The following is a 114681-nucleotide window of genomic DNA, read 5'->3' as shown; positions in this document are numbered from 1 at the left end:
GTGGCCCGTTACAATGCCTGACCAACCCGCTTCCTCAGGTGCAGGTCATGTCATTCTTTCGCGCGCTGCTGCCGGGCCGGGTCTCACGTGTGTGGCGCCTGTTCGCCGCCGTCGTCGCTGTCACGCTGACACTCGCTGGCTGCGCGGGCCTGTTCGGCGCCGACCCGTTGCGCGTCAACGTGGCGGGCATCGAGCCGATCGCGGGCCAAGGCATGGAGATGCGCTTCAACGTCAAGCTGCGCGTGCAGAATCCCAACGACTCCGCGGTCAGCTTCAACGGCGTGTCGCTCGATCTGGAACTGAACGGCGAGCCGTTCGCCAGCGGCGTCAGCGACCAGAGCGGCACCGTGCCGCGCTTCGGGGAAACCGTCGTCACCGTGCCGCTGACCGTGCCGGCTTTCGCCGCGGTTCGGCAGGCGCTCGGGCTTGCGGGCATCGCGCAGTCCGGGCAGGTCCCGTACCGGCTGCATGGCAAACTCGCGGGCGGCCTGACCGGCACGACGCGCTTCGACGATCAGGGTATGTTGACGCTGCCGGGCATTGCGTCGCAGTAGGCACACACACGGCACCGCTATATCAGACTCAGGCGCGTGCGCACCTGACTCACGCGATCTCGAACAAACCTGCCGCGCCCTGCCCGCCGCCGATGCACATCGTCACGACGACGAACTTCACGCCGCGCCGCTTGCCTTCGATCAGCGCATGGCCGACCAGCCGCGCACCCGACACGCCATACGGATGACCCACCGCGATCGCGCCTCCGTCCACGTTCAGGCGGTCGTGCGCAATACCGAGCTTGTCCGCGCAATAGAGCACCTGCACCGCGAACGCTTCGTTCAGTTCCCACAGGCCGATGTCCTCGACCTTGAGGCCGGCCTTCTTCAACAGCTTCGGCACTGCGAATACCGGGCCGATGCCCATCTCATCGGGTTCGCAGCCGGCCACCGCAAAGCCGCGGAAAATGCCGAGCGGCTGCAGCCCTTCGCGTTCGGCCAGCGTCGCGTTCATCACGACGCAAGCGGATGCGCCGTCCGAAAACTGGCTCGCATTGCCCGCGGTAATCACGCCGCCCGGCAGGGCGGTGCGAATCTTCGACACGCCTTCGAGCGTCGTGTCGGCGCGAATGCCTTCGTCGCCGCTGACGGTCACTTCCTTCGTATAGAGACGGCCGGTCGCCTTGTCGGCGACGCCGGCGAGCACCGTCAGCGGCACGATTTCATCGTTGAACCTGCCGGCTTCGAGCGCGGCGTGCGCGCGCTGCTGCGAGCGCACGCCGTACTCGTCCTGACGCTCCTTCGAGATCGAGTAGCGCTTCGCGACGTTCTCGGCGGTCTGCAGCATCGACCAGTAGATTTCCGGCTTGTGCTCGGTGAGCCAGCCGTCGGTCATCATGTGGTGGTTCATCTCGTTCTGCACGCACGAGATCGACTCGACGCCGCCCGCGACGTACACGTCGCCTTCACCGGCGATCACGCGTTGCGACGCTAGCGCGATCGTCTGCAATCCCGACGAGCAGAAGCGGTTCACGGTCATGCCCGGCACGCTGACCGGCAAGCCCGCGCGCAAAGCGATCTGCCGCGCGATATTGCCGCCCGTCGCGCCTTCAGGATTCGCGCAACCCATGATCACGTCCTCGATGCGCGCCGGGTCGAGCTTCGCGCGCTCGACCGCGGCCTGCGTCACGTGGCCGCCGAGCGTCGCGCCGTGCGTCATGTTGAAACCGCCGCGCCACGATTTGGCGAGGCCAGTGCGGGCGGTGGATACGATTACGGCGTCAGTCATGCCTGTCTCCAATTGCAATGTCGAAAGCGGCGCGCCGGCGCTTTGCCGTGCGTCCAAAAGCGCCTCTCCGCGCCGCCTCTGTCGTTTGATGTAAGCGATGCGGGAGGAGCCCGCACCATTCAGTCCGTGCGCTGAAATCAGCGGTTCTCAGCCGTTGAATCCGCGACCTTCGGCGGCCAGCTTCGCGATGCCCGGCGCGAGCTTCCACGCGTCGCCGTTCGGTCGCGCCGCATAGCGGCGAATCGCGCGCTCGACGTTGTAAAGCCCGACCATGTCCGCGTACAGCATCGGGCCGCCGCGATAGAGCGGGAAGCCGTAGCCGGTCAGATAGACCATGTCGATATCCGACGCCTTCGACGCGATGCCTTCCTCGAGAATCTTCGCGCCTTCGTTGACGAGCGCGAACACCAGACGCTCGACGATTTCCTCGTCGCTGATGTTGCGGCGCTCGGCGTTGGCTTCCTTCGAGTATTCGCCGATCATTGCGTTGACCACGCCCGACGGATACGCGGTGCGTTCGCCCGCCTTGTAGTCGTACCAGCCGCCGCCGGTCTTCTGGCCGAAGCGGCCCATCTCGCACAGACGGTCGGCGATCTTCGAGTAATGCATGTCCGGGTGTTCCAGATAGCGGCGCTTGCGGATCGCCCAGCCGATGTCGTTACCGGCGAGGTCGCTCATGCGGAACGGACCCATCGCGAAGCCGAACTTTTCGATCGCGCGGTCGACCTGTGCGGGCAGCGCGCCTTCTTCGAGTATGAAGAGCGCCTGACGAACGTATTGCTCGATCATCCGGTTGCCGATAAAGCCGTCGCACACGCCCGACACCACCGCGGTCTTTCTGATTTTCTTCGCGAGCTTCATCACGGTGGCGAGCACGTCTTTCGCGGTCTCTTTGCCACGCACGACTTCGAGCAGCTTCATCACGTTGGCCGGGCTGAAGAAGTGCATGCCGACCACATCCTGCGGACGCTTCGTGAACGCGGCGATCTTGTCGACGTCGAGTGTCGACGTGTTCGACGCGAGGATCGCACCGGGCTTCGCGACTTCATCGAGCCGGCGGAACACCTGCTCCTTCACTCCGAGCTCTTCGAACACGGCTTCGACGATCAGGTCGGCGTGCTTCAGGTCGTCATAGGACAGCGTCGAGCTCAGCAGCGCGAGGCGCTGTTCCATCACCTCGGGTTTCAGCTTGCCTTTGTTGACGGTCGCCTCGTAGTTCTTGCGGATCGTCGCGAGACCGCGGTCGAGTGCTTCCTGCTTCGTTTCCAGCAGCGTAACCGGAATGCCCGCGTTGATGAAGTTCATCGCGATGCCGCCGCCCATCGTGCCGGCACCGATCACGGCCACCTGATTGATATCGCGCACGGGCGTATCGGACGGCACGTCGGGAATCTTGCTCGCCGCGCGCTCGCCGAAGAACGCGTGACGCAGCGCGCGGCTCTCCGGCGTCTGCACGAGCGCGATGAAGCATTCGCGCTCGAATGCGAGGCCTTTGTCGAAGCCGTCTTTCACACCGGCTTCGACCGCGTCGATGCATCGAAGCGGCGCCGGGAAGTTCTTCGCGATTGCGGCGACGCTATTGCGCGCGAACTGGATGAAACCGGCCGCGTTCGGATGCTCGATCTTGCGCTCGCGCAGCTTCGGATGCGGCCCTGCCTGGGCGCCGACCTTGCGCGCGAACGCTAGCGCGGCTTCGGCCAGTTCGGCGGGATTCGCGACGACTTCGTCGAACAGACCCGAATCGGCGAGCTTTTCGGAGAGCACCGACGCGCCCGACACGATCATGTTCAGCGACGCTTCCAGACCAATCGCCCGCGGCAGACGCTGCGTGCCGCCCGCACCCGGCAGAAGGCCGAGCTTCACTTCGGGCAGCGCGATCTGCGCGCCGGCCGCGGCGACGCGGTAATGCGCGCCGAGCGCAAGCTCGAGGCCGCCGCCCATCGCGACGCTGTGGATCGCCGCGACGACCGGCTTCGCGCTGCCTTCCACCACCTTGATGACGGTCGCGAGCGTCGGTTCCTGGGTCGCCTTCGGCGTATTGAATTCGGCGATGTCGGCGCCGCCCGAAAAGGCCTTGCCCGCGCCCGTCAGCACGATGGCCTTGACGGCCGGATCGTTCTGCGCGCACTCGAGTCCTTCGACAATCCCCGCTCGCGTCGACAGACCGAGTCCATTGACAGGCGGATTGTTCAGCGTGAGAACGGCCACGCCGTCATGAGTTGTGTAGTCCACTGCCATCTGCGTGCCTCCATGCGATTCATGCATTGAGGCGGCGCATGGTGCGCCGCCCGTCCGGTTCATCGAGCCTGCTTATTGTCAGGCTTTTTCAAGCGACGGTTCCCGGGTCAGCAGGCACAATACACCAAAAAAGCACGAACGTTCAATTTATTGCGGGACAGGGTTTCCCCTAAGCCTCTGGCGTCAGCGGACAGTTGCGGCTGTCTTCGAGCGCTGATGGCAGCACGTAGTCGCGGAACAGATCGCGCAGTTTCAGCTTCTGCAGCTTGCCGGTCGCCGTGTGCGGCAGTTCGTCGACGAACACCACGTCATCGGGAATCCACCACTTCGCGACCTTGCCGTCGTAGAACGCGAGCAGTTCGTCGCGTGTGACGTCGTGCCCCGCGCGTTTGACGACGACGAGCAACGGCCGCTCGGTCCACTTCGGATGCGCGCACGCGATGCACGCGGCTTCCGCGACCGCCGGATGCGCGACCGCGACGTTCTCGACTTCGATCGAGCTGATCCATTCGCCGCCCGACTTGATCACGTCCTTCGAGCGGTCGGTGATGTGCAGGAAGCTGTCGGGATCGATCGTCGCGACATCGCCGGTCGGGAACCAGCCATCGACGAGCGGCGAGTCTTCCTTGCGGAAGTACCGGTCGATCACCCACGGCCCGCGCACGTGCAGATCGCCGAACGCGACGCCATCCCAGGGCAGCTCGCGGCCATCCTCGCCGACGATCTTCATATCGACGCCATAGATCGCATGGCCCTGCTTTTCGAGCAGCTTGCGCCGATCGGCGAGCGGCCGCTGGCTCTGCTCCCACGTCAATTTCGACAAGGTACCGAGCGGCGACATCTCCGTCATGCCCCATGCATGGATCACCTGCACGCCGTAGTCGTCCTCCAGGATGCGCAGCATCGCGGGCGGACAGGCGGAGCCGCCGATCACCGTGCGCTCGAGTGACGAAAACCTCGCGCCCGTTTCGCGCAGGTAGTTGAGCAGACCGAGCCAGACGGTCGGCACGCCAGCCGAACACGTGATGCGTTCGCTCTCCATCAGTTCGTACAGCGACTTGCCGTCGAGGTCCTTGCCGGGAAACACGAGCTTCGCGCCGGCGAGCGGCCCCGCATGCGGCAGGCCCCATGCGTTGACATGGAACATCGGTACGACGGGCAGCACCGCGTCGCGCGCCGACAGGTTCATCGCGTCGGGCAACGCCGCGCCGAACGCGTGCAGCACCGTCGAGCGATGCGTATACAGCGCGCCTTTCGGATTGCCGGTCGTGCCCGACGTATAGCAGAGATACGACGCCTGGCGCTCGTCGAGCGCCGGCCAGTCGAAGCGGCCGTCCTGCCCGTCCATCAGCGTTTCGTAGCACAGCACGGGGGGCCGGCCATCCGCGGTTTGCATCGGCGGCCGATGCGCTTCATCGCATAGTGCGATCCAGCCGCGCACGCGCGGGCACTGCGGCGCGAGCGTGTCGACGAGCGCGGCGAACGTCGTGTCGAACAACACGTACGCGTCGTCGGCGTGATTGATGATGTAGGCGATCTGGTCGGGGAAAAGCCGCGGGTTGATCGTGTGACAAACGGCGCCGAACCCCGTCGTGCCGTAATACGCTTCGAGATGCCGGTAGCCGTTCCACGCGAGCGTCGCGACCCGTTCGCCCGGTTCGACGCCGAGCGCGAGCAACGCCTGCGCGAGCTGTTTCGCACGCGTCTCGCAATCGCGGTACGTGTAGCGATGCAGATCGCCTTCGATGCGCCGCGACACGATCTCGGTGCTGCCGAAATGCCGCGCGGCATGCGCAAGCAACGATGACACGGTCAGCGGCACGTCCATCATCTGGCCCAGCAGCGGCGTCGTCATAAGGCGGGGTCTCCTCGGCTTGTCGGTGTCGATGGGGTTGGGTCGGGGTTGGGTCGGGGTTGGGTCGAGTCTGGCTGGGTACGCGATCGAGAAACGGATAACGTGCGATGAAGCGCGGGGCGGAAGAGCGTGGCGGCGACGAACGCGGCAGCAGGTCGAGCGATAAAGCCGGCCGGCCAGCAGCGCCGCGGGCGCCGACTTACAATATCGGTTAATCCAGAGGCGCTCAACATGTCGTTTTCCCCAAGCATTGCAGGGCTATCCGCAGCTTTGACGGATCTTTCGAACACACTCGCCACTCCCCCATCCAACGCGTTCGTGCGCCTCGGCGGCTCGTTCCTCACGCGCCTGCCCGCCGCGCCGCTCGACGCGCCCTACCTGGTCGGCTTTTCGGCCGAGGCCGCCGCGCGGCTCGGGATGCCTGAGCGCATCGAGCGTGATCCGGGCTTCGTCGAGCTGTTCTGCGGCAACGCGACGCGCAGCTTGCCAGCCGACGCGCTGCCCTATGCGTCGGTGTACTCGGGCCATCAGTTCGGCGTGTGGGCCGGCCAGCTCGGTGACGGCCGCGCGCTCTGTCTCGGCGAGCTCGAACACGATGGCGAGCGTCTGGAATTGCAGCTCAAAGGCGCGGGCCGCACACCCTATTCGCGCATGGGTGACGGCCGCGCGGTGCTGCGCTCGTCGATCCGCGAATATTTGTGCTCGGAGGCGATGCATCATCTCGGCATTCCGACCACGCGCGCGTTGTGCGTGATCGGCTCCGACCAGCCGGTGCGGCGCGAGACGATCGAAACCGCCGCGGTGGTCACGCGCGTCGCGCCGAGCTTCGTGCGCTTCGGCCACTTCGAGCACTTCTATGCGAACGATCGCGTCGACGCGTTGCGCGCGCTGGCCGATCACGTGATCGAGCGCTTCTATCCGCATTGCAACGAGGCCGACGATCCGTATCTGGCGCTGCTCGCCGAAGCGGTGCGCTCCACCGCGGATCTGATGGTCGACTGGCAGGCGGTCGGTTTCTGTCACGGCGTGATGAATACCGACAACATGTCGATCCTTGGCCTGACGATCGACTACGGCCCGTTCGGCTTCATGGATGGCTTCGACGCCGGCCACATCTGCAATCACTCCGATACGCAGGGCCGTTACGCGTACCGGCTGCAGCCGCAAATCGCGTACTGGAACCTCTTCTGCCTCGCACAGGGCCTGCTGCCGCTGTTCGGCGAGAAGCACGACGAAAGCGTGCGCGCCGACAAGGCGGTCGAAGATGCGCAGCACGTGCTCGCCGGCTTCAGGGAGCGCTTCGCGCCGGCGCTCGAAAACCGCATGCGCGCGAAGCTCGGCATCGAACAGACGCGCGATGGCGACGACGCACTCGTGAACCGGCTGTTCGAAGTGATGCACGCGAACCGCGCCGATTTCACGCTGACGTTTCGCAATCTCGCGCGCCTGTCGAAACACGACGCGAGCGGCGATGCGCCGGTGCGCGACCTGTTCCTCGATCGCGCCGCCTTCGACGCGTGGGCGATCGAGTACCGCGCGCGGCTCGCCGAAGAGCCACGCGACGACGCCACGCGCGCCATTGCAATGAATCGCGTCAACCCCAAATTCGTACTTCGCAACCATCTGGCGGAAACGGCGATCCAACGCGCGAAACAGAAGGATTTCTCCGAACTCGAACGGCTCGCGGCCGTGCTGCGTCATCCGTTCGACGAGCAGCCCGAATACGCGTCGTATGCGGGCCTGCCGCCCGACTGGGCGAACTCGCTGGAGGTGAGCTGTTCGTCATGACGCGCCGGTGCGGCGCAATCGCCACGGCCGCCCCGCGAGAAAGCACCAAGACAAACCCGAGACAGGAACCCGACCATGAGCAACCCCGACGATAAGCATGACGCGCCAGCCGTACAGAAAAGCGATGCCGAGTGGCGCGAAGAGCTGTCCGACATCGAATACCAGGTGACGCGCCACGCGGCCACCGAGCGCCCGTTCTCGGGCCGCTACAACGATTACTGGGAACGCGGCGTCTACGACTGTGTGTGCTGCGGCACGCCGCTGTTCGAATCGGACACCAAGTTCGACGCCGGCTGCGGCTGGCCGAGCTACTTCCGGCCCATCAACGGCGAGGTGATTGCCGAGAAGACCGACCGCTCGCATGGCATGCTGCGCATCGAGGTGCAGTGCAAGAACTGCGGCGCGCATCTGGGCCACGTGTTCGAGGACGGCCCCGCGCCGACCGGTCTGCGTTACTGCATCAATTCGGCTGCGTTACAATTCGAGCCCAAGTAACGCGGCGCGGCAGCAGGCCTTCGCGCCTCGGGCGCCGCGGCGCGAACCGCGCGCGGCGCCCTTCCAATGCGGCAGTTCCACTCGCCAGCGGGCGCCGCACCTTGCACGCCAACCGGGCGCGCTTCACTCTTCGACTCACTCTCCGACTTCCCGACCAGATAATGAAATTCCTGTTCGATCTGTTCCCGATCATCCTGTTCTTCGTCGCCTTCAAGATCTGGGGCATTTTCACGGCGACGGCAGTGGCGATCGTCGCCACGCTGGTGCAGATCGCGTGGGTGGCTTTCCGCCACCGCAAGGTCGATCCGATGCTGTGGGTGAGCCTCGGCGTCGTCGTGGTATTCGGCGGCGCGACGCTCGTGCTGCACAACGACACCTTCATCAAATGGAAGCCGACCGTGCTGTACTGGGCGTTTTCGGTCGCGCTGATCGTGACGCAGCTCGGCTTCGACAAGAACCTGATCGAAGCGATGATGGGCAAGCAGATCACGCTGCCGCACGCGATCTGGGGCAAGCTGAACCGGATCTGGGCGGTGTTTTTCGTGCTGCTCGGTCTGCTGAACCTGTTCGTCGCGTATCACTACACGACCGATCAGTGGGTCAATTTCAAACTGTTCGGCGCGACCGGCTGCCTGCTCGTGTTCATCGTCGGACAGAGCCTGTGGCTGTCGAAGTACATGAAGGAGGAATGACATGAGCGACCTGTTTATGCACGCCACCACCGCCGAGCGCGCCGCGCTGATCGAAGCGCGCCTCGCGGCCGCGCTCGCGCCCGTCGAGTCGATCCGCATCACCGACGACAGTGCGCAGCACGCGGGCCACGCCGGCGCCTCGGCCGGCGGTCATTTCAGTGTCACGATCGTGGCCGTCGCGTTTGCCGGCAAGCCCCGCGTGGCGCGGCATCGCATGGTGTATGATGCGCTGGCCGATGCCATGCAGCGCGGTATTCATGCCCTTGCCATCACGGCGTATACGCCCGAAGAATTTGCTTTGTTGCCCCGCTAGGAACCTTTCGATGACCTTGAAGAAAACCCGCCTCTGGGTATTGCTGGCTGCGTTCGCGGCCGCACCTGCATTCGCACAGAACATCGCCGTCGTCAACGGTACGTCGATTCCGAAGTCGCGCGCCGATGCATTGATCCAGCAACTGGTTCATCAGGGACAGCAGGACACGCCGCAACTGCAGCAGGCCGTGCGCGAAGAGCTCGTGAACCGCGAAATCCTGATGCAGGAAGCCCTGCGTCGCGGGCTACCGAATCGTCCGGACGTCAAGGCCCAAATCGCGGTCGCGCAGCAAACCGTGGTGCTGCGCGCATTGATCGAAGACTTCGTGAAGACCAACCAGCCGACCGATGCCGAAGTCACCGCGCGCTACAACGCGCTCGTCAAGGATGCGGGCGGCAACGAATATCACCTGCACCATATCCTGGTCGACAACGAGCAGCAGGCGAAGGATCTGATCGCGAAGATCAAGGCCGGCGCAAGCTTCGAGGCTCTGGCCAAGCAGTACTCGAAGGACCCGGGATCGGGCAAGAACGGCGGCGACCTCGACTGGTCGGACCCGAAGGCCTACGTGCCTGAATTCGCGGACGCGGCCACGCATCTGCAGAAAGGCCAGATGACCGACACGCCGGTGCATACGCAATTCGGCTGGCACATCATCCGTGTCGATGGCATCCGCGCCGTCACGCCGCCCCCGCTCGAGCAGGTGCGCGCGCAGATCGTGCAGCAGATCCAGCAGGAAAAGCTGCAGGCGTTCGAAGAGAACCTGCGCAAGAACGCGAAGATTCAGTAAAGGTCGGCGGGCAGATTATCTTCTGATAGTCCGTCTGGCTCTGAAGCATGAATGCGATAAAGCCGCCCGTGGGCGGCTTTTTTGTTGCTGCAAGATTTGCAGCGGCGGCGTGCGTGGCTGCCGCAAAACAGGAGCCGCCGCACGCGGGTGGCAGCCCCTCGACTCATCAACCGAGCCAGCGGCGCGCGTTCTGGAACACGCGCAGCCATGGGCTCGCATCCGTGCCGATCTCGCCCCAGCCCTGCGGATGCCAGCTCATCTGCACCGTGCGATGCACGCGCTCCGTGTGCGGCATCAGCACCGTGAAACGGCCGTCGGCCGTCGTGACCGACGTGATGCCCTCGGGCGAACCGTTCGGGTTGAACGGATACTGCTCGGTCGCCTGACCACGGTGATCGACATAGCGCATCGCGACCGCGACCTTCGACCTGTCGCCCTGCTGCGAGAAATCCGCAAAGCCTTCGCCGTGCGCGACCGCGACCGGAATGCGCGAGCCTTCCATGCCGGCGAAGAACATCGACGGCGATGCCTGCACCTCGACGAGCGAGAAACGCGCCTCGAACTTCTCGGACTTGTTGCGCGTGAACTTCGGCCATGCTTCGGCGCCGGGGATCATCGACGCGAGGCTGCTCATCATCTGACAGCCGTTGCAGATGCCGAGCGCGAACGTGTCGTCACGACCGAAGAACGCGGCGAACATGTCGGCCAGTTGCGCATTGAAGCGGATCGTCTTGGCCCAGCCTTCGCCGGCACCCAGCGTATCGCCGTACGAGAAGCCGCCGCACGCGACCGCGCCCGCGAAATCGGCGAGGTTCGCGCGGCCCGCCAGCAGGTCGCTCATGTGCACGTCGTGCGCATCGAAGCCGGCGCGATCGAATGCATAGGCCGTCTCCAGATGCGAGTTCACGCCCTGCTCGCGCAGGATCGCGACGCGCGGACGCGCGCCCTTGCCAATGAACGGCGCGGCGACATCGTCAGCCGGATCGAAGCTCAGCACCGGCGTGATGCCCGGGTCGGCCGTATCCAGCAGCGCGTCGTATTCGGCGTCGGCACAAGCCGGGTTGTCGCGCAGACGCGCGATGCGCCAGCTCACCTCGCTCCACGTGCGATGCAGTTCGGCACGCGGCGCTTCGTAGACCTTCTTCGCGTCGCGATAAATCTCGATCAGGTCGCGCTCGCTGGTCTTGCCGATCACGTGCGAGCACGCCGACAGACCATGCTCGCGCAGCGCGGCGAGCACCGCGTCGCGATCGGCCGTGCGCACTTGCACGACGGCGCCGAGTTCTTCGTTGAAGAGCGCGCGCAGCGTGCGGTCTTCGCGGCGGCCGCTGGTCTGCTTCGCCCAGTCCTTCGCGTCGCCGTAATCGGATTCGTGATGCGCGTCGAGCACCAGCATGTCGACGTTCAGCGACACGCCCGCGTGACCCGCGAATGCCATTTCGCAGACCGTCGCCCACAGACCGCCGTCCGAGCGGTCGTGGTACGCGAGCAGCTTGCCGTCGCGATTGAGCGCCTGGATCGCGTTGAAGAAGCGCTTCAGATCTTCCGGATCGTCGACGTCCGGTACCGTGTCGCCGACCTGCTGCGTGACCTGCGCGAGGATGCTGCCGCCCAGACGCTGCTTGCCGCGGCCGAGATCGATCGCGATCAGCACCGACTCGCCGACTTCGCTCACGCGCTTCAGTTGCGGCGTCAGATGGCGGCGCACGTCTTCGACCGGCGCGAACGCGGAGATGATCAGCGACACCGGCGCGACCACTTCCTTCGCGACGCCGCTCTCCTCCCAGCGTGTGCGCATCGACAGCGAATCCTTGCCGACCGGAATGCCGATACCGAGCGCCGGGCACAGTTCCATGCCGATCGCCTTGACCGTGTCGTAGAGCGCGGCGTCTTCGCCAGGCGCGCCGCACGCGGCCATCCAGTTGGCCGACAGCTTGAGTTTGTCGAGCGACGCGATCGGCGCCGCCGCGATGTTGGTGATCGCCTCGCCGACCGCCATACGGCCAGAGGCCGGTGCGTTGATGACGGCGAGCGGCGTGCGCTCGGACATCGTCATCGCTTCGCCGCTGAAGCCTGCGTAGTCCATCGTCGTGATCGCGACGTCGGCCACCGGCACCTGCCACGGACCGACCATCTGGTCGCGCGCGGTCGTGCCGCCGACCGAGCGGTCGCCGATCGTGATCAGGAACGACTTGCTCGCGACCGTCGGATGACGCAGCACGCTCTGCGCGACGTCCTGCAGCGCGAGGCCGGTCACGTCGACCGGTTCGAGCCTGCGCTCGACATGCTTCACGTCGCGGTGCATACGCGGCGCCTTGCCGAGCAGCACTTCCATCGGCATATCGACCGGCTGGTGCGCGCCTTCCGGCTGTTCGGCGTCGATCAGCTTCAGTTGACGCTCGGCGGTGGCCGTGCCGATCACCGCGAACGGGCAGCGCTCGCGCTTGCACATTGCCTCGAACACCGGCAAATCGGCCGGCGCGATCGCAAGCACGTAGCGCTCCTGCGCTTCGTTCGACCAGATTTCGCGCGGCGACAGGCCGCTCTCTTCGAGCTGGATCTTGCGCAGTTCAAACAATGCACCCTTGCCTGCACCGTCCACCACCTCGGGGAACGCGTTCGACAGACCGCCCGCGCCGACGTCGTGAATGCTTAGGATCGGGTTCTTGTCGCCGAGTTGCCAGCACGCGTTGATGACTTCCTGCGCGCGCCGCTCGATTTCCGGGTTGCCGCGCTGCACCGAGTCGAAATCGAGCTCGGCCGTGTTGGTGCCGGTCGCCATCGAGCTCGCGGCGCCACCGCCCATGCCGATGCGCATGCCCGGACCGCCGATCTGGATCAGCAGCGAGCCTTCCGGCAGATCGTGCTTGTGCGTGTGCTGGTCGGAGATATTGCCGATGCCGCCGGCGATCATGATCGGCTTGTGATAGCCGCGCACGAGGCCCGCGACGTTCTGCTCGTAGGTGCGGAAGTAGCCGCCGAGATTCGGCCGGCCGAATTCGTTGTTGAATGCGGCGCCGCCGAGCGGGCCGTCGATCATGATCTGCAGCGGCGACGCGATGCGGTCCGGGCGGCCATACGCTTCGTGCTGGTCGGCCGGATTGCGCTGTGCGAGCGGCTGCGCCGCATCGCGCGCGTTTTCCCATGTCTCGACGCCATCCGGCAGTTCGAGGTTCGATACCGTGAAGCCCGCGAGACCGGCCTTCGGACGCGCGCCGCGGCCCGTCGCGCCTTCGTCGCGGATTTCGCCGCCAGCGCCGGTCGCGGCGCCCGGGAACGGCGAGATCGCGGTCGGATGGTTGTGCGTTTCCACCTTCATCAGCGTGTGCGTGAGCTCGACGCTGCGGCCATAGTGCTCGGGCAATTCGCTCGCGCCGAGCTGCGCCGGCGTGCGCGGGAACCAGCGCTCGGCCATGCCGCCGACCATGATCGCCGAGTTATCCGAATACGCGACGATCGTGCCCTGCGGATTCAGCTTCTCGGTGTTGCGGATCATGTTGAACAGCGACATGTCCTGCTTTTCGCCGTCGATCGTCCAGTCCGCGTTGAAGATCTTGTGGCGGCAGTGTTCGCTGTTGGCCTGCGCGAACATCATCAGCTCGACATCGGTCGGATTGCGGCCGAGCTTCGTGAACGCGTCGACCAGATAATCGATTTCGTCGTCGGCGAGCGCGAGGCCGAGTTCCGCGTTGGCGGTTTCGAGCGCGGCGCGGCCGCTCGCGAGCACGTCGACGGTTTGCAGCGGCCTGGCCGGCAGTTCGTCGAACAGATGCAGCGCATGGTCGTGCGACGGCACGACGCTCTCGGTCATGCGGTCGTGCAGCGCCGCGGCGACGGCCGCACGCGCTTCGTCGGACAGCGTCTTCCTGCCGCCGAGCAGGCCGCTTTTCAGTGTCACCGTGTATTCGACGCCGCGCTCGATGCGGCGCACCTGCGTGAGGCCGCATAGATGCGCGATGTCGGTTGCCTTGCTGGCCCACGGCGACACGGTGCCAAAGCGCGGCACGACGAGGAAGGTCTCGACGGTGCCACGCTCGTTGCCTGCTTCGAACGGATCGCCGTAGTGCATCAGCGCCTCGACCTTCGCGCGGTCTTCAGCGGACAGTTCGGTCTGGGCGTTGACGAAGTGCAGATACTGCCCGCGCACGCCGGTGATATTCGCGTCGATGCGCGTGAGTGTGTCGAGCAGGCGGGTTTGACGGAAATCGGAAAGGGCCGAAGCGCCGGGGAAACACGAGAAGTGGGCCATGGGACTTGACGTTGCGTCGCTCATTGATGCCGGAGAGCCCCGCGCATGCAGGCGACGTGAGGCGGAAAGGAAGTCCGGGATTATACCCCGGGAACTGGCTTCCAGCGGGCTCCCGGGTGCGTGGGCGGCCGACAGCGCCCGGCCCCGCGCGCCCTCGCCGCGCTGCCCGTCGCGTCGCCGCGCGGGTGTTTTGACTGCTATCATTCGCGTTTCACCAGATCGGCGCACGCGGCCAGGGCTTCACCCGGCGGGGCGCCGCATGTCACAGCCAACGGGAACGCGCGCGAGCGGCCCGTCGGCACATCGAATCAGAGCAATGGATGTCATCGTCATTGGCGGCGGGATAGCGGGCGTCGCCACCGCTTATCACCTGCGCGCGGCCGGCCACCGGGTATGCGTCGTCGAGCGTCACGCGACCGTCGCGCAAGGCGCCACCTATGGGCAAGGCGGCACCGTGCTGCCGACGCCGCTCGACGTCTGGTTCGGCCCGACGTTCATGGCGAGCCGCTACAACGCGAAAAATGGCGTGATCAGCAAGACCGGTTTCAACGGCGCCGCGCGGCAGTTCATCAAGCAGCTCGGCGAGTGGCAGGAAGCCGGGGCGTTCGCGCGCCAATACGCGCTGCTGCGGCCGCTAATCGAATCCTCGCGCGATGCGATGGCCGACGTCGAAGCCCGCTTCGGCCTCGAATTCGAACAGGCGAGCGGGCTCCTGTATCTCGTGCGCGCCGTGCACGAATGGGAGCTGAGCGCGGCCGCACTCGATCTGCTGCGCCAGTTCGAGGTGCCGCATCACGTGCTGAGCCCGGCGGAATGCGCGGCGTTCGAGCACGCGGTGCCCACCGACCCGGAATTCGCGGGCGGCGTGCGGTTCGAGCACGAGCGCACCGCCAACTGTCCGCTCTTCACGAAGCTCGTCAAACAGGTGCTCGATACGCTGGGCGGCGTGCAGTTCATGGCGAACTGTGAAGTGACAGGCATTCGGCTCGAGAGCCAGCGTGCGGCGGTCGAACTCGCGCCGCGCGACGGCGCGCCCCGCTCGCGCGAAATCGACGTGGTCCAGGCCGACGCGGTCGTGGTCGCGGCCGGTTACGGCAGCCTCGCGCTGCTCGAGCGCGCGGGGCTCAGGCTGCCGCTGCATCCGCTGCGGCTGCATACGCTGGTCGCACCGATCGCGCACGAGGAATGCGCGCCGCACGTCGCGATCGTCGATGCGGTCAAGCGCATCGGCATCAGCCGCATGAACCATCGGCTGCGGATCGCGGGCGGCGGGGTGCTGCGAAGCGCCAGCCAGATCGACAAGCCGCTCGGCGAAGCGCTGACCAAAGAGGCGCTCGCGCTGCTTGGCCAGGCGACCCACGACTGGATTCCGGGCGCGGCGCGCATTTCGGCGGCGCTGCCCTGGGAAGGCGTGAAACTGCTGTCGCCCGATGGCTTGCCGGTGATCGGCAACGCGCGGCATCCGCGGCTGTTCGTCAACGTCGGGCATGGCCCGGCCGGCTGGGGTCTCGCCTGCGGCGCGGGCAAGCTCGTAGCCGAGCTGATGTCGGGACAGACGCCGACGCTGCCACCGGATACGCTCGCGGCGTTGCGGCCGCAGCGGTTCCAGTAAGGCCTCGCGCGCTCCTGTTGAACCGAAACAGCCGCACGCCGTGCGCGTTTCGGCACTACCATAGCGATTCCAAAGTCTGCCCGCCGTGCCACGGGCGCACCGCCAGGCTTCGCCATGTCAGACGCAGAAAACTCGCTGCCCACCCTGTTCGATCCGCTGACCGACTCGCAGCCGCGCGCGCTGCCGCTGCTGACGCTGACCGATTTGCGGATCGCCGAATCCCAGGCCGCCGCGACGCTGCCCGAACATACCCTGATGGCGCGCGCCGGCCTCGCGGCCGCGCGCTGGCTGCTCGAACGAATCGCCGCCGATACGTCGGTGACGAAGTCGCAGCAGCGCGTGTGCCTGATCGCCGGCCCCGGCAACAACGGCGGCGATGCGCTGGTCGTCGCGACCGAACTGCATAAGGCCGGCGTCGCCGTCGAAGTCTGCATGCCGGTCGACGTGAAGCCCGCCGACGCGCGCTGGGCGCTCGAGGCCGCACGCGCTGCCGGCGTGCCGATCGACGCGGCGCCGCCGGCCTCGCTCGACGGCTATGGCTGGCTCGTCGACGGCATGTTCGGCATCGGCCTCGCGCGGCCGCTCGATGGCGTGTTCGCGGCACTCGCGCGGCAGTTGTCGCAGCGCACGAAGACGCGCCCGACACAAGGCGCCGTGCTCGCGCTCGACGTGCCGAGCGGGCTCGACAGCGACACCGGCGCGGTGATCGGCGGCAACGCGGCGACGGCGGTTCATGCGACGCACACGATCACGTTCATCGGCGCGAAGCCGGGGCTTTTCACCGCTCAGGGCCGCGACCTCGCCGGCCGGGTGACGGTCGCACCGATCGGACTCGCGGCGGGAATCGATGACGACGGCAGCCCGGATGCCGGCACAGGCGGCCCGCGTGCCGCGATGCAGCTCAGCGCCCCAGGGCTCTTTGGCCCGTTCATGCCCCCGCGCGACTTCGCGACCAACAAGGGCACCTTTGGCAGCCTCGCGGTGGTCGGCGGCGACACCGGCATGTGCGGCGCGCCGATCCTCGCGGCGCGCGCGGCGCTCTACACCGGCGCGGGCAAGGTGCACGTCGCGCTGCTCGGCGAAGGTGCCCCGCCCTACGATCCGCAGCACCCTGAACTGATGCTGCATCCGATCGACACGCTGCCGCTCGATTCGATGGACGCACTTGCGATCGGCTGCGGCATGGGGCATGGCGAACGTGCTACGCGCGTACTGCACGACGTGCTGCCGCTCGACGTCCCGAAGCTGTTCGATGCCGACGCGCTGAACCTGATCGCCAAAGATCCCGCGCTCGCCGCCGAAGTCACCGCGCGCGGCGTGCAAGGCGATCCGTGCATCCTCACGCCGCATCCTCTCGAAGCGGCGCGCCTGCTCGGCAGCGACGCGGCGAGCGTGCAGCGCGACCGGCCCGCGGCCGCCCGCGCGCTCGGCGCGCGTTTTGCGAGCATTGTCGTGCTGAAGGGCGCCGGCACCCTCATCGCCGCGCCCGACGGCCGCCTCGCGCTGAACCCGACCGGCAACGCCGCGCTCGCGACGGGCGGCACCGGCGACGTGCTCGGCGGCATCATCGGCGCGCTGCTCGCGCAGCACCTGCCTCGCTACGAGGCGGCGCTCGCGGGCGTCTATCTGCACGGCCTTGCCGCCGATACGCTGAGCGAGCAAGGCCACGGCCCCGCGGGTCTGACGGCCGGCGAGCTGGCGCCGATGGTGCGTACCCTGTTGAACCGGCTGTTCTATCCGGCGACGGTCGCTTGACGGACGTATCGCGCGCGGGTTGTTCGCATCGCCAGTTCGCACCGCTGAAACATCGCCAGCCCAATCATGGCGAACGCGCGCAACGCACCGCTGCCCGTCACGCATCCCCGCTATACTGATTGCCTGCGCCGCGCGTCAGAGCTTCATGCGCGCACCTTCCTTCGTGCCCCTTGGTTAGACGGACGCTATGACCCAGAACTCGCTCCCCTCCTGGTCCTCGCTGCAGACGCATTACGACACGATTCGCAATGCGCATCTGCGCGACTGGTTCGCCCCCGAGAACGATCCCGCTCCCACCCGCGCCGAACGCTTGACGTTCGCGGGCGGCGGTCTCTCAGCCGATTTCTCGAAGCACCGCATCACCGACGAAACCCTGCAGCTGCTCGTGCAACTCGCACGCGAAGGAGGCGTCGAAAAGCGCCGCGACGCGATGTTCGCGGGCGAAGTCGTCAATCCGACCGAAGGTCGCGCCGCGCTGCACACCGCATTGCGCGCAACCGACCCGAACGCGCCGTTCTTCACCGAAGTGCAGGCCGAGCGTAAGAAAATGGCCGAGTTCGCCGAACAGGTCCGCAGCGGCGCATGGACCGGCTACACCGGCAAGCGGATTCGCCATGTCGTGAACATCGGCATCGGCGGCTCGGATCTCGGGCCGAAGATGGTCGTGCACGCGCTGCATCATCTCGCGACGCCCGAGATCTCGACGCACTTCGTGTCTAACGTCGACGGCGCCGATCTGTACAACGTGATGCAGCAGATCGATCCCGAACAGACGCTCGCGATCATCGTATCGAAGACCTTCACGACGCTCGAAACGATGACCAATGCGCGCTCGTTGCGCGACTTTTTCATCAAGAACGGCTGCCCGGAAAGCGCGCTTGCAAAGCACTTCGTCGGCGTGTCGGCCAATCCGGCCGAAGTCGTGAAATTCGGCATCGCGAAAGAGAACGTGTTCGAGATGTGGGACTGGGTCGGTGGCCGCTATTCGCTGTGGTCGGCCGTCGGTCTGTCGATCATGATCGCGATCGGCCCGCAGCAGTTCGACGAACTGCTCGCCGGCGCGAACGAAATGGACCAGCATTTCCGCACCGCGCCGCTCGACAGGAACCTGCCGGTGCTGCTCGGCATGATCGGCATCTGGTATCGCAACTTCTTCGGCTCGCAGAGCTATCTGGTCGCGCCATATTCGCAAGCGCTGCAATTCCTGCCGTCGTATCTGCAGCAGCTCGAAATGGAGAGCAACGGCAAGTCCGCGCGTCTCGACGGCGCGATGGTCGACTATGCGACTTCCGCGGTCACATGGGGCGAACCCGGCACGAACGGTCAGCACGCGTTCTTTCAGATGCTGCACCAGGGCCCGACGATCGTGCCGATCGATTTCATCGCGGTGCTGACGCCCGAGCATCCGCTCGCGAGCCATCATCCGAAGCTGCTCGCGAACTGCTTCGCGCAGAGCGAAGCGTTGATGCTGGGCCGCACGCTTGAAGAAGCGATGAAGGTGGCCGGCCCCGACAAGCTGGAACTCGCACCGCACCTCACGTTCCCGGGCAACCGCCCCACCGCGACACTGCTGCTCGACGCATTGACCGCGCGCACGCTCGGCGCGTTGATCGCGCTTTATGAGCATAAGGTGCTGGTGCAGGCGTCGGTGTGGAACATCAACCCATTCGATCAGTGGGGCGTCGAGCTTGGCAAAATTCTCGGCAAGGTGGTCGAGGCGGATCTGGGCGCGGCAAGCGCCGACGTGAAGAAGCATGACTCGTCGACCTCGGCGTTGATCGCGCGGGCGCGCGCTGCGTTAACGCGCTGAGTTGGCAGTTTGAAATGCGCAGTAGCGCGCGATAGCGGCCACTGGAAACCTGAAGCGGGCTACGGCCCGCTTTGTTTTTGCTTCGACGACGGCAGCTCGAGGCATGCGAGCGCAAGACTGCGGTCCGTTAGATCATCCAGCGAGCCGCCCCGCTTCGATCGTCACCGTCGTATCGCAACGGCGCGCGAGTTCGATGTCATGTGTGACAAGCACGAGCGTCGCGCCATGCGCGCGATTCAACTCGAACATCAGATCGATGACCGCGTGCCCAGTGGCCGCGTCGAGACTGCCGGTGGGTTCGTCGGCGAACAGGATCGCCGGGCGCGTGACGAACGCGCGCGCGAGCGCCACGCGCTGCTGCTCTCCGCCCGACAACAGCTTCGGATAATGACCGGTACGCTGCGCGAGCCCGACCTGTTCGAGCAGCTCGCGCGCACGCGCGGCGGCCTCGCGTGTGCCGATGCCGCCTTGCAGCTCGAGCGGCAACGTGACGTTTTCGAGCGCGGTCAAATGCGGCATCAATTGAAACGACTGGAACACGAAACCGACCGCGCCGCTGCGCAACGCGGCGCGCCCGTCTTCGTCGAGCTCGCCGAGTTCGCGGCCGAGCAGCCGAACCGAGCCCGCGCTGGCGCTGTCCAATCCGGCAAGCAAGCCGAGCAGCGTAGACTTGCCCGAGCCGGATGCACCGACGATCGCCACACTGCTGCCGGCATCGATGGCAAGATCGATGTGATCGAGAATCGTCAGTTCGCCCGTCGCATCCTTAACCTTCTTGCACAAACCCCGCACTTCAATGACTGGATCAGTTCTGTTTGGCATGGTGAAGCGTAGGTTGAAAGTGCGCGCCATCGCCCCTCGCGCCGCGGCGCTGACTGCGGCATTCGGTGCGGCCATGATGGCCGCCGCGCTGGTTTCATTACCGTTGCAGGCTCACGCGGCAAATGCGCCCGAACCCGCGAAGCCGGTAATCGTCGTACTCGGCGACAGCATCTCCGCCGAGTACGGTCTGCCCCGCGATACGGGCTGGGTCGCGTTGATGCGTCAGCGGCTCGCCCAGGAGCGGATCGATTATAGCGTCGCCAATGCGAGCATCAGCGGCGACACGACGAGCGGCGGACGCGCGCGTCTGCCCGCGCTGATGGAACGGCTGAAGCCGAGCATCGTAATCGTCGAGCTCGGCGCCAACGACGCATTGCGCGGCGTGCCGCTCTCCACGACCGAGGACAACCTGCGCACAATCATCGAACAGGCGCAACAAGGCCACGCGAAGGTCGTGCTCATCGGCATGTACGTGCCGCCCAATTACGGCCCTGACTATACGCAAAAGTTCCACGGCCTATACGGCCAGTTGTCGAAGGAGTTCCATCTGCCACTCGTGCCGTTTCTGCTCGCCGGCATCGCGGACAAACCGGACATGTTCCAGGCCGATCAGTTCCACCCGACGCAGCAGGCACAGCCGCTGCTACTCAACAACGTGTGGCCCGCTGTCAAGCCACTCCTTCGCACAAGTTCGCCGCACTGAAAAGCCTGCTAACGACTTGTTTCCGGAACTTGGGGGAGCACGGATCGCCGACACATTCGATACATTCGAATCCCGTGCCACCCGGCTCATTCGTGAGCGACTTCTGAGGAGATAACGTTGAAATATTTACCGTTAATCGCTTTGACCGTCGCCATCTCGGCCTGCGCGGCTCAACCGCCGGCCGGCGTTCAGTCGGTCGGTCAAAGCCAGCAGCCGCCTCGCGCCGTCGCAACCTGCATTGCGCAGAAATGGGCGGATAGCTCGCAACAACAGGTGGTCTTGCAAAATACGCTTGCCAACGATCAGGCAATGGACGTCTACGTCCCGGGCCAGCAACCGCCCAACGGCGCGGCCGCGGTGGTCCGTCCGTCGTATAGCGGCAGGGGCACGTGGGTCGGTTTCCGCGCTAGCGGCGCTGGCGGCAGCAACGCCACCAGTGCGATCAGCGGCTGTCTTTGAAGCTGTCGCTCGGGCTGTAGACAAAAAAGCCCCGCATCTGCGGGGCTTTTCTTTGTGACGGGCAGGTAACGCTTACTGGTCGGCGGTTTGCGCGGCGCTGTCGGGCGTACCGTAGAACTTCACGCTCGAGCGCTCGCGCAGCGCCTTCAGATAGGCTTCGGCCTGCGATTGCGCGTCCACCTGCGCAATCTGTTGCTGCGCGGCGGCGAGATGCTGTGCATCGGTGGGCGCGGGCGGCACGATCTGGTTCACGCGATAGATCGCATAGCCGTCGTCGCCGAGATCGACACCGACGTAGGCCGGCAGCTTTTGCGCATCGACCGTGTAGATTGCGCTCAGTGCGGCGGGCGGCACGCCCTGCGCGTCATTGCGTGACACCTTCAGCGGCGACGAGAAACCGGTGGTCGACTTCGACTTCTCGAACTCGGCCAGCTTCGCGATGCCGTCCTTGTGCGCCGCTTCGTTCGACTGCCCGGCGATCACCTTCTGGCGCACTGCGTCCTTCACCGCGTCGAACGCGGGCACGGCAGCGGGCTTGTAGTCCGTGACGCGCGCGGCGATCAGCGTGTTGTTGCCGACGTCGATGGCCTGCGTATTGTTGTGCGCCGACACCGAGTCGTTCGCGAACACGGCCCCGAGGAACTTCGGGTTGTTCAGCGGGCTGTCAGGCGGCAGCTTCGCATCCGGCTGCGGCGTGACCGTCGCGGTCTGGATCTGCAGCTTGAACTTGTCCGCGGCCGGCTGCAGGCTCTTGGACTTTTCGTAGACGAGCGACGTGAAGCCTTCCGAACTATCGGTGAACGCCTTGCTCGCCAGTTGCGTCTTCAGTTCCCTGGCGATCTGGTCTTTCACTTCGTCGAACGACTTCGTGACCGCCGGCTTCACATCCGTGACCTTGATGATGTGAAAACCGAAGTCGGTCTGCACGATGCCGCTGATTTCGTCCTTCTTCAGCGCGAACACCGCGTCGTCGAACGCCTGGCCGCCCGCGATCATGCCGCGGCCGAAATAACCGAGGTCACCGCCCTTCGATGCGGAACCCGGGTCCTGCGAGTTCTGCTCCGCGATCTGGGCGAACTGGTCCGGATGCGCCTTGAGCTGCGCGAGCAACTCCTCGGCCTTCTGCTTCGCCTTCGCCTTGTCAGCCGCGCTCGCGTCCTTCGGTGCCGTAATCAGGATATGGCTCGCGCGCACCTCGCCTTCGGTGCGGAAGTGCGCGATGTTGTCGTCGTAGTACTTCTTGAGGTCCGCGTCGCTCGGCTGCACCGATGCGCTCAGTGTGGCCGGCGAGATCACCAGGTACTGGATCGTCGCGGTAGCGGGCGTCGCGAAGTCATTGCGATTCGCGTCGTAATACGCTTGCAGTTGCGCATCGGTCGGCTGGATCTTCGCCGCGTAGTCGTGCGGATGGAACGCGATGCCCTGCACTTCACGCTGCTGCTGGGCCAACTCGGTCAGGTGCTGCGCGAGCGTCTTCGACGTGAACGCGCTCGCCTCGATGCTGGCGGGCAGTTGTTGCATCGCAAGGTTGTAGCGTACCCGCTCGTCGTATTGATTGGGCGTCATGCCCTGCATCGCGAGCAACTGCTTGTAGCGGTCGAGGTCGATCGAACCGTCGGGATTCTTCAGTGACGAGATCACCGGATCGGACAGCAGCGCGCGGCGCACCGCTTGGTCCGACGCGGTCAGATGCAGACGCTGCGTTTCGTCGGCGAGCACACGCTGCTCGATCATGCCGTCGAGCATCTGGCGACGACGCTCGGGCGTGTCGAACGACTTCATGTCGAACTTCGCGCCGAGCATCTGACGCCCGCGATCGATCTGCTGGCGCATCGCATCGTCGTATTCGACGCGCGTGATCTTGTGACCGTTGACACTCGCGACGTTTGCACTTTCGTCAAAGAAGCCGCGGAAGCCCTGAATACCCACGAAACCCAACCCCGGCAAAATGACGAGGATGAGCATGAACATCATCAGGCGTTGGTGATTGCGGAAAAAATCGAGCATGCGTGAGGGGTGCCAAAAACAGAACGCCCGATCTTACAACAGCGGGCAACAAAAAAGGCGAACCGGAGTTCGCCTTTCGTGGATACTGGCGGAGTGGACGGGACTCGAACCCGCGACCCCCGGCGTGACAGGCCGGTATTCTAACCGACTGAACTACCACTCCTTATACTGCGTTTTTGCGACATTCGCTGCCGAAAACACTGCTGCCGAATCTGAAACTGGTGGGTGCTGAGAGGCTCGAACTCCCGACCTACGCCTTGTAAGGGCGCCGCTCTACCAACTGAGCTAAGCACCCGTTTCGTGATTCATTGCTTGATATGTTTTCCACTTTGCCGCTGTTTCCCCGTGAATCGTTGATGCAATCGGGTTAAGCGATTCGCCAAGCAGCAAGTCGATTAGTTTAGCGCATCCTTCAGAGCTTTTCCAGGCCTAAATTTAGGAACTTTCGCTGCCTTGATTTTGATCGCGGCGCCCGTGCGCGGGTTGCGTCCGGTGCGCGCGGTGCGCTTGCCGACCGCGAACGTGCCAAAGCCGACCAACGTGACCGACTCGCCCTTCTTCAACGTGCTTTTGACACCCGCGATGACTGCATCGAGCGCACGGCCGGCCGCGGCTTTGGAAATGTCGGCTTGCTGTGCGATGTGATCGATCAATTCCGTCTTGTTCATTCAAACCCCCGTGAATGTTTATTAGCAACTGTGACGTGCTTTCCAGCACCTCCTGCCACGCGGCCGGCGCTAACGCCAGGCCGCCCCATTAGAAGCGGCCGAAACCCTTGTGTCAACCGGGGTTGGGCCTGATCAGGGCGGTTTTAGAGGGGCCTTTTCATCCACAGTATGTTGCAGCGGAAAGACTGGCGATGCGACCCAGCGACAAAGTCGTGCGGGCAATAAAAAACCCGCGGCCTCGACCGCGGGTTTTCTGCTGCAGCGAGCATCCTTGCTGCGGAATGCTCTGGCGTCAGCGCGTTCTAATGCGCTTCGAACCTCAGTGCTTGACGACGTCCGTCGCGGCATCCTTGCCCGGCTCAGCCCCAACCGGCGCCGAAGGCTTCGGCTCTTCTTCCGGCAATGCCTGCGGTACACGTTCGAGCGCAAGCTCGAGCACCTTGTCGATCCAGCGGACCGGCACGATTTCGATTGCGTTCTTCACGTTGTCCGGAATCTCCGTCAAGTCCTTCACGTTCTCTTCCGGAATCAGCACCAGCTTGATGCCACCCCGATGCGCCGCAAGCAACTTCTCCTTAAGGCCGCCGATCGGCAGGACTTCGCCACGCAGCGTGATTTCGCCCGTCATCGCGACATCGGCGCGCACCGGGATACCGGTCAACACCGACACCAGCGCGGTCGTCATCGCGATACCGGCCGAAGGACCATCTTTCGGCGTCGCGCCTTCCGGCACGTGGATGTGAATGTCCTGCTTCTCGAACGCTTCGTCCTTGATGCCAAGACGACGCGAACGCGAACGCACGACCGAGCGCGCCGCTTCGACGGACTCCTTCATCACGTCGCCGAGCGAACCCGTGCGGATCACATTGCCCTTGCCCGGCATCACCGCGGCTTCGATGGTCAGCAAATCGCCGCCCACTTCCGTCCACGCGAGACCCGTGACCTGGCCCACCTGATTTTCCTTCGCGGCCAGACCGAAGTCGTACTTGCGCACGCCGAGGAACGTGTCGAGGTTGCTACCGTCGACCTTCACCGCGCCTTCCGCCTTCTTCAGCAGAAGCATCTTCACAACCTTGCGGCAGATCTTCGAAATTTCACGCTCGAGCGAGCGGACGCCCGCTTCGCGCGTGTAGTAACGAATGATGTCGCGAATCGCAGTTTCCGTCACATCGACCTCGCCTTCCTTCAGGCCGTTGTTCTTCTTCTGCTTCGGCAACAGATAACGCTGCGCGATGCTGACCTTCTCGTCTTCCGTGTAACCCGCCAGACGGATCACTTCCATCCGGTCGAGCAGCGGCGGCGGAATGTTCAGCGAGTTCGACGTCGCGACGAACATCACGTCCGACAGATCGAAGTCGACTTCGACGTAGTGATCGGCAAACGTATGGTTCTGTTCCGGATCGAGCACTTCAAGCAGCGCCGACGACGGATCGCCGCGGAAATCCTGGCCCATCTTGTCGACTTCGTCGAGCAGGAAAAGCGGATTGCGCACGCCGACCTTGGTCAGGCTTTGCAGGATCTTGCCCGGCATCGAACCGATGTACGTGCGACGGTGGCCGCGAATCTCGGCTTCGTCACGCACGCCGCCCAATGCCATGCGCACGAACTTGCGGTTCGTCGCGCGCGCGATCGACTGGCCAAGCGAAGTCTTACCGACACCCGGAGGCCCAACGAGGCACAGGATCGGCGCCTTGACCTTGTCGACTCGTTGCTGGACCGCGAGATACTCGAGAATGCGTTCCTTCACCTTCTCGAGACCAAAGTGGTCTTCGTCGAGCACGCGCTCCGCATTCGACAGGTCGTTGTTGACCTTGCTCTTCTTGCGCCACGGCAAGCCGATCAGCGTGTCGATGTAGTTGCGCACGACCGTCGCTTCCGCCGACATCGGCGACATCAGCTTGAGCTTCTTAAGTTCGGCGTCGGCCTTCTTCTTCGCTTCCTTCGGCATGCGGGCAGCCGTGATGCGCTTCTCGAGTTCTTCGAGATCCGCACCTTCTTCGCCTTCGCCGAGTTCCTTCTGGATCGCCTTGACCTGTTCGTTCAGGTAGTACTCGCGCTGGCTCTTCTCCATCTGACGCTTCACGCGCCCACGGATACGCTTTTCGACCTGCAGGATGTCGATCTCGGCTTCGAGTTGCGCGAGCAGATGCTCGAGGCGCTCGATCACCGGGAACATCTCGAGGATGTGCTGTTTCTGGTCGAGCTTGAGCGGCAGATGCGCCGCGATCGTGTCGGCCAGACGCCCGGCCTCGTCGATACCCGACAGCGACGTCAGGATCTCCGGCGGGATCTTCTTGTTCAGCTTCACATACTGGTCGAACTGCGACACGATCGCGCGACGCAGCGCTTCGGTTTCAGCGCTGTCGGCGTGGTCGGGTTCGAGCGGCATGACTTCGCACGAGAACTGCGTTTCCTGTTCTTCGATGGAAAGCGTCTTCGCGCGCTGCAAGCCTTCGACGAGCACCTTCACGGTACCGTCGGGCAGCTTCAGCATCTGCAGGATGTTGGCGATACACCCTACTTCGTACATGTCCTTTTCGGTCGGCTCATCTTTCGCAGCCGTTTTCTGGGCGACGAGCATGATGTGCTTGCCGCCTTCCATCGCTGCTTCGAGAGCCTTGATCGACTTTGGGCGGCCTACGAAGAGCGGAATCACCATGTGCGGGAAAACGACTACGTCGCGCAGCGGGAGCAGCGGCAGCGTAATGCGTTCCGGCGGGAGGAGTTGGGTTCCTGACATTTCATTTCCCCATGAGTGGAATCAGTTCGTTCGATAGGTGAGGCCAGCAGAAAATATTGCAAGCCTCCGCGTGTGGGAAAAGTTCAGTGACTCCGAAGGTTCAGTGACTCCATAGTTGAGAACAACCAGCCTGACCACACGATAAACGAAAAAGCCGTTCACGTCGCCATGAACGGCTTTTTTGCAGAACTCGAAAGCCGATCAGTTCGAACCCGCGACCTTCGGCGCGTCTTCGTAGATCAGCAGCGGTTTGCCGTCGCCGTCGATAACGTTGTCGTCGATGATGACCTTGCTGACACCTTTCATTTGCGGCAGGTCGTACATCACGTCGAGCAACGCCTGTTCCAGAATCGAACGCAAGCCCCGCGCACCCGTCTTGCGGCGGATCGCCTTGCGCGCCACGGCCTGCAAGGCGCCCGGACGGATTTCGAGCTCGACGCGCTCCATGCTGAAGAGCTTGTGATACTGCTTGACCAGCGCATTCTTCGGTTCGACGAGAATCTTCATCAGCGCCGCCTCATCGAGCTTGCCGAGCGTGGCGACCACCGGCAGGCGGCCGATCAACTCCGGAATCAGGCCGAATTTGATCAGATCTTCCGGTTCCACCTCGCGCAGCACTTCGCCGGCATCGCGGTCCTGCTTGCTCTTCACGCTCGCGCCGAAACCGATACCCGTCTTCTCGGTACGATCGACGATGACCTTCTCGAGGCCGTCGAACGCGCCGCCGCAGATGAACAGGATGTTGGTCGTATCGACCTGGATGAAGTCCTGGTTCGGATGCTTACGGCCACCTTGCGGCGGCACCGACGCCATCGTGCCTTCGACCAGCTTCAGCAGAGCCTGCTGCACGCCCTCGCCCGACACGTCGCGCGTGATGGACGGGTTGTCGGACTTGCGGCTGATCTTGTCGATTTCGTCGATATAGACAATGCCGCGTTGGGCCTTGTCCACCTCGTAATTACAATTCTGCAGCAGCTTCTGAATGATGTTCTCGACGTCTTCGCCGACATAGCCGGCTTCCGTCAGCGTGGTCGCGTCGGCGATCACGAACGGCACGTTCAGAAGGCGGGCAAGCGTCTGCGCGAGCAGCGTCTTGCCGGAGCCAGTCGGGCCGATCAGCAGGATGTTGCTCTTTGACAGCTCGATTTCGTCCTTCTTGTCGAGGTGCTTGAGGCGCTTGTAGTGGTTGTAGACCGCGACCGCGAGGATCTTCTTTGCGCGTTCCTGACCGATCACGTACTGGTCGAGAATTTCGCGGATTTCCAGCGGAGTCGGCAGATCGGACTTGGACAAGCCCGCCTCGATGCCTGCGCCTGCAGCCTCGTCGCGGATGATTTCGTTGCATAGGTCGATACATTCATCGCAGATGAATACCGACGGGCCAGCAATCAGTTTCTTGACCTCATGCTGGCTCTTTCCGCAAAACGAGCAATACAACAGCTTTTCGCTGTTAGAACCTTTCTTGTCCGCCATAGATGTGTGAGCCTCCGGACACCGGATTACATAATACGCCGTTTGCCCCCGCCACGCAGTTTGGGCGCGGCAGAGCTAGTAAGCATGATAACGGCGCTTGCCGCAGACGCCCGGACGGAAGGAAGCTGAACATTCACAACCGACCCGATGACGCTTTTGACGCAATCGGGACGACCTTGCGGGGCAAAACCGTACCAGATCAGGGGCGCTTGTGCGCCACCTGGTCGACGAGACCGTACGCCTGCGCGTCATCGCCGGACATGAAATTGTCGCGGTCGGTGTCGCGCGCAATACGCTCGACGGGCTGACCGGTGTGGTGCGCGAGCAGATGATTCAGCCGGTCCTTCAGGTAAAGGATTTCACGCGCCTGGATTTCAATGTCCGATGCCTGACCGCGCGCGCCGCCCAGTGGCTGGTGAATCATCACACGCGAATTCGGCAGCGCGAAACGCTTGCCCTTCGCGCCGGCCGCGAGCAGGAACGCGCCCATGCTCGCCGCGAGCCCCATGCACAGCGTCGAGACATCCGGCTTGACGAACTGCATCGTATCGTAAATCGCCATACCCGCCGACACGGAGCCGCCCGGGCTGTTGATATAGAAGTAGATGTCCTTGTCCGGATTCTCGCTTTCGAGAAACAGCATCTGCGCAACCACCAGATTGGCCGTCTGGTCGTTCACTTCGCCTACGAGGAACACGATGCGTTCCTTCAGCAGCCGCGAATAAATATCATACGAACGCTCGCCCCGGCCGCTCGTTTCCACGACGATCGGCACCAGACCGAGTGCCTGCGCTTCGAGATCCCGGGACGACTGGGAGGTCAACGTGTCCAGCATTTGGGCGCGAAAGGTCATGCAATGGATCCTTGTCTGGAAATATTCCGAATATTAGCTGCTCGACACAGGTTGGTGCGATGAGCCCGTATTCAAGTCCCGTCTTATGTGTGCGCCGCACGACCGGACCCGCTACGACGCACCTTTACGCGGCACATAAAAACGGCGTGCGGGCCGTCGGTCGCTCCGACAGCCGGCACGCCGTTGCAGCGGCGCTTACCCTTGCGCCGTTGCGCTCGCCAGCTCTTCGAAGCTCACTTCCTTGTCCGTCACCTTGGCCTTGCTGAGGACGAAGTCGACGACGTTGGCTTCAACGACATACGCTTCCATTTCAGCAAGACGTTGCTGGTTCGAATAATACCAGCGGACGACTTCCTTCGGGTCTTCATAGCTTTTCGCGAATTCGTCGACTTCGGCACGGATCTGCTCCGGCTTCGCCTGCAGTTCGTTCGCCTTCACGAGCTCGGCCAGCACGAGGCCCAGCTTGACGCGGCGTTCGGCCTGCTCCTTGAACATCGCGGCCGGGATCGGCGCGTCCTTCGCGTTCGGCACGCCGCGCTGCTCCAGATCCTGGCGGGCCATCGCGACGAGGCGTTCCTGATCCTGTTCGATCAGCGCGTTCGGCACGTCGAGTTCCGAGATCTTCAGCAGTGCGTCCATCACCTGGTTCTTGACGATCGCTTGCGTGCGGCGCTTCGCTTCACGCTCGAGGTTGTCCTTGATTTCGGCGCGCATCTTGGTCAGATCGCCGTCTTCGATGCCGAGCGACTTCGCGAATTCACCGTCGACTTCCGGCAGGTGCGGCCATTCGATCTTCTTCATCGTGATCGTGAACTGCGCCGTCTTGCCCGCCACTTCCTTGCCGTGGTAGTCGTCCGGGAACTTCAGGTCGAATTCCTTCGCTTCGCCGACCTTCAGGCCGAGCGCCGCCTTTTCGAATTCCGGCAGCATGCGGCCTTCGCCGAGGACGAAGCCGAAGTCCTCGGCGCTACCGCCTTGGAATGCTTCACCGTCGAGCTTGCCGGCGAAGTCGACCGTCACGCGATCGCCGTCTTTCGCCGCCGTGTCCGTGCCGCCGTCGCCGTGCTCGCCGGCTTCGCCGCGAGCGTGGAAGTGCACGCGCTGCTTGCGCAGGATGTCCAGCGTGCGGTCGATTTCCGCTTCGCTGATGCTGGTCGTGGTGCGCTCGATTTCAGCCGTGGCGACGTCGCCCAGTTTCACTTCCGGGTACACCTCGAAAGTCGCGTCGAACGCGTAGCTGCCTTCAGCGGCGTCGGCCTTCGGCGCGAAGCTCGGCTGACCCGCGACACGCAGGTTCTCGGTGCGGCTGATGTCGAAAAATTCCTTGCCGACCTTGTCGCTCAGCACTTCGGCTTCCACCTGGCCCGAATACTGTTGCGTCACCATCTTGAGCGGCACCTTGCCGGGGCGAAAACCCGGCATGCGCACGTTCTTCGCGAGTTGACGGATACGCGAATCCACTTCCTTCTGCACGGCATCCTTCGGCAGGGAAATCGTCACGCGGCGTTCGAGCTTGCCGAGGTTTTCAACAACGTTAGCCATGGCTTCAATCGTCCTAAAATTATTCGAGCGAATCAGTTATCTTCTCCGTGCTGCCCGTCAATGTCGCTTCGCATCATTTGCGCCGATTGCATCGATCACGCACCTGCGCCGCGGGCTTGCAGGCCGCCGGCAGCACGGTTGAGTCCAAAGAGCCAAATATTTTAGCAAACTATTTGCGCGCCTAGCCGGGATTCGGTAATTGCATCGAGTTTTACCGGCATTCCACGCGTTTTGAGGGCCATTTTCGGTTAGTTTTGACGCAGGCAGCGCGGTCTGCCGCTGGCATCGCTATCCGGTTCGCACCGCGCTTGCCTGCGGCGCTTTGTCGTTATGCGCCGCGAGGTCCGTGCAAACGCTCGCATGGGCCCGCGGCCGACGCGTCGCGGCGGCGATTCCGCCTATGCCGTTCGGCATATTCAGCCGGCGTCCCCATGCTGATAAGCTAACGCACTCGGTCGGGCCGGTCCGCACAGCCATTCGCTTCATCCGCTCCAGCAACCGCTTACAACGACTCAAACCTCTCAGAGACACCATGCCGAATTCGTCGCCCTCGCCTATCGTCGTCATCGCTCCCGATTCATTCAAAGGCTCGCTCAGCGCGGAACAGGTCGCGCAGGCGATCGCGTCCGGCATCCAGCGCGCACGCCCCGACGCCAGCGTGCGCATCTGTCCGATGGCCGACGGCGGCGAAGGCACGCTCGACGCCATGCTCACGAGCGGCGGCGAGCGCCGCACGCTTAGCGTGCGCGGCGCGGCCGGTCCGACGCGCGAAGCGCTGGCGGGCCTGCTCGCGGACGGTAGCGCGATCATCGAAACGGCGGAGATCGTAGGCATCACGGACCCGGTCGGCATGGGCGTGCCGGTCGAGGCGCGCAGCACGCGCGGGATGGGCGAGGCGATTCGCGCGCTGCTCGACGCAGGCGTGCGGCGCTTTTTCGTCGCGCTGGGCGGCAGCAGCACGAACGACGGCGGCGCGGGCCTGCTGACCGGCCTCGGCCTGCAACTGTTCGACGCACAAGGCAACGCGCTCGAAGGCACGCCCGAGCAGCTTGCGCGCGTGGCGCGGGTCGATGCGTCGCTGCTCGACGCGCGGCTTGCCGACGCGCAGTTCGTCGGCATGTCGGACGTCGACAATCCGCTGATCGGCGAGCACGGCGCGACCGCGATTTTCGGTCCGCAAAAAGGCGTGAAGCCTGATCAGGTCGCGCCGATCGACGCGGCGCTCGCGCGCTTCGCCGATCTGCTCGAAGCCGCGCTCGGCCAGACCGCGCGCGACCTGCCGGGAGCCGGCGCGGCAGGTGGTCTCGGCTTCGCGTTGCACATGCTCGGCGCGCAGTTCGAACCGGGTGCGGAAACGGTCGCGCGGCAAATCGGCCTCGACGCCGCGCTCGCCGGCGCCGACTGGCTAATCACCGGCGAAGGCCGCTCCGATGTGCAGACGTTGCATGGCAAGGCGCCATTCATCGCGTGCGCGCATGCGCGGGCGGCGGGCGTAGCCGCCACGCTGTTGTCCGGTGCGGTCGACCCCGCCGCGCTACCGCGTCTCGCCGAATACTTCAGCGGCTGCTTTTCGCCGGCGCCGGGGCCGATCACGCTCGACGTCGCGATTCGCGACGCGGCGCGCCTGCTCGCCAACGAGGCCGAGCAGCTGACGCGCTTGAAATACGGCGTGCGTTGACCCGCTAAACGGCTGCGGCAACAGTCACAGCGCCACGACCGTTCCACTCATCACGGGGTGACCATGAAGGACTCCGCCAAAACCGGGCTCGAGCAGTTCCTCACGTACCGTCTGCATGTGCTGAACAAACTGGCCGAGCGCCGCATCAGCGCGCGCTACGCGGCGAAGCTCGACGTGACGCTGCCTGAAGCGCGGGTGATCGCGTCGGTGGGATCGTTCGGACCGTTCTCGATCATGGAGCTGGCACGCCATGCCAATCTCGACAAAAGCCAGGCGAGTCGCGCAGCCGAAGCGCTGATCAGGCAGGGGCTCGTACAGCGCGAGGCGAGCGCCGCGGACGGCCGCGTCGTGCTGGTCTCGCTGACGCAGGAAGGCCGCGCGCTGTATCGCAAGGTGATGCCGATCGCGCGCAAGTGGAACGGCGATATGTTCGACTGTCTCGACGAAGCAGAAAGGGCCGCGTTCGGCGCGGCGCTCGACAAGGTGATCAGCACGATGAACGCGCGCGAGCGATGACGCGCGGCGAACCGGCCGGGTCTAAAAGCGCCGTTGTTCGTGATTGGGCGGCGCGTGGCAAAATTGAACATCGGCCAACGCGCCGCTCACCCGCTCCTTCACCCTCTCATTCACGGACGATTCAGTGGACATCAACAAACAGATCGCGGCACTCACCGCGTCGGAACTCCAGACCGCCGGCGCGAGCCAGGCGACCGCGATCGCGGTCAGCGTCGTGCTGCGTCATCTTCGTTCGCCGGAGCTGGCGAAACTGCTGTCGTCGGCATTTGAAAATCATCAGGCGGTGATGCTGCAAACACCGTGGCCGGACCAGATGCTGCAGGCATTCGAGTCGACGCGCCGTTTCCTCCAAGGCGCCGCGCAGGCGGAATTGCCGGGCTCGCACGAAGCGCCGGGAACGCCGGGCGCGTGAGTCGCGCGTTCGCAACGAAAAGCCGCGGAGCAACACAGCGGCCTTCCAGAATCCGCGCAACAAAGAAAAAACCCCGTCGGCCCAAAGACTTGACGGGGTTTTTCTTGACTACCGATAAGTGGTGCGAGGGAGGGGACTCGAACCCCTACACCCTTGCGGGCGTCAGGACCTAAACCTGGTGCGTCTACCAATTTCGCCACCCTCGCAGCCGGGTACGCCGCGATGCGTCGCGCCCGATTGTCGATTGTCCTGTGCACTCCCGGGCGCGCTAAACACACGTGCCCGAAAGCGTAAGCGCGAGATTCTAACCGATTGATTCGCGCTTGTCTGCACCCGGCGGTATCTGCGCGCGCGGTGCCGATGCTACAATTTTCGGCTCGTCGAGAAAGGCGCCGCGACGGACGCCGGCGCCCTTCTCGCCAGCCCTTCCCCACCATCTCATCCCGTGAATTTCGACGACTATTGCCAGCAGAAAGCGGCGCCCGAAGGATCGAGCGCCTACTATGCGCTTCGCCAGGCGCGCGCAGCCAGTCAGCCGCTGTTGACAGCGCTCTTCGCATTGCGTCGCGAGTTCGAGGAAACGGTCAAGGAAACGAGCGATCCCGCGCTCGGCCGCACGAAGCTTGCGTGGTGGCAGAAAGAAATCGCCGCGCTCGCCGCGGGCTCGCCGTCGCATCCGGTGTCCAAGGCGCTGGCGGCCTATCTGCCCGACGCGCGGGCCGAACATCCGGCTCTGCAGGAGCTGCTCGCGGGCTTCGAGATGGATCTCGACCAGGCACGCTATCTCGACTATCCGAACCTGCGGCGCTATGTGCGTGGCGTCGGCGGCAATTTTGCGTCGCTCGTGTCACGCGCCGCGGCAACGGGATCGGCCAGCGATACCGCGCAAGCGTCGGAGTGGGCCGCGCCGCTCGGCGAGGCGCTGATGCTCGCGCAGTTGGTCGCCGAGACCGGCAACGATGCGCGTCACGGCCGTATCTATGTTCCGATCGACGAGATGCAGCGCTACAACGTGACCGCCGCCGATCTGATCAACCGCAAATACACCGACGCATTCACCGAATTGATGCGCTTCGAAACGCAGCGCGCGCGCGATGCGGTGCAAACCGCGCTCGCCGCGGTGCCCGCCGACGCTCGGCGCGTCCAGCGCACGCTGCTCGCTCTCGCGGCGCTCGCGTTGGCGTTGCTCGATGAAATCGAGCGCGACGGTTATCACGTGCTGCACCAACGCATCGCGTTGACGCCGATCCGCAAGTTGTGGATCACGTGGCGCGCGAAGTAGCCTGACAGTCGGACCGCGCGTCCGGCGGCCGTTACCTTCACGACGTCCGAAGCGGCCAGCACCTGCATCGCCGTTTTTGATCGAGCAGCCGAACGCGCCGCCTGGAAACACGGTCTTTAGTTGAGACTGCCCTTGCACAGGCCGCCGAAGATCGGCTGCCTTCACGATGTCGTTTTCGACGTCGAGAATAGGTGCGAGCGCCGGATTGCGCTCGCGCGAGGACACCGGCGTCGCGAATCGTAAGGCCCTGACGAACTGCGCGGGATTGACGAGCGCGATCGCGTGTGAGCACAGCCGTCACGGAGATATTGATCGGAGCGCGACGCGGTGTCCCAGATCTCGATCGAACGAAAATGCGGCAGCGTGCAAGTTGACGCTAAAGACGCAATAGAAATTTTCGCGCGGCAATGCGCGCTGAGATTAACGCTTGTACAACTCGCGCACGGCGTCTTCGATATGTTGCCGCAACAGCCGACGCTCTTCGGGCGTCATATGCCCGTCGCGGCGACGTTGATCGAGATCGGGAGGAACCGCGGTACGCAGCATTACATCAGAGGCAGGGCGATCGATGCTCGCATTGTGGCGGCTGGCTCTGCTATTGGCGGAGCGGGACGCATGCTCGCTCGCCGCTCGGTCCGGGGACGGCTGCGCATGGGCGAGCGTCGGGCCCAGTGTGCCTGCGAGCGTACCGGCTACCGCCAGTGCAATCATGCTCAAGCGCACAGTTGGCCAAACCCCTCCCTTCATGTTGTTCCCTTCGTGGCGCGGCAACCGGCTACCTCAGATGCGTATACAAACCCCGGTAACAGCCGGGTACGAGAGTTTTGTCGAGTGAAGTATCCACCGAACAGCCGCATTCAGTAAAGGAGTCTAAACGCGCATACTTTACGTCGCGCCACACTGCGGGTAAATTTTGTAACCGACTGTAACCCCAGAAATGGTGTAACCGCGCACCACTTTCTAATCGCGCTAAGATGCCGACCATGGAAACCAAAAACCCTTCGAAAATCCTCGTCGTCGACGACGATCCACGCCTGCGCGATCTTCTGCGCCGCTACCTCGGTGAACAGGGCTTCAACGTCTACGTCGCCGAAAATGCGCCGTCGATGAACAAGCTCTGGGTACGCGAGCGCTTCGATCTGCTGGTGCTCGATCTGATGCTACCCGGTGAGGACGGCCTGTCGATCTGCCGGCGTCTGCGCGGCAGCAACGACCGCACGCCGATCATCATGCTGACGGCCAAGGGTGAAGATGTCGATCGCATCGTCGGCCTCGAGATGGGCGCCGACGACTACCTGCCCAAGCCGTTCAATCCACGCGAACTGGTCGCGCGCATTCACGCGGTGCTGCGTCGTCAGTCGCCGTCCGAATTGCCGGGTGCGCCGTCAGAGACCACCGAGGTGTTCGAGTTCGGCGAGTTCGCGCTGAATCTCGCCACCCGCACGCTGACCAAGGCCGGCCAGGAAATTCCGCTGACCACCGGTGAGTTCTCGGTGCTGAAGGTGTTCGCACGTCATCCGCGTCAGCCGCTGTCGCGCGAAAAGCTGATGGAACTCGCGCGCGGCCGCGAATACGAGGTCTTCGACCGCAGCCTCGACGTACAGATCTCGCGTCTGCGCAAGCTGATCGAGCCGGATCCGGGCAGCCCGCGCTTCATTCAGACCGTGTGGGGCCTCGGCTACGTGTTCATCCCCGACGGTGCAGCCTGAGTTTGTGCTCCGTTTTCGTTTCTGTATCACATAAGAAGGGCCCATGCGGATCGACCGGCGCCTCCTGACGCTCGCGTTCGGCGGCCTTTTCTGGCGGACCTTTCTGCTGATCGCGCTGTTGATCGCAGTCAGTCTCGCCGCGTGGTTCCAGAGCTTTCGCGTGATCGAGCGGGAGCCGCGCGCGCAGCGCGTGGCTCTGCAACTCGTCGCGATCGTCAAGCTCACGCGCACCGCACTCCTCTATTCCGATCCCGACCTGCGGCGCGCGTTGCTGCAGGATCTGGAGAGCAATGAAGGGGTGCGTGTGTACCCGCGCGAAGCCACCGACAAATACAAACTCCAACCCGACGAATCGCTCAATCGCCTGATCGAGCACGACATCCGCGGCCGTCTCGGCGACGACACCGTGATCGCGCAGAGCGTGAACGACATCAACGGCGTATGGATCAGCTTCAAGATCGACGACGACGATTACTGGGTCGCGCTCGACCGCGATCAGCTCGACAACGCGACCGGCCTGCAATGGGCCGGCTGGGGCGTGTTCGCGCTCGCGCTGTCGCTGTTCGGCGCCGCGTTCATCACTAGTCTGGTGAACCGGCCGTTCGCGCGCCTCGCGATGGCCGCGCGCAGGGTCGGCTCGGGGCAATCGCCCGAGCCGCTGCCCGAGCGCGGCATGGGGGTCGCCGCCGAAACCAATCGAAGCTTCAACCAGATGGTGCGCGACCTCGAACAGCTGGAGGCGGATCGGGCACTGATGCTGGCGGGCATCTCGCACGATCTGCGCACGCCGCTCGCGCGGCTGCGGCTCGAGACCGAAATGAGCCCGTCCGACCAGGCCACCAAGGACGCGATGGTCGACGACATCGAGCAGATGGACATGATCATCGGCCGCTTCCTCGACTACGCGCGTCCGGTGCAACGCGTGCCGGAGCCGGTCGACCTGTCGGTGATCGCGAGCGAGCTCGCCGCGCGCATGCAAAGCGAGGACAGCATGCGACTGATCACGCGGCTCGCCCCGTCGGCGGTGATCGAGGCCGATGAAACCGACATGCGGCGCGTGGTCGGCAATCTGCTCGAGAACGCGCGCAAGTACGGAGGCAGCGAAGACGATGGCGTGCCGCACGTGATTCTCGAAACGCGCGTGTCGCATTCACGCGTCGAACTCACGGTGGTCGACGAAGGTCCCGGCATTCCCGAAGACCAGCTCCCGCTCGTCACGCGGCCGTTCTATCGCGTGAATTCGGCGCGCACCCAGGCCAATGGCACGGGGCTGGGCATGGCGATCGTGCAGCGGCTGGTCGCGCGTTATCGCGGCGCGCTGCGTCTGCGCAACCGTTCGCCCGGTCCTGGACTCGAGGTGACGATCGAGTTTCCGCTCGCGAAAGGCGCGTGAGCCGACGACGCACGCAACGGCACGCCGCCGCCTTTCGAACCATGCGTTCTTGCGACTTCCGAAGGAGCTCCAGCATGAAAACCGTTGGCGATAAACTCGAAGCGTTCACTGTCACCGCCGCCAAGCCGGGCTTCAATCACCACGAGGAACACGGCGTCTCGGCGTTCGAAGAGATCACCGAGCAGTCGTTTCCAGGCAAGTGGAAAATCATCTACTTCTATCCGAAAGATTTTTCACTGGTCTGTCCGACGGAAATCGTCGAGTTCGGCAAGCTCGTCAAGGAGTTCGAGGACCGCGAGGCGGTGGTGCTCGGCGGCAGCGTCGACAATGAATTCGTGAAGCTCGCGTGGCGCCGCGAGCGCAAGGATCTCGACAGGCTCAATCACTACTCGTTCGGCGACGTGAAGGGCGAACTGATCGACCAGCTCGGCGTGCGCGACAAGGAAGCGGGAGTCGCGCTGCGCGCGACCTATATCGTCGATCCGGACAACACGATCCAGCACGTGTCGGTCAACAATCTGTACGTGGGCCGTAATCCCGAAGAAGTGCTGCGCATCCTCGACGGCCTGCAAACGGACGAGCTATGCCCGAGCAATCGGGCGATCGGCGGCGCGACGCTGTAAACGACACTGTCGATCGCCCCCAAAAAACCATCAGCTCCTGACCAGCAACACCGCAGCCTGCGCCTCGATGCCCTCGCCCCGGCCAAGATAACCGAGCTTCTCGTTCGTCTTCGCCTTGACGTTCACGCGCTCGATCGGCAGGCCGAGGTCCGCCGCGATATTCGCGCGCATCCCTTCGATATGCGGCGCGAGCTTCGGCGCCTGCGCGATGACGCTGCTATCGACGTTGCCGATCGCAAAGCCCGCCGCCTTCACGCGCGCCACGCATTCGCGCAGCAGCACGCGGCTGTCGGCACCGGCGAACTTCGCGTCGGTATCGGAGAAGTGCCGGCCGATGTCGCCCAACGCGGCCGCGCCGAACAGCGCATCGGTGATCGCGTGCAGCAGCACGTCCGCGTCCGAGTGGCCGAGCAGCCCGCGCTCGTACGGAATCGTCACGCCGCCGATGATCAACGCGCGCCCCGGCACCAGCGCATGCACGTCGTAGCCCTGCCCAATTCTGAAATCCATCTGCGTCACGTCCTCAAGTGCTGAAAGCTTTTGCAGCTTCTACAAAGCTTTTCTAAATCGTTTCAATGTGCAACGGCCACGCGTCACGAACCGGCCGCGCGGCTCAGGATCGCCTCGGCCAGATCGAAGTCTTCCGGATACGTCACCTTGAAATTGCGCAGGCTGCCTTGCACGAGCTTCGGCGCATGGCCCGACCATTCGATCGCGCTCGCCTCGTCGGTCAAATCGTGGCCGTCGGCCTGCGCGCGCAGGATCGCCTCGCGCAGCATGCCGATGCGAAACATCTGCGGCGTCTGCGCCTGCCACAAGCCATCGCGCGCTTCGGTGCGGGCGATGCGGCCATCGACCGACGCGCGGTCGATCCGCTTTAGCGTATCGGCGACCGGCAACGCCATGATGCCGCCAACCGCGTCGTCCTTCAGCGATCCGACCAGCGTGCGGATCAGCGCCGGCGTGATGCCCGGGCGCGCCGCGTCGTGCACGAGCACCCAGTCGTCGTCGCGCGCGCCGAACTCGGCGAGCGCGTGCAGACCGTTGAGCACCGATGCCTGGCGCGACGCGCCGCCCACGCGACGCACCGCGAAGCGCAGATTGCCGAAGCGGCGGGCGTCGAAGTGCTGGTCGTCGGGCGCGATCACGACGAGCGTCTGCGCGAATTCGCTGCACCCGTCGAACGCGGCGAGCGAGTAATGCAGCATGTCGCGGCCGGCGACAGTGCGGTATTGCTTGGGCATCGCGGCACCGGAACGGCTGCCGGTGCCTGCGCACGGGATCAGAGCGAAGAGACGGGAAGTCACGAGTGCGGATGCCGCCAGGTCAAAGTAAAGCACGAATTTTATAATAGGTCCTTCGCATCCACGCCCGTACACGCGTAAACTTGGCCGTCGCGTGCGCCCCGAGCCGCTCTTTTTCTCCTTTATGCCAGACATCGCCGCATCCTCGCAGTCCTCCCCGCCCGTCGCGCCCGTCAAGGCCGGCCAGCGTTTCGCCTTCGACGGCACGCGCGGTTCGTCCGACGCGCTGCTGATCGCCCGCTACCATCTCGCGTATCGCGAGCAGATGCCGCTGCTTGCGGTGGTCTGCGAAAGCGCGGTCGACGCGCAGCGGCTGTCGCAGGAAATCGGCTTCTTCGCGCCCGACGCGCGGGTGCGTCTGCTGCCCGACTGGGAGACGCTGCCTTACGACACGTTTTCGCCGCACCAGGACCTCGTGTCCGAGCGTCTCGCGACGCTGCACGATCTCGGCGAAGGCCGCTGCGACATCCTGCTCGTGCCGGCCACGACGGCTCTGTACCGGATGCCGCCCGCGTCGTTTCTGGCCGCCTACACGTTCTCGTTCTCGCAAGGCGAGCGGCTCGACCAGGCGAAGCTGAAGGCGCAGCTGACGCTCGCCGGCTACGAGCACGTGAGCCAGGTCGTGCGTCCGGGCGAATATTGCGTGCGCGGCTCGCTGCTCGATCTGTTCCCGATGGGTTCGCCGCTGCCCTACCGGATCGACCTGTTCGACGATCAGGTCGACTCGATTCGCGCGTTCGACCCCGACACGCAGCGCAGCCTCTATCCGGTCAAGGACGTGCGTCTGCTGCCGGGCCGCGAATTCCCGTTCGACGAGGCCGCGCGCACCGCATTCCGCAGCCGCTGGCGCGAGACCTTCGAGGGCGATCCGAGCCGCGCGTCGATCTATAAAGACATCGGCAACGGCGTGCCGTCGGCGGGCATCGAATACTATCTGCCGCTGTTCTTCGAGGAGACGGCCACGCTCTTCCATTACCTGCCCGACGGTTCGCAACTCGCATTCGTCGGCGATCTGGACGCGGCGATCCGGCGCTTCACCAACGACACCAGGCAGCGCTTCAACTTCCTGTCGCACGACCGCGACCGGCCGATCCTCGAACCGCAGAAGCTGTTCCTGTCGGATGAGGATTTCTTCACGTTCGCGAAGCCGTTCGCACGGCTCGTGCTGCCCACCAACGGCGGCGGCGCCTGGTCGATCGCTTTGCCGAACCTCGCAATCGACCGTCACGCTGACGACCCCGTGTCGGCGCTGCGGGCGTATCTGAGCACGACACCGAACCGCGTGCTGTTCGCCGCCGAATCGGCGGGCCGCCGCGAGACGCTGCTGCAACTGCTCGCCGATAACCAGCTGAAGCCAGCCTCGGCCGACAGCTTCGCCGACTGGCTCAGAAGCGACGCACGTTTCTCGCTCGGCGTCGCGCCGCTCGCGAACGGCTTCGCGGTGCCGGGCGACGGCATCGCGATCATCACCGAAACCGAACTGTACGGGCCGCTCGCGCGCCGCTCGGGACGCCGCCGCCAGGAACAGGCGAGCAACGTCGATTCGATGGTGCGCGATCTGTCCGAGCTGAAGCTCGGCGATCCGGTCGTCCATTCGCAGCACGGTATCGGCCGCTACATGGGTCTCGTGACGATGGACCTCGGCGAAGGCGAAACCGAGTTTCTGCACCTCGAATACGCGGGCGACAGCAAGCTCTACGCGCCGGTCGCGCAATTGCACGTGATCTCGCGCTATAGCGGCGCCGATCCCGAAAGCGCCCCGCTGCACTCGCTAGGTTCGGGCCAGTGGGAAAAGGCCAAGCGCAAGGCCGCGCAGCAGATCCGCGACACCGCCGCCGAGCTGCTCAATCTGTACGCGCGCCGCGCGGTCCGCGAGGGCCACGCGTTCGCGCTCGAACCGAAGGACTATGTGAAGTTCGCCGAGAGCTTCGGCTTCGAGGAAACGCCGGACCAGGCCGCCGCGATCGCGGCCGTGATCGGCGACATGACGAGCGGCAAGCCGATGGACCGGCTCGTGTGCGGCGACGTCGGTTTCGGCAAGACCGAGGTCGCGTTGCGCGCGGCGTTCATCGCCGTGATGGGTGGCAAACAGGTCGCGCTGTTGTCGCCGACCACGCTGCTCGCCGAACAGCACACGCAAACCTTCAGTGACCGCTTCTCCGACTGGCCGGTGCGCATCGCCGAACTGTCGCGCTTCAAGTCGACCAAAGAAGTGAACGCGGCGATCCAGCAGATCAACGAAGGCTCGGTCGACATCGTGATCGGCACCCACAAGCTGCTGTCGTCGGACGTGCAGTTCAAGCGGCTCGGGCTCGTGATCATCGACGAGGAGCATCGCTTCGGCGTGCGTCAGAAAGAAGCGCTGAAGGCGCTGCGCGCGGAAGTCGACGTACTGACGCTGACCGCCACGCCGATCCCGCGTACGCTCGGCATGGCGCTCGAAGGTCTGCGCGATTTCTCGGTGATCGCCACCGCGCCGCAAAAGCGCCTCGCGATCAAGACCTTCGTGCGGCGCGAGGAAGATGGCGTGATCCGCGAAGCGATGCTGCGCGAGTTGAAACGCGGCGGCCAGGTCTACTTCCTGCACAACGAAGTCGAGACGATCGAGAACCGCCGGCAGATGCTCGAAGCGCTGGTGCCCGAAGCGCGCCTTGCGGTCGCGCATGGACAGATGCACGAGCGCGAACTGGAGCGCGTGATGCGTGACTTCGTCGCGCAACGCGCGAACGTGCTGCTGTGCACGACGATCATCGAAACCGGCATCGACGTGCCGAGCGCGAACACGATCCTGATCCATCGCGCCGACAAGTTCGGTCTCGCGCAATTGCATCAGTTGCGTGGCCGCGTCGGACGCTCGCATCACCAGGCGTATTCGTATCTGCTCGTGCACGATCCACAAGGGCTTACCAAGCAGGCGCAACGGCGGCTCGAAGCGATCCAGCAGATGGAGGAGCTCGGCTCGGGCTTCTATCTCGCGATGCACGACCTCGAAATTCGCGGCACCGGTGAGGTGCTCGGCGACAAACAGTCGGGCGAGATTCACGAGATCGGCTTCCAGCTTTATACCGACATGCTCAACGACGCGGTGAAGGCCCTCAAGAACGGCAAGGAACCGGACCTCACCGCGCCGCTCGCGGCGACTACCGAGATCAATCTGCATACGCCGGCAATCCTGCCATCGGACTATTGTGGCGACGTGCAGGAGCGTCTGTCGCTGTACAAGCGCCTCGCGAACTGCGAACACAACGATTCGATCGACGGTATCCACGAAGAGCTGATCGACCGTTTCGGCAAGCTGCCGCCGCAAGCGCATGCGCTGGTGGAGACGCATCGTCTGCGGCTGGCCGCGAAGCCGCTGGGCATTTCGAAGATCGATGCGGGCGAAGCGGTGATCGGCCTGCAGTTCGTCCCGAATCCGCCGGTCGACGCGATGCGGATCATCGACATGGTGCAGAAGCACAAGCACATCAAGCTCGCGGGACAGGACAAGCTGCGTATCGAAACGCGCAGCCCGGATCTCGCGGTGCGCGTTGCGACCGTCAAGGAGACGTTGCGCGCGCTCGGTTCGCCGAGCCGCGGCACGGCTGCGGCGGCGCCCGCGCGCTGAGCGCTGAGCGCTGCGCACGAAAGTTCGCGAAAATTGCAGAAAACGGGGGGACGTCCCCCGTTTTTCGCACCGATGCTGCGCTGCGCCAACGCGATCCCGGCGGTTTGCATCCCCTTACGAAAATGCAATTTGGGATATGATCCATAGACACGAAATGCCGGAGTCATGTCATGTCTCACGTCGCTGAAACAGCGCAATCGTCGCAGTCGTCCGCCTCCTCCGCTTCTCCCGTATGTCTGCCCTGGGTCACCCGTCTGGTGTCGATGGACACGGTGAGCCGCAATCCGAATCTCGGTCTGATCGAAACGGTGCGCGACGAGCTGCGCGCGGCAGGTATCGACGCGACGCTCACGCACGGCAAGGGCGGCAAATGGGCGAATCTGTTCGCGACGATTCCCGCGCACGATGGCGAAACAAACGGCGGCGTCGTGCTGTCGGGCCACACCGACGTCGTGCCGGTGGACGGCCAGCAATGGGACAGCGATCCGTTCAAGCCCGAGATTCGCGGCAACAAGCTCTACGGCCGCGGCACCTGCGACATGAAGGGCTTCATCGGCGCCGCGCTCGCGCTCGTGCCGGACATGCAGCGTACCAGGCTCGCGAAGCCGATCCATTTCGCGCTGTCGTTCGACGAGGAAGTCGGCTGCGTCGGCGCGCCGCTTCTGATCGCCGATCTGATGAAGCGCGGCGTAAAGCCGGACGGCTGTATCGTCGGCGAGCCGACCAGCATGCGCCCGATCATCGCGCACAAGGGCATCAACGCGTATCAGTGCTGCGTGCGCGGCCAGGCCGCGCATTCGTCGCTGACGCCGAAGGGCTTGAACGCGATCGAGTACGCGGCGCGCCTGATCTGCTACATCCGCGACGTGGCCGACCAGTTCCGCGAGCAAGGCCCGTTCGACCAACTGTACGACGTGCCGTTCAGCACCGCCCAGACCAGTACGATCACGGGCGGCAACGCGATCAACACGGTGCCGGCCGAATGCCAGTTCCAGTTCGAATTCCGCAATCTGCCGACGCTCGATCCCGAGCAGATCTTCGCGCGCATCGACACCTACGCGCGCGAAACGCTGTTGCCGAAAATGCTGCGCGAGCATCCGTCGGCGGCGATCGAAATTACCAGGATCGCCGCGGCGCCCGGCCTCGATTCGTCTGAACAGGCCGCGATCACGCAACTCGTGCGCGCGCTGACAGGCGATCAGGACAAGCGCAAGGTCGCGTATGGCACCGAGGCCGGCCTCTTTTCGAACGCGGGGATTCCGAGCATCGTCTGCGGCCCCGGCGACATCCAGCAGGCGCACAAGGCGAACGAATTCGTCGAGCTCGAGCAGCTCGTCGCGTGCGAGCGCTTCTTGCGCAAGTTCATCCACAGCATGTCGGTCGAGGCCGCTTAGCCCGTTTCGTTGCAGCGGCGCGCAATCGTACTGAACCTGCGCGCCGCGCGACCGGTCTTACGACATCGACGACCCCGGAGCGACCGCCATGTCCAGCGCCATGCAGCAGCACACGGATCACACGATCGACGGTGAGCCGATCCCCACGCTCGACGACATCGCCGCGCAGCACTTCGCGTTGACGCCATGGGTCGCGCGCACGCCGGTGTTCGACCGGCTCGACTTCTCGTCGCTGCAGGGTACCGTCGTCAATTTCAAGTTCGAATTGCTGCAGGCGGGCGGCAGCTTCAAGGCACGCGGCGCCTTCACGAACCTGCTCGCGCTCGACGACGCGCAGAAGAGCGCTGGCGTCACCTGCGTGTCGGGCGGCAATCATGCGGTGGCGGTCGCCTACGCGGCGATGCGGCTCGGCGTCAGTGCGAAGGTCGTGCTATTCAGCACGGCGAATCCGGCCCGCGTCGCGTTGTGCCGCGAATACGGCGCCGACATCGTCTACGCGGAAGATCTCGCCGAAGCGTTCGAGCTGGTGCGCCGCGTCGAAGCCGAGGAAGGCCGCTATTTCGTGCATCCGTTCAACGGCTATCGCACGGTGCTCGGCTCGGCGACGCTCGGCTACGAATGGGCGACGCAAACGCCCGACCTCGAAGCGGTGATCGTGCCAATCGGTGGCGGCGGTCTCGCGGCCGGCATCGCCACCGCGCTGCGGCTCGCGAATCCGAACGTGCATGTGTACGGCGTCGAGCCCGAAGGCTCGGATGTGATGAGCAAGAGTTTTGCCGCCAACCATACGGTCAGAATGGGCCATATGTACAGCATCGCCGATTCGCTGATGTCGCCGCATACCGAGCAATATAGCTACGAGTTGTGCCGCCGCCATGTCGATCGGATCGTGACGGTGTCCGACGACCAGTTGCGCGAGACGATGCTGATTCTGTTCAATCAGCTGAAGCTCGCGGTCGAGCCGGCCTGCGCAGCCGCCACGGCCGCACTGCTCGGCCCGTTGCGCGGGCACTTGCAAGGCAAACGGGTGGGCGTGCTGCTGTGCGGCACCAATATCGATCCGGTCGGTTTTGCCGCGCATCTGGAACGCGCGCGTCATAGCGAGTCGCAGTTTCCTCATTAGCGACGCGCAGCGAATGCACTTGTTGCATCGCGGCTAAAGCACTAGGCTATCCGCATCAGGTTGGTATGATTCGGCTATTCATATTTGGGGAGGTGTATCTATGAGCATGGTCCAGGAATTTAAAGAATTTGCCCTTAAAGGCAATGTGATGGATCTGGCGGTCGGTGTGATTATCGGCGGCGCATTTTCCACCATTGTCAATTCCGTGGTTAAAGACCTGATCATGCCGGTTGTCGGGCTCGCTACCGGCGGCCTCGATTTTTCGAATATGTTCGTTCGCCTCGGCCATGTTCCGGCGACTTACAAGGGCAACCTCGAATCATATAAAGACCTGCAGACCGCGGGCGTCGCGGTGTTCGGCTACGGTTCGTTCATTACCGCGACGATCAATTTCATTATTCTCGCGTTCATCATTTTCCTGATGGTCAAGTTCATCAACACACTGCGCAAGGAGCCGCAAGCCGCGCCGGCGGAGCCGCCGCCGACGCCGGAAGACGTGCTGCTGCTGCGCGAAATCCGCGATACGCTAAAGAACCAGCAGAGCTAATTGTCAAATTAAACTCGGGTTCGACGGCCTGAGTCAGTGAAATAAAAAGGCCTGTTGCGATTGACGTCGCAACAGGCCTTGGTGTTTTCCCGCCTTTTTCAGCCCAGCGGATTATCTAGCCTCACGATCCCTTTTGAGCCTTCAATTGCGCCGCGTTGTCGATCATCGTTTCGAGCTGGCCGAAATTGACAGGCTTCGTCAAATGCGAAGTAAAGCCGGCGCTCAAACAACGGCGCACGTCCTCGTCGGTGCCGAAGCCGGTCAGCGCGACCGCTGGCGCGTCGGAATGCTCGCGAAACATCTTGATGAAATCGAGGCCCGTGCCATCCGGTAATCCGACATCGCTGACGACCAGATCGAACCTCTGCAACTGCGTCGCCGCAAGCGCATCGTCGATCCGCCCGACCACCGTCACCTGATGACCGAGGCCGCGCATCAATTGGGCCATCACGTCGGCGGTATCGGCATGATCCTCGATCAGCAGCACCGTCAGCGAGCTGGCCGGCTGCGCGATGCTCGGCACGATCACCGGCAGCGCCGCGGCCGGCGCGGCCGCGGTCGGCAGCGTGATCGTGAAGGTCGCGCCGCAATGCGGACCGGGACTTTGCGCGGTCACGGTGCCGCCGTGCACGTCGGTCAAAGCCTTCGTGATGGCGAGACCGAGGCCCAGGCCGCCGAACTGCCGCGTCATTTTCTGGTCGCCCTGCTCGAACGCGTTGAACAGCTTGCCGATCTGCTCCGGCTCGATGCCGATGCCGGTGTCTTCGACCGATATCTGCACCTGCATGCGTTCGTCGCGCGTGCGCACATAGATATGGCCGCCGTCCGGCGTGAACTTCGCGGCATTGCGAATCAGGTTCCACAGCATCTGTTGCAGGCGCGCGCGATCGGCGAGCACGTAGTGATGCGTCGCGTGCTTGCCGACATGCACGTCCTGCTGTTTGATCTGGATTTCGCTGCGAAAGAGTTCGAGCACGCCGTCGATCACCTCATGTACGTCGACGGTCTCCAGCGACAGCCGCAGCTTGCCGTTCGCGACGCGCGTCAGATCGAGCAGATCGTCGATCAACCGCGCCTCGAGCTCGACGTTGCGGCGGATCATGCGCACGCTCGCGCGCGCCTGCTCGGGCAGCTCCGGGATCATCTCGAGCATGCTCGCACCCGCGAGCACCGGCGTGAGCGGCGTGCGCAACTCGTGCGACAGCATCGCGAGAAAGCGGTCCTTCGCGCGATTCGCTTCTTCAGCGGCCTGGCGCGCGGCCTGCTCGGACTCCAGCAGCCGCTCGCGCTCCTCGATCGCCTCGCGCTGCGAATGGATGTCGGTGCAGCTGCCGAACCATTTGCTGACGTTGCCATCGGCGTCGCGCATTGCGACGACACGCACGTCGAACCAGCGGTATTCGCCGTCGTGGCGACGAATCCGCAGCTCATGCCGATAGTCGCCGCTGCGGCTTGCGACGGCCTTCAGCCAGCTTTGACGGACCGGCTCGCGATCGTCGGGATGCACGGCGTTGAGCCACGCGAGACCGTACGACGCGTGCTCGGGCAAGCCGGTGTAGTCGTGCCACTGCTTGGACAGGAAGTCGCAATCGCCGGCCGCGTCGCAGGTCAGCACGAGATGCGGCAACGCCTCCGACAGCGTGCGGTAGTGGAGCTCGCGATCGCGCAGCAGCAGCGCTTCGTCGGACGCGTGTTGCAGCCGCACCTGCGACAGCACGCGCTCCACGGCCTCCGGCAGATAGTCGAGATAGTCGCCGGCCTTCGGCACCACGTCGGACACGCCCGCGCGCAGCGCGTCGATCACGCGCGACTCGTCGGTGAAGCCGGTCACGAGGATCGCCGGAACGCGCACCCCCTCCGCGCGCAGACGCCGGAAGAAATCGAGCCCGGTCTCCGGCCCGCTCAGCTGGTAGTCGAGCACGAGCAGATCGGGGCCGCCGCTCGCGAGACGCTCGCGGGCCGCCTCGACTCCGGCGCAGATCGCCACCCGGCAGCCGGCGCGTTCGAGCGACTTGCGCGCGAGCCGCAAGATGCCCTCGTCGTCATCGACGACGAGCACATACGCGGCGTGCGAGGTGGACACTTCTTCGGTCATGCAGGTGCTCTCTGGCTGAGTTCAGCGCTTATCTTGTCATGAACGGCTTTCGGACAGCTTCAGGGGGACGCGAGCCGATGCCCCGGCGGCAGCTTGACCACTTGCAGGAATAAACCGAGCCGGCGCACGGCCTCGATGAACGCCTCGTATTCGACCGGCTTGCAGATATAGACGTTGCAACCCAGCTCGTAGCAGCGCGCAATTTCGCGCAGATTGCGCCGCACGAGCGTCGCGTGGCCGTCGTCATCTTCGATCAGAACGACGCTGACCGTTCGCGCGTGACTCATAAGCTCTCCGTGCCAACGATTCGTCATCCATGCCGCTCGCCGGCTGGCAGAGGCAATGCCCGCGCCGGCATGCGCCGCGCTCACAGGCGCACCGGCCGCTCGGGCAGCACCACGAAAAAGGTCGATCCCGCGCCTTCGGCCGATTCGACCCAGACGCGCCCGCCGTGCCGCTCGACCGTGCGCCGCACCACCGCGAGGCCGATCCCCTCGCCGCTCGCGACGTCCACATGCAGACGCTGGAACGCGCGAAACACCTTCGACAGATATGCGGCCGGAATGCCGAGCCCATTGTCGCGGACGTAATAGGTGCGCATGCGGACCGCTCGCGGCTCGTTTTCGTCGACGGGTTCGGGCGCGAGCGCGCCGATCTCGATGCGTCCGCGGCGCGTCGGATCGAGGAAGGTCAGCGCATTGCCGATCAGATTGCTGAAGATCTGCTCGACCGCCGCCGGATCGCCCCATGCGGGCGGCAGCTCGCGCACCGTGACGCTCGCCGCGCGCTGGTCGATCGTGCCTTGCAACGCATCGACGGCCCGCGCCACCGCGCGCCCGACACTGACCCGCTGCCACTGGTAGTCGAGCCGTCCCGCGCGCGAGATGCGCAACAGCGCATCAATGATCGCCGCCGCGCGCGCGACAGCGGTGCGCAGATAACGCAACGACTCGCGCACGTCGCCATCGAGGATCTGCGTCATGCGCCGCTGTTCGTTTTCAGGCAGACGAGCCTGCGCGACGAGGCCGTCGAGTTCGTCGCACGACACGTGCAGCTCCCTGGAAAACCCCTGCAGATTGACGAGCGGCGAGCGCAGATCGTGCGACACGCTATCGATGAACATCTCGTTGTCCTGCGTTTCCTGGCGCAATTCCTCATTGACTTCCGCTAGTTCACGCGCACGTGCCTCGAGCTCCGTCTTCAGGGCCTGCTGCCCGGCTTCCGCCTCGCGCAGACGCGTATCGGTCTGATGCAGCACCATGTCGAGCGCGGCGATTTCGTCGCTGCCTGACAACGGCGCCGCGAGCGGCCGGCCGCTGCCTAGCCGCTCGGCGTTATCGGTCAGCACTTCGAGGCGCTGGCCGATACCACGCGCGAACACGAAGGCGGTCATCGCCCAGATCAGCATCGAGCCGAACACCGCGGCGATCAGCGTACGCTGCTGAAGCTCGCGCCGCTCGGCGAGCGCGGTCGAGCGCTCGACGTCGAGCTCCGACGCCGCCGCGCCGAACTGCGCCAGCTCGTCGCGGAACACGGCGACCCGCTCCGGCAACGCGTCGGTTTCGAGCGCGATATAGGGGCGTAGACTGCGGCCCTCGTGTAAAGCCTGCGAGATCGCGACACTCTGTTCGCGATACGCGTCGATCGCGCGCCGCATGCTGCGTACGCGCTCGGCCTGCGGCGGCGTTTCGGCGACCAGCGCCTCGAGCTTCGCGAGCCGGTCGTTCAGGTCGACCCACACCGCGTGGCGGTCGATCAGCGATGCGTTGCCCGTCACCATCGCCGTGCGCACACGCGCGGTCTGACGCAGCAGCGGATCGACAATGGCCGACGATTGATAGAGGATCTGCTTGCTGTTGTCGACCCATCGCGCGGCCTGCGCGGTTCGCGCCTGCGTGTCGAAGACGACCCCGAGCAGCGCGAGTTCGACCGCGCTCGGTACCGCGATCAGCAACAGACCTTTGGTGAATAGTTTCATGGTTCCGTCAGGGCGTTCAGGCTGTGATTCAGGCTGTCACTCGAACGGCCGGGCTCGCGCGCACCCGTGGCCCGCAGTAAAGCGGGCGCAGCGCGGCCGGACGGGTCATTATCGACGTGAATCGCGGATATTTCAACGGCGCGACAGCAAGCGCTCGACCACACAAAAATGACTTTTTTATTGGGATGGGATGTTTTTTCCGCGCCGCCTGCGTCTATGATGGAGACAAGGTGTGCTGGGATGCGAATGCGCGCGGCGAGGCGGTTCGGCATGATTCGTGCGGGAGGCGGTGGGGCGATGCGCTAGCGTCGAATCATCGTGAATCCAGCCTTGTCGTATGCTATAAAAGATCGACGTGCGGCGCGCGAAAGCCGGGAGTGGTCGCATGAGGACGCAGCGTTTCTTGCAATTCTTTTTCAGGCGAATTTTTATGTCCTTCCCGAAAAAGCGTCGACGCGCGAAGGTGGACGGCGACGAGTCGTTCCTCGCGGTTCTGCGGCATTTCAAGCCATTCAGTCAACTCGACACCAAGATCGCGCGGGCTCGCGCGCAGGACGAACCGGTGCTCTATGCACACGTGCTGCCCGGACTCGACGTGCTTCTATGCAGTGTGCGCGGCGCACAGCCACCCTACCCCGCGCCGGCCGAATTGCGGCGGCGCTGCATCGAATCCATTACCAACGCGCTGGAGCAGCCGCTCGACGGTCTCGAGAACGGCGGCTACTGGTATGAGGCCGACGGCTTCGGCTTCCTCGTGTTCGCGAGCCGTGCGCGCGGCAAGATTCTGACGGAGTTCGGCGCGACGCGGATCGGTACCCGCCGCGGCGTGCGTCGCCAGGATGCGTCGGGTGATGCAACACCACGCTCGCTCAGATAGGCCGATCAGGCGCCCCGAAGTTCAGGGCTACTGACAGGTCGTTCTCTTCGCTTCACCGAGACTTGTTGACCGGCGCGCCCTCGAGCGACATCGCCGCCTTCGGCTGTTGCCTGACGCCAGGCGGCGGCGCCGTCGGCATCTGCCGCACTTGCGCGAGCAATTGCGCGCACGGCAGCGGCTTGTTGTTGCTCGGCGCGAGCAGCGGAATCAGCGCCGCGAACGGATTGATCAGCCCGAGCCCGACCGCCGCGCCGCCACGCAACGCGAGCGCGGCCGCATTGACGCCGACGTGCGGATCCTTGAAGGTGCCCTTCACGTACAGCGGCGAGCGCAGCGAAAAGACCCGGAAGCCCTTCGTATGCGGATGCACGCCAAGGTCCATCGTCTCGTCGCGCAGATTCACGTGACCGTCGATGTTGATCACCGCGTCGCCGGTGTCGAGCGCGAACACGCGCGCTTCGAGCACGCCGTCGGTCGCGACGAAATCGGCAGCCGCGCAATTGATCTTCACGTCGCTAGTACCGAACAGCTTTTCATACACGACGTTCGCGACGTTGAGCCCGGCCGCCTCCATCAGCAGACGGCTCACGGTGCCGTCGGTCACGAGCGCCTTCAACTCGCCGTTCGAAGTCGCCGCGAGCGCTGCCGGCGAATTACCGGTCGCGGACAGCGACGCATCGCCGTTGATCTCGCCGAGCGCGTTCTGCATCGTCTTGAAGCTCGGGAACAATTGCTTCAGCTTGACGTGCCGCGCCGACATCGCGAAGCGGCCCTTCAGCGGCGCCGCGCTGCCATCGAGATGAATGTCCGACGCGAGCGAACCGCCCGCGACGCCGAACTTCAGCGGTACGAGCGACAGCACGCCGTCGGTCATCACGACGTGCGTGTACAGATCCGTGATCGGCAGGTTCGAGTTCTTGATGATGCGCCGGCCGGTGAACTTGACGTCGGCGTCGATCGCCTTCCAGCGCTCGGTGCGGAACTCCTCGACCGGCAACGCGCGGTTGCCCGGCTGCCGGGCGGCGTCGCCGCGCCTGGCCTTGCTCGCGTTCGAATCGGCGCCGATCACCGGTGCGAGATCGGAGAACTGCAACAGGTACGACTCGAGCTCACCCGCCAGCAGCGGACGCGGCTGGCGCGCGGTATAGGTCAACGAACCGTTCAGATCGCTGCCGCCGACCCGGCCTGTAAAGTTTTCATACGTGAACACGTTGCCACCCGATTTGAACTGACCGATCAGACGACCCTCGGTCGCGTACGGCGGCGTCTCGGGCAAGGTCACGCCGGTCAGCGAATACAGGCGCGCCATGCTGTTGCCCTGCAGCCAGAGACGCAGATCGAGCGCCGCGAGATGCGCCGGATCGGTGATCGTGCCGACGAAGGCGATATGCAGGTCGCCGGCTTTGACGTCGGCCTGCACCGGGAATGGCCGGTTCGCATCCTGCAGCGCGAGCACGCCGCCGAACTTGCCGCTGCCCGAAACCGGCGTGCGGTTGTAGGTGCCCTTGACGGTCCAGCCGATCGCATAAAGCGGCGTCGGGCGCCTGGCGCCCGGTGCGGTGCCGCTCGCCCCCGATACCGCCGCGGCGGAGCCGGCGCTCCCGCTGATGGCTTCCGCTGGCGCGGCGGCGCCGCTCGTCGCGAGCGCGCCGGAACTCGCGGCCACGCCTGACGTTACGGACGCGCCCGATGCGCCCGATGCCTGCACCGCCGCTTCATAAGCCGCCGCCGCGGAAGCCGCCTTCGCCTCCGAGGCCGCCTGTGCCTCGGCCTGCGCGGCGAGCTCGCTCGCGCCCGCGCGGCCGACCGCCTGCGCCGACGCGCTGCGCGAGGCCGCCTCCTGCTGCCTCAGCGCGTCGCCGATCGGGATGGGCTGCCCGAGCGTATCGACGACCATCTGCACTTCGATCTTCTTCTGCTGATCCGCCAGCGCGATATTGCTCTTCGCGAACGCGATATCGTGCAAATCGAGCTTCCACTCGGACGGTCCGCTCGACGACGGCAGCTTGAAGGTCCAGTTGTTGCGCCCGTCGAGCAGACGTTCGAGATCGACCGACGGATTGACGAGATTGATCGCCGGAATCACGATGTCGTGCGCGAGCAGCGGCAGTACCTCGACCTCGAAGTCGATCTCGTCGAGCGTCGCGAACTGCGGCTGTTTGGTCCAGTCGGGATTGCCGATCGTGATGTTGGCCGCCGAGAAGCGCGGCCAAGGCACCCAGCCGCGCCAGCCGGTTTCGCCGACCGGGTGACGCCAGCCCACCTTCAGATCGCCGTTGATCGCGAACGGCCGGCCGATCGCCTGGCTGACCTTATCGTCGATGTAGGGCCGCGCGCGGTTCCAGTCGAAAGTCAGGATGAAGATGACGAGCGCGACGATCAGGATCACGAGCGCGGCCAGCAGCCAGGCAAAGATTTTTCCGACCCGTCGTCCGGTGCTGCTCGACCCTGACATTGAAAGGCTCCGCGTATTTTTCTACGTTGTGCACGATGCAGCAGTTATCGTGCCCGGCGCGCGACCATGAATCGCCGCGCTGCTTGTCGTGCGTTTTCGTGCGTTGTCGCGCCTCGTCGCGCCTCGTCGTTTTATCATGGCGCACGCTTTTCCGACAGACCGACCAGTACCCGCTCCCCACGATGTTCCAACCATGACCGATGTTCCCTTCGTCCTCGCCGACGGCATCGTACGGCGCGACGCGCAGCGCGGCCAGACGCTGTTGCAGCCGACCACCTTCGCACTGCGCGCCGGCGAGCGCGTCGCGGTTACCGGACCGTCCGGCTCCGGCAAGAGCGTGTTTCTGCGCGCGCTCGCGCTGCTCGATCCGATCGATGCGGGGCGTATCCTATGGCATGGCGCGCCGGTCGAGCGCGCGGCGATTCCGCGCTACCGGCGCGGCGTCGCGTATATCCGGCAGCGGCCCGCGCTGATCGACGGCAGCGTCGAAGACAATCTGCGCTATCCGTTCGAGCTACGCGCGTATCGCGATGTGCGCTTCGATCGCGTGCGCGCGGCCGGGCTGGCCATCCAGGCCGGCCGCGGCGAGGACTTTCTCGGCAAGCGCGCGAGCGAGCTGTCGGGTGGCGAAGCGCAGATCGCCGCGCTGATCCGCGTGCTGCAACTCGCGCCCGAAGTGCTGCTGCTCGACGAGCCGACCGCATCGCTCGACCCGGCGTCGACGCGCGCAATCGAAGCGCTCGTGCGGGCGTGGTTCGATGCCGCGCCGGAACGCCACGCGTCGATGTGGGTGTCGCACGATATGGAGCAGGCGGCACGTATGAGCAAACGGCATCTGACGATGTGCGCCGGCGTACTGGCCGAAGAAACTGCCGTGCGGCGTGACGCGGACCGACATGCCGCCGCGGACTTGCCCCGGGAGCCTCGCTCATGAGCCTGCAGAATCTGAGCTTGTGGGACGTCGCGATCGCGACGCTGCTGATCGTCGTGAATGGCGCGGTATCGGTCGCGCTGAAGCTCGATCTCGAGCGCAAGCTCGCATGGGCCGCGGTGCGCACCGTCGTCCAGCTGCTCGCGATCGGCTACGTGCTCGGCTGGGTGTTCCGTTTCGATCGCTGGTACGTCGTGCTGCCGCTGATGATCGTGATGACGCTGATCGCCGGCTTCGCCGGCGCGCAACGCGGCAGCCGCACCTATGCCGGGCAACGCGCCGACAGCGTGCTATCGATCTGGGTCAGTTCGTGGCTGGTTGCCGCGGTGGGACTGTTCGTCGTGATCCGCATCCATCCGTGGTATGCGCCGCAGTATGCGATACCGATTCTCGGCATGATCCTCGGCAACACGCTGACCGGCGTGTCGCTTGGCATCGAGCGGATGACCGAGGAGTTGACCGCGCGGCGCGATCGCGTCGACATGGCGCTCGCGCTCGGCGCGACGCGCTGGGAGGCCGCGCAGGTGCCGGCGCGCCAGGCGGTGCGCGCGGGCATGATGCCGACGTTGAACCAGATGGCGGTGGTCGGCGTCGTCAGTTTGCCGGGCATGATGACCGGTCAGGTGCTAGCCGGGCAGTCGCCATTGCAGGCGGTGCGCTATCAGATCGTCATCATGTTTCTGATCGCGGCGGCGTCGGCGCTAGGCACCGTGGGCGCGGTGCTGCTCACGTACCGGCGACTCTTTTCGGCCGAGCATCAGTTCTTGCCGGCGCGGCTCGTTGAGCGTGACGCGCGTAAAGGATGACTCGCCAGCATCACGCGCCAGCGCGTGCCACTGGGCGCACGCGACGCTCGGCCGCGCGCGTGCAAGCGTTCAACGCTTCGCGGTAACAGCGACCTCGGTGCCGTCGCTCAGCGTCAGCGTTTTGGTCGTGCCGTTGACCGGCATCGTGAAACGCACGATCTGGCTCATGCGCACATCGTTCGGACACTTGAGCGTCTTGCCGCCGCTCGTCACGGTTTTCACGCCATGCGGCGTCTGGGCCTGGAAGCTCAACTGCACGGTCGCGGTGCCGTCGCTCGACACCACCGGCGCGAAGCGAATTTGCGTCTGGCGGATCATCGCGCCATTCGCGTCGACCGGCAGCGACGAATAGTCCGGGCACGCGTCCGTCGCGGCGACCGGACCGCCAGGCGGCACGGTCTTCCACGTGAAGTCGTCCGATTCGCCGGAGCGGATCGTGCGGGTCTCCTGGGAATTGCCGAACTGTTTCGACGTGACGCGAACGGTGTAGCGAATCGGACCGTCGAGCGCGGCCTGGTTGGTCACCGTGATCGGCGTGGCTGCGCGAGCAGCCGGCACCAGTGCGCAGGCGAGAGAAGCGACAACGGAAACGGCGGAGAGTTTGAAGCTCAAGCTCATACTGTCACCTCGTTGTTGTGCCGCTGCGCGCTCGCGCCGACGCGACTGCCTGTGCACTGTTCGCGCACTGCCAGGGACCGGCCGGTTCGTACCGGCTTGCCGCGCCGCAAGACACGCAACCGTTTTGGCATGCTGCGTCGTCAGTCTAACGCCAAGCGCGCTACCGCGCGTGTCGCGTCGGCTCGGGTGTTAACCCGCTTGCGGCGACGCGCTTTCTGCGCGTCGATTTCATCTCAAAAGCCGGTCAGCACCAGCTTGCCGATCGCGCGACCTTGTTCGAGCAGCCGATGCGCGCGGCGCAGATTCTCGGCGTTGATGCCGCCTAGGTGCTGGCCGAGCGTCGTGCGCAACGTGCCCGCATCGACGAGGCGCGCAACCTCGGTCAGCAGTTTGTGCTGCTCGATCATGTCGGGTGTGCCGAACATCGAGCGCGTGAACATGAACTCCCAGTGAAACGCGGCGCTCTTCGCCTTCAGCAAGTCGACCGGCAGCGCGGCGCTGTTCTCGACGATCGTGCAGATGCCGCCTTGCGGTTTGATCAGCTGCGCGGCGGCCGGGAAATTGGGATCGGTGTCGTTGAAGATCAGCACGTAGTCGACCTGCTCGATGCCGATCTCCTTCATCTGCGCGGGTAGGTCGCCGAAGTGATTGACGATGTGATCCGCGCCGAGCTCCCGTGCCCATTTCGCCGATTCGGGCCGCGACGCGGTCGCGATCACCTTCAGCTTGCCGAGCTGCTTCGCGAGCTGGATGCCGATCGAGCCGACCCCGCCCGCGCCGCCGAAAACCAGTACCGTGCGGCCTTCGTCGGCGCCCTGCGGCGAGACGCCGAGGCGATCGAACAAGGCTTCCCACGCGGTGATCGCGGTCAGCGGCAAGGCGGCCGCGTGCGTGAAATCGAGCGACGCCGGCTTGTGCCCGACGATCCGTTCTTCCACCAGATGAAACTCGCTGTTGGCGCCCGGCCGCGTAATGCTGCCCGCATAGAACACCGGATCGCCGACCTCGAACAGCGTGACCTCGGGCCCGGCTGCGACGACAGTGCCGGCCGCATCCCAGCCGAGCACGCGCGGCGTCTTTTCGACGGTGTCTTTCGGCGCGCGCACCTTGGTGTCGACCGGGTTCACGGAAATGGCTTCGACCTTGACCAGCAGATCGCGGCCGGTCGCTTCGGGTTTCGGGATCTCGATGTCGACGAGCGCTTCGGCGTCATCGATCGGCAGATAACGGTAGAGTCCGACGGCTTTCATGGCTGCTCCTGGTTGGTTCGGTTGAAGTGCACACACGACCCACATCGTAGGATGGTTGTTACTTTGATAAAACAGTCATAATCACTGAAACATCTTTTGGTTTTTCAGAATAATGAATCGTTCAGACCCGGCCGGCCGGTCCCTGCCCAGCAAGCGCGAACGGCTCGATCTGCTCGACGTCGCGCTGTTCGTGCGCGCCGCTCTGCTCGCCAATGTGTCAGCGGCCGGGCGCGAGTTCGGCTTGTCGGCTGCGGTCGCGAGCGCGCGGATCGCGCAACTCGAAAAGCTGCTCGGCGCGCGTCTGTTGCATCGGACCACGCGTCGCATCAGCCTCACCCAGGACGGTGAAGTGTTCATGACGCGCGCCGGGGCGCTGCTCGACGCGGCCGCCGTCGCGCGCGCATCGGTCGGCCGCGCGCAGACCGAGCCGCAGGGACGGTTGCGCGTGTCGATGCCGTCGTCGTTCGGGCGTCAGTATGTGTCGCCGGTGATCAGTGAGTTTCTGCGCCGCTATCCGGGCGTGAGCGTCGATCTGCGCCTGACCGATCAGGTGGTCGATCTGGTCGACGCGGGAATCGATGTTGCGATTCGCATCGGCGCGCTGAAGGATTCGTCGTTGGTCGCGCGGCGGCTCGCGGTCAACCGCCGCGTGCTATGCGCGGCGCCCGCCTATCTGGCCGCGCGCGGCACGCCGCATCATCCGTCGGATCTCGCGCGGCACGAGTGCATCATCCTGTCGGAGCAGCGCGACTGGCGCTTCGTGACGCCTGCCGGCACGCTCGACGTGCGCGTGAGCGGCCGCCTCGTCACCGACAACGGCGAGGCGATTCGCGACGCGCTGCTCGCGGGCTTCGGCATCGCGCTGAAATCGACATGGGACGTGGCGCGCCATCTGCGCAGCGGCGAGCTCGTCAGCGTGCTCGACAGCTATCCGCTCGCGGACGACGTCGCGATCTGGGCCGTGTACCCGAGCCGCGCGTTCGTGCCGCCGAAGACGGTCGCGTTCATCGACTTCGTCGCCGCGCATCTCGGCGATCCGCCGTATTGGGATCGGGAGCCGGCCGGACTGGCGGGCGCGTAGGCGCGACGCCCGGTACGCGGCGTCAGCGCTGGCCGCGCTTCGCGCCGCGCTGCTGGCGATGCGAGTTCACATCGGTATGCGAGTCGTTCTGCGTGCGCTGCTGATACTCGTCGCCGCCGCGGCGGTCGGTATCCTGCTGCCCGTGCTCGATATCTTCATGCGCCTGCTTGCCGACATGGCGCGGCTCGTCCTCGTGCTGCGACTCCGGATGCTGATCGGTTTCATGCGGCAGCGGCACCGCGGCTTCCTGCAACGACTTCGGATCCTTCTTCGCGTGCGGGTCGGCTTGCGGGTTCACTTGCGGGTCGCCATCTGTCGATTGCGGCAGGGTCTTCATTCCATTGCTCCTTCGAGATCGCGTTCACGCGCTAAGCGCACAGCGAATTCGCGGGGTTGGATTCAGCCACGCGGTCGAGCGCTCATCGCGCGTCGCCCAGACGTTTTTTTATCGCCGCGGTGATGCGCTGACGCGTCTGCGCGTAGGCGGCCCACGGGTCGCGTCCGAGGCCGTCCACGCGCTCGTGGACGTTGCGGATGTTCCATTGATCACCGCTAGTCGTGCTGTCGAGTTCGTCCCACGCGAGCGGCACCGACACGCCTAGCCCCGGCCGCGCGCGCACCGAGAATGCGGCCACCGTGCTCGAGCCGCGGTTGTTGCGCAGATAGTCGATGAAAATTTTCTTCTTGCGATTCTGCGCGCCCATCTTTGCGCTGAAGTACTGCGGCAACGTCGTCGCCATATGCTGCGCGACCGCCTGTGAGAAAGCCTTCACTTCGTCCCAGCCGGCCTGCTTCGCGAGCGGTACGATCACGTGCAAGCCCTTGCCGCCGCTCGTCTTGCAGAACGACTTCAGGCCCAGTTCGTCGAGCAGCGAGCGGGTCAGTTGCGCGGCCTCGACCATGCGTTCCCAGCCGAGCGACGGGTCCGGATCGAGGTCGAACACCACGCGATCGGGCATTTCGATATTCGACGCGACCGCATTCCACGTATGAAATTCTACGGTGCCCATCTGCGCGGCGCCGACCAGCGCGGCGGGCGTGTCGATCGTGATCAGCGGTGGATGCCCCGGATCGAGTCCCTCGTGCTGCGTGACGTGCGGAATCGCCAGCTTCTGACTGTGCTTCTGGAAGAACAGCTCGCCGCCGATATCCTCGGGCGCGCGCACCAGCGCGACGGGCCGCTCGCGCAAATGCGGCAGCATCCATTCGGCGATCGATTCGTAGTACTGCACCAGTTCGAGCTTGCTTGCGCCGCTGCTTTTGTCGATCACGCGATCGGGATGCGAGATGCGCACGCCGGCAATTTCGCTGTGCGCGCGCGAGCGGGTTGCCGTGGTTCGGGCCGGCGCGCTTTCCGTGGCGGCGGCCCTGGCGGTCTTCGCGGTGTCGGCGGTCTTTTTAGCCACGCGCTTTTTCGGCGCGCCTGTTTGCGACGTATCGTCGGAAGCGGTTTCGGTTTGCTGTTGCACGTCGGCTCCTTGTCGGGCGGTTTCCCTGACGATCTGGCGCGCCGGTTTGTCGTCGCGCAGGCTGACGAACGACGCCTGGCGCACGATGCCGTCGCTGGTCCATTCGGCGAAGTTGCATTCGGCGACGAGCACCGGCTCGACCCAATGCACGGGCGTGCGGCTGCGCTCGCTCGGCGCGCTCGCGAATGGCATGCGCTTGCTCGGGTGCGCATCGAGCGCCTGTTTGACCGAGCGCAGCAGCGCGGCGTCGAAGCCCGTGCCGACGCGCCCCGCGTACCGCAGCCGTCCATCGCCGTCATAGACCCCAAGCAGCAGCGCGCCGAACGCCGCGCGGCTGCCCCCAGGCTCCGAGTACCCGCCGATCACGAACTCCTGGCGGCGCCGGCACTTCAGCTTGATCCATGACGGCGAGCGGCCCGACACATAGCTGCTGTCACGCCGCTTGCCGATGATGCCTTCGAGCGCCATGTCGCACGCGCTCTTGAGCAGTTCGTCAGCGCTGAACGCGAAGTCGTTCGAGAAGCGCAGCACCCGATCGTCGACGCCTTCGAGCAGCGCGTGCAAGATTGCGCGACGCTGTTCGAGCGGTACGCCGCGCAGGTCGTAGCCATTCAGGAACGGCAGATCGAACAGATAGATCACAATGTCCTGCGGGCGATTCGCGTCGAACGCGTTTTGCAGCAACTGGAAGTTGGGCACGTCGCGTTCATCGAGCACGACCGCTTCGCCGTCGAGCCACGCGCTTTGCACGTCGAGTGATGCGAAGGCCTCGACCTGCTTGCTGAACTTCGCGGTCCAGTCGTTGCCGTTGCGCGTCAACACGCTGACGGCACCGCCCTTCGCTTTCGATGCATGGTCGATGCGCGCGAGCACGCGGTAGCCGTCGAACTTGATTTCGTAGAGCCAGTCGTCGCCTGGCGGCGCGCTGTCGACCAGCGTCGCCAGCTCCGGCGTCAGGCTCGCGGGCAATGCGGCTTTGACCGCGCCTTCTATCGATGGCGACGCGGCGAGTTCGCGTAGCGACTGCGCGCTGCGCGTCGCGACGATGTCGGGGCGTTTGGGATCGGCCACGCGGCGCGAGGATGCGGATCGCGCCGGCTTGCCTGGGCTCGTGGCTTTGCCGTCGCCCGACGCTTTCGTGTCTGCTTTCGTGTCCGCCTTCGCTTGCTTCGTGCTCCTGCGTTTCGAAGGCCCGTCGGCCAGCACGCTGCCCGGCAGCTTTTCCAGCACGTCGTAGTCGCTTTCGTCGCGCGCCTGCTCGTCGCGCTCCTTGATCAGCAGCCATTGTTCCTTGTCGCCGCTGCCGCGCATATGGCTGCGTACTAGCGTCCAGCCGCCGTGCAGCTTCTCGCCGTGCAAATGAAACTTGAGCTTGCCGGCCGCGTACGATCGCGCGGCTTCGGCCGCGCTGCCCGCCGGCTCCCAGGTGCCGCGATCCCACACGATCACGGTACCCGCGCCGTAGTTGCCGGGCGGAATCTCGCCCTCGAACGTACCGTATTCGACCGGATGATCCTCGACGTGCACCGCGAGCCGCTTGACCGAGGGGTCGAGGCTCGGCCCCTTCGGAATCGCCCACGACAGCAGCGCGCCGTTCAGTTCGAGCCGGAAGTCGTAGTGCAGACGCCGTGCGTGGTGCTCCTGGATCACGTAGGACAGCGCGTCGGGCGCGGCACGCGTGGCGCTCCTGCCGGTCTTGCTCGCGGCGCGCTTGGGGGTCGTCGCGCCGGCCGGCTCCGGCGTGTCCTCGAAGCGGCGTTTGCGGTGATAGTGCTCGAGTCGGTCGTTCATGGCGATGACTCCAGTGCGGAGGGTGCGATTGGCGGGTCGGCCGCGCGCTCAGGCCGCCGCGCGCCGTTTGCGGGAGGTTGCCGTGGTTTTCGATGTCGTGCCCCCGCTGCCGCCACTACCGCTGCGACTGCGCGCCGTGCCCGCGGCGCGAGGCTTTTTGCGCGCGGGCGCGGCCACCTCTTCATCAGACCCAGCCTCGCTGCCGGCCTGATCCTCGTCCTCGTCGGCGGTGCGCTTGCGGCCCGCAGCGGCCTGCTTGTCCTTGCCGCGGCCGAGGCTGCGCCGCAGCAGATCGGACAGGTCGAGAATGTCGGCGGACTTGCGCGACTCGCGCGGCGTTTCGACTTCGGTGATCTCCTCGGTCTTGCCCGCGCGAACCTTGCGCTCGACGAGCGCCATGATGTCGTCGCGAAACGTATCGTGATACTGCGTCGGGTCCCACGTCTCGCTCATGTCGTCGATCAGCTTTTTCGCCATGTCGAGTTCCTTCGCCGACACGCCGGCAGCCTTCATGCCTTCGGGCGGCACCTTGAATTCGTCGAGGCTCCGCACTTCGGTGGCCCAGCGCAGCGTGTTCAACGCCAGCACGGGACCGAGCGGAATCAGCGCCGCCAGATGCTGCTTGTTATGCAGCACGACACTCGCGACGCCGACCTTGCCCGACGACGTCATCGCCTCGCGCAGTAGCGCATAGACTTTTTCGCCCTTGCGGTCGGGGGTCAGGAAATACGGCGTGTCGAGATAGAGAAACGAGATGTCGGGGGCGTCGACGAACGCGAGGATGTCCACTGTCTGCGTCGACTCCGGGTTCGCCGAGCGGATTTCGTCGTCCGACAGTACGACGTAGCGGTCTTTCTCGTACTCGAAGCCGCGCACGATGTTGTCGCGGGTCACGTCCTTGCCGGTGCGCTTGTTGATCTGCTTATAGCCGACCGGGTCGATCGTGCGCTTGTCGAGCAGATTGAAGCCGACTTTCTCCGACTGCGTCGCCGGATAAAGCTGAACCGGTACATGGACGAGCCCGAAGCTGATTGCGCCCTTCCAGATCATGTGTGCCATCGCGCGCTCCCCTGTCCCATGGGCCTGAGATATCAGGCGAAGCAGCAAGCGTGCCCGCGTTTCAGCGCGCTTTACGCGGTTGCCACGAATGAAGCATGACCCGGTCGGCGCGGCGGCGTGCTGTCATGGGGCTGTAAGTCTTGCGATGCGGCGGCAAAAGCTACGGCATTCCTGGTGCCCCCGATCCGATGCGTCGGTATGAACCGCGCACCGCCGGATTGAACGGCAAACCCGGCAATCCCGGCACAGCCGGCCGCGACGGCGCAATCCACGGAACCGATACAATAGCGGGATTTTCCGCGCGCCACGCGCCTCATTCCCGCGTCACTGGTCGTCCATGAACCTCGTCATTCAAAGCGTCGCCCCCCTTTCCGCCGACCACCATAAAACGCTCGTCGCGCTCGCGCGCGGCTCGCACGCCGCCGTCATCGACGCGAACGCCATTCGCATCGCCGATGCGAAGCTCGCGCAGCGCGCCGACGTCGAAGCGTATTGCTACACGCATCAACTCGATTACGCGTTTGTCGAAGCCGGCCGTCAGTTGCGCGACTTTGGCCTCGTCACGATGGACATGGATTCGACGCTGATCACGATCGAGTGCATCGACGAAATCGCCGATTTCTGCGGGCTCAAAGCCGAAGTCGCGGCGATCACCGAGGCTGCGATGCGCGGCGAGATCAGGGACTTCAACGAAAGCCTGACGCGTCGCGTCGCGTTGCTGAAGGGGCTCGACGCCAGCGCGCTCGAGCGCGTGTACGACGAGCGGCTGCAGTTCTCGCCGGGCGCCGAACGCATGCTTGCCGGCGCGAAGCAGGCGGGCCTGAAAACGCTGCTCGTGTCGGGCGGCTTCACGTTCTTCACCGCGAAGCTGAAGGCGCGCCTCGGCCTCGATTTCACGCGTGCGAACACGCTCGAAATCATCGACGGCAAGCTGACGGGCAACGTGAGTGGCGAGATCGTCAATGCCGACGTGAAAGCGCGCACGCTGCGCGAAACCTGCGCGACGCTCGGCATCGAACCGTCGCGCGCAATTGCGATCGGCGACGGCTCGAACGACCTGAAGATGATGGCCGAAGCGGGACTCTCCGTTGCATTCCGCGCGAAACCGGTGGTGCGCGAAGCAGCCAGCGTGTCGTTCAATTTCGTGGGACTGGACGGCTTGCTGCGGGTGCTTTGAAGCTGCGGCCATCGTAGTGTCGCGTCGCGGCATCGAACCTTCGGCCGAATGCTCAGGTTTGCTCGATGCCCGAAACAAGGAAGCCCGCCGGGAACGCGTCCCAGCGGGCTTCTCGAACCACCGTACCGGGCAGCGCTGACGCGCGTTAAGCGAGTGCTGCGAGGCTCTGCTCGATATCCGCGCGTAGATCGGCCTCGTCCTCGAGACCGATATAGAAGCGCACCAGCGTGCCGCGATACGGCCACTGCGCCGCCGTGCGCATCGACGCGATGACGTACGGCATCGCGAGGCTGTGCGCGCCACCCCAGCTCCAGCCGAGCGAAAACAGTTCGAGCGATTCGCAGAACGTGTCGATCTGCGCCGCGCTGTACCGCTCGTCGAACACGACCGAGAACAGGCCGCCCGCGCCGGTGAAATCGCGCTTGTACACTTCGTGCCCCGGACAGTCGGCGAGCGCCGGATGCAGCACCGCGACGATTTCCGGCCGGCTCTTCAACCACGCCGCGAGCGACAGCGCCGCGCGATCGTGCTGCGCGAAGCGCAGCTGCATGCTCGGCAGGCTGCGCAGAATCAGCGAGCAGTCGTCCGAGGACACGCCGATGCCCATGCGCATGCGCGCCGCCTTCAGCTTCACATGCACGTCGCGCTCGACTGTGATCGTCGCGCCCATCAGCACGTCGCCGCCGCCCGACTGGTATTTGGTCAGCGCCTGCACCGAAATGTCGACGCCGTGGTCGAACGGCCGGAACGCGAGACCTGCGGACCACGTGTTGTCGATCGCGGTGACGACGTTGTGCGCGCGCGCGGCCGCCGTGATGGCCGGCACGTCGGGCACTTCCATCGTCACCGAGCCCGGCGCCTCGATCCAGATCAGCCGCGTGTTCGGCCGGATCAGACCGGCGATGCCCGCGCCGATCAGCGGATCGTAGTAGCGCGCCGTGATGCCGAAATCGCGCGCGAGCCAGTCGCCGTGGTCGCGGTTGGGCGAGTAGACGTTATCGGGGATCAGCACGTCGTCGCCGGCCTTCAAAAGACCGAAGTACACGTTCGAGATCGACGACAGCCCCGACGGCTGCAGCAGCGCATGACTGCCGCCCTCGATCGCGGCGAGGCGCTGCGCGAGTGCGATCTGCGTGGGCGTCGCATGCAGGCCGTAGCGCCATTGCGCGTCGTTCTTCCAGTCGAGCGCGCGCATCGCGGCGAGGTCCGGGAACACCACCGTCGACGCGCGCGTGATCGGGGTCGAGAACGATTCGAAGCCTGGCGTGATCTGGTCCTTGGCGTGCACGATGCGGGTTTGCAGACCGCGATTGAGTTTGGATTCAGTCATGTGAAGCTCGATCAAAAACACAGGGAAGCGGGACTGACACTGCGTCTGCGCCGCACCATCCGGAGGCCCGGCACGCGAGCGCGTCAGTCGCCGGTTTGCAGGTTGCTGACGCCGCCCACCGGATGTCCGCCGGCAGCGGACGCGGGAGCTGCAGTCGCGCCATTGACCGCGGCGGCCGGTTGCGGAGCTGGGGTCGCAGCCTTGGCCGCTGGCACCGCCTGTCCCGTCTGCCCCGCCGCCGGCGGTTTCAGGTTGAATGCCTGCGGGTTCGAATCGTCGACGTTCATGCGGTCGCCTTCGAGCGAGCCGTCCGCCGCGAACTTGCCGACCCAGTTGCCGGTGATATGCGTGCCGTCGTTCGATTCCTCGACTTCGAGCGTATCGCCGTCGCGATCGCCAGCGATCAGGATCACCTCGCCGGTATCGGTGTACTGATACTCGCCGTGCACGCCGGACGGATCGTCGGTCTTGGGCCCGAGCCGCAGCACGATCGGCCGCGCGCCGAGCGTGCCCACGTAGCGCGGAAACTTCGCGAACTCCGGGCTCGGCTTCAGCGGCAGCTGGATCGGCGGCGGCGCGGCCAGCTCCTTGACCGCATCGCTTTCCGCCCATGCCTGCGACGGCACCGATAGCGCCGTGCCGGCGCACAACAGCGCGACGGCGCTCGCCACCACGCCGACGCGGCGGCGCAACGCGCGCGTTGCCATGCCCGTTACCGAACCCTTCGTCACTTTCACTTCCTGCATCGTGTCCATCCTCGTTGCCGGTTCCTGCTTGCTACCCGTGCCGCGCCGGCCTGCCGTGCGCGCTCACAGACGCTCGAAAACCGCCGCGATGCCCTGGCCCCCGCCGATGCACATCGTGACGAGCGCATAGCGCCCGCCGATGCGCTGCAGCTCGTACAGCGCCTTCACGGTGATCAGCGCGCCGGTCGCGCCGATCGGATGGCCGAGCGAAATGCCCGAACCATTCGGATTGACCTTGGCCGGATCGAAGCCGAGCTCCTTGCTGACCGCGCACGCTTGCGCGGCGAATGCCTCGTTGGCCTCGATCACGTCGAGGTCGGCGACCGTGATCCCCGCCCGTTCGAGCGCCTTGCGGCTCGCCGGGACCGGCCCGATACCCATGTACGCCGGATCGACGCCCGCATGCGCGTACGACACGAGCCGCGCCAACGGCTTGACGCCGCGCCGCTCGGCGACGCCACGCTCCATCAGCACGACGGCCGCGGCCGCGTCGTTGATGCCCGACGCATTGCCCGCCGTCACCGTGCCGTTGTCCTTCACGAACACCGGCTTCAGCTTCGCGAAGTCTTCCGCCGCTGCGTTCATCCGTGGGTGCTCGTCAGTGTCGAACACGACGTCGCCCTTCTTCGACGGAATCGCAATCGGCAGAATCTGTTCGTTGAAGTAGCCGCTCGTGATCGCGTGGGCCGCGCGGCGATGCGACTCGAGCGCGAGCGCGTCCTGCGCGTCGCGCGAGATCTCGTACTTGCGCGCGACGTTCTCGGCGGTCACGCCCATATGGATCGACTGGAACGGATCGTTGAGCGCGCCGACCACCATGTCGACCAGACGCGCGTCGCCCATGCGCTGGCCGAAGCGCGCGGCCGGCATCGAGTAAGGCGCGCGGCTCATGTTTTCAGCGCCGCCGCCGATCGCGATATCGGCGTCGCCGAGCAGCACGCTCTGCGCAGCCGACACGATTGCCTGCAAGCCCGAGCCGCACAGCCGGTTCACGGTCAGCGCGGGCGTATGCTGCGCGACCCCGCCGTTGATCGCCGCGACGCGCGCGAGATACATATCCTTCGGCTCGGTGTGCACGACGTTGCCGAACACGACGTGCCCGACCTCGTCGCCCGCCACGCTCGCACGCTCGAGCACTTCGCGCACCACGCGCGCGCCGAGATCGGTCGGCGCGAAATCCTTCAGGCTACCGCCGAACGTGCCGATTGCCGTGCGCACACCACTTACCACCACTACGTCCCGTTGCATCGCTTGTCCCTCCTGTTGTCTGTCCAGTCTGCCTGGATGATTGCGCCAGCGCGGGCCAGCTTGCGCCGCGCGCGGCTCGCGTGATTCGTAATTCCTATCCGGCCAGCAGCCGCTCGACCGTCTCACGCGACGGGATCGGCGCGACCGCGCCATAGCCTTGCGTGGACAGCGCGGCGGCGACGTTCGCGTAGCGCGCGGCGGCAAATGGATCGTCGCCCGCGACGATGCGCGCGATGAATGCGCCGCCAAAGCAGTCGCCGGCGCCGGTCGCATCGACCGCATCGACGACGTGGCCCGGCACGACGCGCCGCTCGTCAGGCGTCGCGATATACGAGCCATCCTTGCCGAGCTTCAGCGCGACCACGCGCGGCCCGTGCGACAGCAGAAAATCCACGATCTCGTCGCGGCCGGTCAGCCCTGTCAGTTCGGTCACGTCGTCCCAGCTCGGCAGGCAGATGTCGGTCTGGCGGATCGCCTCGAGCATCACCGCGCGCGCCCGCGCGAGCGGCCACAGCTTCAGACGCAGATTGGTGTCGAAGCTCACGCGCACGCCATTCGCGCGCGCATGCGCGATCGCTTCGAGCGCGGCGTCGCAGGCGCTCACGCTGATCGCGAGACTGATGCCGGACAGATGCACGACCTTCGCCGCCGCGAGCGCGTCGCGCGGCAGGTCGGCCGGCGCATAGCGGCTCGCCGCCGAGCCGGCGCGCAGATAGTCGAACGCGTGGCCGTTGGGGCCGTGCGATACGAAATAAACGCCGGTCGATGCTTGCGCGTCGATGCGCACGAACGACGTGTCGACCCGCTCGCGCTCCCACAGATCGACGAGCAGGCGTCCGAAATGATCGGCGCCGACCGCCGACACGAAGCCGGTCCTCGCGCCCTGGCGCGCGGCCGCGATGCAGAAGTTCGACGTGTCGCCGCCGAAGCCCTGCAGATAGTTCGGCTGATCCTTCGCCGACTGGTTGAATTCGATCATTGCCTCGCCGAGCGCGAGGATTTCCGGTGCTTGAGCTTCAGGCCCTGCGGCCGCGCTGAGCGTCATCGCTTAGACCTCGCCCCACAGATCGTGACCGTCCGCGCCGGTGATCTTCACGGATACGAAATCGCCGACCTTGTAGCGCTTCGACGCTTTGGTGGACGGCGCGATATAGACGACGCCGTCGATCTCCGGCGCATCCGCCGCGGTGCGGCCGATACCGCCGTCCGCGTTGATGTCGTCGACCAGCACCTTCAGCGTTCTGCCGACCTTCTTCGCGATGCGTTTCGCCGACACCTGCTCGGCCACTTCCATGAAGCGCGCGCGACGTTCCTCACGCACTTCGTCGGGCAGCGCACCGTCGAGTTCATTCGCGCTCGCGCCTTCGACCGGTGAATACGCAAAGCAGCCAACGCGATCGAGCTCCGCCTCGCGGATGAAATCGAGCAGCGTCTCGAACTGTTCTTCGGTCTCGCCAGGGAAGCCGGCGATGAACGTGCTGCGAATCGTCAGATCCGGGCAGATCTCGCGCCACGCCTTCACGCGCTCCATCACCTTCTCGGCGTTGGCCGGGCGCTTCATGCGCTTCAGCACTTCCGGATGCGCGTGCTGGAACGGCACATCGAGATACGGCAGCACGTGGCCTTTATACGGGCCCAAGGCCATCATCGGAATCACTTCGTCGACGCTCGGATACGGATACACGTAATGCAGGCGCACCCACGCGCCGTATTGCGCGGCGAGTTCGCCGAGCGCGGCGACCAGATCCGTCATGCGCGTCTTGATCGGCTTGCCGTTCCAGAAACCGGTGCGGTATTTGACGTCGACGCCGTATGCGCTCGTGTCCTGCGAAATCACCAGCAGTTCCTTCACGCCGGACTTGAACAGATTCTCCGCTTCGAGCATCACTTCGGCGACCGGGCGCGACACGAGGTCGCCGCGCATCGACGGGATGATGCAGAACGTGCAACGGTGATTGCAGCCTTCGGAAATCTTCAGGTACGCGTAGTGGCGCGGCGTGAGCTTGACGCCCGCGGCGGGCACCAGATCGACGAACGGATCATGCGGCTTCGGCAGATGGCTGTGCACCGCCTGCATGACCTCGCCGAGCGCGTGCGGGCCGGTCACCGCGAGCACCTTCGGGTGCACTTCCTCGATCAGCCCCGAACCGCTTGCGCTCTTCTTCGCGCCGAGGCAGCCCGTGACGATCACCTTGCCGTTTTCGTTGAGCGCTTCGCCGATGGCGTCGAGGCTTTCCTGCACGGCTTCGTCGATGAAGCCGCAGGTGTTGACGACCACGAGGTCCGCGCCGTCATAGGTGCCGGAGATTTCGTAGCCTTCGGCGCGCAGCTGGGTGATGATCTGCTCGGAATCGACGAGGGCCTTGGGGCAGCCGAGAGAAACGAAGCCGACTTTCGGTGTCGCGCCCGGCACGGCCGGAGCGTTGGAGGGGGTGGAAGACATGGGGAACCGCTTGAAGACGTTAAACCCCGAATTGTAGCGGTTCGCCACCGCCACCGCTCGTAAGTCTTTGAATTCTAGCGCTCAAACGGGGATGGCTTCGGCCGGATCAGGTTGATTCAGCTCGTTATTTTCGTCGCTGAAAACGTCCCGACGCGTCGGCGCCGACGCGCCTGCCGCCGCCAGCGCCTGGCCGATTACCGTAAGAATTTCGTCAGAGTCCTGCACTCGCCGGATCGCCGCATGCAGTTCAGCCGCTTGCGGCCAGGTCCGTTGCAGGTAGCTGAGCCACTTCTTGACGCGGCCATGCTCATGGGTCAGCGTGCCGTGCGCGCGCAGCTTGTTCATGTAGCCGATGATCGATCGCAACACCTGCTGCCATTCGTCGGGCGACGGACACGGGTCCATCAGCCCGCGGATTCGCTGCGCGAGAAACGGGTCCGACACGGCGCCGCGCCCGATCATCAGGTCCGCGCAGCCGCTGACCGAGCGGCAGCGCTGCCAGTCCGCCACCGTCCAAACCTCGCCGTTCGCGATCACGGGCACCTCGACGGCGGCGTCGATGCGCGCGATCCACTCCCAATGGGCAGGCGGCCGGTAGCGGTCGTCGCGCGTGCGCGCATGCACGACGAGCGAGGCCGCGCCGCCGTCCGCCAGCGCCTGCGCGCATTCGATCGCCCGCGACGTGTCGGACACACCGAGGCGCATTTTTGCGGTCACCGCGATATCGGCCGGCACCGCGGCACGCACGGCCGAGACGATCCGGTTCAGCAGCTTCGGGTTGGCGAGCAACATCGCGCCGCCGCCATGCTGATTGACGACTTTGGCGGGACAGCCGAAGTTCAGATCGATACCGTAGGGCGACAGCGTGGCCGCATGCGCGGCATTGCGCGCCATCCATTCGGGATCGCTGCCGAGCAACTGGATCACCATTGGCGTGCCGCTGGCGGTCACGCTCGCGTGCAGGATTTCGGGCGCCTCGCGCTCGTAGACGCGGGTCGGCAGCAGCGAGCCTGTGATGCGGATGAACTCGGACACGCAGCCGTCGAAAGCGCCTGCGCTCGTCAGCACGTCGCGCAGCACGTAGTCAGCGAGCCCTTCCATTGGGGCGAGAATCAGTCGGCTCATCAGCGGTGTGGGTGAACGGCGGGTCAGAGCAGAATGATCCGCGCGGCCTTCGCAACGGAAGACGCTGACGCGATCAGGGAGAGGGTATGAAACATAGGACGGGCCCAGCGGAAGGAAAACGGTAACGGCGCAAGCAGCGGTGTGCCGGCAGTGGACGCAACGGACATCGAGCCGCCGGAATCCGGTTCCGACGGAAAAGCGTCCCGCACGGGGGGCGCCATTGTAGCGCGCCGACGGCTGCACTCCCGCGAGCTCGCCGCCACTCATTGCTTCACTTCTTCTCCGTCTCCGGATTCCCCTGCGGCGTAGCCGGCGCATTGCTCGCGTTGCTCGCATTGACCGCGCCGCCCGGCGTGAACGGGAAGGTGGCGAACATCGTCTTCGCCTGGTTCTGCATCTGCTCCTGCATTTGCACGAACATATTCTTCGATTGCTCGATGTAGCTGGTCATCATGCCCTGCATCATCGGCGCCTGCATGTTCATGAACTGCGCCCAGACTTCGGGGTTCATCGCCTTACCTTCATAGAGGTTCTTCGACTGGTCGGCGAGCTTCGCCTGAATGTCGATGAAGGCCTGGATGTTCTTTTCCAGATAGGTTCCCATCATGCCCTGCATCGCATGACCGTAGAACCGGATGATCTGCGACAGCATCGACGACGAGAACATCGGCAGGCCGCCGCTCTCTTCTTCGAGAATGATCTGCAGCAGGATCGAGCGCGTCAGGTCCTCGTTGCTTTTGGCATCGATGACCTTGAAATCCTCCTGATCGAGCACGAGTTGCTTCACATCAGTCAGCGTGATGTAGGTGCTCGTCTCGGTGTCGTAGAGCCGACGATTCGGATATTTCTTGATCAGTCGTTCGGCCGTTTTCTTTGTAGTAGTAGTCATGTAACGCCTTTAAGCTCGAGTTAAGCAAACGCGGAAACGGCGTCCGGGCTGTGCAATCGGAACCATTGCGCAGCCGGGACGCCGGCGAAACCATCTGAGCCCAAGCGCGCCGCTTTGCGGTCCGGCGCGCCGATGGCTCAGCCCATATGCAAGCCGCCGTTCAGCGAAAAATCCGCGCCGGTGGCGAAGCCCGATTCTTCCGACGCGAGCCACGCGACGATCGAGCCGATTTCGCCCGGCTGACCGAGGCGGCGCACCGGAATCGTCGCGACGATTTTTTCCAGCACGTCCGGGCGGATCGCCTTGACCATGTCGGTGCCGATGTAGCCTGGCGACACGGTGTTGACCGTCACGCCCTTGGTCGCGACTTCCTGCGCGAGCGACATCGTAAAACCGTGAATACCGGCCTTCGCGGTCGAGTAGTTGGTCTGACCGAACTGGCCCTTCTGGCCGTTCACCGACGAAATGTTGATCACGCGGCCAAAGCCACGCTCGACCATGCCGTCGATCACCTGCTTGGTGACGTTGAACAGGCTGGTCAGGTTGGTGTCGATCACCGCCGTCCAGTCTTCGTGCGTCATCTTGCGGAACACGACATCGCGCGTGATACCGGCATTGTTGACCAGTATGTCGATCTCGCCGACTTCGGCCTTGACCTTGTCGAATGCGTCCTTGGTCGATTGCCAGTCACCGACGTTACCCTCGGAGGCGACGAAGTCGTAGCCGAGTGCTTTCTGCTCGTCGAGCCACTTCGCACGGCGCGGCGAATTCGGGCCGCAGCCCGCGACTACCCTGAAGCCTTCTTTGTGCAAACGCTGGCAGATGCTGGTGCCGATGCCGCCCATGCCGCCCGTTACGTACGCAATTCGCTGTGTCATAAACCACACTCCGTTATCGTTATCGAGGCGCCTGCCGGCGCCCCTCGTGCCTCGCCTGATGCTGGTTCCCGTTGCCGCCGGGCGACCGCCTGGCAACGCGCACGACCGGCACGAGTCACCTGTTGCAGCGCGCCGCACCGCCAGTCGATGTGCGGCGCGGCCCGATACCTATGCCGGCGAAGGCCACGCGCGAACTCTCGCGAATGCGTGCGGCCGTACCCAGCGTACTTCAAACGCGCTCGACCGCGAGCGCGACACCCATGCCGCCGCCGATACACAGCGACGCCAGACCCTTCTTCGCATCGCGCTTCTGCATTTCGTGCAGCAGCGTGACGAGAATCCGGCAGCCGGACGCGCCGATCGGGTGGCCGATCGCAATCGCGCCGCCGTTCACGTTGATCTTCGACGTGTCCCAGCCCATCTGCTGATGCACGGCGAGCGCCTGCGCGGCAAACGCTTCGTTGATTTCCATCAGGTCGAGGTCGGCCGGCGTCCAGCCCGCGCGCTCGAGGCAACGGCGCGAAGCCGGCACCGGGCCCATGCCCATCACCTTCGGATCGACACCCGCGTTCGCGTACGCCTTGATGCGCGCGAGCGGCGTGAGGCCGAGCGCTTCCGCTTTTTTCAGCGACATCACGAGCACCGCGGCCGCGCCGTCGTTCAGACCCGATGCATTCGCCGCCGTGACCGTGCCTTCCTTCGAAAACGCCGGCTTCAGGCCCGCCAGCGATTCGGCCGTCACGCCATGACGCACGAATTCGTCGGTGGCGAAGCGCAGCGGCTCGCCCTTGCGTTGCGGAATCTCGACCGGCACGATTTCGTCGTTGAAGCGCCCTGACTTCTGCGCGGCTTCCGCCTTGTTCTGCGACAGCGCCGCGAACGCGTCCTGCTGTTCGCGCGTGATGCCGTATTCCTTCGCGACGTTTTCAGCCGTCACGCCCATGTGGTAATGGTTGTAGACGTCCCACAGGCCGTCGACGATCATCGAGTCGATCAGCTTCACGTCGCCCATGCGGAAACCGTCGCGCGAACCCGGCAGCACGTGCGGTGCGGCGCTCATGTTTTCCTGGCCGCCAGCCACGACGATGTCCGCGTCACCGGCGATGATCGCGTTGGCCGCGAGCATCACGGCCTTCAGACCGGAGCCGCAGACCTTGTTGATCGTCATGCCCGGTACGGCCGACGGCAAACCCGCCTTGATCAGCGCCTGACGCGCGGGGTTCTGACCGGAGCCCGCCGCCAGCACCTGGCCCAGAATAACTTCGCTCACCTGTTCCGGCTTCACGCCTGCCCGTTCGAGCACGGCGCGCACCGCGAGCGCGCCGAGTTCAGGTGCGGCAATCTTCGCCAGCGACCCACCAAACTTGCCCACTGCAGTACGAGCGGCCGATACGATCACAACATCAGTCATTTCCATATCCTCCGGGCATCCCGGCCAACTGCGCCGCAGCCCGCTACGTTAAAAATTGCGTTGCAACTTGCGTTGCTCTCACGCCTTCATCAACCAGACGCTCATTCACCTGCCAAACACTTCTTCACCGGCCGACTGCGCGTTATGGCCGACGTCCACGGCAACCTCGCACGCGCGTCGAGCCGGTGCGTGAAACTTACTCCCGTTGCCGCACGTAGCGGCCCGGCGCCGGCTCGATGACCGGGAATTCGTCGGAGCCCAGCGTGGCGCGCGGCTTCACTTTCTTGCCGCCGTACTGATCGAGCCAGTCGGTCCATTCCGGCCACCAGCTGCCGGGCACTTCGGTCGCCGCGTCGAACCAGTCGTCCGCGCTTTCTGGGAGCGTCTTCGCGTCGGTATCGAGCTTCCAGAAGCTGCGCTTCTTCTTCGCGGGCGGATTGATCACGCCGGCGATATGGCCCGACGCGCCGAGCACGAACTTCAGCGGTCCGGTGAGCAGCGGCGCCGACGCATACGCGGTTTGCCACGGCACGATATGGTCTTCGCGTGATCCGTAAATGAAGGTCGGCACGTCGATCTTCGACAGATCGATCGGCTCGCCGCAGGTGGTCAGTGCACCCGGCTCGCGCAGCTTGTTCTCGAGATACGTGTTGCGCAGATACCAGACGTACATCGGCCCCGGCAGACTGGTCGAGTCGCTGTTCCAGTACAGCAGGTCGAACGGCACCGGCGTGCGGCCCTTCAGGTAGTTGTCGACGACGTAGTTCCACACGAGGTCGTTCGGGCGCAGGAACGAGAACGTGTTCGCGAACTCGAGGCCGCGCATCAGTCCGGGCGGCGCGCCGTTCTTGCCGCCGATGGTCTGCTCGCGCATTTGCACGTGCGCCTCGTCGACGAACACGTCGAGCACGCCAGTGTCGGAAAAGTCGAGCATCGCCGTGAGCAGCGTCATCGACGCGGCCGGATGTTCGCCGCGCGCGGCGACCACGGCGAGCGCGGTGGCGAGCATCGTGCCGCCGACGCAGAAGCCGAGCGTATTGATCTGCTCGCGGCCGCTGATCTTGCGCACGGTGTCGATCGACGTGAGCACGCCCTCGCCGATGTAGTCGTCCCATGTCTTGTGCGCGATGGACTGGTCCGCGTTGCGCCACGAAATCAGGAACACCTGGTGGCCCGAATCCAGCGCGTGCGCGACCAGCGAGTTTTCAGGCTGCAGGTCGAGAATGTAGAACTTGTTGATGCACGGCGGCACGATCAGCAGCGGCCGCTCGCGCACGGTCGGCGTGCGCGGCTTGTACTGGATCAGTTGCAGCAGATCGTTCTCGAACACGACCGAGCCCTCAGTGTTGCCAAGGTTCTCGCCGACCGTGAAACGCGACTCGTCGGTTTGGGAAATCTTGCCGCGCTGCATGTCGCCGAGCAGGTTCATCACGCCTTGGCGAAGGCTCTCGCCGTTGCTGTCGAGCAGCGTTCTCTGCGCTTCGGGATTCAGCGCGAAGAAGTTGCTCGGCGAGGCCGCCGCGGTCCACTGCTGAACCGCGAAGCGAATGCGCTCACGCGTTTTCGGCGCGGTGTCGAGCGCCTCGACCATCTGCTGCAGAAAGCGCGCGTTCAGCAGATACCACGCGGCGGTGAACGCGTAGGCCGGCGCCGCGCTCCAGGCGTCCGCGCTAAAGCGACGGTCCTTGAGTTCAGGCGCCTTGCTCGTCGACGTGGTGGCCTGCTGGATCAGTTCGATCGCCTCGCGCGAATAGTCGGTCTGCAGTTTCTGTAAACGCTCTGGCGGAATCGCGGCGGTGGGAATGCCCAGCCCGGGCAACGACGGCAACGCGCCGGCGGCCAGCTTGCTGAAGTCGGGCATGCCGGGAAACGCAGGCATTGGCGGAAAGCCCGCCGTGATCTGCGCGAGGTTCGGCATCTGCGGCATTGAGGGCATCTGGAACGCTGTGCCGTTTGCCGGCGCGCCGAACGAACGCCATGCGTTCATCCAGGCGTCGAGAAATTGCTGCATGCCCGCGGCTGACGATGCACCGCTCGTACCGGCCTGCTGCGTCTGCTCCTTCGAGGAGTCCGTGCTGGGGGAAGCTGAGGAATGAGATGCTGCCATGCCTGCTTTTGACCGGTAAGTCCTTGCGGACGGGTTGAGAGGCAGGTTCGTGCGCACGTAGCGATGACTCGCAAGTCCGTCACGCCCTGTCCCATGAAGGACGAGGAGCTTAGAAGAATCATTCTTGCTCCCCATCGCAAGGCATGTCAATGCTTGCTCCCGATTTTGCCGCACTGCGATAGTTTTTTTATTATCGTTTTCCCTGTATGGCAAATCGCGCCCTTGCGAATCAAATGATTCACACCGCGAGGAAATTAAAAACTCCCACGGCGCATGGCATTTAAGCATATTTATTCGTTCGGCCACCCACACAGCCGGCGGGCGATTCGCGCTATTGGCGGTCGTTCTGGCAGCGCAACAAAAAAGGTGTGTAAAGGCTGGGAGACAGCCTTTCGGCGGCAGATCCGCAATGGGATTCGAAAATCACGAACCGGTGCGCATTCACGCGAAAATAAAACCACCGTTCGATTTAAAAGTATGACGAGATGCGCACGCGCGGCATCTCCAATTTAATCTGCAATGGATTGCGCCTGCTCGTCGATCCAGATCAACGCGGCCATCCGGCCGGTTTCGCGATCGCGGCGATACGAATAAAAGCGCTCGCGCAGCGTGACCGTGCACAGATCGCCGCCGCCGATGCGCGTAAGGCCGAGCCGCCGCAGGCGCAAGCGGGCGAGCGCCGGCAGATCGGCGAGATATTTGCCCGCATTGCCGGGATGCGCGACGAATGCCTGCGCGGTCGCATCACGTTGTGCGCCGTCGACATCCGTCATGAAGGCGTCACGCACGTCCGCCCCGACTTCGAATGCGTTGGGCCCGATCGACGGTCCGAGGTACACATGCAACTCGCTCGCCTCTACGCCCGCCAGCGCCGCGACCCGCGCTGCCGTCTGCTCGACGATGCCCGCCGCGAGTCCGCGCCAGCCTGCATGCGCGGCGCCGACCGCGCGCCCCGCCTGGTCGCACAACAGCACCGGCATGCAATCGGCCACCATCACGACGCACGCGATGCCCGCGCGATCGGTGACGCTCGCGTCGGCGCGCGCCGGCGCGCCATGCTCGCGCGCGTGCGCGACCGCATCCTCCGCACGTGCGATGTCCGCGCCGTGGATCTGTTCGAGCCACGCGGCTTCGCGAACACCGGTGAGCGCGATGAGCCGTGCGCGATTGCTTGCGACCGCGGCGGGATCGTCGCCGGTCTTCAGGCCCAGATTCAGACCGCCGGGCTGGTCAGCGCCGTTGCGCCAGCGGCCGAACGGCGCGTCGCTGACGCCGCCGTCGCGGGTGGTCACGAGCGCGCGCACGCGCGGCGACACGTTCCATGCGGGTTGCACGACATCGGCAAAACCCAGCTCCGGCAAATTGGTGCTCATGCGTGATCGTCCTCGTCGTGGTCGCTCTCTTTATCGTACGCGCCGTCGTCGAACGACGCATCGTAGTCCTCATCCTCGTCATTCGCGTCATCGAACTCGCCGGCGTCGTTGCGCCCCAGACCGAGCGCCGCCGACAACGCCTCGATATCGGCGGGCACGTCGGCGCGCCATTGCATCGAGCGGCCGGTCTTCGGGTGGATCAGTCCGAGCCGCCACGCGTGCAGCGCCTGGCGCGCGAAGCCGTCTGGCAGCGGCGTGACCGAGCGCTTGCCGCGCGCGCGCCCATACACGGGATCGCCGAGCAGCGGATGGCCAATATGCGCGCAATGCACGCGAATCTGATGCGTGCGCCCGGTCTCCAGATCGCAGTGAATCGCCGTGACCGGCTGACGCTGCCAAATCGCCGAGGCCACGCGCCGGAAATGCGTGCGCGCCGGCTTGCCGGCCGCCCCCGTGACCACGGCCATGCGCGTGCGCTCGCGCGGATCGCGGCCGATCGGCGCGTCGATCGTGCCTTCGTCGGGCATGTTGCCCCACACGAGCGCGAGATAGCGGCGCTTTACCGTGCGCGCCTGCAACTGACGCACAAGGTCAGTCTGCGCCTCGAGCGTGCGCGCGACCACCATCAGCCCCGAGGTCTCCTTGTCGAGCCGATGCACGATGCCCGCGCGCGGCAGACCCGCCGCGGCCTCGCCATAGCGGTGCAGCAGGCCGTTAAGCACGGTGCCGCTCCAGTTGCCGGCCGCCGGATGCACGACCATGCCGGCCGGCTTGTTGATGACGACGAGCGTGTCGTCCTCGTAGACGATGTCGAGCGGCACCGGCTCGGGCGTGAAGGCGAGCTGCTCGGGCAGCAGATCGGGCACGAGTTCGATCGTGGCGCCAAGCGGCACCGGTTGGCGGATTCTGGCCGGCTTGCCGTCGACGCGCACCCGCTGCGCCTCGATCCAGCTTTGCAGACGGCTGCGCGAGAACTCCGGAAAAACCTTCGCGAGCACCTTGTCGAGGCGCTCGCCGGCCAGTTCGTCGGGTACCAGGACGCTGCGCGGCGCTTCGTCGAGCGTGCGAACCGGCACGGGAGCCGCCGTGGCGGCGGAGCCTTGCGGACGGCTTGCGGCGAGTGCGTCGCCGGTGAAATCGTCGTCGAGGGAATCGACGCCCGACGCGTCGGCGGGGTCGGCGCTTACGCTATAATCTTCGTTGCTATTCCCGGCGCCTGCGGTGCCTGGAGTATTTGAGCGGGTCATTGAATCTGGGTCACCTGGACGTAAAGCTAGACTGGAAAATGCGAGCCTTGAACACCATCACTGAAGCGGCGATCAATTTGGCGGCCATCAAGAAGGCGGCCCGGAAAGTGGCCGGATACGTTGCGTGCGCCGCGGCCGTCGTCGCTATCGCGGCTTGCCATGGCCTGCCGGAAAAGACCGACGAAACGGCAACGTGGACCAACAACAAATTATATACGGAGGCGAACGACGCCCTGACCGGTGGTGACTTCGGTAAGTGCGCGAAGTATTTCGAGATGCTCGAGGGCCGCGACCCGTTCGGCCACTTCGCGCAGCAGGCGCAGATCAACGTCGCGTACTGCAACTGGAAGGACAACGAAAACGCCGCCGCCGACCAGGCCATCGACCGCTTCATCCAGCTGCACCCGGATCATCCGGACATCGCCTACGCGTACTACCTGAAAGGCATGATCCACTTCAACGACGATCTCGGTCTGTTCGGCCGCTTCTCGGGCCAGGACATGAGCGAGCGCGACCCGAAGTCGCTGCGCGAGTCGTATGACGCGTTCAAGGTCGTGGTGGACCGATTCCCGAACAGCAAGTACGCGGCGGACGCCGCGCAGCGCATGCGCTACATCGTGAATGCGCTCGCATCGCACGAAGTCCACGCCGCGGACTACTACTATCGCCGCGGCGCCTATGTCGCCGCCATCAACCGTGCGCAGCTCGCATTGCGCGAGTACAAGAACGCGCCGGCCATCGAAGACGCGCTGCACATCATGATCCTGTCGTACGAGAAGCTGAACAACCAGCAACTCGCCGACGACACGCGTCGCGTGCTGGCCGGCACCTTCCCCGACAGCCCGTACGTGACCGGCCACGCACGGCCCGGCGCCGCGAAGTCGTGGTGGCAGTTCTGACGCCCCACGCGCCGACGGCACGCTGAGCGTCGTCTGAAAAAGAAAACGCCACGACCTCGGTCGTGGCGTTTTCTTTTATGCGCGCCGCGAGACTCAATCTCGCTCGAACAGCGCAATCGATTCCACGTGCGACGTGTGCGGGAACATGTTGACGACGCCCGCGCCCACCAGCCGATAGCCGGCCTCGTGCACGAGCAGCCCGGCATCGCGCGCGAGCGTGCCCGGCGCGCACGACACGTACACGATGCGCTTCGGCAGAGGCCCGTTGCCGCTTTGCGCAATTTCCGCGAGGGCCTTCGCGATCGCGAGCGCGCCTTCGCGCGGCGGATCGATCAGGAACCTGTCGAAGTGGCCGAGCGCGCGCAGGTCGTCGGCGGTGACTTCGAACAGGTTGCGGCACGCGAACGACGCATGCCCCGCGACGCCATTCAGCTCCGCATTGGCGAGCGCGCGCTGGGTCAGCTCTTCGCTGCCCTCGATGCCGACCACTTCCCGCGAGATGCGCGCGAGCGGCAGCGTGAAGTTGCCGATCCCGCAGAACAGGTCGAGCACGCGGTCCGTGCGCGCCGGCGCGAGCAGGCGCAACGCGCGACTCACTAGCACACGGTTGATCGCGTGATTGACCTGGGTGAAATCAGTGGGCTTGAACGGCATGCGGATGCCGTACTCGGGCAGCGTGTAGTCGAGCTGCACGTCAAGCGGATAAAGCGGCGTGACCGTGTCGTGTCCGCCCGGCTGGATCCAGAACTGCACGTTGTGCTCGTCGGCGAACTCGCGCAGTACCTGCTCGTCCTCAGCCGTCAGCGGTTCGAGGTTGCGCACGACGAGCGCCGTGACCGACGAGCCGACCGCGAGTTCGAGCTGCGGCATGCGCTCGTAGATCGACAGCTTGCGGACCATGAAGCGCAGCGGCATCAGCATCGCCGACACATGCGGCGGGAGCACCTCGCAGGTCTTCATGTCGGCGATATAGCTGCTCTTCTTCTCGTGAAAGCCGATGCGCATGCCGCCGCGCTCCGGCAGAAAGCGCACCGCGAGCCGCGCGCGATACCGATAACCCCAGGACGGCCCGTGAATCGGCCGGAACACCGTTTCGGGGCGAAGCTTCGCAAGATGCTGCAGGTTGTCCTCGAGCACGCGCTGCTTGACCGCCACCTGCGCGCGCATGTCGAGATGCTGCATCGAGCAGCCGCCGCAGACGTTGAAGTACGCGCATTTCGGCGTCGTGCGGATCACGCTCTCGCGGAACACCTGGACCACTTCGGCCTGCTCGAATTTGGGTTTGCTGCGATACGTCGAGTAGCTGACCAGTTCACCCGGCAGTGCGCCTTCGACGAACACGACCTTGCCTGGCGTGCCGTCTTCGCTGGTGGTGCGGCCCACGCCGCGCGCTTCCATGTCGAGCGACACGATTTCGATAACCGGTTCGTTGCCGGTAATGACGGGCGCCGGCGCCGGGGCCTGCGCCCTGGCATGCTTCGATGAGCGCCGCGGCGAGCGACGTTGGGGGGCAGTTCGGGACACCTGCGGACTTCCTGACAAACTGTGGGGGAAAGGCGAGATTGTAGACGAAGCGTCGGGCTTGCCTGCGGCGCGGTGCGGGTCGGGCGTGCGGCGAGCACGCGCAAGCCTTGCTCGCGCGAGCTTACTGCTCGAACGCCGCCAGATACTCGGCCCACTGCGGCGCCGCTTCCAGAGCGAGCGCGTTCTTCACGAGGTTGATCTCGTCGGCATATTCCGACGGCGAAAAGCCGCCGCGCATCAACTGGAAGCGGCAATACAGCAGGTATGTGTTGACCACATCGGTCTCGCAGTAATTGCGGATTTCCTCGATGCGCCCTTGCTGGAACGCCTGCCAGACCTGGCTGCCGTCCATGCCCATCTTGCCCGGAAAGCCGCACATCTTCGCGAGCGCGTCGAGCGGCGCATTGGCGCGCGCCTGGTACATCGCGAGCACGTCCATCAGGTCGGTGTGGCGCGCGTGGTAGCGGCTGATGTAGTTGTTCCACTTGAACTCGCGATCGTCCTCGCCGAGATCCCAGAACCGATAGGCCGGGATGCCGTTGACGAGTGCGCGATAGTTGAGCACCGGCAGATCGAAACCACCGCCGTTCCAGGACACGAGTTGCGGCGTGTACTTCTCGATCACGCGATAAAACGACTGCACGAGCGTCGCCTCGCCGTCCTCGGGCGTGCCGAGCGAGCGCACGCGAAAACCGTTGTTGTCGCGGAACACGCAGGAAATCGCCGCGACCCGTTGCAGGTGATGCGGCAGAAAATCGCTGCCGGTTTTTTCGCGGCGCGCGGCGAACGCGTGCTCGGCGACGTCGGCGTCGCTCATCGACGCGGGCAAATCTTCAAGACGGCGGATGCCGGCGACATCGGGAATCGTCTCGATGTCGAAAACAAGAATCGGTGTCATCAGTCAGAGAACGGCGTCTTTGCGGACACCGTTTGAGGCGAAGAAGCGCTTGAGTCGCACCAGCGCTTCCTGTTGGATCTGGCGCACACGCTCGCGCGTGAGGCCCATTTCGTCGGCCAGCTCCTCGAGCGTGGCGGGCTCGATGTGGTTCAGACCGAAGCGCCGCTCGATCACATGGCGGTGCTTGTCCGACAAGCGCGCGAGCCAGGCGCGCGTCAGCGTTTCAAGCTCGCGATGCTGCACCTCGGCGTCTGGCGACTGGCTCTGGTCGTCCGACAGCAGATCGAGCAGACTGCTGGCCGGATCGAGGTCGAGCGGCGCGTCAAGCGACGCGGTGTGCTCGTTCAGCGCGAGGATGTCGGTGACTTCGTCGGTGGTCTTGCCGGTCAGGTAGGCGATGTCGTCGATGCTCGCGTCCCGGCGCTCGGCCGCCTCGCCGGAATTCATCGAGTTCTTTTCCAGATGACGCTTCGCGCGCAACACCTGGTTGAGCTCACGAATCACATGCACGGGTAATCGCACGGTGCGCGCCTGGTTCATGATCGCGCGCTCGATGCTCTGGCGGATCCACCACGTCGCGTAAGTCGAAAAACGGAAGCCGCGCGTCGGATCGAATTTTTCGATTGCGTGCATCAGGCCGAGATTGCCCTCTTCGATCAGATCGAGCAGCGGCACGCCGCGATTCAGATAACCCTTGGCAATGCTGACGACCAGCCGCAGATTACGTTCGATCATCACCTGCCGCGCTTCGAACTCGCCGGCCTTGGCAAGGCGCGAATATTTCTGCTCTTCCTCGACGGTGAGCAGCGGCTTTACGCTGATGCGATTCAGATAATGCTGGATCGTGTCGGCCGTGAGTTCGGCCTGCAGTAGTGCGCGGAAATCGTCGGCGTCGGGCGGCGCCTCGCCGGTGGTTTCGCGCGCGTCAGCGCTCTCGCTGTCGTCGAGACCGCTCTGGCGTTCGTCGAGATCGCGCTCCTCGACGGTCTCTTCTTCCACTTCCGAAGCGCCGCTTTCGTCCACTGCAGCGGACGTGGCTTCGCTGATCGTCTCAGACTCGGCTTGCGGCGGGCGGCGCTTCGATTTCGGCATGGTCGTATCGCTTATTGCGGCGGCAAATACTTCAGTGGGTCGACTGGTTTACCCTGTCGGCGAACTTCGAAATGCAACATCACGCGGTCGGAATCGCTATTGCCCATCTCAGCGATCTTCTGCCCCTTCGTTACCGCGTCCCCCTCTTTTACCATCAAAGCGCGGTTGTGTGCATACGCGGTGAGATAAGTTGCATCATGCTTGATGATAATGAGATTGCCGTAGCCACGCAGCCCATTTCCGGCATAGACGACGCGACCATCCGCTGAAGCTTTGACCGGCTCGCCCACCGAGCCGCCGATATTGACGCCCTTGTTGGTCGAGTCGTTAAACGTGTTGAGCAGCGGACCACGCGCCGGCCATGCAAATGCTACGTTGCCCGTGGCGGCGCTGCCGGTGTCGGCGCTCGCCGCAGAGGGATTGGCTGGAGGCGCAGCGAGCGTACCGTTCGTCGCGCCGCCGTACAGCGGCGGCATCGCAGCGCCGACCGCGGCCGGCGCGTTGTTGTTCAGCGGTGCGCTTTGCACCGCGCCGGTGCTGCCGATCGGCGCGGTCGACACGCCCGGCGTCATGGCCGCGGTATTCGCGCCCGGCGGCACGACGCGCAGCAACTGGTCGACTTCGATCTGATTCGGGTTGGTCAGGTTGTTCCACGTCGAGATGTCGCGGTAATTCTGGCCGTTTTCGAGCGCAATGCGGTACAGCGTATCGCCCGGCTTCACGCGATAGTAGCCGGGCGGCGGCGGCCCGAGCGGCACGGCCGGTTGCGCCCCGCCCTGCGCCGTGGCGAGCGTGCCGGCGCCGGAGCGGTCGACGACGGGCGCCTGGTCGAGCCGGGATGCGCAGGCCGTCATCAACAGGGACAAGGCGAGCACGCACACGCTGCGCTGGGTTACGGTCATGGGGGTATTCGGGGTGGTTCTCTGCATCGCGCGCAACATACTCATCGGTGTCAAATCACTCCGGATTTTAAGGGTACAAAGAAAACGCGATCAAGCCGCGACTCGCGCCATTGCGCGGGCCCGAGGCGCTCGACCAGCGTCAGCACCTGGCTCTGTCCTTCCTGTGAGCCGACCGGCGCAACCAGACGTCCGCCGATCGCAAGCTGCTCGAGCAACGCCTGCGGCACGTCGAGTCCGGCAGCCGCGATCACGATTGCGTCGAACGGCGCCGCCGACGGCAAACCGAGCCGCCCGTCGCCGTAATGCAGCCGGATATTCGGAATGCGCAGCGGACGCAGATTCGTCTTAGCGCGCTCGGACAGCGGCTTGATACGTTCGATCGAATAAACCTCACGCGCGACCTGGCTCAGCACCGCCGCCTGATAGCCGCAACCGGTGCCGATTTCGAGCACGGTGTTCAGCGCGCGCCCGGCGGCCGCGAGCTCGATCATTCGCGCGACCACCGACGGCTTCGAGATGGTCTGGTGATGACCGATCGGCAGCGCGGCATCTTCGTACGCCTGGACCGCGAGACCCGGATCGACGAACATGTGGCGCGGCACCGCCGCCATCGCGTTCAGCACACGCTGATCGCTCACCCCATTGGCTCGAAGGCGTTCGACCATGCGTTCGCGAACCCGTTCCGAAGTCAGCGCCGGCGCGTTGTTCATCGCGCCGCTGCTTGCGCCAGCGAATGCGCCACTCATCGCGCCGGCCAGTGCGACGTTCGGCGCGCCTTTCGCGGTTTGCTGCGCTTGCGACTGAAGTGGTGATGGCGTCCCGCGCGCGCTATGGCCTCGCGCATGCGTCGAGGTTTTGCCCGGCTTGACCGACGACTTCGGCGCTTGCTTGACAGGCTGCCCCGCCAATGCACCAGCCAACGTGTTCGCCATTGTCTTCGCGACTGGCGCGGCCTGCGGCTTCGGCGGCATCGCACTGGGCGCGGCCGTGGCCGAGCTCAACGATGCGCTTTGCGTCTTCACCTGGGGAATCACCTGGGTTCGCGTCGCCGGCGCAGGTTGCGCGGCAGTGGAGGTCCTCGCTTGCGCTCGTGCGCCCGCGCCGCCCTGCGTCGGTTTCGCCGACTGCTGCCGCGCATTCAACGCCGCGCTCGCCGCGAGCGCCGCCGCGCGCATCTCACCCGGACGTCCCTCGGGCCGGCGCGGTTCGCGGACCAGGTCCTCGAGACCCAGCGGAAAGCGCTTCGCGCGCTCGCCGGTCATGAAGTGCCGCTGCCGGCGCGCAGCCAGTCGCGCGCCGCGGGCAGCATTTGCGTATAGGTCAGATCGAGCTGCAGCGGCGTGATCGACACGGCGCCGTTGGCCACCGCATGGAAGTCCGTGCCTTCGCTCGCGTCGCGCGCCTGGCCCGAGGGGCCGATCCAGTAGATCGGCTCGCCGCGTGGATTGGTTTGGCGGATCACCGGCTGTGATGGATGACGTTTGCCGAGACGCGTGATCTGCCAGCCGCTCAGCTCGTCGTACGGCAGGTTGGGAATATTGACGTTCAACAGCGGATGCCCGGGCAACGGTCGTTCGAGATAATGCGCGACGATTTCGGCGGCGACACGCGCCGCGTCTTCGAGATGGGCCCAGTCTTTGTCGACGAGCGAAAACGCGATGGCCGGCACGCCGAACATGACGCCTTCGGTGGCGGCCGCGACGGTGCCGGAATACAGTGTGTCGTCGCCCATGTTCTGGCCGTTGTTGATGCCCGATACGACGAGATCCGGCTTATGGTCGAGCATGCCGGTCAGCGCGATGTGCACCGAGTCGGTCGGCGTGCCGTTCACGTAGTAGAAACCGTTCGCCGAACGCAGGACCGACAGCGGCCGCCACAGCGTCAGGGAATTCGACGCGGCGCTACAGTTCTGTTCGGGAGCCATCACGGTGACGTCGGCGATCGGCTTCAGCGCTTCGTAAAGCGCGGCGAGGCCCGGCGCCAGATAACCGTCGTCGTTGCTGAGTAGGATTCGCATGCGCCGATTGTAACCGAGGAAAGATGGCACGCGAACGACATGGCGGATGTGTCCGGGTGGCAGGCACGAGCGTCGTGCGAGCCGATGTTTTTCAGGCGCGCGAATGCTGGCGTCGAACGCAAGGGATGCTGCTTCGTATTGAACCCGACGCTGTGCAGGCGGGCTGAATCGGCAGTAAATCGCACGATCGTGCGCTTTGCTTTACACTCGAAAACGTTGCGAACCCTGAACGATATGGAGACACGATGCGCGCAATTCGCTGCAAGCAGTACGGGCCGCCCGAGAGCCTGGTCGTCGACGACCTGCCGGATCTCGAACCGCCGCCTGGCCACGTCGTGATCGACGTGAAGGCCGCGGCCGTCAATTTTCCCGACGTGCTGATCATCGAGAACAAGTACCAGTTCAAGCCGCCGCTGCCGTTCACGCCGGGCTCGGAAGCCGCGGGCATCGTGCGCGCGGTGGGCGAAGGCGTCACGCAGTTCAGGCCGGGCTCGCGCGTCGCCGCGTTCACGGGCTCGGGCGGTTTCGCCGAGCAGGCGCTCGCGCCCGCCGCGGCCTGCGTGCCGCTCGACGACGACGTGGGGTTCGAACTCGCGGCCGCGTTCACGCTCGCGTACGGCACCTCGCATCACGCGGTGGTCGATCGCGGCGCGCTACAGCCTGGCGAGACGATGCTCGTGCTCGGTGCGGCCGGCGGCGTCGGGCTCGCAGCGGTCGAAATCGGCAAGGCGCTCGGCGCGCGCGTGATCGCGGCGGCATCTAGCGATGAAAAGCTCGCGACCTGCGTGAAGCACGGCGCGGACGCGACGATCAACTACCGCACCGAGGATTTGCGCGAGCGCATCAAGGCGCTCACCGATGGCAAAGGCCCGGACGTGATCTACGATCCGGTCGGCGGCATCTATGCGGAACCGGCGTTTCGCAGCATCGGCTGGAGGGGGCGTTATCTGGTGGTCGGCTTTGCGAACGGCGAGATCCCAAAGCTGCCGCTGAACCTGATGTTGCTCAAGGGCGCAAGCGTGGTCGGCGTGTTCTGGGGCGACTTCGCGAAGCGTGAGCCGCAGCGCAATCACGCCGCCTTCGAGCAGATGACCGGCTGGATTCGCGAAGGCAAGCTCAAGCCCTACGTGTCCGCCCGCTATTCGCTCGACGACACCGGCCGCGCGTTGCGCGACATGGTCGAGCGTCGCGTGATCGGCAAGGTGGTGATCACGCCTTGATGCAGCATCGCTCACAGCTTCTCGGTATCTCCGGCGCGCGGCTGCCACTTCATCAAGCGCCGCTCCGCCGTCCCGACGATCGCATCGAGAACCAGAGCGAATGCGGTCAACACCAGAATCCCCGCGAACACGGTGTTGATATCGAAGGTGCCTTCGGCTTGCAGGATCAGATAGCCGACACCGCGCGCCGAGCCGAGATACTCGCCCACCACCGAGCCGACGAACGCGAGCCCCACCGACGTATGCAGGCTCGAAAACACCCAGCTCATCGCGCTCGGCAGATAAACGAAGCGCAGCAGCTGTTTGCGGTTCGCGCCGAGCATGCGCGCATTCGCGAGCACGAGGGGGCTCACTTCCTTCACGCCCTGATAGACGTTGAAGAACACGATGAAAAATACCAGCGTGACGCCGAGCGCGACCTTCGACCAGATGCCGAGGCCGAACCACACGCCGAAGATCGGCGCGAGAATCACGCGCGGCATCGAATTCGCGGCCTTCACGTACGGATCGAATAGCGCGCTCGCGGTCGGCGCTAGCGCGAGCCACAGGCCGACGCCGAGCCCGATCGCGGTGCCGAGCACGAACGCGAGCACGGTCTCGACCAACGTGATCCACAGATGCAGATAGATCTCGCCTCCCGTGAACCATTCCCAGATCCGCTGCAGTACTTTCTGCGGCTCGCCGAAGAAAAACGCCGCCTTGTTCGGATCGTCGAAATAGAACGGCGGCAAAAGCGTCGGGCTCGTCAGCACGTACCACAGCACGAAGGACAGTACGAGCAGCAGCCACTGCCAGATCGCCAGATTCGCCCGGCTTGGGCGCAACGTCTTCCACATGACTTGGTTCGCCTTGGACGATTATTGAACACGCCTTCTCTTTCAATGCGCATGCAGGGATGCGCGGCACACTTAAACCGCGGTCAGTTGCTGCTGATACCCCTTGAGCACTTCATCGCGCAGCACACCCCAGATCTGCGCGTGCAATTCGACGAAGCGCGGATGCGAGCGGATTTCGGCGACATCGCGCGGCCGCGGCAGATCGATCCGGAACTCGCCGATCGGATGCGTGGCGGGACCGGCCGACAGCACCACCACGCGATCCGACATCGCGATCGCTTCGTCGAGATCGTGCGTGATGAACAGCACCGCCTTGCGCTTCGCGGCCCATAGATCGAGCAGTTCGTTTTCCATCAGCTGCCGCGTTTGAATATCCAGCGCGGAAAACGGCTCGTCCATCAGAATGATGTCGGGATCGAGTATCAGCGTTTGCGCCAGCGCGACACGCTTGCGCATGCCGCCAGACAGTTGATGCGGATAGCGGTCGCCGAAGCCGCCGAGACCGACGCGCTTTAACCATTCTTCGGCCTTCGCGCGCGCTTGCGAGGCCGGCACGCCGTGAAACGACAGGCCGGCCATCACGTTGTCGAGCGCCGAGCGCCACGGCATCAGCGCATCGGCCTGGAACATATAGCCCGCGCGGCGATTCAGCCCGCCGAGCTTTTCGCCGAACACGCTGACCGCGCCCGCCGACGGCTGCAGCAACCCCGCGCCGATGTTCAGTAGCGTGGACTTACCGCAGCCGGTCGGCCCGACTACCGACACGAACTCGCCCGGCTCGATACGCAGCGTCGTGTCCTTGACCGCCGTGTAGCGCTGCTCGCGACTATCGCGCGCGGCGAACGTGCAGGTGATGTTTTCGAGCGCCAGGGCAGCAACGGTCATCTTACGGCTCGCTTCGGGGAATCGGGTTTGCGGGGTCGCGGCGACGCTTGGCGGCGGCGTGAACGCGGCGAATCGCGCTGTCCACGTGCTGTTCGATATGCCTACGCGCGCGCCGCTTCGTTTACGCCTTGACGGTCGTCAGCGCCTTCTTCACGAAGTCGTTGGTCCACGTCTTCGACAGATCAATCTGCGCGTTCTGGATCATCGGATCGAACGCCTTCAGCGTCTTCAGCGACGTCGCGGGACCGTCGGCGGGCATCAGGCCGTCGGGCGACATCGCTTCGCGCACGTGCTGCCACGCGTCGAGATAGAGCGCGCGGTCCCCGAGCAGATAGCTCTCCGGCACCGTGTTGATCAGTTCGCTGCCGCTCGCGTTCTGCAGCCACTTGAGCGCGCGCACCATCGCATTGGTCAGCGCCTGCGTGGTGTTCGGGTTCTTCGTGATGAACGACTGCGACGCGTACAGGCAGCCCGCCGGCATGTCGCCGCCGAACACGGTGTGCGTATCGGCGAGCGTGCGGGTATCCGACACGACGCGCACGTCGCCTGCGCGCTCGAGGCGCGTGACGACCGGATCGAGATTGGCGATCGCGTCGACCTGCCCGGACTGCAGCGCGGCGATCGCGCCGGCACCCGCGCCCACGCCGATGAACGCGACGTCCTTCGGACTGAGCCCCGCTTTCGCGAGCACGAAGCTCGCCATGATCGACGTCGACGAACCCGGCGCAGTCACGCCGATCTTCCTGCCCTTCAGATCGGCGATCGACTTGTAGTTCGGCATCGTCTTCTTCGACACCGCGAGCACGATCTGCGGCGCGCGGCCCTGCAACACGAATTCGCGGAACATCTGCTTTTGCGCCTGCAACAGCAGTGTGTGTTCGAACGCGCCGGAGACCACGTCCGCGCTACCGCCGACTGCCGCCTTCAGCGCCTGCGAGCCACCCGCGAAGTCGGAAATCTCGACTTCGAGCCCCTCGTCCTTGAAGTAGCTGCGGCGCTCGGCGATCGTCAGCGGCAGGTAGTAGAACAGGTTCTTGCCGCCCACCGCGATCGCCACCCTGGTGGTCTCGGGTTTGCCCTGCGCGAAAGCGAACGGCGTGGCCGCGAGCGAGGCGCCCGCGAGCGCCGCCCCGCCGGCAAGGAAAGTTCTGCGTTGCATGGTCCGTTGTCTCCAGATTTTTCGTCGTGCGGCTTTTGACCGCCCGTGTGCGCTTTACGCGCTTTTCTCTATGCGTTGCGCTGTGCGCATCAAACGATCTGTTGCACCCGCAACCTCGCGATGCCGTCAGCATCATAACCTAGCGATTGCAGGACTTCATCGGTATGTTCACCCAGTTCCGGCCCCAGCCAGCGGGTCTCGCCGGGCGTCGCCGACAGCTTCGGCGTGACCGCCGGCAGCGTGATTTCATTGCCGTCCTGCCACTTGAACCGCTGGATCATCTGCCGCGCGATGAACTGCGGATCGGTGAACATGTCGGCGACGCTGTAGATGCGGCCCACCGGTACATCGGCCGCGTTCAGCACCGCGAGCGCTTCGTCGATCGTGCGCGAGGACAGCCAGGCGGCGATCGCGGCGTCGATTTCCTGCGTGCGCGGCACGCGGCCATCGTTATGCGCGAGCGCCGGATCGTTCGCCAGATCGTCGCGTTCGATCGCGATCATCAGGCGCCTGAAGATCGGATCGCTGTTGCCGCCGATCACGATGCTGCCGTCGCGGCACGGATACGTGTTCGACGGCACGATGCCCGGCAGCGACGCGCCGGTACGTTCGCGCACCATGCCGTAGACGCCGTATTCGGGCACCACGCTTTCCATCATGTTGAAGACGGCCTCGTATAGCGCGACGTCGACGACCTGCCCCTTGCCGCCGTTCACCTGCTTGTGGTGCAACGCCATCAGCGCGCCGATCACGCCGTGCAGCGCGGCGATCGAATCGCCGATCGAAATGCCGATACGCGGCGGCGGCAGCTCCGGGTAGCCGGTGATGTGGCGCAGACCGCCCATCGACTCGGCGATCGCGCCGAAGCCGGGCCGGTCGCGATACGGACCCGTCTGGCCGTAGCCCGACAGACGCACCATCACGAGGCCAGGGTTCTCGGCGGACAGCACGTCGTAGCCGAGCCCGAGCTTTTCGAGCAGCCCAGGCCGGAAATTCTCGACGACGATATCAGCCTCTTTCGCGAGGCGCCGCACGATCTCCTTGCCCTCTTCGGCTTTCAGGTTGATCGTGACGGACTTCTTGTTGCGCGCCTGCACGGCCCACCACAGCGACGTACCACCGACTTCCGGATACAGCTTGCGCCATTTGCGCAGCGGGTCGCCGCCTTTGGGGTCTTCTATCTTGATGACCTCGGCACCGAATTCGCCGAGAAAACGCGCGGCGAACGGCCCGGCGATAAGCGTGCCGAGTTCCAGCACCTTGACACCGGCGAGCGGGCCGCGCGCGTCATGCGGTGCGGCGCTCGCGGCTGATTCGGGGGTGGCGCTCATGAGTCTCCTTTGTCGGCCAGAGATGGCGACGCGTGCCTGGATGGGTACTGCGGCCGCCAACGATAGCCGCGTGGCTACATCGAACGACGGTCGAGCATCGCGCGAGCGATCGTGCCTGCGTCGACATATTCGAGTTCGCCGCCCACCGGCACCCCGCGCGCGAGGCGCGTGACGGCGAGCCCACGCGCCTTCAGCGTCTGCCCGAGGTAATGCGCGGTGGCTTCGCCTTCGTTGGTGAAATTGGTAGCCAGCACGACTTCCTTGACGACGCCATCCGACGCGCGCTTGACGAGCCGGTCGAAATGGATTTCCTTCGGGCCGATGCCGTCCAGCGGACTCAACCGCCCCATCAGCACGAAATAGAGGCCGCGATAGGTCATCGTCTGTTCGAGCATGATCTGGTCGGCCGGCGTCTCGACGACGCATAGCAGCGACGGATCGCGCTCTTCATCGAGGCAGACCTCGCAGATCTGCGCTTCGGTAAACGTATTGCACTTTTCGCAGTGACGCAGATGCTCGGTCGCGAACAGCAGCGAGCGGCCGAGCTTTTCGGCGCCTTCGCGATCGTGCTGCATCAGGTGATACGCCATGCGTTGCGCGGACTTCGGCCCGACACCGGGCAGCGCGCGCAGCGCTTCGACGAGCGCCGACAGGGCGGAAGGTTGTTTCATGCGGATCGGCGTCGACGTGAGTGGTGCTCGGGTGGGCGAATTCGGATGCGGGGGCGGTGCTCGAACCGGGCCGCGCTTGCGCGCCCCGACGGCGGCGCTTTCACGCGCGGCTGTACTGTCGGTGATTGCAGCCTGCGCGCGGCGCGCGGCCAGCGAGCGCTTGCGCTCGCACCGCGGCGATCACCGCCGCGGCGCTCGCCCGCTTCAGCCCGCTTCAACAGCGGCGGCTTAGAACGGCAGCTTGAAGCCCGGCGGCAGCGGCAGGCCGGCGGTCATGCCACCCATCTTTTCCTGCGCGGTCGCCTCGGCCTTGCGCACGGCGTCATTGAACGCGGCGGCGACGAGATCTTCCAGCATGTCCTTGTCGTCGGCGAGCAGGCTCGGGTCGATCGACACGCGACGCACGTCGTTCTTGCAGGTCATCGTCACCTTGACGAGACCGGCACCCGACTGCCCCTCTACCTCGATCAGCGCGAGTTGCTCCTGCATCTTCTTCATGTTTTCCTGCATCTGCTGGGCTTGCTTCATCAGCCCGGCGAGTTGGCCTTTCATCATGGACGTGCTCCTTCTAGACAGTGTGGAATCTGGTTTTCCGGCGCCGCGCTGCGGCGCCGCCGCGAACGATGGATCAGTGGGCCGGCGACGCGCCGTTCGGCGCGGCGTCCGGGATAATCGGGCGGATCGAGCCCGGCACGATGCTCGCGCCGAACTCGCGAATCAGCGACTGCACGAACGGATCGGCGCTAATCTCGCGCTCCGCTTCCTGCTGGCGCTGCGCGCGCAGCTTCGCGTCGTGCGCGGCGGCGGTACGGCGCGCCGGGCCGACGTCGACCTGCACGTCGACGTTCCGGCCGAGCCGCTCGACGAGCGCTGACTTCAGTTTAGCGACCTGCGACGCTTCCGCGTATTGCGGCACCGGCACGTTCAGCTTCAGCGTGCTGCCCTCGAGCGCCATCAGTTCGCTGTTGAACGCAAGCTGGTACGAGATGCCCTTCAGCGGCAGATCGACGGCGAGCGCGGGCCAGTCGCCGGTGAAACCAAGCGGATCGAGCGGCACGGCTGGCGGCAGCGGCCGCGTATCGACGATTGGCGCGGGCGTGGCGCCCTGCGCGGCCGGGCCGTCCATACGGACGTCGTCGGGGCCGCGGTCGAACACCGGCACGAAGTCGTCGTCGGGCGGAATGAAGTAGGCATCGTCCGCGGCCGATAGCGGCACGTAGTCGTCGGGCGGCATGTCGTCCCAGGGTGGGCTCGACGGGCTGTTCTGTTGCGCGTTGCTGCTGGCGCCGCTGTTTGCGTTGGCGGTAGGCGCGGCGGGGTCGTGCGACACCCTGCGTGGCGCGGTAGGCACCGGTACCGGCACGATCACGCGCGGCGCCACGGGTTTCGGTGCGGCCGGCTTCGGTGCGGCCGGCTTCGGCGTGGCGGGCGCGGCAGGCTTCGCGGCCGCGCCGGTATTTGCGCGGCCACGGTCGGACGATACCTTCATGCCGGCGTTGCGCAGAACGTCGAGCGCGGCGCTGGCCCCGGCCGCGCGGCGCGGAGCGGGATCGGCTGCGGCCGGCTCCGCCGCCGCTGAAGCGGGCGTCGCCAATTCCTGGCGCGGCTCCAGCTCTGATGACGAGACGTCCTCCGCGCGCGCGAGTGCGGCAGTTGCAAGCGCGCTCGGTGCGGACGCAGGTTCGGTGTCGGAGACTTCGTTCGAGACCGGCGTGGTCGAACCGCCGATCGTGGCGCCGTCGTTCTCGGGCGCGTCTTCCCACGGCGCCAACGGGCGTGCCGTGGCGGCGGGCGACACGACTTTCGTGCGCGCGGCTTCGGCATCGAGCGATGGCGGCGCTACTTTATCTTGCGCGGCGTGGGCTGCGGACTTCGCGATCGGCTTTGCATCCTGCGCGGTGGTTGTCAGCGCATCGCCATGGTCGTCACCGGCAACGCCAGCCTGCGGTCCACCAGCCGGTGCCGCGGCGGCCATGGGCGTTGCAGACGACGGCGACGGCGCGCGCAGTGCCGCAACCGTCGGTGCACCGGAGCGCTTTGCACCGGCGCTGGCCGCGCCGGTCTGCGTGCCGGCGGCTCCCGCCGCTCCACCACCGCCGCCCGTCGGCGCCGGCTCGAACGCGAGCATGCGCAGCAGCGTCATCGTGAAGCCCGCGTATTCGTCGGGTGCGAGGCCGAGTTCGCTTCGGCCGATCGTCGCGATCTGATAGAACAGCTGCACCTGCTCGGCGCTCAACGCGTCGGCGAAGCGGCGCAGATCGGCGGCCTCCGGCCATTCCTCGAGCACCGACGAAGGCGCGATCTGCGCCCACGCGATCCGGTGCAGCAGGCTCGCCAGATCCTGCAGCGCCGTCGAGAACGACAGGCTGCGCAACGCCATCTCGTCGGCGACAGACAACACCGCCACGCCGTCGCCTTGCGCGAGCGCGTCCAGCAATCGGATCAGATAGCTTTGGTCGAGTGCGCCGAGCATGCCGCGCACCGCGTCTTCGCTGACCTGATTCGCCGAATAGGCGATCGCCTGATCGGTCAGCGACAGCGCGTCGCGCATCGAACCGTCGGCCGCGCGCGCGAGCAGGCGCAGCGCCTGCGCCTCGTGCGGCACGCCCTCTTCGTCGAGAATGCGTTCGAGATGCGACACGATATGGCCGGCCGGCATCTGCTTCAGATTGAACTGCAGACAGCGCGACAACACGGTGACCGGAATCTTCTGCGGGTCGGTCGTCGCGAGGATGAACTTGACGTGCGGCGGCGGCTCTTCGAGCGTCTTCAGCATCGCGTTGAACGCGTGGTTCGTCAGCATATGCACTTCGTCGATCATGTAGACCTTGAAGCGTGCATCGACGGGCGCGTACACCGCGCGCTCGAGCAGCGCGGCCATTTCATCGACGCCGCGATTACTCGCCGCGTCCATCTCGACGTAATCGACAAAGCGCCCTTCGTCGATCTCGCGGCACGCACGGCACACACCGCACGGCGTCGACGTCACACCGGTCTCGCAATTGAGCGCCTTCGCGAAGATGCGCGACAGCGTGGTCTTGCCAACACCGCGCGTACCTGTAAACAAATAGGCGTGGTGCAGACGGCCGCCGTCGAGCGCATGGGTGAGCGCGCGCACCACGTGCTCTTGTCCGACGAGCGAAGCGAAATCCTTCGGCCGCCATTTGCGTGCGAGAACTTGATAGGTCATCCGGAAATTGTATCAGTAACAATGGCGCGCAAAACCATTCGGGAAGACGTGCGAAAGCACGACGCGGCGGGGACGACGCTCGATCCGAACATGGCGCACGATCAATGCGGAAGCTGGGAATGACTGAAGAGAACTGCGGGGAATCCGTGAAAACGGCCGCGAAGAAAACAGCAAAGGAGGGTGACGAGCCTGACCCTCGGCACTGGTGGAAAACGGCTGTGGCTGCTTCGTTCCCGACCTGACCAGGTTGACCATCCCTCCATGCGAGGAGGCCCGTCACGAAAGATTCTATCATTGCCGCGCGCATTGTGCGACTGTTGTGCCGAGCAAAACGAACGACGCGCCGGTTCGAACGGCTCCTCGCCTTTTATGCGCGCATCATGCGCGCCGGCAACGCCCGCCACATAGTGCACTTGAGTTCACCGCGCCCGCTACCATCTAGATTGCAACGCGGTATCCGGCAACCGTCGAAACCCGCTGACGCTGTTGGGGCGGCCCATTAGCCCCACTGCCCTAACGAGTACTATCGCCATCGGCAACGCATAGCGAATTAAGCTACACTGCCAGTTGGAAGACCCGCAAACTTGGATCTTTCCGCGTATTCGTGAAAACCCGGCGCTTTTTTCAGACGGTTTTTCTGATTTTCACTAGCAAGCGCGGCAAGGCTCTGGATGCGGCAAGGCGAACTGAAATTTTCCCGGTTTTTGACGTATCGTGGCGAGCAATTCAGGCGGGCCTCGAACCGATAGAGGTATTCATAAATGAGCGAACAAATCAAGCATATTAGCGACGCATCGTTCGAACAGGACGTCGTGAAATCCGATAAACCCGTGCTGCTCGATTTCTGGGCCGAATGGTGCGGTCCGTGCAAGATGATCGCGCCGATCCTCGACGAAGTCGCCAAGGATTACGCGGATCGCCTGCAAGTGGCGAAGATCAATGTCGACGAGCATCAGTCCACGCCGGTCAAATTCGGCGTGCGCGGCATCCCCACGCTGATCCTGTTCAAGAACGGCGCCGTCGCCGCTCAGAAGGTCGGTGCTCTGTCGAAGTCGCAACTCACCGCGTTCCTCGACGGCAACCTGTAAAGCAGTAGCACGCCGCGGCGCTCCAAGCGTGTTGTCAGGCGGCAACACGCTTTGCAACAAAGATGCCACGCCGCCGCACTGCCTTAAATTGGCGTGTGCTATGCTAGAATCCACAAAACGTCGAAAAGACGTGTAAGTCTTTGAGCGCTCCGCTCACCCTCCTCCCAGATTACATTTCGTCGCACCTTCTCCTGCGGGTTCTCCGTATGCATTTATCCGAGCTTAAGACTCAGCACGTCTCCCAATTGATCGAGATGGCCAATGGCCTCGAGATCGAAAGCGCGAACCGCCTGCGCAAGCAGGAATTGATGTTCGCCATTCTAAAAAAACGAGCCAAAGCGGGCGACACGATCTTCGGCGACGGCACCCTCGAAGTGTTGCCAGACGGCTTCGGCTTCCTGCGTTCGCCGGAAACCTCCTACCTCGCCAGCACGGATGACATCTACATTAGCCCGTCGCAAATCCGCCGCTTCAACCTGCATACCGGCGACACGATCGAAGGCGAAGTGCGTACGCCGAAAGACGGCGAGCGCTATTTCGCGCTGGTGAAGGTGGACAAGGTCAACGGCCAGCCGCCGGAGGCCTCGAAGCACAAGATCATGTTCGAAAACCTGACGCCGCTGCACCCGAACAAGGTGCTGCTGCTCGAACGTGAAATGCGCGGCGAAGAGAACGTGACGGGCCGCATCATCGACATGATCGCGCCGATCGGCAAGGGCCAGCGCGGCCTGCTCGTCGCGTCGCCGAAGTCGGGCAAGACCGTGATGCTTCAGCACATCGCGCACGCGATCAAGCAGAACCATCCCGACGTCGTGCTGTTCGTGCTGCTGATCGACGAGCGTCCGGAAGAAGTGACGGAAATGCAGCGTTCGGTGGCCGGCGAAGTGATCGCCTCCACGTTCGACGAACCCGCCGCGCGTCACGTGCAAGTCGCCGAAATGGTCATCGAGAAGGCCAAGCGCCTCGTCGAAATGAAGAACGACGTGGTGATTCTGCTCGACTCGATCACGCGTCTCGCGCGCGCCTACAACACCGTCGTGCCGGCCTCGGGCAAGGTGCTCACAGGCGGTGTCGACGCAAACGCGTTGCAGCGCCCGAAGCGCTTCTTCGGCGCGGCGCGCAACATCGAGGAAGGCGGATCGCTGACCATCATCGGCACGGCGCTGATCGAAACCGGCAGCCGCATGGACGACGTGATCTACGAAGAGTTCAAGGGCACCGGCAACATGGAAGTGCACCTCGAGCGCCGTCTCGCCGAGAAACGCGTCTACCCGTCGATCAACCTGAACAAGTCGGGCACGCGCCGTGAAGAACTGCTGATCAAGCCCGAAGTGCTGCAGAAGATCTGGGTGTTGCGCAAGTTCATTCACGACATGGACGAAGTCGAGTCGATGGAATTCCTGCTCGACAAGATCCGCCAGACGAAGAGCAATTCCGAGTTCTTCGACATGATGCGTCGTGGTGGTGGCAGCTAACGCGCGACGTTCTTGCTGGCCGCATTAGCCGGCTACTGCACCGCATGAAAAACCGCTCGCACATTGCGAGCGGTTTTTTTTGTCCATCGTCCGCCCAGGCGATGCGCCGCCTCAACATGTACGTGAACGTACAGGTTTCAGTACAATGCCGACAATCCGTGTCGGCCGTCACCGTCATGTCGAAGGACTCCCCCGCGCTATTGACCGTGCGCGACGCCGCCGAACGTCTCGGCGTCACGCCGCGCACGCTGGAGTACTACGAGGAACGCGGCTTGGTGTCGCCGACCCGCAGCGAAGGTCGCTATCGTCTATACGACGAGGAAGACCTGACGCGCTTCGCGCGCATTCTGCGCTTGCGCTCGCTCGGTTTCTCGCTGGAAAGCATCACCGAAATGCTGAAGCGGCCGCTCGAACCGGTTGAGGGCGGTCATCGTTTTTCGAACGAATCGCTGCAGCAGATTCGCGACGCGATCGCCCAGCAGCTGGAATCGCTCGACGCCCGCATCGAAGCGGTGCGCCGCGAACTGAAGGAAGCACAGGCACTGCGCGCCGAACTGGTCCCCGACCTCGACTATCTGGAACGACGCCTCGCCGGCGAAAACGCCGACCAATTGCTCGAACAGTGTCGTCACGCGCGCGCCCAGGCGGCCGGCGCGGGTGGAAAAGCCGCACTTGCGCGCCGCAAACGCACAGGCAAATCCCCCACCGGCACATCGGCCAGATCGTCATGAACCCCGCCTCGTCCCGCGCCGCGCATCTTCGCGATCGAGGAGTTCACGCACGGCTACCGGCTGAAAAACATCATGCGGGAATTGACGATCTCCTTCGCGACCGCCTCGACGATCATTATCGAGCAGCGTCGGCTCGCACTGCTTCGAAGTCGCCTCGCGGAGTCCGTGAATCCGTACAATCCGGTCTACCGGAACGCGCTCGCGACGCTGACCCGCGGCTTCGCCGCCGGTCATGCGGCGAGCGAGGCGCACGCGCTCGCGATCGCGTCGATCAGCCGTGCGGTCGCGCAGCAGGTCAGTTTCCTGGCGTCGCTCGACGGCTTCTATTTTCTGATCGGCGTCGCGATATGCGGCGGCCTGTTCGCCGCGTGGCAAACGCAGATCGACTGAAGGTGGGCTCAAGCATGCTGTCGAAACTCACGAACTGGCTGGGCTCGCGCCGCCGCGAGCGCGCGCTGCGCGACTACGCGATCGACGATGCCTTGTGGCAGGCGACGCTTGCCGGGCTGCCATTTCTCACCCATCTGGAAGCCCCCGATCTCGCGCGGCTGCGCGAGCTGGCGAGTCTGTTCATCGCGCAGAAGGCGTTCTCGACAGCGCACCAGCTCGAGTTGACCGACGCGATGACAGTCGGCATCGCCGCGCAGGCGTGCCTGCCGGTGCTGAATCTGAGCCTCGATCTGTATCGCGGCTGGGTCGGCGTGATCGTTTATCCGGGCGAGTTCGTGATTCGCAAGACCGTCGAGGACGAAGACGGCGTGGTGCATGAGATCGAACACGACGCAAGCGGCGAAGCGTGGGAAGGCGGGCCGGTGGTGCTGTCGTGGGAAGACGCGCAGTTGACCGCCGGCGACGACGCATACAACGTCGTGATTCACGAGTTCGCGCACAAGATCGACATGCTGAACGGCGAAGCGGATGGTCATCCGCCGCTGATGCGCCGCTGGCACGCGCCGCTCGATGCGCAGGCATGGGCCGACGTGTTCGACCATGCATACGACCACTTCTGCGCGAAAGTCGACGCGGTGCCCGAGCGACGCTGGGCGCGTTTCGAGCGCGAATCGCTGATCGATCCATATGCCGCGGACCATCCGTCGGAATTTTTTGCCGTGTGCAGCGAGGCGCTGTTCGTGAAACCGCGGACCTTCGAGGCGGAATATCCGGAACTGTACCGGCTGCTCGCGCGCTACTACCGGCAAGATCCGGCGCGCGTGGGATTGACGTTCGCGCCGGTTTGAAACGCCGCGAACGGGCGCTGCTTGCGCCTCAATAGAATCCGCTGGCAGAAAAATCGCCAAGCGACTGATTCTCTGGCATAATTGCCGCTTTTCGACCGTAGGCAAGTGGCTCGCGCCTGAAGGCAGTCCAATTCAAGGCTGCACGCGGGTTGGCTACCGCCAGATTAAAGGAAAGACCATGAAAGAAGGCATTCACCCGGATTACCGCGAAGTCCTGTTCATCGACATGTCGAACGACTTCAGGTTTGTAACGCGCTCGACCATCCAGACGCGTGAAACCGCGGAATTCAACGGCAAGACCTACCCGCTCGCGAAGATCGAAGTGTCGTCGGAATCGCACCCGTTCTATACCGGCCAGCAAAAGATCATGGACACGGCCGGCCGCGTCGAGAAGTTCAACAAGAAGTTCGGCACACGCGCTTCGGGCAAGGCAGTGAAGTAATACCGCAAGAGTGCCGGCTTCCGGCCGGCAACGGAGCAAACAGAAAGGGCAGCGCGAGCTGCCCTTTTTTGTCGCCTGTGCCTGTGCAGCCGCTGGGTCGCACGCCGAGCGACGCCTTGACCCGCAACCGGCACTCCGCGCTTTCGCGACACCGTGTTACAGCTTGTCCATTGACGTTGCCGCGCGTTACCGGCCGTGACGTGCATCGCACAGCACGACTACAATGCCGGATGCTCGAAACTGGCCCTGCCGCCCTGACCTATCGGGCCGCCGCGGCTGCATCGCTTATCCAGATTCCACACACCGCATGAGACCTGTCGTTCGCCTCACCGCCTCTGCGACCAGTGCGTTGCCGCGCTGGCTGCTTCTGGCCATCTGTATCGTCTACGCCTCGTTCGGCCTGTTCGGCCGCGATCCGTGGAAGAACGAGGATGCAGCCGGCTTCGGTGTCATGTGGTCGATGGCGAACGGCGGCGCGCACGACTGGCTGCTGCCGAATCTGGTCGGCAAATATCTGACCGAGGACGGCCCGCTGGGCTACTGGCTCGGCGCGAGCGCGATCCGCGTCCTCGCGCCTTGGGTCGACGCGAGCAACGCGTCGCGCGTGTTCACGGGCCTGCTGTTCTGCGCGGGCTGCGCGTTCGTCTGGTACGCGGCGTATCTGCTCGGCCGGCGTGCCGAAGTGCAGCCGTTCAAATATGCATTCGGCGGCGAGCCGGAACCGCGCGACTATGGCCGCACGCTTGCCGATGGCGCGCTGCTGATCCTGCTCGCGTGCTTCGGCCTCGCCGAGCGTGGCCACGAAACCACGCCGCAGCTCGTGCAGTTCGTCTGCATCGCGATGCTCGTGTACGGCCTCGTGCGCATGATCGACAAGCCGATCCAGGGCGCGCTGATCTGGGGTCTCGCGATCGGCCTCGTCACACTCGCGAGCAGTCCGGTGCTGGTCTGCGCGCTACTGCTCGGCACGCTCGCGATGACGCTGATCGTGCGCGAAACGCGTTCGCGCTGGCTGCTGCTCGCGGGTCTGCCGGTCGCGCTGGTGCTCGCGGTGTCGTGGCCGATCATCGCGCTCGCCGCCTTCCCCGACGACGCCGTCTGGTATCTGAACCAGTGGCTGCACGTCAGCCTGAACTCGTTCATGGGCCCACCCGGCTCGGTCGCCGCGTATGCGCTGAAAAACTTGCCGCTCTTCACCTGGCCCGCCTGGCCGCTCGCGCTGTGGTCGTGGTTCAGCTGGAAGGGACTGCGGCGCGCGCCGCACGTGGCGATTCCACTGTCGGTGATCGGACCGCTGTTCGTGCTCGTCGTGCTGCAAAGCCATCAGTCGAACCGACTCTACATGCTGCTGCTGCCGCCGCTCGCGGTGCTCGCCACTTTTGCGCTGCCGACGCTCAAGCGCGGCGCGATCAACGCGATCGACTGGTTCGCGCTGCTGAGCTTTACGATCCTCGGCAGCTTCGTGTGGCTCGTGTATGTGGCGGGTCTGACCGGCTTTCCGCATCCGCTCGCGCGCAACCTCGCGCGGCTCGCGCCCGGCTTCGTGCCTCAGTTCAAGATTTTGTCGTTCGTGTGCGCGGTCGCGGTGACCGTGTGCTGGTTCCTGCTGGTGCGCTGGCGCCTCGCGCGTCATCCGAAGGTGTTGTGGCGCAGCGTCGTGCTGTCGAGCGCCGGTACGACGCTGATGTGGGTGCTGCTAATGACGCTGTGGCTGCCGGTCGTCAACTACAGCCGGACCTATCGCGACGTCGCGCAGCAGATCGCCAATCACTTGCCCGATGACTACACATGCATTGCGCCGGTGCGCCTCGGCAATGCGCAGATCGCGACGTTCGCGTATTTCGGCGACATGCACTTCTCGTTCGACCAGGACTGCGACGTGATCTTGCGTCAGGACTCGCAAGACTACGGCGACCCGAGCGCGATGCCCGACTACATCTGGAAGCTCGTATGGGAAGGCCGCCGCGCCGCCGACCGCGACGAGCGCTTCCGCCTGTACGTGCGCATCGACCGTCCCAAGCCGCCGCCCGGCAAGCGTCGCAACTGGCACAAGAAGCTCGACTGACCATGTTCGCCGACGTACGGAAAATCGCCGCGCTCGCGTGGCCCGTATTGATCGGTCAGCTGGCCATCATTGCGTTTGGCGTGATCGACACGGCGATGGTCGGGCGCTACTCGGCCGTCGATCTGGCCGCGCTCGGCCTCGGCTCGTCGATCTACATCTCGGTCTATATCGGCCTGACCGGCATCCTGACCGCGCTGCAACCGATCGCAGCGCAACTGTACGGCGCGCGCCGTTATGGCGAGATCGGCGAAGAGGTGCGCCAGTCATGGTGGCTCGCCGCCGCGCTGACCGTAATCGGCTTTCTGATCCTGTTCTTCCCCGGGTCGCTGCTGGCGTTGTCGCGCGTGCCCGACGCGCTGCACGAGCGCACGCTCGCGTACCTACGGATTCTCGCGTTCGGGCTGCCGGCCGGCCTCGCCTTCCGGGTCTACGGCTCCGTTGCCAATGCGCTCGGCAGGCCGCGGCTCGTGATGTTCCTGCAGATCGCCGCGCTGCTGCTGAAAATTCCGCTCAATACCTGGTTCATTTTCGGCGGCTTCGGTGTGCCGGCCCTCGGTGGTCCGGGCTGCGCGCTCGCGAGCACGCTGCTCAACTGGGCGCTCGCGGCGCTCGGCATGCTGCTGCTCGCGCGCGTCGACGATTTCAGGGCGCTCGGCATCTTCACGCATTTCTGCTGGCCGGTCTGGAAGCGCCAGGCCGCGCTGCTGCGGCTCGGTATTCCGATGGGGCTGTCGTATCTGATCGAGGTCACGTCGTACACGTTCATGGCGCTCTTCATCGCCCGCTTCGGCACGACGACGCTCGCCGGGCATCAGATCGCCGGCAACGTCGGCGCGGTGTTGTATATGACGCCGCTGTCGATCGGCATCGCGTCGTCGACGCTGGTTGCGCAGGCGCTCGGCGCGCATCGGCCGCAGGCGGCGCGCACGCTGTCGCGTCACGGCATCGCGATGGCGGTCGCGATCGCGTGCTGCTATGGCGCGCTCGTGCTCGTGCTGCGGCCGTACATCGTCGGCGGCTACACGACGAACGCGCAGGTCGCGGCAAAGGCGTTGCCGCTGGTGCTGATCGTCGCTTGCTATCACCTGTTCGACGCGTTGCAGATCTCGACCGCGTTCGTGCTGCGCGCCTACAAGGTCGCGGTCGTGCCGACCGTCATCTATGCGGTGGCGCTGTGGGGCGTCGGGCTCGGCGGCGGGTATGCGCTCGGCTTCGATACGACCGGTCTTACTCCGCCCTGGCTGACCGGCGCGCGCGGCTTCTGGGTCGCCAATACCGCCAGTCTCGCGATTGCCGGGATCGGGCTGCTCGTGTACTGGCGAGTCGTGAGCCAGCAGTTTCTGCGTGCGGACGCGGTTGCGCGGGCGAATTCGGCGGTTTGAAGAGAGTGGGCCGTGCCTCGATCAGACGGTGCCCATTGCCGTCGATTTGCGCGTGCAAGGGTTATCGCGGAAGATTTATCGCGACCGATATCGATCAATAAATTCACCTGCATTGCATCCCGCAAAAGTTTTAAATATTGTGCGGCTTGATTTACTTGTCATCAATCGATCGGTATAAATCGTCCGCGGTCTCAAATCGGGCCGGCGATTTGTCCTATGCTTAAACGCAGCGCCCGCTGACAGGATGCGTCGTCCGTTCCCGGCTAACTTTTTTGCCCCCTCGATGGAGTACTTGCCATGCTGAAAAAGCTTTTGATGCTTTGCGTCGCTGTGGCTTTATCGCTGTCCGCGGGATTTGCCGCGGCCGTGGAAGTGAATACCGCCGATCAGGCCGCGCTCGAATCGGTCAAGGGCATCGGCCCCGTGCATGCGAAAGCGATCGTCGACGAACGCGCCAAAAACGGCCCGTTCAAGAACGCCGACGATCTCGCCGCGCGCGTGAAGGGCATCGGCCAGAAATCGGTCCAAAACCTCGAAGCGGCCGGACTGACGATCAACGGCTCGTCGGCGCCGCCGACCGGTGCGAAGACGTCGAGCAAGTCGGCCGGCGCGGCAACCACCGCCGCCGCGCCCGCTACCACGACGGCAGCGCCCGCGCCGGCTGCGACGACCGCGCCCGCCTCGGCCGCGAATCCGTCGAAGTCGAAGAAGAAGGGCAAAGCCGCAGCGTCCGATGCGGCAGCCGCTTCGGCTCCGGCCGCCGCGGCAGCCAGCGCACCGGCCGACGCGTCCGGCACCAAGGCTTCGAAGAAAAAAGCGAACAAGAGCAAGGCGGCATCCGCCGCGGCTGCGTCCGGCGCATGATGCCGACGGGGCTGCCGCCCTTGCGTTTCACCGCGCCGCGCAACCGCGCGGCGTCGTCACCCGCCCGGCCGTCATGCGCGCGCCGGCATTCAAGAGAGACCGTCATGAGCCTACTCGATTCCATCGGTTCCCTGCTTGGCAAATCGCCAGAAGGCGGCGGCCAGCAAGCGCTGATCGCCGCCGCGCTCGAATTCGTCAACAACCAGCCGGGCGGCCTGAACGGCCTGATCCAGCGCTTCCAGGAAAAGGGCCTCGGCGACGTCGTGTCGTCGTGGGTCGGCAATGGCGAAAACCAGCCGATCGCGCCCGAAGCGCTGCACAGCGTGCTCGGCTCGCAAGCCGTGACCGATCTCGCCGCGAAGGCCGGGGTCCAGCCGGACCAGGTGACGGGTCTGCTGTCGCAGATCCTGCCGCACGTCGTCAACGCGGCCACGCCGGAAGGCGAAGTGCCGGCCGAGGGCAAGCTGAACGCGACCACGGTGCTCGGCGCGCTCGGCGGCCTGTCGGCGCTGCTCGGCAACAAGGGCAACGCTTAAGCACGCTGCGCGCGATGCGCTGGCGGCGGCTTGGGCCGCCGCTCGACGCGGACGCCCGGTTCAAAATCGGCGGCCCAAAGAAAACCGGCAACGAAGTGAGCTTCGTTGCCGGTTTTTTTAACGTCGGCGGGAACGGCCCAACTGCCGCCGCCGCGCCGTCGCGTCACCAAGCCATCGCGCTCAGTGCACGACGCGTTCGAACACCAGCTCGCCGTCGTGCACTTCGACCGGAATCACATCCTTCGGCCCGAACTTGCCGGCCAGGATCAGCTTCGCGATCGGGTTCTCGATCTCCTGCTGGATCGCGCGCTTCAGCGGCCGTGCACCGAACAGCGGGTCGTAGCCGACCTTGCCGATGTGCTCGAGCGCTGGGTCCGACACCACCAGCTGCATGTCGAGCTTCGCGAGCCGCTCGTGCAGACGCTGCAACTGGATCCGCGCGATCGACTGGATGTTCGAGCGATCGAGCGCATGGAACACGACGACGTCGTCGATCCGGTTCAGGAACTCGGGCCTGAAGTGCAGCTTCACCTCTTCCCACACCGCGTCCTTGATGGCCTCCTGCGACTCGCCGACCATCGCCTGGATCACCTGCGAACCGAGGTTCGAGGTCATCACGATCACCGTGTTCTTGAAGTCGACGGTGCGGCCCTGGCCATCGGTCATGCGGCCGTCGTCGAGCACCTGCAGCAGCACGTTGAACACGTCCGGATGCGCCTTCTCGATTTCGTCGAGCAGGATCACGCTATACGGCTTGCGACGCACGGCCTCGGTCAGATAACCGCCCTCCTCGTAGCCGACGTATCCCGGCGGCGCGCCGATCAGACGCGCGACGCTGTGCTTCTCCATGAACTCGCTCATGTCGATACGAATGAGGTGCTCTTCCGAATCGAACAGAAACGACGCCAACGCCTTGCACAGCTCGGTCTTGCCGACGCCGGTCGGTCCCAGGAACAGGAACGAGCCGTACGGACGATTCGGGTCCGACAGACCCGCGCGCGAGCGGCGAATCGCATCGGCGACCGCGCTGATCGCCTCGTCCTGACCGACCACGCGCTCATGCAGCTTCGATTCGATCTGCAGCAGCTTTTCGCGCTCGCCCTGCATCATGCGCGACACCGGAATCCCGGTGGCCCGCGACACGACCTCGGCGATCTCTTCCGCGCCGACCTGCGTGCGCAACAGACGCGGACGCTTGGGACTGTTCTGCTCCTCGGCTTCGGCGCGCGTGACCTCCTTTAGCTGCGCTTCGAGACCCGGCAGCTTGCCGTACTGTAGTTCGGCCACCTTCTCGAGCTTGCCTTCGCGCTGCAGGCGCGTGATTTCCGCGCGCGTCTTCTCGATCTCTTCCTTCAGTTGGGCGCTGCCCTGCACCGCCGCTTTTTCCGCGGTCCAGATTTCATCGAGGTCCGAATATTCGCGGTTGAGCCGCTCGATTTCCTCTTCGATCAGCTGCAGACGCTTTTGCGACGCTTCGTCCTTCTCCTTCTTCACCGCTTCGCGTTCGATCTTCAGCTGGATCAGACGACGGTCGAGCCGATCCATCTCCTCCGGTTTCGAGTCGATTTCCATCTTGATCTTCGACGCGGCTTCGTCGATCAGATCGATCGCCTTGTCCGGCAGGAAGCGGTCGGTGATGTAACGATGCGACAGCTCGGCGGCCGCGACGATCGCCGGGTCGGTTATGTCGACGCCGTGATGCAGCTCATAGCGCTCCTGCAGACCGCGCAGGATCGCGATGGTCGCCTCGACCGACGGTTCGTCCACCAGCACCTTCTGGAAGCGGCGCTCGAGCGCGGCATCCTTTTCGATGTACTTGCGGTATTCGTCGAGCGTGGTTGCGCCGACGCAATGCAGCTCGCCGCGCGACAGCGCCGGCTTCAGCATGTTGCCCGCGTCCATCGCGCCTTCGGCCTTGCCGGCGCCGACCATGGTGTGAATCTCGTCGATGAAGACGATGGTTTGCCCTTCGTCCTTCGCGATGTCGTTGAGCACCGCCTTCAGGCGCTCCTCGAACTCGCCGCGATATTTGGCGCCCGCGAGCAGCGCGGCCATGTCGAGCGACAGCACGCGCTTGTTCTTCAGCGTTTCCGGCACTTCGCCGTTGACGATGCGCTGCGCGAGTCCCTCGACGATCGCGGTCTTGCCGACGCCCGGCTCGCCGATCAGCACCGGGTTGTTCTTGGTGCGGCGCTGCAGGATCTGGATGGAACGGCGGATTTCGTCGTCGCGGCCGATCACGGGGTCGAGCTTGCCTGCGCGGGCGCGCTCGGTCAGGTCGATCGTGTATTTCTTCAGCGCTTCGCGCTGGCTTTCGGCGTCCTGGCTATGCACCTGCGAGCCGCCGCGCACCGCGGCGATTGCGGTTTCGAGCGCCTTGCGCGACAACCCATGCTCGCGCGCGAGACGGCCGGCCTCGCTTTTGTCGTCGGCAACCGCAAGCAGGAACATTTCGCTCGCGATGAACGTATCGTTGAGCTTCTGCGCTTCCTTGTCGGCCTGGTTCAACAGACCGGTCAGTTCGCGGCCGATCTGCACGTTGCCGTCGGTGCCCCGCACTTGCGGCAGCCGCGTGATCGCGTCGTTCAGTGCGGTTTGCAGCGGCTGCACATGCACGCCAGCGCGCGACAGCAGCGAGCGGGCGGAGCCGTCCTGCTGCGCGACGAGTGCCGCCAGCACGTGGACCGGTTCGATGTACTGATTGTCGTGGCCAACCGCCAGACTTTGGGCGTCCGCGAGCGCTTCCTGGAATTTAGTGGTGAGTTTGTCGATTCTCATCAAGAGACCTCCAATTTCGATTACCACCAAAATGAGGCGTTTTATTTGGGTTTCAAGCGCTTTTTTTGGCCTCGGTCGCAACTATTTAACATTTGAGCGCAAGAACTGTCGCGATCCTTCCCCAGCGCCGCGGCTCGGCGCGTTTCCGCCTCCCGGAGCCGGCCGGATGTTTCTAGTGCTTGTGGCCCACTCGCGCCGGACTACCGCCGCGCGTGCTCTCGGAAGCCAGCGGAATCGGCAGCGGCACCACCTGAGTCGTCGGGCCTAATCCAAGCAACGCCGCCAGCGAACTTTGCGGCTGCGCGACTTCGCCGATCGTATGGCGATCCAGCTCGGTAAGAAAAGCGAGGTTCGCCGCCTGCAGCGCGCCACGCAGCCGGCATTGCGACGTGATGACGCAAGCCCGCTGCCGGCCCTGCCGATCCGGCAGACAGCCGACCAGCGCAAAGTCGCTTTCCGTGACGCGCACTACCTCGCCGACGGTCAGGGACAGCGATTGCGTGCCGAGCCGCAGCCCGCCATTGCGGCCGCGCACGGTTTCGACCCAGCCGAGTTCGCCGAGTTGCTGCACGACCTTCATCAGATGGTTCTTCGAGATGCCGTAAGCTTGCGAAATCTCGTGAATCGTCGACAATCCGTCGCCCCGCACTGCAAGGTACACCAGCACTCGCAGCGCGTAATCCGTATAGTCGGTAAGTCTCATAGGTCCTGGTATAGCGTGAAAGGCTGCGAGCAAGTGCCTTGAACGCGCCGGTAACCGCATAGACGCAAGGGTTGCCCTGAACGAGTGCCGCGCCCTAACATGGCTGATTGGCTGACGGCGTCGTTCGTCGAGTCGCGTTGCATAGCTGTTTCGGATAGCAATAGTATCTTTTTCCGCATCAACCGTTTGTTAGAAAAACGGGGGGTTCGAGGCTCTGTTCAGCCGCCATCGGCAACCGCATTTTTCTGGAATCCGCATGAATCCGTCTTTTCCCGCCGCGCCACCGGTCGAGCGCGCCACCGAACCCACCGACGCGAATATCCGCGACCTCGTCTACGGCTTTTACGATCGCGTGCGCGCCGATCCGCTGCTCGGTCCCGTCTTCGACGCGAAGCTCGCCGGCCGCTGGGACGACCATCTGCCGAAGATGTGCACGTTCTGGACCAGCCTCGTGCTCGGCGCGAAGCAGTATCGCGGCAATGTGCAGCAGGCGCATCAACCGCTCGAAGGCATTGAGCCGCAGCATTTCAGCCGCTGGCTGTACCTGTTCCTCGATACGGTCGAATCGCGCTATCAGCCGGCCGCGGCGGTCCGTTTCATGGAGCCGGCGCTGCGGATCGCGCAGAGTCTGCAGTTCAGCCGTTTCGGGTGGGATTACAAGATTCCGCCGGAGCAGCAGGTGCTGCTCGAGCGCGTCGCGCCGAAGCGTCGGCCGCGCGATGGCGACGATGGCGAGCATCGGTCGCGGCCGGCTGGGGAGCCGTTTCCGGTGCCGATCATCGGACGCTCACAGCACGAGTAAACGTGGATCACCACTGGCGCCCTGACACCAAGACGCCGCACGCGCCGTCGCAACTCCGCGGCCGGCAGCTCTGCTACTCCGCAGTCCGCTTTCGCGCCTCGGTGCCCCAACGCGCGAGCGCGGCATCGTCGGTGACGCGCGCGTCGACCCAGCGCTCGCCCGCGTCGGTCTTCTCCTTCTTCCAGAACGGCGCTTCGGTCTTCAGATAGTCCATCACGAATTCGCACGACGCAAACGCATCACCACGATGCGCGGCCGTCGTCGCGACGAGCACGATCTGATCGAGCGGATACAGCTTGCCGACGCGATGCACGATCAGCACCTCGATGCCGGGCCAGCGTTCGCGCGCGCGCTCGACGATCGCCTCGAGCGACTTCTCGGTCATGCCCGGGTAGTGCTCGAGTTCCATCGTCTCGACTGCGCTGCCCTCGTTGAGGTCGCGCACGGTGCCGATGAAGCATGCGACCGCGCCGATCTTCGGATTGCGCGCGCGCAGCGCGGCTACCTCGGCGCTGAGGTCGAAGTCTTCAGTCTGGACGCGAACGGGCATGGGCGGCTCCTGAGGGCGTTTGTCGCTGGCTTGTCGCGCGTGGGCGCGGCTCAGCCGCCGGTGACGGGAGGAAAGAACGCGACCTCGCAACCCTCGGTGATGCGGGTGCTCGCGTCGGTCATCACGTGGTTGCAGGCCATGCGCAGCGCACGGCCTTCAGCGAGCGTCTCGGCCCAGATGCCGCCACGCACGCGCAGCCACGCGCGCACGTCGCCGACGGTCGCGATGGCGTCGGGCACCTCGACGGCTTCGTCGGACATGTTGAGCGCTTCTCGCACGCTCGCAAAGTATCGGAGTTCAATCTTCATCGGGATACCGCCAGTCTGCGCCGCGCATGCCGCGGACGACCGGCCTCAGTTCAGTAGTTCGGAAAACGGAATGAAGCGCACGGTTTCGCCGGCGCTGATCGCGTGGTTCGGCGGATTGTCGATCAGGCCGTCACCCCAGACGGTCGACGTCAACACGGCCGAGCTCTGGTTAGCAAACAGATCGAGCCCTCCCGCCGCATTGACGCGCGCGCGCAGGAACTCGTTGCGGCGATCGGCCTTGCCCTGCGTGAAGTCCGCGCGCAGCGACAGCGCGCGCGGCGCGACCGCCTGAGCGCCGGCCAGCCGCAGCACGAACGGACGCACGAACAGCAGGAATGTGACGAAGCTCGACACCGGATTGCCTGGCAGGCCGATAAAAAACGTTTCGGCCGGTTCGCCCCCAATAGCACCGTCCGCGCCACGGCGCACCGTGCCGAACGCGAGCGGCTTGCCCGGCTTCATGGCGATCTGCCACATAGAAAGACGTCCTTCGGCCTCGACTGCCGGCTTCACGTGATCCTCCTCGCCGACCGACACGCCGCCGCACGTGAGAATCAGATCGTGCGCCTGGGCGGCTTCGCGCAGCGTCGCGCGGGTCGCGTCGAGTTGATCGGCGACGATGCCGTAGTCGGTCACTTCGCAGCCGAGTGTGTCGAGCAGGCCGCGCAGCGTGAAGCGATTCGAGTTGTAGATCGCGCCTGGCTTCAGCGGGTCGCCGGGCATCGTCAGTTCGTCGCCGGTAAAGAATACGGCGACTTTCACGCGGCGGCGCACCTCGAGTCGCGCGCATCCGACCGACGCGGCAAGTCCCAACGCCTGCGGCGTGAGCCGCGTGCCGGCCGGCAGGATCACCGAGCCCGCGCGAATATCGGCGCCCTGCGCGGTGATCCACTCGCCCGCGTGCGGACGATGCACGATCGTCACTTCGTCGCCGGCCACCTCGGTCTGTTCCTGCATCACGACCGCGTCCGCGCCAGCGGGCACCGTCGCGCCGGTGAAGATGCGCGCCGCGCTGTCAGGCGCGAGCGGCGCCGGCGCATGGCCGGCCGGAATGCGTTGCGAGACCGGCAGGCGGCTGCCGTGCGCGAGATCGGCGAGGCGGACCGCGTAGCCGTCCATCGCGCTCGTGTTCATCGGCGGCACGTCGAGCGGCGACGTGACGTCGGTGGCGAGCACGCGATTCAGCGCGTTGAGCGTCGGCAGCGTTTGCGTACCGTCGATCGGGCGCGCGGCGTCGAGCAGGATCGCCAACGCATCGGCAGTGGCGAGCATCGGAGCGCGGGGCGTGGGGGTGGACATCTGGAGTGTCGAAGCCGCAGGTTAAAAACACATTGTAGCGGCCGATGCCGTCAGCCTGGGCGGCCGGGCGTCCTGGGGCATCGCGGGGGATGCCGCGTGAGCCGCAAAACGGCTCACGCGGCCCGGTCGCCGTTATTCGCCGGTATTCGCGACGATAAAGTCCTTCACCCGCTGCACATCCGCGGGCACGACCTCGAAACCCTGCGGCAGCGACTCGAGGCCCGAGAACGCCGCCGGCCGCTCCGGTTCGCGCAGCAGCGCCTCGCGGATCGTTTCGCCAAATTTGATCGGCTGCGCGGTCTCGAGCACGATCATCGGAATGCCGGGCTGCAGGTGTTCGCGCGCAACCTTCACACCGTCGGCCGTGTGCGTGTCGATCATCGTGTCGTAACGCTGGAACACGTCGCGGATCGTGTCGACGCGGGAGTCGTGGCTGCTGCTGCCCGACACGAAACCGAACGCCTTCACGCGCGCGAAGTCGCCGCTTGCCGCGAGGTCGAAACCGCCCTTCTCCTCGACGTCGCGGAACAGTTGCAGCACGCGCGCCGGATCGCGGCCGAGCAGGTCATACACGAAGCGCTCGAAGTTCGATGCCTTCGAGATATCCATGCTCGGGCTGCTGGTGTGATACGTCTCGGCCGCCTTGCGCACGCGGTAGATGCCGGTGCGGAAGAACTCGTCGAGCACGTCGTTCTCGTTGGTCGCGACGACCAGCTTCTCGATCGGCAGACCCATCATGCGCGCGATATGACCCGCGCACACGTTGCCGAAGTTGCCCGACGGCACCGTGAACGACACACGCTCGTCGTTAGACTTCGTCGCGGCGAAGTAGCCCTTGAAATAGTAGACGACCTGCGCGACAACCCGCGCCCAGTTGATCGAATTGACCGTGCCGATCTTGTACTTCGCCTTGAACGCGTGATCGTTCGACACCGCCTTCACGATGTCCTGCGCGTCGTCGAACACGCCTTGCACCGCGAGGTTGAAGATGTTCGGATCTTGCAGGCTATACATCTGCGCGGTCTGGAACGCGCTCATCTTCCCGTGCGGCGACAGCATGAACACGCGGATGCCCTTCTTGCCGCGCATCGCGTATTCGGCCGCGCTGCCGGTGTCGCCCGACGTCGCGCCGAGAATGTTCAGCGTTTCGCCGTGCTTCGCGAGCGCGTACTCGAACAGATTGCCGATCAGCTGCATCGCCATGTCTTTGAACGCGAGCGTCGGCCCGTTCGACAGTTCGAGCAGCGACAGCGGGGCGCCTTCTTCGACGCCGAGCGTCTTCAGCGGCGTGATCTGCGCGGCGCTTTCGTCGTCGCGCACGTTGCAGTAGGTCGCGGCCGTATAGGTCTTGCGCGTCAGTGCGCGCAGATCGTCGGCGGGAATGTCGTCGCAGAACTTCGACAGGATCTCGAATGCCAGGTCGGCGTACGACAGCGTGCGCCAGCGCGTGAGTTCGTCCGCGGTGACGCGCGGATAGTCGGCCGGCAGATACAGGCCGCCGTCTTTCGCGAGACCGCCGAGCAGGATCTCGGAGAAGGTATGGCGCTCGCCGGCACCGGCGCCGCGCGTGGAGAGGTAGTTCATAGTTCGGCCTAGTTCAGCGCTTCCATGCGCAGCTTCGTGACTTGCGAAACGACGGTCTGCAGCGCCTCGATCGACTTGATCGCGGCGTTGACCTGCTTTTCGACCGTCTCGTGCGTGATCAGCAGGATGTCGGTTTCGCCCTTGCCGTTCGCGTCGACGACCTCCGATTCCTTTTGCAGCAGCGCGTCGATCGAAATGCCGGAGTCCGCCAGGATGCGCGTGATGTCGGCGAGCACGCCGGTCACGTCGGCGACGCGCAGGCGCAGGTAGTAGCCGCTCGTGACTTCTTCGATCGGCAGGATCGGCGTGTTCGACAGGCGGTCCGGCTGGAAGGCCAGATGCGGCACGCGGTGCTCGGGGTCGGCCGTGTGCAGACGCGTCACGTCGACCAGATCGGCGACCACGGCGGAAGCCGTCGGCTCGGCGCCCGCGCCCTTGCCGTAGTACAGCGTCGTGCCGACTGCGTCGCCGTGTACGACGACCGCGTTCATCGCGCCTTCCACGTTGGCAAGCAGACGCTTTTCCGGAATCAGTGTGGGGTGCACGCGCAGCTCGATGCCCTTGTCGGTGCGGCGCGTGATGCCGAGCAGCTTGATGCGGTAGCCGAGCTCCTCGGCGTATTTGATGTCGATCGCGGCGAGCTTGCTGATGCCCTCGACGTACGCGCGGTCGAACTGCACCGGCACGCCGAACGCGATCGCGCTCATGATCGTCACCTTGTGCGCGGCGTCGACGCCTTCGATGTCGAAGGTCGGGTCCGCTTCCGCATAGCCGAGCTCCTGCGCGGCCTTCAGCGCGGTCGCGAAATCGAGGCCGCGCTCACGCATCTCCGACAGGATGTAGTTGGTCGTGCCGTTGATGATGCCCGCGATGTACTGGATGCGGTTGGCCGTCAAGCCTTCGCGCAGCGCCTTGATGATCGGAATGCCGCCCGCCACCGCCGCCTCGAACGCGACCGTCACGCCGTTCGCGCGCGCCGCCTCGAAAATCTCCGTGCCATGTACCGCGAGCAGCGCCTTGTTGGCCGTGACCACGTGCTTGCCGTTTTTGATCGCGCGCAGCACCAGCTCGCGCGCGATGCCGGTGCCGCCGATCATTTCCGCGACGATCGCGATCGACGGATCGTCGACGACCGCGTTGAAGTCATCGGTCAGCGCCACGCTGGCGGCTTCGCCGCCGAGCGCCGCGGTCGCCTTGGCCGGGTTGCGCACCGCGATGCGCGCAATCTCGATGCCGCGGCCCGCGCGACGTTTGATTTCTTCCTGATTGCGGCGCAGTACCGTGAAGGTGCCGCTGCCTACCGTGCCGAAGCCCAGCAGTCCAACTTTGATCGGTTCCATGCAGCGTGTGTTTCTAGTAGAGGTTTGAAAAGGGTGTCGAGGGTGGCACGAGCGACGCGCCTCACGCGCCACATCGTACGCGAGGCCGGTTCAGGCCGTGTGACGTTTGCGGTAGCCGTCGAGAAACCGCGCGATCCGGTTGATCGAATCCGCGAGGTCGTCGACGTTCGGCAGGAACACGACGCGGAAGTGATCCGGCGTTTTCCAGTTGAAGCCGGTGCCCTGCACGAGCAGCACGCGCTCTTCGAGCAGCA

95 protein-coding genes, 3 tRNA genes, 1 other RNA gene and 3 pseudogenes are annotated in these 114681 nt (G+C 64.9%); 40 read left to right on the top strand and 62 right to left on the bottom strand.

Annotation, left to right across the window (positions count from 1 at the left end; translation table 11 throughout):
- Positions 1 to 47 precede the first annotated feature (47 nt).
- Positions 48 to 554: an LEA/WHy family protein gene (locus F6X42_RS16505; protein WP_187635244.1), complete on the top strand. Its 507-nt coding sequence runs from the start codon at positions 48 to 50 to the stop codon at positions 552 to 554.
- 49 nt (positions 555 to 603) lie between these two features.
- On the opposite strand, the gene F6X42_RS16500 is transcribed toward F6X42_RS16505, so the two are convergent.
- From F6X42_RS16500 to F6X42_RS16490, 3 genes are all read right to left on the bottom strand, one after another.
- Positions 604 to 1782 carry an acetyl-CoA C-acyltransferase gene (locus F6X42_RS16500; protein ID WP_187635243.1) on the bottom strand — a complete coding sequence of 393 codons (1179 nt, stop codon included), beginning with the start codon at positions 1780 to 1782 and terminating at the stop codon, positions 604 to 606.
- A 147-nt stretch (positions 1783 to 1929) separates the two neighbouring features.
- Positions 1930 to 4020, bottom strand: coding sequence for a 3-hydroxyacyl-CoA dehydrogenase NAD-binding domain-containing protein (locus F6X42_RS16495; RefSeq protein WP_187635242.1), 2091 nt, complete (start codon positions 4018 to 4020; stop codon positions 1930 to 1932).
- Between the two features lie 169 nt (positions 4021 to 4189).
- A complete protein-coding gene (locus tag F6X42_RS16490; protein WP_187635241.1) occupies positions 4190 to 5875 on the bottom strand; it encodes a 3-(methylthio)propionyl-CoA ligase in 1686 nt (561 codons plus the stop codon).
- A 231-nt stretch (positions 5876 to 6106) separates the two neighbouring features.
- On the opposite strand from F6X42_RS16490, the gene F6X42_RS16485 reads away from it, so the two are divergent.
- The 5 genes from F6X42_RS16485 (at position 6107) to F6X42_RS16465 (ending at position 9953) form a co-directional block, all read left to right on the top strand.
- Positions 6107 to 7663: a protein adenylyltransferase SelO gene (locus tag F6X42_RS16485; RefSeq protein ID WP_187635240.1), complete on the top strand. Its 1557-nt coding sequence runs from the start codon at positions 6107 to 6109 to the stop codon at positions 7661 to 7663.
- A gap of 75 nt (positions 7664 to 7738) precedes the next feature.
- The gene (msrB, locus tag F6X42_RS16480) at positions 7739 to 8158 is read left to right on the top strand and encodes a peptide-methionine (R)-S-oxide reductase MsrB (protein WP_187635239.1); all 420 of its coding nucleotides are present in this window, start codon (positions 7739 to 7741) and stop codon (positions 8156 to 8158) included.
- 161 nt (positions 8159 to 8319) lie between these two features.
- Positions 8320 to 8850, top strand: coding sequence for a septation protein A (locus F6X42_RS16475; protein WP_187635238.1), 531 nt, complete (start codon positions 8320 to 8322; stop codon positions 8848 to 8850).
- A 1-nt stretch (position 8851) separates the two neighbouring features.
- Entirely contained in the window at positions 8852 to 9163 is a 312-nt protein-coding gene (locus tag F6X42_RS16470) for a BolA family protein (RefSeq protein WP_187635237.1), read from the top strand.
- Between the two features lie 10 nt (positions 9164 to 9173).
- Positions 9174 to 9953 (top strand): peptidylprolyl isomerase, encoded by a 780-nt coding sequence (locus F6X42_RS16465; protein WP_187635236.1) that lies wholly within the window; start codon positions 9174 to 9176, stop codon positions 9951 to 9953.
- Positions 9954 to 10119: 166 nt separating this feature from the next.
- On the opposite strand, the gene purL is transcribed toward F6X42_RS16465, so the two are convergent.
- Entirely contained in the window at positions 10120 to 14202 is a 4083-nt protein-coding gene (gene purL / locus F6X42_RS16460; protein ID WP_187635235.1) for a phosphoribosylformylglycinamidine synthase, read from the bottom strand.
- A gap of 316 nt (positions 14203 to 14518) precedes the next feature.
- Here purL and F6X42_RS16455 point away from each other — a divergent pair, with 316 nt between their 5' ends.
- From F6X42_RS16455 to pgi, 3 genes are all read left to right on the top strand, one after another.
- On the top strand, positions 14519 to 15814 hold the full coding sequence (locus F6X42_RS16455) for an FAD-dependent oxidoreductase (RefSeq protein WP_187635234.1): 1296 nt from the start codon (positions 14519 to 14521) through the stop codon (positions 15812 to 15814).
- Positions 15815 to 15928: 114 nt separating this feature from the next.
- A complete protein-coding gene (locus F6X42_RS16450) occupies positions 15929 to 17569 on the top strand; it encodes an NAD(P)H-hydrate dehydratase (protein WP_187635233.1) in 1641 nt (546 codons plus the stop codon).
- Positions 17570 to 17756: 187 nt separating this feature from the next.
- Positions 17757 to 19379: a glucose-6-phosphate isomerase gene (gene pgi, locus F6X42_RS16445; protein ID WP_187635232.1), complete on the top strand. Its 1623-nt coding sequence runs from the start codon at positions 17757 to 17759 to the stop codon at positions 19377 to 19379.
- 132 nt (positions 19380 to 19511) lie between these two features.
- On the opposite strand, the gene F6X42_RS16440 is transcribed toward pgi, so the two are convergent.
- Positions 19512 to 20201, bottom strand: a complete 690-nt coding sequence (locus F6X42_RS16440) for an ABC transporter ATP-binding protein (RefSeq protein ID WP_187635231.1) — start codon at positions 20199 to 20201, stop codon at positions 19512 to 19514.
- Between F6X42_RS16440 and F6X42_RS16435 the strand changes: the two genes are divergently transcribed.
- Positions 20200 to 20904 carry an arylesterase gene (locus tag F6X42_RS16435; RefSeq protein ID WP_187635230.1) on the top strand — a complete coding sequence of 235 codons (705 nt, stop codon included), beginning with the start codon at positions 20200 to 20202 and terminating at the stop codon, positions 20902 to 20904. The two genes, F6X42_RS16440 and F6X42_RS16435, sit on opposite strands and share 2 nt — an antisense overlap.
- A gap of 117 nt (positions 20905 to 21021) precedes the next feature.
- On the top strand, positions 21022 to 21363 hold the full coding sequence (locus F6X42_RS16430) for a hypothetical protein (protein WP_187635229.1): 342 nt from the start codon (positions 21022 to 21024) through the stop codon (positions 21361 to 21363).
- Positions 21364 to 21435: 72 nt separating this feature from the next.
- Here the strand turns inward: F6X42_RS16430 and F6X42_RS16425 are convergent, their stop codons facing one another.
- The 8 genes from F6X42_RS16425 to tig all read right to left on the bottom strand — a co-directional run bounded on the left by F6X42_RS16425 (position 21436) and on the right by tig (position 30646).
- A complete protein-coding gene (locus F6X42_RS16425; protein WP_187635228.1) occupies positions 21436 to 23370 on the bottom strand; it encodes a SurA N-terminal domain-containing protein in 1935 nt (644 codons plus the stop codon).
- A gap of 86 nt (positions 23371 to 23456) precedes the next feature.
- Positions 23457 to 23533 (bottom strand) — tRNA-Asp (locus F6X42_RS16420).
- Between the two features lie 56 nt (positions 23534 to 23589).
- A tRNA-Val gene (locus F6X42_RS16415) sits at positions 23590 to 23665 on the bottom strand.
- 100 nt (positions 23666 to 23765) lie between these two features.
- Positions 23766 to 24038 carry an HU family DNA-binding protein gene (locus F6X42_RS16410; protein WP_187635227.1) on the bottom strand — a complete coding sequence of 91 codons (273 nt, stop codon included), beginning with the start codon at positions 24036 to 24038 and terminating at the stop codon, positions 23766 to 23768.
- 319 nt (positions 24039 to 24357) lie between these two features.
- Entirely contained in the window at positions 24358 to 26778 is a 2421-nt protein-coding gene (lon, locus tag F6X42_RS16405) for an endopeptidase La (protein ID WP_187635226.1), read from the bottom strand.
- 201 nt (positions 26779 to 26979) lie between these two features.
- A complete protein-coding gene (gene clpX, locus F6X42_RS16400) occupies positions 26980 to 28251 on the bottom strand; it encodes an ATP-dependent Clp protease ATP-binding subunit ClpX (RefSeq protein ID WP_187635225.1) in 1272 nt (423 codons plus the stop codon).
- Positions 28252 to 28450: 199 nt separating this feature from the next.
- Positions 28451 to 29104 carry an ATP-dependent Clp endopeptidase proteolytic subunit ClpP gene (gene clpP, locus F6X42_RS16395; protein WP_187635224.1) on the bottom strand — a complete coding sequence of 218 codons (654 nt, stop codon included), beginning with the start codon at positions 29102 to 29104 and terminating at the stop codon, positions 28451 to 28453.
- Between the two features lie 195 nt (positions 29105 to 29299).
- A complete protein-coding gene (gene tig, locus F6X42_RS16390; RefSeq protein WP_187635223.1) occupies positions 29300 to 30646 on the bottom strand; it encodes a trigger factor in 1347 nt (448 codons plus the stop codon).
- Positions 30647 to 31178: 532 nt separating this feature from the next.
- On the opposite strand from tig, the gene F6X42_RS16385 reads away from it, so the two are divergent.
- From F6X42_RS16385 to F6X42_RS16375, 3 genes are all read left to right on the top strand, one after another.
- Positions 31179 to 32324 (top strand): glycerate kinase, encoded by a 1146-nt coding sequence (locus tag F6X42_RS16385; RefSeq protein ID WP_187635222.1) that lies wholly within the window; start codon positions 31179 to 31181, stop codon positions 32322 to 32324.
- Between the two features lie 63 nt (positions 32325 to 32387).
- Positions 32388 to 32840 carry a MarR family winged helix-turn-helix transcriptional regulator gene (locus F6X42_RS16380; RefSeq protein ID WP_187635221.1) on the top strand — a complete coding sequence of 151 codons (453 nt, stop codon included), beginning with the start codon at positions 32388 to 32390 and terminating at the stop codon, positions 32838 to 32840.
- 124 nt (positions 32841 to 32964) lie between these two features.
- Positions 32965 to 33252 (top strand): hypothetical protein, encoded by a 288-nt coding sequence (locus F6X42_RS16375; RefSeq protein WP_187635220.1) that lies wholly within the window; start codon positions 32965 to 32967, stop codon positions 33250 to 33252.
- A gap of 119 nt (positions 33253 to 33371) precedes the next feature.
- On the opposite strand, the gene F6X42_RS16370 is transcribed toward F6X42_RS16375, so the two are convergent.
- Positions 33372 to 33458, bottom strand: a tRNA-Leu gene (locus tag F6X42_RS16370).
- Between the two features lie 239 nt (positions 33459 to 33697).
- On the opposite strand from F6X42_RS16370, the gene F6X42_RS16365 reads away from it, so the two are divergent.
- On the top strand, positions 33698 to 34534 hold the full coding sequence (locus tag F6X42_RS16365; protein WP_187635219.1) for a squalene/phytoene synthase family protein: 837 nt from the start codon (positions 33698 to 33700) through the stop codon (positions 34532 to 34534).
- 29 nt (positions 34535 to 34563) lie between these two features.
- Here the strand turns inward: F6X42_RS16365 and F6X42_RS16360 are convergent.
- Positions 34564 to 34896 (bottom strand): annotated as a pseudogene (locus tag F6X42_RS16360) (DUF1501 domain-containing protein); the annotation flags it as partial.
- 58 nt (positions 34897 to 34954) lie between these two features.
- On the bottom strand, positions 34955 to 35281 hold the full coding sequence (locus F6X42_RS16355; RefSeq protein ID WP_187635218.1) for a hypothetical protein: 327 nt from the start codon (positions 35279 to 35281) through the stop codon (positions 34955 to 34957).
- A 227-nt stretch (positions 35282 to 35508) separates the two neighbouring features.
- Here F6X42_RS16355 and F6X42_RS16350 point away from each other — a divergent pair, with 227 nt between their 5' ends.
- The 3 genes from F6X42_RS16350 to F6X42_RS16340 all read left to right on the top strand — a co-directional run bounded on the left by F6X42_RS16350 (position 35509) and on the right by F6X42_RS16340 (position 38259).
- Positions 35509 to 36243: a two-component system response regulator GluR gene (locus F6X42_RS16350; protein ID WP_006048917.1), complete on the top strand. Its 735-nt coding sequence runs from the start codon at positions 35509 to 35511 to the stop codon at positions 36241 to 36243.
- Positions 36244 to 36286: 43 nt separating this feature from the next.
- Positions 36287 to 37636: a two-component system sensor histidine kinase GluS gene (locus F6X42_RS16345; protein ID WP_187635217.1), complete on the top strand. Its 1350-nt coding sequence runs from the start codon at positions 36287 to 36289 to the stop codon at positions 37634 to 37636.
- A 74-nt stretch (positions 37637 to 37710) separates the two neighbouring features.
- On the top strand, positions 37711 to 38259 hold the full coding sequence (locus F6X42_RS16340) for a peroxiredoxin (protein ID WP_187635216.1): 549 nt from the start codon (positions 37711 to 37713) through the stop codon (positions 38257 to 38259).
- A 30-nt stretch (positions 38260 to 38289) separates the two neighbouring features.
- Here the strand turns inward: F6X42_RS16340 and ispF are convergent, their stop codons facing one another.
- Positions 38290 to 38769, bottom strand: coding sequence for a 2-C-methyl-D-erythritol 2,4-cyclodiphosphate synthase (gene ispF, locus F6X42_RS16335; protein WP_018432029.1), 480 nt, complete (start codon positions 38767 to 38769; stop codon positions 38290 to 38292).
- An 83-nt stretch (positions 38770 to 38852) separates the two neighbouring features.
- Positions 38853 to 39566, bottom strand: coding sequence for a 2-C-methyl-D-erythritol 4-phosphate cytidylyltransferase (ispD, locus tag F6X42_RS16330; RefSeq protein ID WP_187635215.1), 714 nt, complete (start codon positions 39564 to 39566; stop codon positions 38853 to 38855).
- Positions 39567 to 39687: 121 nt separating this feature from the next.
- On the opposite strand from ispD, the gene mfd reads away from it, so the two are divergent.
- From mfd to mscL, 4 genes are all read left to right on the top strand, one after another.
- Positions 39688 to 43170 (top strand): transcription-repair coupling factor, encoded by a 3483-nt coding sequence (mfd, locus tag F6X42_RS16325; RefSeq protein ID WP_187635214.1) that lies wholly within the window; start codon positions 39688 to 39690, stop codon positions 43168 to 43170.
- 170 nt (positions 43171 to 43340) lie between these two features.
- Positions 43341 to 44564, top strand: coding sequence for an acetylornithine deacetylase (gene argE, locus F6X42_RS16320; RefSeq protein ID WP_187635213.1), 1224 nt, complete (start codon positions 43341 to 43343; stop codon positions 44562 to 44564).
- A gap of 88 nt (positions 44565 to 44652) precedes the next feature.
- Positions 44653 to 45687: a threonine/serine dehydratase family protein gene (locus F6X42_RS16315; protein WP_187635212.1), complete on the top strand. Its 1035-nt coding sequence runs from the start codon at positions 44653 to 44655 to the stop codon at positions 45685 to 45687.
- A gap of 100 nt (positions 45688 to 45787) precedes the next feature.
- The gene (mscL, locus tag F6X42_RS16310) at positions 45788 to 46234 is read left to right on the top strand and encodes a large conductance mechanosensitive channel protein MscL (RefSeq protein ID WP_187635211.1); all 447 of its coding nucleotides are present in this window, start codon (positions 45788 to 45790) and stop codon (positions 46232 to 46234) included.
- Between the two features lie 121 nt (positions 46235 to 46355).
- Here mscL and F6X42_RS16305 read toward each other — a convergent pair whose 3' ends face one another.
- The 4 genes from F6X42_RS16305 to F6X42_RS16290 all read right to left on the bottom strand — a co-directional run bounded on the left by F6X42_RS16305 (position 46356) and on the right by F6X42_RS16290 (position 50579).
- Positions 46356 to 48329, bottom strand: a complete 1974-nt coding sequence (locus F6X42_RS16305) for a hybrid sensor histidine kinase/response regulator (RefSeq protein WP_187635210.1) — start codon at positions 48327 to 48329, stop codon at positions 46356 to 46358.
- A 59-nt stretch (positions 48330 to 48388) separates the two neighbouring features.
- Complete coding sequence (locus F6X42_RS16300; protein ID WP_187635209.1) at positions 48389 to 48616, bottom strand: response regulator; 228 nt, start codon at positions 48614 to 48616, stop codon at positions 48389 to 48391.
- An 80-nt stretch (positions 48617 to 48696) separates the two neighbouring features.
- The gene (locus F6X42_RS16295) at positions 48697 to 50307 is read right to left on the bottom strand and encodes a sensor histidine kinase (RefSeq protein ID WP_187635208.1); all 1611 of its coding nucleotides are present in this window, start codon (positions 50305 to 50307) and stop codon (positions 48697 to 48699) included.
- Complete coding sequence (locus F6X42_RS16290) at positions 50304 to 50579, bottom strand: hypothetical protein (RefSeq protein ID WP_187635207.1); 276 nt, start codon at positions 50577 to 50579, stop codon at positions 50304 to 50306. The genes F6X42_RS16295 and F6X42_RS16290 overlap by 4 nt, the downstream gene beginning before the upstream one ends.
- A 113-nt stretch (positions 50580 to 50692) precedes the next feature.
- Between F6X42_RS16290 and F6X42_RS16285 the strand changes: the two genes are divergently transcribed.
- A complete protein-coding gene (locus F6X42_RS16285) occupies positions 50693 to 51184 on the top strand; it encodes a hypothetical protein (RefSeq protein WP_129957323.1) in 492 nt (163 codons plus the stop codon).
- Positions 51185 to 51236: 52 nt separating this feature from the next.
- Here the strand turns inward: F6X42_RS16285 and F6X42_RS16280 are convergent, their stop codons facing one another.
- The gene (locus F6X42_RS16280) at positions 51237 to 53639 is read right to left on the bottom strand and encodes an AsmA family protein (protein WP_246530105.1); all 2403 of its coding nucleotides are present in this window, start codon (positions 53637 to 53639) and stop codon (positions 51237 to 51239) included.
- 193 nt (positions 53640 to 53832) lie between these two features.
- On the opposite strand from F6X42_RS16280, the gene F6X42_RS16275 reads away from it, so the two are divergent.
- Together F6X42_RS16275 and F6X42_RS16270 are read left to right on the top strand one after the other, a co-directional pair.
- The gene (locus tag F6X42_RS16275; RefSeq protein ID WP_187635206.1) at positions 53833 to 54573 is read left to right on the top strand and encodes an ABC transporter ATP-binding protein; all 741 of its coding nucleotides are present in this window, start codon (positions 53833 to 53835) and stop codon (positions 54571 to 54573) included.
- Positions 54570 to 55376, top strand: a complete 807-nt coding sequence (locus tag F6X42_RS16270) for an ABC transporter permease (RefSeq protein WP_187635205.1) — start codon at positions 54570 to 54572, stop codon at positions 55374 to 55376. The genes F6X42_RS16275 and F6X42_RS16270 overlap by 4 nt, the downstream gene beginning before the upstream one ends.
- A 69-nt stretch (positions 55377 to 55445) precedes the next feature.
- Here the strand turns inward: F6X42_RS16270 and F6X42_RS16265 are convergent, their stop codons facing one another.
- Both F6X42_RS16265 and F6X42_RS16260 read right to left on the bottom strand, forming a co-directional pair.
- On the bottom strand, positions 55446 to 55994 hold the full coding sequence (locus tag F6X42_RS16265; protein ID WP_187635204.1) for a DUF6013 family protein: 549 nt from the start codon (positions 55992 to 55994) through the stop codon (positions 55446 to 55448).
- A 233-nt stretch (positions 55995 to 56227) separates the two neighbouring features.
- Positions 56228 to 57244 carry a zinc-binding alcohol dehydrogenase family protein gene (locus F6X42_RS16260; protein ID WP_187635203.1) on the bottom strand — a complete coding sequence of 339 codons (1017 nt, stop codon included), beginning with the start codon at positions 57242 to 57244 and terminating at the stop codon, positions 56228 to 56230.
- Between the two features lie 112 nt (positions 57245 to 57356).
- On the opposite strand from F6X42_RS16260, the gene F6X42_RS16255 reads away from it, so the two are divergent.
- Positions 57357 to 58325 carry a LysR family transcriptional regulator gene (locus F6X42_RS16255; RefSeq protein WP_187635202.1) on the top strand — a complete coding sequence of 323 codons (969 nt, stop codon included), beginning with the start codon at positions 57357 to 57359 and terminating at the stop codon, positions 58323 to 58325.
- Between the two features lie 22 nt (positions 58326 to 58347).
- Here F6X42_RS16255 and F6X42_RS16250 read toward each other — a convergent pair whose 3' ends face one another.
- From F6X42_RS16250 to ku, 3 genes are all read right to left on the bottom strand, one after another.
- The gene (locus F6X42_RS16250; RefSeq protein WP_187635201.1) at positions 58348 to 58662 is read right to left on the bottom strand and encodes a hypothetical protein; all 315 of its coding nucleotides are present in this window, start codon (positions 58660 to 58662) and stop codon (positions 58348 to 58350) included.
- A gap of 82 nt (positions 58663 to 58744) precedes the next feature.
- Positions 58745 to 61585 (bottom strand): DNA ligase D, encoded by a 2841-nt coding sequence (gene ligD / locus F6X42_RS16245; RefSeq protein WP_187635200.1) that lies wholly within the window; start codon positions 61583 to 61585, stop codon positions 58745 to 58747.
- A 48-nt stretch (positions 61586 to 61633) separates the two neighbouring features.
- Positions 61634 to 62644: a non-homologous end joining protein Ku gene (ku, locus tag F6X42_RS16240; RefSeq protein ID WP_187635199.1), complete on the bottom strand. Its 1011-nt coding sequence runs from the start codon at positions 62642 to 62644 to the stop codon at positions 61634 to 61636.
- 337 nt (positions 62645 to 62981) lie between these two features.
- On the opposite strand from ku, the gene serB reads away from it, so the two are divergent.
- A complete protein-coding gene (gene serB / locus F6X42_RS16235; RefSeq protein WP_187635198.1) occupies positions 62982 to 63821 on the top strand; it encodes a phosphoserine phosphatase SerB in 840 nt (279 codons plus the stop codon).
- Between the two features lie 145 nt (positions 63822 to 63966).
- Here serB and F6X42_RS16230 read toward each other — a convergent pair whose 3' ends face one another.
- The 12 genes from F6X42_RS16230 to F6X42_RS16175 form a co-directional block, all read right to left on the bottom strand.
- A complete protein-coding gene (locus tag F6X42_RS16230; RefSeq protein ID WP_187635197.1) occupies positions 63967 to 65151 on the bottom strand; it encodes a cystathionine beta-lyase in 1185 nt (394 codons plus the stop codon).
- 83 nt (positions 65152 to 65234) lie between these two features.
- Positions 65235 to 65897, bottom strand: a complete 663-nt coding sequence (locus F6X42_RS16225; protein ID WP_187635196.1) for a hypothetical protein — start codon at positions 65895 to 65897, stop codon at positions 65235 to 65237.
- 63 nt (positions 65898 to 65960) lie between these two features.
- The gene (gene bktB / locus F6X42_RS16220) at positions 65961 to 67145 is read right to left on the bottom strand and encodes a beta-ketothiolase BktB (protein ID WP_187635195.1); all 1185 of its coding nucleotides are present in this window, start codon (positions 67143 to 67145) and stop codon (positions 65961 to 65963) included.
- Between the two features lie 94 nt (positions 67146 to 67239).
- Positions 67240 to 68190 carry a sugar kinase gene (locus F6X42_RS16215; protein ID WP_187635194.1) on the bottom strand — a complete coding sequence of 317 codons (951 nt, stop codon included), beginning with the start codon at positions 68188 to 68190 and terminating at the stop codon, positions 67240 to 67242.
- Between the two features lie 3 nt (positions 68191 to 68193).
- Positions 68194 to 69588: a 30S ribosomal protein S12 methylthiotransferase RimO gene (gene rimO / locus F6X42_RS16210; RefSeq protein WP_187635193.1), complete on the bottom strand. Its 1395-nt coding sequence runs from the start codon at positions 69586 to 69588 to the stop codon at positions 68194 to 68196.
- A gap of 81 nt (positions 69589 to 69669) precedes the next feature.
- The gene (locus F6X42_RS16205; protein WP_187635192.1) at positions 69670 to 70713 is read right to left on the bottom strand and encodes a tRNA dihydrouridine synthase; all 1044 of its coding nucleotides are present in this window, start codon (positions 70711 to 70713) and stop codon (positions 69670 to 69672) included.
- 271 nt (positions 70714 to 70984) lie between these two features.
- Positions 70985 to 71602: a polyhydroxyalkanoate synthesis repressor PhaR gene (gene phaR / locus F6X42_RS16200; RefSeq protein ID WP_187635191.1), complete on the bottom strand. Its 618-nt coding sequence runs from the start codon at positions 71600 to 71602 to the stop codon at positions 70985 to 70987.
- 137 nt (positions 71603 to 71739) lie between these two features.
- Positions 71740 to 72480: a 3-ketoacyl-ACP reductase gene (locus F6X42_RS16195; protein ID WP_187635190.1), complete on the bottom strand. Its 741-nt coding sequence runs from the start codon at positions 72478 to 72480 to the stop codon at positions 71740 to 71742.
- Positions 72481 to 72709: 229 nt separating this feature from the next.
- Positions 72710 to 73891 (bottom strand): acetyl-CoA C-acetyltransferase, encoded by a 1182-nt coding sequence (locus F6X42_RS16190; protein WP_187635189.1) that lies wholly within the window; start codon positions 73889 to 73891, stop codon positions 72710 to 72712.
- A 196-nt stretch (positions 73892 to 74087) separates the two neighbouring features.
- On the bottom strand, positions 74088 to 75902 hold the full coding sequence (gene phaC / locus F6X42_RS16185) for a class I poly(R)-hydroxyalkanoic acid synthase (RefSeq protein WP_187635328.1): 1815 nt from the start codon (positions 75900 to 75902) through the stop codon (positions 74088 to 74090).
- A 605-nt stretch (positions 75903 to 76507) separates the two neighbouring features.
- The gene (gene pgeF, locus F6X42_RS16180) at positions 76508 to 77371 is read right to left on the bottom strand and encodes a peptidoglycan editing factor PgeF (protein ID WP_187635188.1); all 864 of its coding nucleotides are present in this window, start codon (positions 77369 to 77371) and stop codon (positions 76508 to 76510) included.
- Positions 77368 to 78618: an RluA family pseudouridine synthase gene (locus F6X42_RS16175; RefSeq protein WP_187635187.1), complete on the bottom strand. Its 1251-nt coding sequence runs from the start codon at positions 78616 to 78618 to the stop codon at positions 77368 to 77370. The genes pgeF and F6X42_RS16175 overlap by 4 nt, the downstream gene beginning before the upstream one ends.
- Before the next feature lie 38 nt (positions 78619 to 78656).
- Here F6X42_RS16175 and F6X42_RS16170 point away from each other — a divergent pair, with 38 nt between their 5' ends.
- A complete protein-coding gene (locus F6X42_RS16170; protein WP_187635186.1) occupies positions 78657 to 79517 on the top strand; it encodes an outer membrane protein assembly factor BamD in 861 nt (286 codons plus the stop codon).
- A gap of 93 nt (positions 79518 to 79610) precedes the next feature.
- Here the strand turns inward: F6X42_RS16170 and rlmD are convergent, their stop codons facing one another.
- The 6 genes from rlmD to surE form a co-directional block, all read right to left on the bottom strand.
- Complete coding sequence (gene rlmD / locus F6X42_RS16165; RefSeq protein WP_187635185.1) at positions 79611 to 81041, bottom strand: 23S rRNA (uracil(1939)-C(5))-methyltransferase RlmD; 1431 nt, start codon at positions 81039 to 81041, stop codon at positions 79611 to 79613.
- Between the two features lie 121 nt (positions 81042 to 81162).
- On the bottom strand, positions 81163 to 81939 hold the full coding sequence (locus F6X42_RS16160) for a 3'-5' exonuclease (protein ID WP_187635184.1): 777 nt from the start codon (positions 81937 to 81939) through the stop codon (positions 81163 to 81165).
- A 3-nt stretch (positions 81940 to 81942) separates the two neighbouring features.
- Positions 81943 to 83031, bottom strand: a complete 1089-nt coding sequence (rpoS, locus tag F6X42_RS16155; protein ID WP_187635183.1) for an RNA polymerase sigma factor RpoS — start codon at positions 83029 to 83031, stop codon at positions 81943 to 81945.
- An 11-nt stretch (positions 83032 to 83042) separates the two neighbouring features.
- A complete protein-coding gene (locus F6X42_RS16150; RefSeq protein ID WP_187635182.1) occupies positions 83043 to 83978 on the bottom strand; it encodes a peptidoglycan DD-metalloendopeptidase family protein in 936 nt (311 codons plus the stop codon).
- A gap of 5 nt (positions 83979 to 83983) precedes the next feature.
- Positions 83984 to 85195 (bottom strand): protein-L-isoaspartate(D-aspartate) O-methyltransferase, encoded by a 1212-nt coding sequence (locus F6X42_RS16145; protein WP_187635181.1) that lies wholly within the window; start codon positions 85193 to 85195, stop codon positions 83984 to 83986.
- Positions 85192 to 85950, bottom strand: coding sequence for a 5'/3'-nucleotidase SurE (gene surE, locus F6X42_RS16140; protein WP_187635180.1), 759 nt, complete (start codon positions 85948 to 85950; stop codon positions 85192 to 85194). Before surE ends, F6X42_RS16145 begins: the two co-directional genes overlap by 4 nt.
- A 245-nt stretch (positions 85951 to 86195) precedes the next feature.
- Between surE and F6X42_RS16135 the strand changes: the two genes are divergently transcribed.
- Positions 86196 to 87170 carry an NADPH:quinone oxidoreductase family protein gene (locus tag F6X42_RS16135; RefSeq protein ID WP_187635179.1) on the top strand — a complete coding sequence of 325 codons (975 nt, stop codon included), beginning with the start codon at positions 86196 to 86198 and terminating at the stop codon, positions 87168 to 87170.
- An 11-nt stretch (positions 87171 to 87181) separates the two neighbouring features.
- Here the strand turns inward: F6X42_RS16135 and F6X42_RS16130 are convergent, their stop codons facing one another.
- From F6X42_RS16130 to ffs, 8 genes are all read right to left on the bottom strand, one after another.
- Positions 87182 to 88006, bottom strand: coding sequence for an ABC transporter permease (locus F6X42_RS16130; protein WP_187635178.1), 825 nt, complete (start codon positions 88004 to 88006; stop codon positions 87182 to 87184).
- Positions 88007 to 88078: 72 nt separating this feature from the next.
- Positions 88079 to 88891 carry an ABC transporter ATP-binding protein gene (locus F6X42_RS16125; RefSeq protein ID WP_187635177.1) on the bottom strand — a complete coding sequence of 271 codons (813 nt, stop codon included), beginning with the start codon at positions 88889 to 88891 and terminating at the stop codon, positions 88079 to 88081.
- A 121-nt stretch (positions 88892 to 89012) separates the two neighbouring features.
- Positions 89013 to 90050, bottom strand: coding sequence for an ABC transporter substrate-binding protein (locus tag F6X42_RS16120; protein WP_187635176.1), 1038 nt, complete (start codon positions 90048 to 90050; stop codon positions 89013 to 89015).
- A gap of 89 nt (positions 90051 to 90139) precedes the next feature.
- Complete coding sequence (locus F6X42_RS16115) at positions 90140 to 91381, bottom strand: CaiB/BaiF CoA transferase family protein (RefSeq protein ID WP_187635175.1); 1242 nt, start codon at positions 91379 to 91381, stop codon at positions 90140 to 90142.
- Between the two features lie 74 nt (positions 91382 to 91455).
- Positions 91456 to 92052 carry a recombination mediator RecR gene (gene recR / locus F6X42_RS16110; protein ID WP_018418135.1) on the bottom strand — a complete coding sequence of 199 codons (597 nt, stop codon included), beginning with the start codon at positions 92050 to 92052 and terminating at the stop codon, positions 91456 to 91458.
- A gap of 228 nt (positions 92053 to 92280) precedes the next feature.
- Positions 92281 to 92607 (bottom strand): YbaB/EbfC family nucleoid-associated protein, encoded by a 327-nt coding sequence (locus F6X42_RS16105; protein WP_027197578.1) that lies wholly within the window; start codon positions 92605 to 92607, stop codon positions 92281 to 92283.
- A gap of 73 nt (positions 92608 to 92680) precedes the next feature.
- Positions 92681 to 95242 (bottom strand): DNA polymerase III subunit gamma/tau, encoded by a 2562-nt coding sequence (locus F6X42_RS16100; RefSeq protein WP_187635174.1) that lies wholly within the window; start codon positions 95240 to 95242, stop codon positions 92681 to 92683.
- Positions 95243 to 95421: 179 nt separating this feature from the next.
- An RNA gene (gene ffs / locus F6X42_RS16095) (signal recognition particle sRNA small type) lies at positions 95422 to 95520 on the bottom strand.
- A 483-nt stretch (positions 95521 to 96003) separates the two neighbouring features.
- Here ffs and trxA point away from each other — a divergent pair.
- The 10 genes and pseudogenes from trxA (at position 96004) to F6X42_RS16045 (ending at position 105063) form a co-directional block, all read left to right on the top strand.
- On the top strand, positions 96004 to 96330 hold the full coding sequence (gene trxA / locus F6X42_RS16090; protein WP_013089343.1) for a thioredoxin TrxA: 327 nt from the start codon (positions 96004 to 96006) through the stop codon (positions 96328 to 96330).
- A 206-nt stretch (positions 96331 to 96536) separates the two neighbouring features.
- Positions 96537 to 97805, top strand: a complete 1269-nt coding sequence (gene rho / locus F6X42_RS16085; protein WP_027197577.1) for a transcription termination factor Rho — start codon at positions 96537 to 96539, stop codon at positions 97803 to 97805.
- Positions 97806 to 97981: 176 nt separating this feature from the next.
- On the top strand, positions 97982 to 98536 hold the full coding sequence (locus tag F6X42_RS16080; protein ID WP_187635173.1) for a MerR family transcriptional regulator: 555 nt from the start codon (positions 97982 to 97984) through the stop codon (positions 98534 to 98536).
- A gap of 21 nt (positions 98537 to 98557) precedes the next feature.
- A pseudogene (locus F6X42_RS16075) lies at positions 98558 to 98926 on the top strand (MFS transporter); the annotation flags it as partial.
- A gap of 14 nt (positions 98927 to 98940) precedes the next feature.
- Complete coding sequence (locus F6X42_RS16070) at positions 98941 to 99774, top strand: M90 family metallopeptidase (protein ID WP_187635172.1); 834 nt, start codon at positions 98941 to 98943, stop codon at positions 99772 to 99774.
- Between the two features lie 178 nt (positions 99775 to 99952).
- A complete protein-coding gene (locus F6X42_RS16065) occupies positions 99953 to 100216 on the top strand; it encodes a type B 50S ribosomal protein L31 (RefSeq protein ID WP_187635171.1) in 264 nt (87 codons plus the stop codon).
- 307 nt (positions 100217 to 100523) lie between these two features.
- Entirely contained in the window at positions 100524 to 102281 is a 1758-nt protein-coding gene (locus tag F6X42_RS16060; RefSeq protein WP_187635170.1) for an ArnT family glycosyltransferase, read from the top strand.
- A 2-nt stretch (positions 102282 to 102283) separates the two neighbouring features.
- A complete protein-coding gene (locus F6X42_RS16055) occupies positions 102284 to 103663 on the top strand; it encodes an MATE family efflux transporter (protein ID WP_187635169.1) in 1380 nt (459 codons plus the stop codon).
- A 297-nt stretch (positions 103664 to 103960) separates the two neighbouring features.
- Entirely contained in the window at positions 103961 to 104527 is a 567-nt protein-coding gene (locus F6X42_RS16050) for a ComEA family DNA-binding protein (protein WP_187635168.1), read from the top strand.
- Positions 104524 to 105063: a YidB family protein gene (locus tag F6X42_RS16045; protein WP_376776372.1), complete on the top strand. Its 540-nt coding sequence runs from the start codon at positions 104524 to 104526 to the stop codon at positions 105061 to 105063. The genes F6X42_RS16050 and F6X42_RS16045 overlap by 4 nt, the downstream gene beginning before the upstream one ends.
- Positions 105064 to 105243: 180 nt before the next feature.
- Here F6X42_RS16045 and clpB read toward each other — a convergent pair whose 3' ends face one another.
- The gene (gene clpB / locus F6X42_RS16040; protein ID WP_187635166.1) at positions 105244 to 107841 is read right to left on the bottom strand and encodes an ATP-dependent chaperone ClpB; all 2598 of its coding nucleotides are present in this window, start codon (positions 107839 to 107841) and stop codon (positions 105244 to 105246) included.
- Between the two features lie 172 nt (positions 107842 to 108013).
- Entirely contained in the window at positions 108014 to 108544 is a 531-nt protein-coding gene (locus tag F6X42_RS16035) for an Rrf2 family transcriptional regulator (protein WP_187635165.1), read from the bottom strand.
- 256 nt (positions 108545 to 108800) lie between these two features.
- Between F6X42_RS16035 and F6X42_RS16030 the strand changes: the two genes are divergently transcribed.
- Positions 108801 to 109346 (top strand): group III truncated hemoglobin, encoded by a 546-nt coding sequence (locus F6X42_RS16030; RefSeq protein ID WP_187635164.1) that lies wholly within the window; start codon positions 108801 to 108803, stop codon positions 109344 to 109346.
- A 73-nt stretch (positions 109347 to 109419) separates the two neighbouring features.
- On the opposite strand, the gene moaE is transcribed toward F6X42_RS16030, so the two are convergent.
- The 6 genes and pseudogenes from moaE to F6X42_RS44005 all read right to left on the bottom strand — a co-directional run.
- Positions 109420 to 109896, bottom strand: coding sequence for a molybdopterin synthase catalytic subunit MoaE (gene moaE / locus F6X42_RS16025; protein WP_187635163.1), 477 nt, complete (start codon positions 109894 to 109896; stop codon positions 109420 to 109422).
- A 50-nt stretch (positions 109897 to 109946) separates the two neighbouring features.
- The gene (gene moaD, locus F6X42_RS16020) at positions 109947 to 110204 is read right to left on the bottom strand and encodes a molybdopterin converting factor subunit 1 (RefSeq protein ID WP_187635162.1); all 258 of its coding nucleotides are present in this window, start codon (positions 110202 to 110204) and stop codon (positions 109947 to 109949) included.
- A 45-nt stretch (positions 110205 to 110249) separates the two neighbouring features.
- Positions 110250 to 111476, bottom strand: coding sequence for a molybdopterin molybdotransferase MoeA (locus F6X42_RS16015; protein ID WP_187635327.1), 1227 nt, complete (start codon positions 111474 to 111476; stop codon positions 110250 to 110252).
- Between the two features lie 159 nt (positions 111477 to 111635).
- Complete coding sequence (thrC, locus tag F6X42_RS16010) at positions 111636 to 113087, bottom strand: threonine synthase (RefSeq protein WP_187635161.1); 1452 nt, start codon at positions 113085 to 113087, stop codon at positions 111636 to 111638.
- Between the two features lie 8 nt (positions 113088 to 113095).
- Positions 113096 to 114427, bottom strand: coding sequence for a homoserine dehydrogenase (locus tag F6X42_RS16005; RefSeq protein WP_187635160.1), 1332 nt, complete (start codon positions 114425 to 114427; stop codon positions 113096 to 113098).
- A gap of 90 nt (positions 114428 to 114517) precedes the next feature.
- Positions 114518 to 114681, bottom strand: a pseudogene (locus F6X42_RS44005) (aminotransferase); the annotation flags it as partial.

The organism is Paraburkholderia podalyriae, from assembly GCF_014397785.1.
Lineage (GTDB): Bacteria > Pseudomonadota > Gammaproteobacteria > Burkholderiales > Burkholderiaceae > Paraburkholderia > Paraburkholderia podalyriae.
The sequence above is the reverse complement of the archived record's forward strand: the minus strand, read 5'-3'. Positions and strand labels throughout refer to the sequence as shown.

Excerpts from the sequence above, each read along its gene's own strand:
- F6X42_RS16470 (WP_187635237.1), top strand. The coding sequence starts at position 8,852 with ATGAGCGACCTGTTTATGCACGCCACCACCGCCGAGCGCGCCGCGCTG.
- F6X42_RS16055 (WP_187635169.1), top strand. The coding sequence starts at position 102,284 with ATGTTCGCCGACGTACGGAAAATCGCCGCGCTCGCGTGGCCCGTATTG.
- F6X42_RS16285 (WP_129957323.1), top strand. The coding sequence starts at position 50,693 with ATGAGGACGCAGCGTTTCTTGCAATTCTTTTTCAGGCGAATTTTTATG.
- recR (WP_018418135.1), bottom strand. The coding sequence starts at position 92,052 with ATGAAACAACCTTCCGCCCTGTCGGCGCTCGTCGAAGCGCTGCGCGCG.
- thrC (WP_187635161.1), bottom strand. The coding sequence starts at position 113,087 with ATGAACTACCTCTCCACGCGCGGCGCCGGTGCCGGCGAGCGCCATACC.
- F6X42_RS16440 (WP_187635231.1), bottom strand. The coding sequence starts at position 20,201 with ATGCCAAACAGAACTGATCCAGTCATTGAAGTGCGGGGTTTGTGCAAG.
- F6X42_RS16135 (WP_187635179.1), top strand. The coding sequence starts at position 86,196 with ATGCGCGCAATTCGCTGCAAGCAGTACGGGCCGCCCGAGAGCCTGGTC.
- F6X42_RS16035 (WP_187635165.1), bottom strand. The coding sequence starts at position 108,544 with ATGAGACTTACCGACTATACGGATTACGCGCTGCGAGTGCTGGTGTAC.
- F6X42_RS16455 (WP_187635234.1), top strand. The coding sequence starts at position 14,519 with ATGGATGTCATCGTCATTGGCGGCGGGATAGCGGGCGTCGCCACCGCT.
- F6X42_RS16100 (WP_187635174.1), bottom strand. The coding sequence starts at position 95,242 with ATGACCTATCAAGTTCTCGCACGCAAATGGCGGCCGAAGGATTTCGCT.
- F6X42_RS16305 (WP_187635210.1), bottom strand. The coding sequence starts at position 48,329 with ATGACCGAAGAAGTGTCCACCTCGCACGCCGCGTATGTGCTCGTCGTC.
- rimO (WP_187635193.1), bottom strand. The coding sequence starts at position 69,588 with ATGTCTTCCACCCCCTCCAACGCTCCGGCCGTGCCGGGCGCGACACCG.
- rho (WP_027197577.1), top strand. The coding sequence starts at position 96,537 with ATGCATTTATCCGAGCTTAAGACTCAGCACGTCTCCCAATTGATCGAG.
- F6X42_RS16190 (WP_187635189.1), bottom strand. The coding sequence starts at position 73,891 with ATGACTGATGTTGTGATCGTATCGGCCGCTCGTACTGCAGTGGGCAAG.
- F6X42_RS16255 (WP_187635202.1), top strand. The coding sequence starts at position 57,357 with ATGAATCGTTCAGACCCGGCCGGCCGGTCCCTGCCCAGCAAGCGCGAA.
- F6X42_RS16160 (WP_187635184.1), bottom strand. The coding sequence starts at position 81,939 with ATGACACCGATTCTTGTTTTCGACATCGAGACGATTCCCGATGTCGCC.
- F6X42_RS16465 (WP_187635236.1), top strand. The coding sequence starts at position 9,174 with ATGACCTTGAAGAAAACCCGCCTCTGGGTATTGCTGGCTGCGTTCGCG.
- F6X42_RS16500 (WP_187635243.1), bottom strand. The coding sequence starts at position 1,782 with ATGACTGACGCCGTAATCGTATCCACCGCCCGCACTGGCCTCGCCAAA.
- F6X42_RS16280 (WP_246530105.1), bottom strand. The coding sequence starts at position 53,639 with ATGTCAGGGTCGAGCAGCACCGGACGACGGGTCGGAAAAATCTTTGCC.
- F6X42_RS16355 (WP_187635218.1), bottom strand. The coding sequence starts at position 35,281 with ATGAAGGGAGGGGTTTGGCCAACTGTGCGCTTGAGCATGATTGCACTG.
- F6X42_RS16450 (WP_187635233.1), top strand. The coding sequence starts at position 15,929 with ATGTCAGACGCAGAAAACTCGCTGCCCACCCTGTTCGATCCGCTGACC.
- F6X42_RS16495 (WP_187635242.1), bottom strand. The coding sequence starts at position 4,020 with ATGGCAGTGGACTACACAACTCATGACGGCGTGGCCGTTCTCACGCTG.
- F6X42_RS16150 (WP_187635182.1), bottom strand. The coding sequence starts at position 83,978 with ATGAGTATGTTGCGCGCGATGCAGAGAACCACCCCGAATACCCCCATG.
- F6X42_RS16295 (WP_187635208.1), bottom strand. The coding sequence starts at position 50,307 with ATGAAACTATTCACCAAAGGTCTGTTGCTGATCGCGGTACCGAGCGCG.
- F6X42_RS16175 (WP_187635187.1), bottom strand. The coding sequence starts at position 78,618 with ATGACCCGCTCAAATACTCCAGGCACCGCAGGCGCCGGGAATAGCAAC.
- F6X42_RS16145 (WP_187635181.1), bottom strand. The coding sequence starts at position 85,195 with ATGACCGGCGAGCGCGCGAAGCGCTTTCCGCTGGGTCTCGAGGACCTG.
- F6X42_RS16260 (WP_187635203.1), bottom strand. The coding sequence starts at position 57,244 with ATGAAAGCCGTCGGACTCTACCGTTATCTGCCGATCGATGACGCCGAA.
- F6X42_RS16345 (WP_187635217.1), top strand. The coding sequence starts at position 36,287 with ATGCGGATCGACCGGCGCCTCCTGACGCTCGCGTTCGGCGGCCTTTTC.
- F6X42_RS16490 (WP_187635241.1), bottom strand. The coding sequence starts at position 5,875 with ATGACGACGCCGCTGCTGGGCCAGATGATGGACGTGCCGCTGACCGTG.
- ku (WP_187635199.1), bottom strand. The coding sequence starts at position 62,644 with ATGGCACACATGATCTGGAAGGGCGCAATCAGCTTCGGGCTCGTCCAT.
- clpB (WP_187635166.1), bottom strand. The coding sequence starts at position 107,841 with ATGAGAATCGACAAACTCACCACTAAATTCCAGGAAGCGCTCGCGGAC.
- bktB (WP_187635195.1), bottom strand. The coding sequence starts at position 67,145 with ATGCAACGGGACGTAGTGGTGGTAAGTGGTGTGCGCACGGCAATCGGC.
- F6X42_RS16350 (WP_006048917.1), top strand. The coding sequence starts at position 35,509 with ATGCCGACCATGGAAACCAAAAACCCTTCGAAAATCCTCGTCGTCGAC.
- F6X42_RS16045 (WP_376776372.1), top strand. The coding sequence starts at position 104,524 with ATGATGCCGACGGGGCTGCCGCCCTTGCGTTTCACCGCGCCGCGCAAC.
- F6X42_RS16105 (WP_027197578.1), bottom strand. The coding sequence starts at position 92,607 with ATGATGAAAGGCCAACTCGCCGGGCTGATGAAGCAAGCCCAGCAGATG.
- F6X42_RS16275 (WP_187635206.1), top strand. The coding sequence starts at position 53,833 with ATGACCGATGTTCCCTTCGTCCTCGCCGACGGCATCGTACGGCGCGAC.
- clpP (WP_187635224.1), bottom strand. The coding sequence starts at position 29,104 with ATGACCTTTCGCGCCCAAATGCTGGACACGTTGACCTCCCAGTCGTCC.
- F6X42_RS16205 (WP_187635192.1), bottom strand. The coding sequence starts at position 70,713 with ATGAGCCGACTGATTCTCGCCCCAATGGAAGGGCTCGCTGACTACGTG.
- tig (WP_187635223.1), bottom strand. The coding sequence starts at position 30,646 with ATGGCTAACGTTGTTGAAAACCTCGGCAAGCTCGAACGCCGCGTGACG.
- F6X42_RS16005 (WP_187635160.1), bottom strand. The coding sequence starts at position 114,427 with ATGGAACCGATCAAAGTTGGACTGCTGGGCTTCGGCACGGTAGGCAGC.
- F6X42_RS16170 (WP_187635186.1), top strand. The coding sequence starts at position 78,657 with ATGCGAGCCTTGAACACCATCACTGAAGCGGCGATCAATTTGGCGGCC.
- F6X42_RS16380 (WP_187635221.1), top strand. The coding sequence starts at position 32,388 with ATGAAGGACTCCGCCAAAACCGGGCTCGAGCAGTTCCTCACGTACCGT.
- F6X42_RS16340 (WP_187635216.1), top strand. The coding sequence starts at position 37,711 with ATGAAAACCGTTGGCGATAAACTCGAAGCGTTCACTGTCACCGCCGCC.
- mscL (WP_187635211.1), top strand. The coding sequence starts at position 45,788 with ATGAGCATGGTCCAGGAATTTAAAGAATTTGCCCTTAAAGGCAATGTG.
- F6X42_RS16030 (WP_187635164.1), top strand. The coding sequence starts at position 108,801 with ATGAATCCGTCTTTTCCCGCCGCGCCACCGGTCGAGCGCGCCACCGAA.
- trxA (WP_013089343.1), top strand. The coding sequence starts at position 96,004 with ATGAGCGAACAAATCAAGCATATTAGCGACGCATCGTTCGAACAGGAC.
- F6X42_RS16115 (WP_187635175.1), bottom strand. The coding sequence starts at position 91,381 with ATGAGCGCCACCCCCGAATCAGCCGCGAGCGCCGCACCGCATGACGCG.
- lon (WP_187635226.1), bottom strand. The coding sequence starts at position 26,778 with ATGTCAGGAACCCAACTCCTCCCGCCGGAACGCATTACGCTGCCGCTG.
- F6X42_RS16315 (WP_187635212.1), top strand. The coding sequence starts at position 44,653 with ATGTCCAGCGCCATGCAGCAGCACACGGATCACACGATCGACGGTGAG.
- moaD (WP_187635162.1), bottom strand. The coding sequence starts at position 110,204 with ATGAAGATTGAACTCCGATACTTTGCGAGCGTGCGAGAAGCGCTCAAC.
- F6X42_RS16060 (WP_187635170.1), top strand. The coding sequence starts at position 100,524 with ATGAGACCTGTCGTTCGCCTCACCGCCTCTGCGACCAGTGCGTTGCCG.
- F6X42_RS16080 (WP_187635173.1), top strand. The coding sequence starts at position 97,982 with ATGTCGAAGGACTCCCCCGCGCTATTGACCGTGCGCGACGCCGCCGAA.
- phaC (WP_187635328.1), bottom strand. The coding sequence starts at position 75,902 with ATGCAGCAATTTCTCGACGCCTGGATGAACGCATGGCGTTCGTTCGGC.
- F6X42_RS16070 (WP_187635172.1), top strand. The coding sequence starts at position 98,941 with ATGCTGTCGAAACTCACGAACTGGCTGGGCTCGCGCCGCCGCGAGCGC.
- F6X42_RS16195 (WP_187635190.1), bottom strand. The coding sequence starts at position 72,480 with ATGACACAGCGAATTGCGTACGTAACGGGCGGCATGGGCGGCATCGGC.
- F6X42_RS16435 (WP_187635230.1), top strand. The coding sequence starts at position 20,200 with ATGGTGAAGCGTAGGTTGAAAGTGCGCGCCATCGCCCCTCGCGCCGCG.
- serB (WP_187635198.1), top strand. The coding sequence starts at position 62,982 with ATGAACCTCGTCATTCAAAGCGTCGCCCCCCTTTCCGCCGACCACCAT.
- F6X42_RS16250 (WP_187635201.1), bottom strand. The coding sequence starts at position 58,662 with ATGAAGACCCTGCCGCAATCGACAGATGGCGACCCGCAAGTGAACCCG.
- F6X42_RS16130 (WP_187635178.1), bottom strand. The coding sequence starts at position 88,006 with ATGTGGAAGACGTTGCGCCCAAGCCGGGCGAATCTGGCGATCTGGCAG.
- F6X42_RS16485 (WP_187635240.1), top strand. The coding sequence starts at position 6,107 with ATGTCGTTTTCCCCAAGCATTGCAGGGCTATCCGCAGCTTTGACGGAT.
- pgi (WP_187635232.1), top strand. The coding sequence starts at position 17,757 with ATGACCCAGAACTCGCTCCCCTCCTGGTCCTCGCTGCAGACGCATTAC.
- F6X42_RS16410 (WP_187635227.1), bottom strand. The coding sequence starts at position 24,038 with ATGAACAAGACGGAATTGATCGATCACATCGCACAGCAAGCCGACATT.
- msrB (WP_187635239.1), top strand. The coding sequence starts at position 7,739 with ATGAGCAACCCCGACGATAAGCATGACGCGCCAGCCGTACAGAAAAGC.
- F6X42_RS16290 (WP_187635207.1), bottom strand. The coding sequence starts at position 50,579 with ATGCCGAACCGCCTCGCCGCGCGCATTCGCATCCCAGCACACCTTGTC.
- ligD (WP_187635200.1), bottom strand. The coding sequence starts at position 61,585 with ATGAACGACCGACTCGAGCACTATCACCGCAAACGCCGCTTCGAGGAC.
- F6X42_RS16015 (WP_187635327.1), bottom strand. The coding sequence starts at position 111,476 with ATGCTCGCCACTGCCGATGCGTTGGCGATCCTGCTCGACGCCGCGCGC.
- moaE (WP_187635163.1), bottom strand. The coding sequence starts at position 109,896 with ATGCCCGTTCGCGTCCAGACTGAAGACTTCGACCTCAGCGCCGAGGTA.
- F6X42_RS16425 (WP_187635228.1), bottom strand. The coding sequence starts at position 23,370 with ATGCTCGATTTTTTCCGCAATCACCAACGCCTGATGATGTTCATGCTC.
- F6X42_RS16120 (WP_187635176.1), bottom strand. The coding sequence starts at position 90,050 with ATGCAACGCAGAACTTTCCTTGCCGGCGGGGCGGCGCTCGCGGGCGCC.
- pgeF (WP_187635188.1), bottom strand. The coding sequence starts at position 77,371 with ATGAGCACCAATTTGCCGGAGCTGGGTTTTGCCGATGTCGTGCAACCC.
- F6X42_RS16230 (WP_187635197.1), bottom strand. The coding sequence starts at position 65,151 with ATGACTGAATCCAAACTCAATCGCGGTCTGCAAACCCGCATCGTGCAC.
- F6X42_RS16215 (WP_187635194.1), bottom strand. The coding sequence starts at position 68,190 with ATGACGCTCAGCGCGGCCGCAGGGCCTGAAGCTCAAGCACCGGAAATC.
- rpoS (WP_187635183.1), bottom strand. The coding sequence starts at position 83,031 with ATGCCGAAATCGAAGCGCCGCCCGCCGCAAGCCGAGTCTGAGACGATC.
- F6X42_RS16300 (WP_187635209.1), bottom strand. The coding sequence starts at position 48,616 with ATGAGTCACGCGCGAACGGTCAGCGTCGTTCTGATCGAAGATGACGAC.
- F6X42_RS16050 (WP_187635168.1), top strand. The coding sequence starts at position 103,961 with ATGCTGAAAAAGCTTTTGATGCTTTGCGTCGCTGTGGCTTTATCGCTG.
- surE (WP_187635180.1), bottom strand. The coding sequence starts at position 85,950 with ATGCGAATCCTACTCAGCAACGACGACGGTTATCTGGCGCCGGGCCTC.
- F6X42_RS16065 (WP_187635171.1), top strand. The coding sequence starts at position 99,953 with ATGAAAGAAGGCATTCACCCGGATTACCGCGAAGTCCTGTTCATCGAC.
- argE (WP_187635213.1), top strand. The coding sequence starts at position 43,341 with ATGTCTCACGTCGCTGAAACAGCGCAATCGTCGCAGTCGTCCGCCTCC.
- F6X42_RS16475 (WP_187635238.1), top strand. The coding sequence starts at position 8,320 with ATGAAATTCCTGTTCGATCTGTTCCCGATCATCCTGTTCTTCGTCGCC.
- F6X42_RS16265 (WP_187635204.1), bottom strand. The coding sequence starts at position 55,994 with ATGAGCTTGAGCTTCAAACTCTCCGCCGTTTCCGTTGTCGCTTCTCTC.
- F6X42_RS16125 (WP_187635177.1), bottom strand. The coding sequence starts at position 88,891 with ATGACCGTTGCTGCCCTGGCGCTCGAAAACATCACCTGCACGTTCGCC.
- clpX (WP_187635225.1), bottom strand. The coding sequence starts at position 28,251 with ATGGCGGACAAGAAAGGTTCTAACAGCGAAAAGCTGTTGTATTGCTCG.
- phaR (WP_187635191.1), bottom strand. The coding sequence starts at position 71,602 with ATGACTACTACTACAAAGAAAACGGCCGAACGACTGATCAAGAAATAT.
- purL (WP_187635235.1), bottom strand. The coding sequence starts at position 14,202 with ATGGCCCACTTCTCGTGTTTCCCCGGCGCTTCGGCCCTTTCCGATTTC.
- F6X42_RS16225 (WP_187635196.1), bottom strand. The coding sequence starts at position 65,897 with ATGCAGGAAGTGAAAGTGACGAAGGGTTCGGTAACGGGCATGGCAACG.
- F6X42_RS16385 (WP_187635222.1), top strand. The coding sequence starts at position 31,179 with ATGCCGAATTCGTCGCCCTCGCCTATCGTCGTCATCGCTCCCGATTCA.
- F6X42_RS16270 (WP_187635205.1), top strand. The coding sequence starts at position 54,570 with ATGAGCCTGCAGAATCTGAGCTTGTGGGACGTCGCGATCGCGACGCTG.
- mfd (WP_187635214.1), top strand. The coding sequence starts at position 39,688 with ATGCCAGACATCGCCGCATCCTCGCAGTCCTCCCCGCCCGTCGCGCCC.
- F6X42_RS16505 (WP_187635244.1), top strand. The coding sequence starts at position 48 with ATGTCATTCTTTCGCGCGCTGCTGCCGGGCCGGGTCTCACGTGTGTGG.
- ispF (WP_018432029.1), bottom strand. The coding sequence starts at position 38,769 with ATGGATTTCAGAATTGGGCAGGGCTACGACGTGCATGCGCTGGTGCCG.